At 63.3% G+C, this 114,384-nt stretch carries 103 protein-coding genes and 1 riboswitch (2 of these 104 running past the window's edge); of the genes, 65 read left to right on the top strand and 38 right to left on the bottom strand.

All coding sequences use genetic code 11. The features are described 5' to 3' along the window. Positions 1 to 315: the beginning of a TAXI family TRAP transporter solute-binding subunit gene (locus tag LY622_RS07015; protein WP_234290231.1), read on the bottom strand. It extends 645 nt beyond the left edge of the window; 315 of the gene's 960 nt are visible here — the first part of the coding sequence; the start codon lies at positions 313 to 315; the stop codon falls past the left edge of the window. Between the two features lie 325 nt (positions 316 to 640). Here LY622_RS07015 and LY622_RS22445 point away from each other — a divergent pair, with 325 nt between their 5' ends. Beyond that, on the top strand, positions 641 to 919 hold the full coding sequence (locus LY622_RS22445) for an XRE family transcriptional regulator (RefSeq protein ID WP_114479897.1): 279 nt from the start codon (positions 641 to 643) through the stop codon (positions 917 to 919). A gap of 151 nt (positions 920 to 1,070) precedes the next feature. Here the strand turns inward: LY622_RS22445 and egtD are convergent, their stop codons facing one another. Continuing rightward, a complete protein-coding gene (egtD, locus tag LY622_RS07025; protein ID WP_234290232.1) occupies positions 1,071 to 2,033 on the bottom strand; it encodes an L-histidine N(alpha)-methyltransferase in 963 nt (320 codons plus the stop codon). A 135-nt stretch (positions 2,034 to 2,168) separates the two neighbouring features. Here egtD and selD point away from each other — a divergent pair, with 135 nt between their 5' ends. After that, positions 2,169 to 4,478 carry a selenide, water dikinase SelD gene (gene selD / locus LY622_RS07030; protein ID WP_234290233.1) on the top strand — a complete coding sequence of 770 codons (2,310 nt, stop codon included), beginning with the start codon at positions 2,169 to 2,171 and terminating at the stop codon, positions 4,476 to 4,478. A gap of 8 nt (positions 4,479 to 4,486) precedes the next feature. Here the strand turns inward: selD and senB are convergent, their stop codons facing one another. Next, the gene (gene senB, locus LY622_RS07035) at positions 4,487 to 5,479 is read right to left on the bottom strand and encodes a selenoneine biosynthesis selenosugar synthase SenB (RefSeq protein ID WP_234290234.1); all 993 of its coding nucleotides are present in this window, start codon (positions 5,477 to 5,479) and stop codon (positions 4,487 to 4,489) included. Between the two features lie 66 nt (positions 5,480 to 5,545). Between senB and senA the strand changes: the two genes are divergently transcribed. From senA to LY622_RS07060, 5 genes are all read left to right on the top strand, one after another. Next, positions 5,546 to 6,883: a selenoneine synthase SenA gene (gene senA / locus LY622_RS07040; RefSeq protein ID WP_234290235.1), complete on the top strand. Its 1,338-nt coding sequence runs from the start codon at positions 5,546 to 5,548 to the stop codon at positions 6,881 to 6,883. A 163-nt stretch (positions 6,884 to 7,046) separates the two neighbouring features. Beyond that, positions 7,047 to 7,913, top strand: coding sequence for a putative selenate ABC transporter substrate-binding protein (locus tag LY622_RS07045; protein ID WP_234290236.1), 867 nt, complete (start codon positions 7,047 to 7,049; stop codon positions 7,911 to 7,913). Beyond that, positions 7,913 to 8,566 carry an ATP-binding cassette domain-containing protein gene (locus LY622_RS07050; protein WP_234290237.1) on the top strand — a complete coding sequence of 218 codons (654 nt, stop codon included), beginning with the start codon at positions 7,913 to 7,915 and terminating at the stop codon, positions 8,564 to 8,566. The genes LY622_RS07045 and LY622_RS07050 overlap by 1 nt, the downstream gene beginning before the upstream one ends. Next, positions 8,566 to 10,062 carry a PhnE/PtxC family ABC transporter permease gene (locus tag LY622_RS07055; protein WP_234290238.1) on the top strand — a complete coding sequence of 499 codons (1,497 nt, stop codon included), beginning with the start codon at positions 8,566 to 8,568 and terminating at the stop codon, positions 10,060 to 10,062. The genes LY622_RS07050 and LY622_RS07055 overlap by 1 nt, the downstream gene beginning before the upstream one ends. Positions 10,063 to 10,160: 98 nt before the next feature. Then, positions 10,161 to 10,538: a DUF5362 family protein gene (locus LY622_RS07060; protein WP_234290239.1), complete on the top strand. Its 378-nt coding sequence runs from the start codon at positions 10,161 to 10,163 to the stop codon at positions 10,536 to 10,538. Between the two features lie 82 nt (positions 10,539 to 10,620). On the opposite strand, the gene ilvD is transcribed toward LY622_RS07060, so the two are convergent. Further along, positions 10,621 to 12,309: a dihydroxy-acid dehydratase gene (gene ilvD, locus LY622_RS07065; protein ID WP_234290240.1), complete on the bottom strand. Its 1,689-nt coding sequence runs from the start codon at positions 12,307 to 12,309 to the stop codon at positions 10,621 to 10,623. Positions 12,310 to 12,455: 146 nt separating this feature from the next. Between ilvD and LY622_RS07070 the strand changes: the two genes are divergently transcribed. Both LY622_RS07070 and LY622_RS07075 read left to right on the top strand, forming a co-directional pair. Continuing rightward, a complete protein-coding gene (locus tag LY622_RS07070) occupies positions 12,456 to 12,743 on the top strand; it encodes a type II toxin-antitoxin system HigB family toxin (protein WP_234290241.1) in 288 nt (95 codons plus the stop codon). Positions 12,744 to 12,745: 2 nt separating this feature from the next. Next, on the top strand, positions 12,746 to 13,150 hold the full coding sequence (locus LY622_RS07075; RefSeq protein ID WP_234290242.1) for a helix-turn-helix domain-containing protein: 405 nt from the start codon (positions 12,746 to 12,748) through the stop codon (positions 13,148 to 13,150). Between the two features lie 61 nt (positions 13,151 to 13,211). Here LY622_RS07075 and LY622_RS07080 read toward each other — a convergent pair whose 3' ends face one another. Both LY622_RS07080 and LY622_RS07085 read right to left on the bottom strand, forming a co-directional pair. Continuing rightward, entirely contained in the window at positions 13,212 to 13,907 is a 696-nt protein-coding gene (locus tag LY622_RS07080; RefSeq protein WP_234290243.1) for a TenA family protein, read from the bottom strand. Continuing rightward, positions 13,907 to 15,310, bottom strand: a complete 1,404-nt coding sequence (locus LY622_RS07085; RefSeq protein ID WP_234290244.1) for a sodium:solute symporter family transporter — start codon at positions 15,308 to 15,310, stop codon at positions 13,907 to 13,909. The genes LY622_RS07080 and LY622_RS07085 overlap by 1 nt, the downstream gene beginning before the upstream one ends. Then, a riboswitch (TPP riboswitch) is annotated at positions 15,300 to 15,427 on the bottom strand. (Overlaps the previous gene by 11 nt.) 274 nt (positions 15,428 to 15,701) lie before the next feature. On the opposite strand from LY622_RS07085, the gene LY622_RS07090 reads away from it, so the two are divergent. Then, positions 15,702 to 16,382: a hypothetical protein gene (locus tag LY622_RS07090; RefSeq protein ID WP_234290245.1), complete on the top strand. Its 681-nt coding sequence runs from the start codon at positions 15,702 to 15,704 to the stop codon at positions 16,380 to 16,382. A 4-nt stretch (positions 16,383 to 16,386) separates the two neighbouring features. On the opposite strand, the gene LY622_RS07095 is transcribed toward LY622_RS07090, so the two are convergent. The 4 genes from LY622_RS07095 to LY622_RS07110 all read right to left on the bottom strand — a co-directional run bounded on the left by LY622_RS07095 (position 16,387) and on the right by LY622_RS07110 (position 19,728). Beyond that, positions 16,387 to 16,782: an HNH endonuclease gene (locus LY622_RS07095; RefSeq protein WP_234290246.1), complete on the bottom strand. Its 396-nt coding sequence runs from the start codon at positions 16,780 to 16,782 to the stop codon at positions 16,387 to 16,389. After that, entirely contained in the window at positions 16,779 to 17,144 is a 366-nt protein-coding gene (locus LY622_RS07100; RefSeq protein WP_234290247.1) for a hypothetical protein, read from the bottom strand. Before LY622_RS07100 ends, LY622_RS07095 begins: the two co-directional genes overlap by 4 nt. Positions 17,145 to 17,206: 62 nt before the next feature. Continuing rightward, positions 17,207 to 17,794 carry a peroxidase-related enzyme gene (locus tag LY622_RS07105; RefSeq protein WP_234290248.1) on the bottom strand — a complete coding sequence of 196 codons (588 nt, stop codon included), beginning with the start codon at positions 17,792 to 17,794 and terminating at the stop codon, positions 17,207 to 17,209. Positions 17,795 to 17,871: 77 nt separating this feature from the next. Then, positions 17,872 to 19,728 carry a diguanylate cyclase gene (locus LY622_RS07110; RefSeq protein WP_234290249.1) on the bottom strand — a complete coding sequence of 619 codons (1,857 nt, stop codon included), beginning with the start codon at positions 19,726 to 19,728 and terminating at the stop codon, positions 17,872 to 17,874. Positions 19,729 to 19,903: 175 nt separating this feature from the next. Between LY622_RS07110 and LY622_RS07115 the strand changes: the two genes are divergently transcribed. Further along, the gene (locus LY622_RS07115) at positions 19,904 to 21,616 is read left to right on the top strand and encodes a zeta toxin family protein (protein WP_234290250.1); all 1,713 of its coding nucleotides are present in this window, start codon (positions 19,904 to 19,906) and stop codon (positions 21,614 to 21,616) included. Between the two features lie 80 nt (positions 21,617 to 21,696). On the opposite strand, the gene LY622_RS07120 is transcribed toward LY622_RS07115, so the two are convergent. Next, on the bottom strand, positions 21,697 to 23,196 hold the full coding sequence (locus LY622_RS07120) for a CoA-acylating methylmalonate-semialdehyde dehydrogenase (protein ID WP_234290251.1): 1,500 nt from the start codon (positions 23,194 to 23,196) through the stop codon (positions 21,697 to 21,699). Positions 23,197 to 23,421: 225 nt separating this feature from the next. Here LY622_RS07120 and LY622_RS07125 point away from each other — a divergent pair, with 225 nt between their 5' ends. Beyond that, entirely contained in the window at positions 23,422 to 24,357 is a 936-nt protein-coding gene (locus LY622_RS07125) for a LysR family transcriptional regulator (protein WP_234290252.1), read from the top strand. Between the two features lie 21 nt (positions 24,358 to 24,378). On the opposite strand, the gene LY622_RS07130 is transcribed toward LY622_RS07125, so the two are convergent. Together LY622_RS07130 and LY622_RS07135 are read right to left on the bottom strand one after the other, a co-directional pair. Further along, positions 24,379 to 25,242, bottom strand: coding sequence for an isocitrate lyase/PEP mutase family protein (locus tag LY622_RS07130; protein ID WP_234290253.1), 864 nt, complete (start codon positions 25,240 to 25,242; stop codon positions 24,379 to 24,381). 22 nt (positions 25,243 to 25,264) lie between these two features. Next, positions 25,265 to 26,050, bottom strand: a complete 786-nt coding sequence (locus tag LY622_RS07135) for a GntR family transcriptional regulator (protein ID WP_234290254.1) — start codon at positions 26,048 to 26,050, stop codon at positions 25,265 to 25,267. Between the two features lie 204 nt (positions 26,051 to 26,254). On the opposite strand from LY622_RS07135, the gene LY622_RS07140 reads away from it, so the two are divergent. The 18 genes from LY622_RS07140 (at position 26,255) to LY622_RS07225 (ending at position 45,623) form a co-directional block, all read left to right on the top strand. Next, on the top strand, positions 26,255 to 27,274 hold the full coding sequence (locus LY622_RS07140; RefSeq protein ID WP_234290255.1) for a Bug family tripartite tricarboxylate transporter substrate binding protein: 1,020 nt from the start codon (positions 26,255 to 26,257) through the stop codon (positions 27,272 to 27,274). 52 nt (positions 27,275 to 27,326) lie between these two features. Further along, entirely contained in the window at positions 27,327 to 27,791 is a 465-nt protein-coding gene (locus tag LY622_RS07145; protein ID WP_234290256.1) for a tripartite tricarboxylate transporter TctB family protein, read from the top strand. Between the two features lie 68 nt (positions 27,792 to 27,859). Further along, entirely contained in the window at positions 27,860 to 29,362 is a 1,503-nt protein-coding gene (locus tag LY622_RS07150) for a tripartite tricarboxylate transporter permease (protein WP_234290257.1), read from the top strand. A gap of 20 nt (positions 29,363 to 29,382) precedes the next feature. Further along, positions 29,383 to 30,771, top strand: a complete 1,389-nt coding sequence (gene leuC, locus LY622_RS07155) for a 3-isopropylmalate dehydratase large subunit (RefSeq protein WP_234290258.1) — start codon at positions 29,383 to 29,385, stop codon at positions 30,769 to 30,771. Continuing rightward, positions 30,768 to 31,400 (top strand): 3-isopropylmalate dehydratase small subunit, encoded by a 633-nt coding sequence (leuD, locus tag LY622_RS07160; protein WP_234290259.1) that lies wholly within the window; start codon positions 30,768 to 30,770, stop codon positions 31,398 to 31,400. Before leuC ends, leuD begins: the two co-directional genes overlap by 4 nt. A 170-nt stretch (positions 31,401 to 31,570) precedes the next feature. After that, positions 31,571 to 32,554, top strand: coding sequence for a Bug family tripartite tricarboxylate transporter substrate binding protein (locus LY622_RS07165; RefSeq protein ID WP_234290260.1), 984 nt, complete (start codon positions 31,571 to 31,573; stop codon positions 32,552 to 32,554). A 24-nt stretch (positions 32,555 to 32,578) separates the two neighbouring features. Then, a complete protein-coding gene (locus LY622_RS07170) occupies positions 32,579 to 33,028 on the top strand; it encodes a tripartite tricarboxylate transporter TctB family protein (RefSeq protein WP_234290261.1) in 450 nt (149 codons plus the stop codon). A gap of 19 nt (positions 33,029 to 33,047) precedes the next feature. Continuing rightward, entirely contained in the window at positions 33,048 to 34,565 is a 1,518-nt protein-coding gene (locus LY622_RS07175; RefSeq protein WP_234290262.1) for a tripartite tricarboxylate transporter permease, read from the top strand. After that, complete coding sequence (locus LY622_RS07180; RefSeq protein ID WP_234290263.1) at positions 34,555 to 35,166, top strand: cysteine hydrolase family protein; 612 nt, start codon at positions 34,555 to 34,557, stop codon at positions 35,164 to 35,166. The genes LY622_RS07175 and LY622_RS07180 overlap by 11 nt, the downstream gene beginning before the upstream one ends. A gap of 49 nt (positions 35,167 to 35,215) precedes the next feature. After that, positions 35,216 to 36,100 carry a LysR family transcriptional regulator gene (locus LY622_RS07185; protein WP_234290264.1) on the top strand — a complete coding sequence of 295 codons (885 nt, stop codon included), beginning with the start codon at positions 35,216 to 35,218 and terminating at the stop codon, positions 36,098 to 36,100. Between the two features lie 157 nt (positions 36,101 to 36,257). Further along, complete coding sequence (locus tag LY622_RS07190) at positions 36,258 to 37,175, top strand: isocitrate lyase/PEP mutase family protein (RefSeq protein ID WP_255762460.1); 918 nt, start codon at positions 36,258 to 36,260, stop codon at positions 37,173 to 37,175. Then, on the top strand, positions 37,172 to 38,095 hold the full coding sequence (locus LY622_RS07195; RefSeq protein WP_234290266.1) for an isocitrate lyase/PEP mutase family protein: 924 nt from the start codon (positions 37,172 to 37,174) through the stop codon (positions 38,093 to 38,095). Before LY622_RS07190 ends, LY622_RS07195 begins: the two co-directional genes overlap by 4 nt. Positions 38,096 to 38,175: 80 nt before the next feature. Further along, positions 38,176 to 39,183, top strand: a complete 1,008-nt coding sequence (locus tag LY622_RS07200) for a TAXI family TRAP transporter solute-binding subunit (RefSeq protein ID WP_234290267.1) — start codon at positions 38,176 to 38,178, stop codon at positions 39,181 to 39,183. Between the two features lie 2 nt (positions 39,184 to 39,185). Beyond that, a complete protein-coding gene (locus LY622_RS07205) occupies positions 39,186 to 41,126 on the top strand; it encodes a TRAP transporter permease (protein ID WP_234290268.1) in 1,941 nt (646 codons plus the stop codon). Continuing rightward, complete coding sequence (locus tag LY622_RS07210) at positions 41,123 to 41,779, top strand: cysteine hydrolase family protein (RefSeq protein WP_234290269.1); 657 nt, start codon at positions 41,123 to 41,125, stop codon at positions 41,777 to 41,779. The genes LY622_RS07205 and LY622_RS07210 overlap by 4 nt, the downstream gene beginning before the upstream one ends. Before the next feature lie 170 nt (positions 41,780 to 41,949). Further along, a complete protein-coding gene (locus LY622_RS07215; protein ID WP_234290270.1) occupies positions 41,950 to 43,038 on the top strand; it encodes a TauD/TfdA family dioxygenase in 1,089 nt (362 codons plus the stop codon). Between the two features lie 704 nt (positions 43,039 to 43,742). Further along, positions 43,743 to 45,428 (top strand): sodium:solute symporter family protein, encoded by a 1,686-nt coding sequence (locus LY622_RS07220; protein ID WP_234290271.1) that lies wholly within the window; start codon positions 43,743 to 43,745, stop codon positions 45,426 to 45,428. Positions 45,429 to 45,494: 66 nt separating this feature from the next. Then, on the top strand, positions 45,495 to 45,623 hold the full coding sequence (locus LY622_RS07225) for a putative transporter small subunit (protein ID WP_220250810.1): 129 nt from the start codon (positions 45,495 to 45,497) through the stop codon (positions 45,621 to 45,623). A 76-nt stretch (positions 45,624 to 45,699) separates the two neighbouring features. On the opposite strand, the gene LY622_RS07230 is transcribed toward LY622_RS07225, so the two are convergent. Further along, complete coding sequence (locus tag LY622_RS07230; RefSeq protein ID WP_234290272.1) at positions 45,700 to 47,178, bottom strand: protein adenylyltransferase SelO; 1,479 nt, start codon at positions 47,176 to 47,178, stop codon at positions 45,700 to 45,702. Positions 47,179 to 47,264: 86 nt separating this feature from the next. Next, the gene (locus LY622_RS07235) at positions 47,265 to 47,951 is read right to left on the bottom strand and encodes a GntR family transcriptional regulator (protein ID WP_234290273.1); all 687 of its coding nucleotides are present in this window, start codon (positions 47,949 to 47,951) and stop codon (positions 47,265 to 47,267) included. Positions 47,952 to 48,147: 196 nt separating this feature from the next. On the opposite strand from LY622_RS07235, the gene LY622_RS07240 reads away from it, so the two are divergent. Further along, positions 48,148 to 48,909 (top strand): haloacid dehalogenase type II, encoded by a 762-nt coding sequence (locus tag LY622_RS07240; RefSeq protein ID WP_234290274.1) that lies wholly within the window; start codon positions 48,148 to 48,150, stop codon positions 48,907 to 48,909. 26 nt (positions 48,910 to 48,935) lie between these two features. Here the strand turns inward: LY622_RS07240 and LY622_RS07245 are convergent, their stop codons facing one another. The 3 genes from LY622_RS07245 to LY622_RS07255 all read right to left on the bottom strand — a co-directional run bounded on the left by LY622_RS07245 (position 48,936) and on the right by LY622_RS07255 (position 51,632). Continuing rightward, positions 48,936 to 50,042: a hypothetical protein gene (locus LY622_RS07245; protein ID WP_234290275.1), complete on the bottom strand. Its 1,107-nt coding sequence runs from the start codon at positions 50,040 to 50,042 to the stop codon at positions 48,936 to 48,938. A 45-nt stretch (positions 50,043 to 50,087) separates the two neighbouring features. Then, positions 50,088 to 51,110 (bottom strand): Nif3-like dinuclear metal center hexameric protein, encoded by a 1,023-nt coding sequence (locus LY622_RS07250; RefSeq protein ID WP_234290276.1) that lies wholly within the window; start codon positions 51,108 to 51,110, stop codon positions 50,088 to 50,090. 168 nt (positions 51,111 to 51,278) lie between these two features. Continuing rightward, on the bottom strand, positions 51,279 to 51,632 hold the full coding sequence (locus LY622_RS07255; RefSeq protein ID WP_114479864.1) for a Na-translocating system protein MpsC family protein: 354 nt from the start codon (positions 51,630 to 51,632) through the stop codon (positions 51,279 to 51,281). Positions 51,633 to 51,868: 236 nt separating this feature from the next. Here LY622_RS07255 and LY622_RS07260 point away from each other — a divergent pair, with 236 nt between their 5' ends. Then, positions 51,869 to 52,816, top strand: coding sequence for a D-2-hydroxyacid dehydrogenase family protein (locus tag LY622_RS07260; RefSeq protein ID WP_234290277.1), 948 nt, complete (start codon positions 51,869 to 51,871; stop codon positions 52,814 to 52,816). Between the two features lie 79 nt (positions 52,817 to 52,895). Here LY622_RS07260 and LY622_RS07265 read toward each other — a convergent pair whose 3' ends face one another. Further along, positions 52,896 to 53,546 (bottom strand): flavin reductase family protein, encoded by a 651-nt coding sequence (locus LY622_RS07265; protein WP_114574104.1) that lies wholly within the window; start codon positions 53,544 to 53,546, stop codon positions 52,896 to 52,898. Position 53,547: 1 nt separating this feature from the next. Beyond that, positions 53,548 to 54,255, bottom strand: a complete 708-nt coding sequence (locus LY622_RS07270; protein ID WP_114574105.1) for a GntR family transcriptional regulator — start codon at positions 54,253 to 54,255, stop codon at positions 53,548 to 53,550. Positions 54,256 to 54,455: 200 nt separating this feature from the next. Here LY622_RS07270 and dctP point away from each other — a divergent pair, with 200 nt between their 5' ends. From dctP to LY622_RS07305, 7 genes are all read left to right on the top strand, one after another. Then, a complete protein-coding gene (gene dctP / locus LY622_RS07275; protein WP_234290278.1) occupies positions 54,456 to 55,457 on the top strand; it encodes a TRAP transporter substrate-binding protein DctP in 1,002 nt (333 codons plus the stop codon). A gap of 78 nt (positions 55,458 to 55,535) precedes the next feature. Further along, positions 55,536 to 56,051, top strand: a complete 516-nt coding sequence (locus LY622_RS07280; protein WP_114574107.1) for a TRAP transporter small permease subunit — start codon at positions 55,536 to 55,538, stop codon at positions 56,049 to 56,051. 2 nt (positions 56,052 to 56,053) lie between these two features. Beyond that, a complete protein-coding gene (locus LY622_RS07285) occupies positions 56,054 to 57,388 on the top strand; it encodes a TRAP transporter large permease (RefSeq protein ID WP_234290279.1) in 1,335 nt (444 codons plus the stop codon). Between the two features lie 13 nt (positions 57,389 to 57,401). Next, complete coding sequence (locus LY622_RS07290) at positions 57,402 to 58,778, top strand: malonyl-CoA decarboxylase (RefSeq protein ID WP_234290280.1); 1,377 nt, start codon at positions 57,402 to 57,404, stop codon at positions 58,776 to 58,778. Next, entirely contained in the window at positions 58,775 to 60,292 is a 1,518-nt protein-coding gene (locus LY622_RS07295; protein ID WP_234290281.1) for a malonate--CoA ligase, read from the top strand. The genes LY622_RS07290 and LY622_RS07295 overlap by 4 nt, the downstream gene beginning before the upstream one ends. A 35-nt stretch (positions 60,293 to 60,327) precedes the next feature. After that, positions 60,328 to 60,930 carry a 2-hydroxychromene-2-carboxylate isomerase gene (locus tag LY622_RS07300; protein WP_234290282.1) on the top strand — a complete coding sequence of 201 codons (603 nt, stop codon included), beginning with the start codon at positions 60,328 to 60,330 and terminating at the stop codon, positions 60,928 to 60,930. Between the two features lie 11 nt (positions 60,931 to 60,941). After that, positions 60,942 to 61,535: an SHOCT domain-containing protein gene (locus tag LY622_RS07305; RefSeq protein WP_234290283.1), complete on the top strand. Its 594-nt coding sequence runs from the start codon at positions 60,942 to 60,944 to the stop codon at positions 61,533 to 61,535. A gap of 16 nt (positions 61,536 to 61,551) precedes the next feature. Here the strand turns inward: LY622_RS07305 and LY622_RS07310 are convergent, their stop codons facing one another. Then, entirely contained in the window at positions 61,552 to 62,979 is a 1,428-nt protein-coding gene (locus tag LY622_RS07310; protein ID WP_234290284.1) for an amidase, read from the bottom strand. A 446-nt stretch (positions 62,980 to 63,425) separates the two neighbouring features. Between LY622_RS07310 and LY622_RS07315 the strand changes: the two genes are divergently transcribed. Both LY622_RS07315 and LY622_RS07320 read left to right on the top strand, forming a co-directional pair. Next, a complete protein-coding gene (locus tag LY622_RS07315) occupies positions 63,426 to 63,728 on the top strand; it encodes an EF-hand domain-containing protein (RefSeq protein WP_234290285.1) in 303 nt (100 codons plus the stop codon). Between the two features lie 143 nt (positions 63,729 to 63,871). Then, positions 63,872 to 64,513 (top strand): helix-turn-helix transcriptional regulator, encoded by a 642-nt coding sequence (locus LY622_RS07320; protein ID WP_234290286.1) that lies wholly within the window; start codon positions 63,872 to 63,874, stop codon positions 64,511 to 64,513. 70 nt (positions 64,514 to 64,583) lie between these two features. On the opposite strand, the gene LY622_RS07325 is transcribed toward LY622_RS07320, so the two are convergent. From LY622_RS07325 to LY622_RS07335, 3 genes are read right to left on the bottom strand one after another with little or no spacing between them, the layout of a single operon-like run. After that, positions 64,584 to 65,576 (bottom strand): 5'-nucleotidase, encoded by a 993-nt coding sequence (locus tag LY622_RS07325; protein WP_234290287.1) that lies wholly within the window; start codon positions 65,574 to 65,576, stop codon positions 64,584 to 64,586. Beyond that, positions 65,566 to 66,258 (bottom strand): RES family NAD+ phosphorylase, encoded by a 693-nt coding sequence (locus LY622_RS07330; protein WP_234290288.1) that lies wholly within the window; start codon positions 66,256 to 66,258, stop codon positions 65,566 to 65,568. Before LY622_RS07330 ends, LY622_RS07325 begins: the two co-directional genes overlap by 11 nt. A gap of 5 nt (positions 66,259 to 66,263) precedes the next feature. Continuing rightward, a complete protein-coding gene (locus LY622_RS07335) occupies positions 66,264 to 66,665 on the bottom strand; it encodes an MbcA/ParS/Xre antitoxin family protein (protein WP_234290289.1) in 402 nt (133 codons plus the stop codon). Positions 66,666 to 66,814: 149 nt separating this feature from the next. Between LY622_RS07335 and recC the strand changes: the two genes are divergently transcribed. The 4 genes from recC (at position 66,815) to LY622_RS07355 (ending at position 77,191) form a co-directional block, all read left to right on the top strand. After that, positions 66,815 to 70,444, top strand: a complete 3,630-nt coding sequence (recC, locus tag LY622_RS07340; RefSeq protein WP_234290290.1) for an exodeoxyribonuclease V subunit gamma — start codon at positions 66,815 to 66,817, stop codon at positions 70,442 to 70,444. Continuing rightward, the gene (gene recB / locus LY622_RS07345) at positions 70,441 to 74,340 is read left to right on the top strand and encodes an exodeoxyribonuclease V subunit beta (protein ID WP_234290291.1); all 3,900 of its coding nucleotides are present in this window, start codon (positions 70,441 to 70,443) and stop codon (positions 74,338 to 74,340) included. Before recC ends, recB begins: the two co-directional genes overlap by 4 nt. Further along, on the top strand, positions 74,337 to 76,727 hold the full coding sequence (gene recD, locus LY622_RS07350; protein WP_234290292.1) for an exodeoxyribonuclease V subunit alpha: 2,391 nt from the start codon (positions 74,337 to 74,339) through the stop codon (positions 76,725 to 76,727). The genes recB and recD overlap by 4 nt, the downstream gene beginning before the upstream one ends. 131 nt (positions 76,728 to 76,858) lie before the next feature. Beyond that, complete coding sequence (locus LY622_RS07355) at positions 76,859 to 77,191, top strand: type II toxin-antitoxin system HicB family antitoxin (protein ID WP_234290293.1); 333 nt, start codon at positions 76,859 to 76,861, stop codon at positions 77,189 to 77,191. A gap of 841 nt (positions 77,192 to 78,032) precedes the next feature. On the opposite strand, the gene drt3b is transcribed toward LY622_RS07355, so the two are convergent. Continuing rightward, on the bottom strand, positions 78,033 to 80,111 hold the full coding sequence (gene drt3b / locus LY622_RS07360) for an antiviral reverse transcriptase Drt3b (protein ID WP_234290294.1): 2,079 nt from the start codon (positions 80,109 to 80,111) through the stop codon (positions 78,033 to 78,035). A gap of 1 nt (position 80,112) precedes the next feature. Then, complete coding sequence (gene drt3a, locus LY622_RS07365) at positions 80,113 to 81,459, bottom strand: antiviral reverse transcriptase Drt3a (RefSeq protein ID WP_234290295.1); 1,347 nt, start codon at positions 81,457 to 81,459, stop codon at positions 80,113 to 80,115. Between the two features lie 306 nt (positions 81,460 to 81,765). On the opposite strand from drt3a, the gene LY622_RS07370 reads away from it, so the two are divergent. The 3 genes from LY622_RS07370 to LY622_RS07380 all read left to right on the top strand — a co-directional run bounded on the left by LY622_RS07370 (position 81,766) and on the right by LY622_RS07380 (position 84,103). Continuing rightward, positions 81,766 to 82,575 carry an ion transporter gene (locus tag LY622_RS07370; RefSeq protein ID WP_234290296.1) on the top strand — a complete coding sequence of 270 codons (810 nt, stop codon included), beginning with the start codon at positions 81,766 to 81,768 and terminating at the stop codon, positions 82,573 to 82,575. An 18-nt stretch (positions 82,576 to 82,593) separates the two neighbouring features. After that, positions 82,594 to 83,850 carry a DUF4236 domain-containing protein gene (locus tag LY622_RS07375; RefSeq protein WP_234290297.1) on the top strand — a complete coding sequence of 419 codons (1,257 nt, stop codon included), beginning with the start codon at positions 82,594 to 82,596 and terminating at the stop codon, positions 83,848 to 83,850. Between the two features lie 61 nt (positions 83,851 to 83,911). Beyond that, entirely contained in the window at positions 83,912 to 84,103 is a 192-nt protein-coding gene (locus tag LY622_RS07380) for an antitoxin Xre/MbcA/ParS toxin-binding domain-containing protein (RefSeq protein ID WP_234290298.1), read from the top strand. Positions 84,104 to 84,198: 95 nt separating this feature from the next. On the opposite strand, the gene LY622_RS07385 is transcribed toward LY622_RS07380, so the two are convergent. Further along, positions 84,199 to 85,062 carry a DUF6544 family protein gene (locus LY622_RS07385; protein ID WP_234290299.1) on the bottom strand — a complete coding sequence of 288 codons (864 nt, stop codon included), beginning with the start codon at positions 85,060 to 85,062 and terminating at the stop codon, positions 84,199 to 84,201. Between the two features lie 88 nt (positions 85,063 to 85,150). Continuing rightward, on the bottom strand, positions 85,151 to 85,981 hold the full coding sequence (locus tag LY622_RS07390) for an SDR family oxidoreductase (protein WP_234290300.1): 831 nt from the start codon (positions 85,979 to 85,981) through the stop codon (positions 85,151 to 85,153). Positions 85,982 to 86,307: 326 nt separating this feature from the next. Between LY622_RS07390 and hmuQ the strand changes: the two genes are divergently transcribed. Next, entirely contained in the window at positions 86,308 to 86,640 is a 333-nt protein-coding gene (hmuQ, locus tag LY622_RS07395) for a heme-degrading protein HmuQ (protein ID WP_066444243.1), read from the top strand. Positions 86,641 to 86,661: 21 nt separating this feature from the next. Then, a complete protein-coding gene (locus LY622_RS07400) occupies positions 86,662 to 87,315 on the top strand; it encodes a 5'-methylthioadenosine/S-adenosylhomocysteine nucleosidase (RefSeq protein ID WP_234290301.1) in 654 nt (217 codons plus the stop codon). Positions 87,316 to 87,598: 283 nt separating this feature from the next. Here LY622_RS07400 and LY622_RS07405 read toward each other — a convergent pair whose 3' ends face one another. Further along, positions 87,599 to 88,006, bottom strand: a complete 408-nt coding sequence (locus tag LY622_RS07405; protein ID WP_234290302.1) for a hypothetical protein — start codon at positions 88,004 to 88,006, stop codon at positions 87,599 to 87,601. A 129-nt stretch (positions 88,007 to 88,135) separates the two neighbouring features. On the opposite strand from LY622_RS07405, the gene LY622_RS07410 reads away from it, so the two are divergent. After that, positions 88,136 to 89,095: a LysR family transcriptional regulator gene (locus tag LY622_RS07410; protein ID WP_234290303.1), complete on the top strand. Its 960-nt coding sequence runs from the start codon at positions 88,136 to 88,138 to the stop codon at positions 89,093 to 89,095. A gap of 52 nt (positions 89,096 to 89,147) precedes the next feature. Next, complete coding sequence (locus LY622_RS07415; protein ID WP_234290304.1) at positions 89,148 to 89,858, top strand: DsbA family oxidoreductase; 711 nt, start codon at positions 89,148 to 89,150, stop codon at positions 89,856 to 89,858. Positions 89,859 to 89,919: 61 nt separating this feature from the next. Here the strand turns inward: LY622_RS07415 and LY622_RS07420 are convergent, their stop codons facing one another. Further along, positions 89,920 to 90,693 carry an ADP-ribosylglycohydrolase family protein gene (locus LY622_RS07420; RefSeq protein WP_234290305.1) on the bottom strand — a complete coding sequence of 258 codons (774 nt, stop codon included), beginning with the start codon at positions 90,691 to 90,693 and terminating at the stop codon, positions 89,920 to 89,922. Between the two features lie 187 nt (positions 90,694 to 90,880). Further along, positions 90,881 to 92,074 carry a hypothetical protein gene (locus LY622_RS07425; protein ID WP_234290306.1) on the bottom strand — a complete coding sequence of 398 codons (1,194 nt, stop codon included), beginning with the start codon at positions 92,072 to 92,074 and terminating at the stop codon, positions 90,881 to 90,883. Positions 92,075 to 92,422: 348 nt separating this feature from the next. On the opposite strand from LY622_RS07425, the gene LY622_RS07430 reads away from it, so the two are divergent. After that, positions 92,423 to 93,844: a coniferyl aldehyde dehydrogenase gene (locus LY622_RS07430; RefSeq protein ID WP_234290307.1), complete on the top strand. Its 1,422-nt coding sequence runs from the start codon at positions 92,423 to 92,425 to the stop codon at positions 93,842 to 93,844. Between the two features lie 109 nt (positions 93,845 to 93,953). Then, a complete protein-coding gene (locus tag LY622_RS07435) occupies positions 93,954 to 94,448 on the top strand; it encodes an Mpo1 family 2-hydroxy fatty acid dioxygenase (RefSeq protein ID WP_234290308.1) in 495 nt (164 codons plus the stop codon). A gap of 130 nt (positions 94,449 to 94,578) precedes the next feature. On the opposite strand, the gene LY622_RS07440 is transcribed toward LY622_RS07435, so the two are convergent. Then, positions 94,579 to 95,808: a sensor domain-containing phosphodiesterase gene (locus LY622_RS07440; RefSeq protein ID WP_234290309.1), complete on the bottom strand. Its 1,230-nt coding sequence runs from the start codon at positions 95,806 to 95,808 to the stop codon at positions 94,579 to 94,581. 467 nt (positions 95,809 to 96,275) lie between these two features. Between LY622_RS07440 and LY622_RS07445 the strand changes: the two genes are divergently transcribed. Then, positions 96,276 to 97,646, top strand: a complete 1,371-nt coding sequence (locus tag LY622_RS07445) for a pyridoxal-phosphate dependent enzyme (RefSeq protein WP_234290310.1) — start codon at positions 96,276 to 96,278, stop codon at positions 97,644 to 97,646. Between the two features lie 207 nt (positions 97,647 to 97,853). Then, positions 97,854 to 99,047 carry a cystathionine gamma-synthase gene (locus LY622_RS07450; RefSeq protein ID WP_234290311.1) on the top strand — a complete coding sequence of 398 codons (1,194 nt, stop codon included), beginning with the start codon at positions 97,854 to 97,856 and terminating at the stop codon, positions 99,045 to 99,047. 99 nt (positions 99,048 to 99,146) lie between these two features. Here the strand turns inward: LY622_RS07450 and LY622_RS07455 are convergent, their stop codons facing one another. After that, positions 99,147 to 100,523, bottom strand: coding sequence for a dihydrolipoyl dehydrogenase family protein (locus LY622_RS07455; protein WP_234290312.1), 1,377 nt, complete (start codon positions 100,521 to 100,523; stop codon positions 99,147 to 99,149). A gap of 369 nt (positions 100,524 to 100,892) precedes the next feature. Here LY622_RS07455 and LY622_RS07460 point away from each other — a divergent pair, with 369 nt between their 5' ends. From LY622_RS07460 to LY622_RS07485, 6 genes are all read left to right on the top strand, one after another. Further along, the gene (locus tag LY622_RS07460) at positions 100,893 to 101,228 is read left to right on the top strand and encodes a hypothetical protein (protein ID WP_234290313.1); all 336 of its coding nucleotides are present in this window, start codon (positions 100,893 to 100,895) and stop codon (positions 101,226 to 101,228) included. Between the two features lie 366 nt (positions 101,229 to 101,594). Beyond that, positions 101,595 to 102,119: a phasin family protein gene (locus tag LY622_RS07465; RefSeq protein ID WP_234290314.1), complete on the top strand. Its 525-nt coding sequence runs from the start codon at positions 101,595 to 101,597 to the stop codon at positions 102,117 to 102,119. Between the two features lie 260 nt (positions 102,120 to 102,379). Beyond that, a complete protein-coding gene (locus tag LY622_RS07470) occupies positions 102,380 to 102,946 on the top strand; it encodes a TetR/AcrR family transcriptional regulator (protein ID WP_234290315.1) in 567 nt (188 codons plus the stop codon). After that, positions 102,943 to 104,133 carry an MFS transporter gene (locus LY622_RS07475; RefSeq protein WP_234290316.1) on the top strand — a complete coding sequence of 397 codons (1,191 nt, stop codon included), beginning with the start codon at positions 102,943 to 102,945 and terminating at the stop codon, positions 104,131 to 104,133. The genes LY622_RS07470 and LY622_RS07475 overlap by 4 nt, the downstream gene beginning before the upstream one ends. A 202-nt stretch (positions 104,134 to 104,335) precedes the next feature. Next, positions 104,336 to 105,781, top strand: a complete 1,446-nt coding sequence (locus LY622_RS07480) for a uracil-xanthine permease family protein (protein ID WP_234290317.1) — start codon at positions 104,336 to 104,338, stop codon at positions 105,779 to 105,781. A gap of 91 nt (positions 105,782 to 105,872) precedes the next feature. Further along, positions 105,873 to 107,537: a methyl-accepting chemotaxis protein gene (locus tag LY622_RS07485; protein ID WP_234290318.1), complete on the top strand. Its 1,665-nt coding sequence runs from the start codon at positions 105,873 to 105,875 to the stop codon at positions 107,535 to 107,537. A 144-nt stretch (positions 107,538 to 107,681) separates the two neighbouring features. Here LY622_RS07485 and LY622_RS22545 read toward each other — a convergent pair whose 3' ends face one another. Next, on the bottom strand, positions 107,682 to 109,892 hold the full coding sequence (locus LY622_RS22545; RefSeq protein ID WP_305038565.1) for an OmpA family protein: 2,211 nt from the start codon (positions 109,890 to 109,892) through the stop codon (positions 107,682 to 107,684). Between the two features lie 423 nt (positions 109,893 to 110,315). Here LY622_RS22545 and LY622_RS07495 point away from each other — a divergent pair, with 423 nt between their 5' ends. Continuing rightward, positions 110,316 to 110,708, top strand: a complete 393-nt coding sequence (locus tag LY622_RS07495) for a GFA family protein (RefSeq protein WP_234290319.1) — start codon at positions 110,316 to 110,318, stop codon at positions 110,706 to 110,708. Positions 110,709 to 110,722: 14 nt separating this feature from the next. On the opposite strand, the gene LY622_RS07500 is transcribed toward LY622_RS07495, so the two are convergent. The 4 genes from LY622_RS07500 to nfsA all read right to left on the bottom strand — a co-directional run bounded on the left by LY622_RS07500 (position 110,723) and on the right by nfsA (position 113,579). Next, a complete protein-coding gene (locus LY622_RS07500) occupies positions 110,723 to 111,334 on the bottom strand; it encodes a LysE family translocator (RefSeq protein ID WP_234290320.1) in 612 nt (203 codons plus the stop codon). Between the two features lie 58 nt (positions 111,335 to 111,392). Beyond that, positions 111,393 to 112,223, bottom strand: a complete 831-nt coding sequence (locus LY622_RS07505; RefSeq protein WP_234290321.1) for an AraC family transcriptional regulator — start codon at positions 112,221 to 112,223, stop codon at positions 111,393 to 111,395. 99 nt (positions 112,224 to 112,322) lie between these two features. Next, complete coding sequence (locus tag LY622_RS07510; protein ID WP_234290322.1) at positions 112,323 to 112,820, bottom strand: metallophosphoesterase family protein; 498 nt, start codon at positions 112,818 to 112,820, stop codon at positions 112,323 to 112,325. 27 nt (positions 112,821 to 112,847) lie between these two features. Further along, on the bottom strand, positions 112,848 to 113,579 hold the full coding sequence (nfsA, locus tag LY622_RS07515; protein ID WP_234290323.1) for an oxygen-insensitive NADPH nitroreductase: 732 nt from the start codon (positions 113,577 to 113,579) through the stop codon (positions 112,848 to 112,850). A 147-nt stretch (positions 113,580 to 113,726) separates the two neighbouring features. Between nfsA and LY622_RS07520 the strand changes: the two genes are divergently transcribed. Together LY622_RS07520 and LY622_RS07525 are read left to right on the top strand one after the other, a co-directional pair. Beyond that, entirely contained in the window at positions 113,727 to 114,140 is a 414-nt protein-coding gene (locus LY622_RS07520; protein WP_234290324.1) for a VOC family protein, read from the top strand. A gap of 174 nt (positions 114,141 to 114,314) precedes the next feature. Next, on the top strand, positions 114,315 to 114,384 hold the 5' portion of the coding sequence (locus LY622_RS07525) for a sirohydrochlorin chelatase (protein WP_234290325.1). Its footprint extends 794 nt past the window's final position; the window shows 70 of its 864 coding nt (coding positions 1-70); the start codon lies at positions 114,315 to 114,317; its stop codon lies off the right edge, out of view.

Raw genomic sequence — 114,384 nt, forward strand, 5'->3', positions numbered from 1 at the left:
GGCGCGGATGTTCTCGATCTGGCGGCCTTCGAAGTCACCGGTACCGGACCAGGCCTGGTAGACGGTGTCCGCCAGGGCCAGGGCCAGGTCGGCATCGCCGCGCATGATCAGGCCCATGTTCTCCACCGAGGCACCGGTCACTTCGGCGGTCGCACTGGCTCCCTCGATGTTGTCGTTGATCATTTCCGCAAAGCCACCACCGATCGGGTAGTAGACGCCCCCGGTACCGCCGGTGGCGATAGAGAGCTGCTGGGCTGCTGCCATTGGCGCAGTGACCAGCAGCGAAGCGGCCACTGCATACTTGAGAGCTCGCATGGAATTCCTCCGTCCTGAAACCGAACTGCTTGTGATTGTTGAAGCTGTGATTGTTTAGCCTGCGCATGAGCGCTGCCTGAGGATATCAGGCACATCAGAAAACTAGCACGCCACCCATGGGGTGGCCACTCCGCACTTTCTACGTTCCGGCAAAGTTTCTGCAATCCCACCAAGGTAGTCCTCCCGACCCCGCCCCCTTCCGGCTCTCCATGAATGGTGCTTCACACCACCTCGAATGACATGAGAAATACCCATCCAAACGAGACTGGCAAAAACCGGAAAAAGTCCCCATGATGTACCTGTCGCAATCGCCCTTTGGAGCATCATGAGTACGGCATATCGCACGACAGGCGCGGACCTTCTCGACCCTCCGCGAAGTTGCCCTGACCTCGATGTCAGGGATTTGGAAAAACGTACACGCCTCATGCGCATCGTGACTCGGCTGATCGCCGTATCCGACCTGGGTTGCCGCGAGATCGCTCGCCGAGCCGGGTTGCCGACACAGAAGATCAGCGATCTGCTGGCCGGACGCCTGGAGCATCTTTCGCTGGATGAGCTGCGGCTTCTCTATCGCACCATCGACCCGGAAGGCGCCCCGCACTAGCCTTGCCCTACCCGAACGCCTCCCCAACGCCCGGTCACCACGACCGGGCGTTGCCGTTTATAGCGTTGTTGTATATGGAATTGTCGTATATCGCCAGGCTCACTGGCGGCAGAGCGAGATGCGCTCAGGTCGTTCCATCACACGACAGTGTTCAGTCATTCGACAGATAGTGCACGCTGAACAGGCTCTCGGCGTCGCTCCAGACCGCGCTCGGACGATATCCGGCTCGCCGGGCCAACGCCTGAAAGCCGTCGCGGCTGTACTTGCAGGAATTCTCGGTGTGCAGCGTCTCTCCAGGCTCAAACTCGAAGCGGTGGTCGTCGAGGACGAGCGTCTGCCGGCACTCGCTGACCAGGTGCATCTCGATGCGCGAGGCCGCCTCGTTGAAGAAGGCCCGATGGCGGAAGCTGCCAGGCGCAACCGAGGCCCCCAGTTCCCGGCGCATGCGCGCCAGCAGGTTGAGGTTGAAGGCCGCCGTCACACCGGCGGCATCGTTGTAGGCCGCCTCGAGGATGTCGATATCCTTGACCAGGTCGACGCCGATCAGCACCCCGCTGCCGGGGGGCAGGGCCCGGCGCAGCCCGGCGAGAAAGGCCTCGGCCTCGGCCGGCGCGAAGTTGCCGATGCTCGACCCGGGAAAGAAGGCCACCACCCGTCGCCCCTCGACACCCGAGGGCAAGCGCAGGCGCTCGGAAAAGTCCGCCCAGGCGGCATGCACCTCGAGCCAGGGGTAGTCGGCCGCCAGGCGGCGGGTGCTCTGCAGCAGGAAATCCCGGGAGATATCCACCCCCAGGTAGCGAGTCGGGCGCATCGCCTCGAGCAGGAGACGCACCTTGCGGCTGGCGCCGCTGCCCAGTTCGACCAGCAGCGACTCCGGCCCGACCAGCGCCGCGATCTCCTCGGCGGCCTCGGCGAGGATGCCCTCCTCGGTGCGGGTCAGGTAGTACTCGGGCTGGCGGCAGATCGACTCGAACAGCAGGGAACCCCGCTCATCGTAGAAATACTTGGGCGACAAGGCCTTGGGAGAGCGACCCAGCCCGGCGATCACGTCGTCGCGAAACGACGGCCCCGTCTCGTCGACATGCTGGTCGTGAAAACGCACTGCAGTGGACATCGCTTAGCCTCGCTGGCGAACGGTTCTGGCAGGGTTCGACAATACGCCGATCTGCGGGATGGCGTCGTACCATCGATTTGCCTTTAGACTGTGGCGGCAACGTCGATGTCTCATCAATCTAGAGCGAGCCTGACCATGCAGCAACCGCAGCAGCCCCCGGGGTTACAAGCGTTACGGGATATCGTCCTCGTTGGCGGCGGACACACCCACGTGGGGGTGTTGAAGCGCTTCGCCATGAAACCCGAACCCGGCGTCAGGCTCACCGTGATCTGCCGCGACACCCATACCCCCTACTCGGGCATGCTGCCGGGCTATGTGGCCGGGCACTACACCTACGACGACGTGCATATCGACCTGCGCCGCCTGGCGGAGTACGCCGGGGCACGCTTCTTCCGCGACGAGGCCATCGGCATCGACCACGATGCCCAGACCGTCCTCTGCCGCTCGCGCCCGCCGGTTCCCTATGACTGGATGTCGATCAATATCGGCTCGACCCCCAGCGTGAATTCGGTCAACGGTGCCGGCGAGCATGCGGTGCCGGTCAAGCCGATCCATCAGTTCAACGACCGCTGGCAGAGGCTGCTCGAACGCCTCTCGCACCCACACACCGGGCAGCACCCGGGCCAGACCCGCGTCGCGGTGGTCGGGGGCGGCGCCGGCGGCGTCGAGCTGCTGCTGGCCATGCAGTACCGGCTGAGCAACGAACTCAGCGCCCAGGCCCGCGACCCGAATGAGCTGCGCTTCTCCCTCTTCACCCGTGGCGCGCAGATCCTGCCGACCCACAACCCGCGGGTGCGCGCCCACTTCCAGGCCACCCTCAAGCAGCGCGGTGTCGAGGTGCACACCGCCACCGACGTGGTCGGTGTCGAGGCGGGCCGGCTGCAGGCCGCCGACGGCAGCTGGCACGCCGCCGACGAGATCGTCTGGGTCACCAATGCCGGCGGCGCCGCCTGGCTGCGCGATACCCGCCTGGCACTCGACGACGACGGCTTCATCCAGGTCGGCGACACCCTGCAGTCGCTCTCCGACCCGCGCGTCTTCGCCGCCGGCGATATCGCCAGCCAAGTCAATCAGCCCCGCGAGAAGGCCGGGGTCTTCGCCGTGCGGCAAGGACCCCCGCTGGCCGACAACCTGCGCGCCGCCGTGACCGGCCGCGCCCTGTCGCCCTACCGCCCCCAGGCGAAATGGCTGGCGCTGATCAGCACCGGCGACCGTCACGCCGTGGCCTCCCGCGGCGGCCTCTTTCTCGCCGGCGACTGGGTGTGGCGCTGGAAGGACGGCATCGATCGGCGTTTCATGGCCAAGTTCAACGACTTGCCGCCGATGGAAGAAGGCGCCATGCGGGCGCCCCGGGCCAGCCGCGTGGCGCTGAACGAAGAGGAGAACGCCCAGGCGATCTCGGCCATCGCCATGCGCTGCGGCGGCTGTGGTGCCAAGGTCGGCGCCTCGGTGCTCTCCCGAGCCCTCTCGACCCTGCAGCCGGTGGAGCGGGACGAGGTGCTGGTGGGCCTTCACGCCCCGGACGATGCCGCCGTGGTACGGGTACCGCCGGGCAAGGACGTGGTGCATACCGTCGACTTCTTCCGCGCCTTCATTGACGACCCCTATGTCTTCGGCAAGGTCGCCGCCAATCACGCCCTGGGCGATATCTTCGCCATGGGCGCCGAGGCCCAGACCGCCACCGCCGTGGCCACGGTGCCCCAGGGCCTCGAGGCCAAGGTCGAGGACACCGTCTACCAGATGATGCGGGGTGCCGTTGAGGTGCTCAACGAGGCCGGCTGCACCCTGGTCGGCGGGCACACCGGCGAGGGCAGCGAGCTGGCCCTGGGGTTTGCCGTCAACGGCCTGATCGACGCCGGTGGAGATAGCGCTCTGACGAAAGGCGGCCTGCGCCCGGGCCAGGTGCTGATCCTGACCAAGCCCATCGGCACCGGCACCCTGTTCGCCGCCCATGCCCGGCTCGCCGCCCGGGGGCGCTGGATCGACGCCGCCCTGGAGAGCATGTGCCAGTCCAACCGCCAGGGAGCCAGCTGCCTGCGCGAACACGGCGCCACCGCCTGTACCGACCTCACCGGTTTCGGCCTGCTCGGGCACCTGGTGGAGATGACACGCCCTTCCGGGGTGGATGCCGAACTCGACCTGACGGCGCTGCCGCTGCTCGAGGGCGCCGAGGAGACCGTCGCCGCCGGCATCCTGAGCTCGCTGCAGCCCGCCAACGTGCGGCTGCGCCGGGCCATCCACGACCAGGCCGCCTGGGTCGACCACCCCCGCTATCCGCTGCTGTTCGACCCCCAGACCGCCGGCGGTCTGCTGGCCAGCGTGCCCGCCGAGCGCGCCGAGGCCTGCCTCGCGGCCCTGCACGCCCTGGGCTACGCCAGGGCCGCCATCATCGGCCGCGTCCTCGAGCCCGGCGACGCCCTGGAACCCATCCACCTGAAGGGGTGAGGGCGAGATTAAACAGTCAGCCCGCAGGCGGCCAGGACCCGCGCCAACCCCGCCCGTTCAGCCTCGGGGCGGAACAGCGGCGCGCGCGCCTTGACCTGTTCACGGAGCCGGTCGACGAAGGCCGCCTCCGTCTCGGCGCGGCGCAGCAGGGCCCTCAGGGCCGCGGTGTCGGCGACCGGGAAGTAGCCGGCGTAGTCGTCGCCCAGCAGCCCGCGGTTTCCGGGGATATCGGAGGCCACCACCGGCAGGCCGGCCACGCAGGCCTCGCTGACCACATTGGCGCCCCCTTCCATGCGCGAGCTGATCACCATCAGCCGCGCCCGGGCCATCCACTGGCGCACCCGCCAGCGGGGCAGGTCGCCGAGCCAGCGGTAACGCCCGTTGCTGGCCATCTCCTCGCGGGCGGCGTCGGCCCACTCCGGGCTATGGGCGCCACCGAGCTGCACCACGCACAACCGCGACGTCGATGGCAGCTCGCGCACGGCCAGGGCCGCGCGTAATGAGTCCTTCTCCTCGCGCAGGTGGCCGGCGGCCAGCACCTCGAAACGGCGACGGATGGGCCCCGGGGCGCGGGGCGGCAGGGGCAGGGCCGACTGGTGGACGACATGCAGGCGCGACAGGAAGCGCGGCGGCAGATCCTCGGCCAGGCAGTCATGCAGGCCGATCAAGGCATCGCTGGCGGCGAGACTGTCGAGAAACGTCTCGGGGTCGCTGTGCTGGAAGCGGTAGACATCGGTTCCCGTCAGCACCACCACCAGCGGGCATGCCGGAAAGGCGGCGCGACAGGCGCGAATGGCGGCGTGGCTGCGCACCGCATGCAGCGCCAGCACCAGGTCGGGAGGCTGGCCGTCCAGGCGGCAGCCATCGGCGTCCACGTCGGATTGTGCAATGCGCACGCGACAGCCCAGTTCGTGCAGCAGCCCCGCCCAGCGGGTGGCCGTGGTCCGGTTGCCCGCATGAGAACCTCGACGCGCCGGCGTGATCAGCGCTACCTTCAACACTATCTCGACTCCTTATCTCGACTACCTATCCTTGCTCCCTGAGCGCTCCACTGCGACGAGGTCGGCATGATCCAGACGCCTTCGACACCCCCGCAACCCGCCGATGCGCTGGCAGAAATGCTCACCGACGCGCGGACGCGCAGCCTGGCGCTGATGCAGGACACCCTGGAGGCCCGCGAACTCGGCCCACGGCTGGCGATCGTCAATCCACCGCTGTGGGAGCTGGGCCACCTGGGCTACTTCCACGACCATTTCGCCCTGCGCGGCCTCTTTGGCCTGCCCGACTACCAGATCGCCGACGCCGAGCGGCTGTTCGATTCCAGCAGCATCGCCCATGACGACCGTTGGTCGCTACCGCTTCCATCACGGGAGCAGACCTTGGCGTACCTGTCGCGGGTCCAGCAGGCCATGCTCGAGCGCCTGCCCGACGGCGAGGCCAGCTCCCCCCAGAGCTATGTCTACCAGCTCACCACCCTGCACGAGGACATGCACGGCGAGGCCTTCCTCTATACCCGCCAGACCCTTGGCGACCCGGCCCCCGACCTGGGCACGCCACCACCGGGGTTCGCCCCTGGCGAGCCCGCTGCCGGTGCGCTGCCCGGCGACGTCGCCATCCCCGGCGGCCGCCATCTGCTGGGCTCCGATGAAAGCGTTCCCTTCCGGTTCGACAATGAGAAGGCGCCCATGGAAGTCCATGTGGCGCCCTTCTCGATCGCCAAGGCGCCGGTGACCAACGCCGAGTTCGCCGCCTTCGTCGACGACGGCGGCTATACACGACGCGAACTGTGGAGCGAGGCCGGCTGGCTCTGGTGCGAGAAACAGGGCCTGCGGGCACCCGTCTACTGGCGCAAGGGCGCCAACGGCTGCTGGGAGGAGCGCCGCTTCGACCGCTGGTTGCCGCTGCCCCCCCATCAGCCGGTGGTGCATGTGAGCTGGTTCGAGGCCGAGGCCTGGTGTCGCTGGGCCGGTCGTCGCCTGCCCAGCGAAGCCGAATGGGAGGTCGCCGCCAGCCGCGAGCCAACACCCGACGGGGCGTCGCTCGCCCCCGGCAAGCGTCGCTTCCCCTGGGGCGACACGCCGCCGGTTGCCCGCCTGGCCAACCTGGACGGCTGGCGCCTGGCACCGCTGGACGTGGCGGCACTGCCCGACGGCGACAGCGCCTTCGGCTGCCGACAGATGCTCGGCAACATCTGGGAGTGGACGGCCTCGCCCTTCGGCCCCTTCCCGGGCTTCGAGCCTGAGCTGTACCGCGACTACTCGGCCCCCTGGTTCAAGGAGGGCCGCTACGTGCTGCGCGGCGGGGCCTGGGCCACCCGGGGGCGGCTGATCCACAACGGCTACCGTAATTTCTTCACCCCGGAGCGCCAGGACATCCTGGCGGGATTTCGTACCTGCGCGCTCTGAGGGGGATAGACCTGGGATGAGAGGGGATAGAACCCGAAATTTCGGTATCATGGACCGTTCCGGTTACCCAGTTTCAGGCTCTATGGGCCACCATATTCGCCACCGGTCACTAACATTATATTCGCCATTTTCCCTTGCCACTCCCTTACAAGGACGCCCTGACATGTTCCAACGCCTGTTGCCTGCTCTTGCTCTTGTCACGCTCTTCACGCCCTCCCTGGCCGCCGCCCAGACCCTGGTGTTCACCGCCATCCCCGACGAGGATGAGACACGCTTGCAGCAGCGTTTCCAGGCCGTGGCCGACTACCTCGCCGAGACGCTGGAGGTCGAGGTCCGCTTCATTCCGGTCACCTCCTACGCCGCCTCGGTCACCGCCTTTCGCAACAACCAGGTGCAGCTGGCCTGGTTCGGCGGCTTCACCGGCGTGCAGGCACGCCAGTTGGTGCCGGGCTCCCGCGCCATCGCCCAGGGCGTGGAGGACCCCGAGTACAAGAGCTACGTCATTGCCAATCAGTCCACCGGCCTTTCACCCGATGACGGCGACACCGCCCCCGAGGGGCTGCGCGACCTGACCTTCAGCTTCGGCTCCCAGAGCTCGACCTCCGGGCGGCTGATGCCGGAGTACTTCCTCCGCGAGCACCTCGGCGCCTCGCCCGACGAGCTGTTTACCCGGGTCGGCTTCAGCGGCAACCACAGCCGCACCATCTCGGTGGTGCAGTCCGGCGCCTACCAGGCCGGCGTGGTGAGCTACAAGGCATGGGAGAACGAGCTCGAAGCGGGCAACATCGACCTCGACCGGGTTCAGGTGATCTGGGAGACGCCGCCCTACCCCGACTACCAGTGGACGGTGCGTGGCGACGTCGATGAGCGCTTCGGCGAGGGCTTCACCGAGCGCCTCCAGCAGGCGCTGCTCGACATGGATGACCCCGACCTGCTGGCCAGCTTTCCCCGCGCAGGCTTCATCCCTGCCGTGAACGACGACTACCGGGAAATCCTCGAGGTCGCGCAGTCCCTGGGGCTGCTCGACTGATGACCGTGCTGGCGCTGCAGGATGCCGTCGCCACCTATGGCGAGGTGCGCGTGCTCGGCCCGCTGAGCCTGACGCTGGCACCCGGCGAACGCGTGGCGCTGGTGGGTCGTAGCGGTGCCGGCAAGTCGACGTTGCTGTCGGTGATGTATGACCGTTGGCGCGACCAGGGGGCGGCCCTGATGCCCCAGGACCTGGGGCTCGTGACGACACTCTCGGTGTTCCACAACGTCTACATGGGCCGGCTCGACCGCCACCCCTGGTGGCGCAACCTGCTGACCCTGGTGCGCCCGCGCCCAGCCGACGTGACGGAGATCGACACCCTGCTCAGCCGGCTCGGCCTGGACGACAAGCGCTGGACACCCTGTGGCGAACTCTCCGGCGGGCAACGCCAGCGCGTTGCCGCGGCGCGGGTCATCCATCAGGGCGGCGGCATGCTGCTCGCCGATGAGCCCGTCTCGGCACTCGACGGCCCCCTCTCCGAGGTGACCCTGACCGCCCTCACCGACGCCTACCCCACCGCGGTGCTGGCCATGCACGACGTGGACCTGGCGCTGCGCTACTGCACCCGGGTGATCGGCATCCAGGATGGCGCCATCGCCATCGACCAGCCCAGCCAGCGCCTCTCCGCCACCGACCTGCTGCCGCTCTACTGATGCCGTTGACCGCCACACGTCGCGTCACCCTGGGACTGGTCCTGCTGGCGGCGGTGTGCCTGCTGTTCGGCGATTTCGAGATCAGCACCCACGACCCCTGGCATGCGCTGGGCCGCCTGTTCATGGGGCTGATCCAGCCCGACTTCTCCCGCGTCGACTTCCTCGGCGAGGCCCTGCTGCGAACCGTGGCATTCGCCTTCGTCGGCGTGGGGCTCGGCTCGGCGGCGGGCATGCTGCTGGCCCTGCTCTTCCGGCATGTCTGGGTGCGCACCTTCTGCGCCTTCATCCGCGCCATCCACGAGCTGTTCTGGGCGCTGATCTTCCTGCAGAGCTTCGGCCTGCACCCGATCACCGGGGTGCTGGCCATCGCCATCCCCTACGCCGGCACCTTCGCCAAGGTCTATGCCGAGATCCTCGACGAGTGCGATCCGCAGCCGGAACGCAGCCTGCCACAGCGCGCCGGGCGACTATCGGCGCTGGTCTATACCCGCATCAGCCAGGCCTGGCCGCACCTGGTCAGCTATACCGCCTACCGCCTCGAGTGCGGCCTGCGCTCCAGTGCGGTGATCGGCTTCGTCGGCATGCCGACCCTGGGGTTTCACCTGGCAGGCGCCTTCGCCCAAGGCCACTACGGCACGGTGGGCGCATTGCTGCTGCTCTTCTACGCCCTGATTGCCAGCCTGCGGCTATGGGCGCGGCCACGGCTGCTGCCCTTCTACCTGGTGGCCTCCCCCTTCCTGCTGGGCACCGGGCTGCCGATCATGTGGAGCAATGTCTCGCGCTTCTTCACCGAGGACATCGTGCCCGCCCCGCTGCGCAACGGTGAAGGGCTGGAGGGCCTCTGGCCCTGGTTCGGCGACCTCCTGCTGGGCCAGGCCCTGCCCGGCATCTGGCACACCCTGCTGCTGACCCAGATCGCCCTGGTGCTCACCGGGGTGCTGGCGATGACGCTGTTCCCGCTGATCTCCCATCATTTCACGGGCCGCCACCTCACCGGCCGGGTACGCGGCGCCCTGGGGCATGGCGTACTGGTGGTCATGCGCTCCACCCCCGAGTACCTGCTGGCCTTCATCCTGCTGCAGCTCTGGGGACCCTCCATGCTGCCGGCGGTGGTCGCCCTGGCGCTGCACAACGGCGGCATCATCGGCCACCTGGTCGGACGCCGCAGCAACGAGATCCACCTGCGCCAGGACGCACCGGGCGGCATGAGCCGCTACGCCTACGAGGTGGCCCCACGGGTCTACGGCCCCTTCCTGGCGCTGCTCTTCTACCGCTGGGAGATCATCATGCGCGAGACGGCGATACTGGGGATTCTCGGCATCGCCACCCTGGGCTTCTACGTCGACAGCGCCATCCAGGAGCTGCGCTTCGACCGCGCCATGGTACTGATCGTGATCACCGCGCTGCTCAACATCGCGGTGGATATCCTCGCCCGTCGGCTGCGCGCCCACCTGCACCTGAGCCACACCGCCCGGAGCGAGCCCGCCGCCGCATGACAGGGGCGACCCACCTGTTCGAACGGAGGGTGACAGCAAGGCGACGTGGCCTGATAGTGGCAAGGCATCGCAACCACCAATGTAATAGGGAGAACCTCATGGAACAGGGCAATCCGCAGGCGAGCCTGCGCGACCTTATCGAGCCGCTTCATCGGGGCAAGTTCTGGATGCAGCTCACCGGCGTGATGCTGATCCTGTCGGGGGTCATGACGGCCATTTCCATCATCGGCCTGGTCGTGGCGTGGATTCCCATCTGGGCCGGGGTGGTGCTGATGCAGGCCGCAGGCTCGGCCAGCCGTGTCTACAACAGCGGTGACCCTGGCGAGATGAAGGTCGCCATGGGCAAGCTGAAGACCTACTTCACCATCTTCGGCGTACTGATCCTGATCTACCTGATTCTCGCCGTGGGCGGTATGGTCATCGGAATGGCCGGCATGAGCGGCATGATGGGGGGCATGGGCGGCATGGGCATGTAGCCGTCGAAAGCGTCCGTCCGGGCGCAACGGGTTGGCCGGCACACAGCCTCGCAAGCTGGGTGCCGGCCTGTTACCGGGGAATTTACTCCGCCAGGTCGGTCACCGCGCCGGTGGAGGCGGAGCTGACCGTCCTGGCGTACTTGGCCAATACGCCGCGGGTGTAGCGCGGTGCCGGCTGCCGCCAGGCGGCCCGACGCCGCTGCATCTCGCCGTCATCGATCGCCACCTCGATGGTATTGGCCTCGGCGTCGATGGTGATGGTGTCGCCGTTCTCGACCAGCGCCAGCGGCCCGCCATCGAAGGCCTCGGGCGACACGTGGCCGACCACGAAGCCGTGGCTGCCACCGGAGAAGCGCCCGTCGGTGATCAGCGCCACGTCGTTGCCGAGCCCTCGGCCCATGATCGCCGAGGTCGGGGTGAGCATCTCGCGCATGCCGGGTCCGCCCTTCGGCCCCTCGTAGCGGATCACCACCACGTCACCGGCCACCACGGTGCCGTCGTTGATGCGTGCCTGGGCCTCCTCCTCCGAGCCGAACACCCGCGCACTGCCGGTAAAGCGCGTGCCCTCCTTGCCGGTGATCTTGGCCACGGCACCTTCCGGCGCCAGGTTGCCGTAGAGGATTCGCAGGTGGCTCTCGGCCTTCAATGGCGCCGACAGCGGCGCGATGATCGACTGCCCCTCGGCATAGGGCGCCACGTCGGCCAGGTTCTCGGCCAGCGTCCGGCCGGTGACCGTCAGGCAGTCGCCATGCAACAGCCCGGCATCGAGCAGCATCTTCATCAACGGCTGGATGCCGCCGATCGCCACCAGCTCGCTCATCATGTAGTGGCCGCTGGGGCGCAGGTCGGCCAGCACCGGCACCCGCTTGCCGATTTCGGTGAAGTCCTCGAGCGAGAGCGGCACCCCCACGGTGTTGGCCATGGCGATCAGGTGCAGCACCGCATTGGTGGAGCCTCCTAAAGCGATGACCACGGTGATGGCGTTCTCGAAGGCGTCACCGGTCATGATGTCCGAGGGCTTGATGTCCCGTGCGAGCAGCTCCAGTACCGCGGCACCCGCGGCCTCGCAGTCGTCGCGCTTCTCCTGGGACACCGCATTCTGCGCCGAGCTACCCGGCAGGCTCATGCCCAGCGCCTCGATGGCCGACGCCATGGTGTTGGCCGTGTACATGCCGCCGCAGGAACCGGGGCCGGGAATCGCCTTCTCCTCGATCTGCTTCACCTCGATCAGGTCCAGGTCACCGCGGGTGTAGGCACCCACGGCCTCGAACACCGAGACGATGTCGGTATGCCCCTCGCCGGGCAGGATGGTGCCGCCGTAGACGAACACGCTGGGCCGGTCGAGCCGCGCCAGCCCCATCAGGCAGCCGGGCATGTTCTTGTCGCAGCCGCCGATGGCCACCAGGCCGTCGAAGCCCTCGCAGCCGGCCACAGTCTCGATGGAGTCGGCGATCACCTCCCGCGATACCAGCGAATACTTCATGCCCTCGGTGCCGTTGGCGATACCGTCGGAGATGGTGATGGTATTGAAGATCACCCCCTTGCCGCCGGCCGCGTCGGCGCCGTCACTGGCCCGCTCGGCGAGGGTATGGATATGGCTGTTGCAGGGCGTGAGATTGCTCCAGGTGGAGGCAATGCCCACCTGGGGCTTCTTGAAATCCTCATCGGTGAAGCCCACCGCACGCAGCATGGCACGGCTGGCGGACTTGCCGACCCCATCCACTACCGGGGCGGAATAACGGCGGCGCGGATCCTCGGGCGTATCGCTCATGATGCTTCCTCTATCGTTGTTCAGGGGGGGGTAATAGAGAGAGGGTGGACCGCAGACAGGACGACTGTCCATGCCAAACCGCCATGTCTTGCCACAAGACGAGGCGGCGGCTATGCTGTATCGCAAGTTGCGATACAAGGTTGCCCATGCATATCATTACCCAGAAACGCATCTGGGAAGCCAAGCAAAGATGGCCACAGGCCGCATCGGCACTGGATGCCTGGTATCGACTGATGAAGTCGAGTGAACCCGGTAGCTTCGCCGAGATGAAGTCGCTGTTCCCGGCCACTGACAAGATCGGTAGGCAACATGTGTTCGATATCGGCGGCAACAAGATTCGCCTGATCGCCGTGGTGCACTACCGATTCAAGAAGATCTACATCCAGCACGTCCTAGATCACGCCGAATATGACAAGGGCCACTGGAAGGAGTGAGCATGACCAGCATTGTCCAACAGGCAGCAGCCCATTGGCGCTTCGTGGCCCCCCTGCTAAACGCCCCGGAGTCGGAAGACGATTACGACGCCCTGGTCGCGGCACTCGATGAGCTGCTGGAACTGATCGGAGACGACGAGGAGCACCCCCTGGCGAGCCTCGCCTCACACATGGGCGACCTCATCGAGGAGTACGACGACGCTCACCGTCCGATGCCGGAGGTCAGGGGAGCCGACATGCTCCGCCACCTGATGCAGTGGCATGGCCTCGACCAGTCGAGCCTGCCGGAGGTCGGCACCCAGTCGGTGATCTCCGAGATCCTTGCCGGCAAGCGGCACCTGAACGTCCGCCAGATCAAGGCCCTGACACAGCACTTCGGACTGCCTGCCGACCTTTTCCTCGACTGAGCTTCGACTTGCCCTCGCCGGTCTCCCCGCGGAGGCAGGTGCACCCGGCTATCGCTCTGCCTCAGCTCGGCAACACGGCGTCGTGGAAGGCACGCTCCTTCGCCACGGTGTCGCGGAAGCGCTCGGCCATCCGAGCGAAGGCGGTGTCATCAAGCGCCGCCGCCTCCTCGTCCAGGCGCCGTCGCAGCCAGGCCACGAACTCCTGAAAGGCGGGGTTGTCGTGCAGGTCGATCCACTCCCCCATCAACGGGTGCAGCCCGTCTACGCGGGTCACCCGCAGCGCCCACTCGAGATAGACCCACTCGGTGACCACCAGCACCGCCAGGATCTCGGCGTAGTCGCCGCCCTGGCCGGTGTCGTGCAGCAGCTCGCGAAACGCCCGGGTCTGCGGCAGATAATCCGGCGCCTCGCGCAGGGACGCAGGCACATCGAAGGCGTCGAAGGTGCGCTGGAAGGTGTTGTTCTCGTCGCTGGTCAGCATGCCCATGAACTGGCCCAGCACCACCCGGTCCGCCATGCTCGGCGCGCGGCCGATAGCGTGGCCGATCAGGGCCGTGAAGGGGTCAACGAAGCCGTAGTCCTGCACCATGTAGGCGGCAAAGTCGTCACCCGACAGCCGCCCCTCGGCCAGGGCATCGAACAGCGGGTGGTTCACCGTGGCCGACCAGTCCGGCTCGCTGATCTCGCGCAGCCAGTCGGTGATGCGCGCCGATTCACGGCCGGCGGCCGAGGCGTTCCAGTCTGAACGAGTGGTCATCAGGCGTCTCCCTTGCTTATCAGGTGAAATTTCGCCCCGGGGCGCAGCCAGGCGATCAGCAGGCTGGCCAGGGTGGAAGCGAGCAGCGCACCGAGGAAGGGTGCCAGGGTCGGAATGCTGTCGGGGAAGCTCGCCGCCAGCACGCCGGCGGCCAGGCTGCCCTGTGCGATCCAGCCCGGCACCACCGCGCCGAGCAGGCCCGCCACGCCGCCGGCCACCGCCGCCAGGGGACTCATGCGCCGCCACAGGCCCAGCAGCACCGGCACCACGATGGCCGCGCAGAGCAGGTCGGCGATCAGGAACAGCCGCAGCACCGAGAAGCCCTGAAGGGCCACCCATGCCACCGGTGCCATCAGCGCCACCGTGACGAGCCGCGCCGCGCGCACCGAGAGCCCGCGCTTCCCGGAGCTGGCCACTGCCATGGAGGCGATGGCGTTCTGCAGGGTATCTACGCTGGAGGCCACCAGCGTTACCGCCAGCACCAGAGCCGGCAGGCCCAGCCAGGCCGGCGCGGCGGAGAGCAGCGCGAAGAAGGGAATCGGCGGCTCGCCCAGCGGCAGCGCCTGCATGGCCGCAAGCATGCCCAGGCCACCGATGGCCATCACCACCAGCAGGCTGCTGACCCCGCCCAGCAGCGCCCCACGGCCCAGCGCACGATCATCCTCGGCCGCCCAGATCCGCTGCCAGTAGCCCTGGTGGAAGAGGTTCGCCGCGGTGACCGCGATCACCAGGGTCAGTGCCACGGAGAGTGCGCTGCCGGTGGGAATCGAGGGCATCACCGCCCCGGCCGGCATGGGCGGCAGCCACCACCAGGCCACGCCGCCGACCAGCACCAGCAGGGCCAGCAGCAACCAGGCCTGCCAGCGATCGGTGGCCAGGCTCGCCCTCAGGCCGCCCAGGGTGGTGTAGACCAGGGTGACCACCGCCACGCCGAGGATCACCAGCGAAGGCGGCACATCAGAGAGGAGCGCGGCAATGGCGCCGATGGCGGTCAGCTCGGCGGCCAGGAAGATGGCCATGTAGGCCACGGAAACGAAGGAGACCCAGCGCCGCACCCCGGCGCCATAGCAGGCCTCGGCGAACTCGCCGATGCTGCGCCCCTGGGGCAGGTGGCGGCGGATGGCCGGGCCGTAGAGCCCCAGTATCAGGAACGGCAGCGACGAGCCGATGGCGTAGCCGGCCAGCGCCACCGGCCCCACGAAGGCACCGATCTCCGGCGGCGCGAAGAGGATCCAGGCGCCCATGCTGGAGGCCAGGAACGACAGACCGATGGCCTGAGCGCCCTGTGAGTTGCGGGCGGTCACGTAGTCATCGAGCGGGCCGTCGGCCCGGCGGGCACGCAGGCCCAGAAAGGCAAAGCACAATAGCGCCGCGCCGAGCACGGCAGACGTCAGGTAGGGCATGTCGCACTTCCTCCGCCGGTATTAACCGGATCAGGTTCCAGGGTCAGCGCTAGGCCCTCTCAGCCCCCTGGCCGGCTCCGTTTCGAGCCGGCAAGCGGGACTCCCCTGGCGACAGTGAATGAATTGTCGATACTAGGCTATGTACGAAAAGTCGGCGAGCGAAGGTCAGGCAAGGCAAAAATCGGCGAAAAAGCGGAGTTTACGGGGTGTAAATGAGCATTTTGAGCCGATTTTTAACGCCGCATGGCCGAGCGCAGGCAGTTTTCGTACAAAGCCGAACTCAAGTTATGGACAGGATGGCCGACATAACCATCTAGCGCCCATGATTGATGGGACGAGTGATGATACAACAGTCGCTGCATGCGAACGACCACTCTCGCCGAGACTACCGATGCCGTTTACCGAAGCCAAGGAACACGCCCCCGGCCAGTTGCACGCCATCTTCGCCGACCCCTACAGCGCCTTCGACAATCAGGTGATCGAGCGGCAGCTCCATCTGCGCGTCGCCCTGGAGGCCCTGGCACTGGCGCCAATGTCCCGCGGCAAGCTCGTGCTGAGGGTGATCCACGGCTGGGAAAACGGCGGCTTCGAGCCTGCCGACCTGGCGCATAGCGACCATCGCATCGGCACCTTCGGCCACCTCCACCAGGCGGCCGAACGCTACCACCAAGCCTTCGAGGCCTCGCAACCTTTTCCGCAGGATGACACCTCGCTGCTGGCCCGCCCGCTCGAGCATGCCATCATCCGGGCCGAAGCCAACGGCCAGGCCCTCGACGAGGAGACCCGCACCATCCCCGCCCGCTGGCCCGCCTTCGACCAGGGGCTCTATCTCTACACCTTCTTCAAGGTCTACCACCGCCTCACCTACGGCGAGGATGAAACCTACCGTTCCATCTACTGCATGACCCCCGCAGGACACCGCGAGGTGCACGAATTCCACCTCGAAGAGGGCGAATTCGCCGTGGTCTCCCCTGCCAAGGAGGAAGCCACGGTCGATACGCTGCTGGTCCTGCATGAAAGCCAGCTGGTGCCCGTACTGCAGCTGTTGGAGGGGTGCCGGGACAGCGCCTGAGACCTTACCGCCGGAAACATTCTTGATAATGCCAGGCCAGGTAGTCACGATTGGGAAAAGCGGTTTGGGGGATGGTTAGAGGATGGCCGTGCAGCGCGATTAATTGAGCCGTGAGCTGGCCATTCGCCTCTACACCGTGCAGCTCCTGCGATACCTGTATACGGTCATTGCCGTCTATCGCTAGCAACCCTTTATCGAAAGCCCTGTCATGTAGTGCATTGAGACAAAGGCCGTTTGCCGGATCGAGGCGCGATTCAGGGCGTGCCTGCCAGGGCACAATGTGGCTGGCGATCAGCAAGTCCTCATGACGCAATCCGGTAATCACGCAGCGGGTGTCATAACGAATCATCACTGCCTTGCGGAATAGCAACTGCCCCACCCGCCGTTTCTGGAGACTCATTGCCTCCTGTCCGGTGTAGTCAATCTCGACGTCGGATGCTTCCACTTCTTCGCCAAGAATCGACCAGCCTCTTCGCATTCGCTTGCCACGGCTTCTGGTTCGGCTATGAATCGTTGCCATAGCAAGCGGTCTTGCTGAGAAGCGCCAGATAGCCCCTTCTTGCCCAGTGCCAATACTTCGGGATCAAGACTCGCATAGTTGGAAAGCTTCATCGCGACGGAGTTGGCCGAGCGCCCCATCTGTTCGGCCAACTGGATAACCTCGGGTCGTCCCCGGTGAAGCTGCCCAAAAGTGAGTCGACAATAGAGGGACAACACCAGCAATCTATCTTGATCCGTCCATGTCTTTCTTTCCGCAGCCATGAGGCCTCCTAATTCTGCCTAGCTCGACCCTACGCTGGAGCAGCAATAGAAGCCAATACTGCTTACTTCTCCCGCGGCACCCGCCCCATCAGGTAGAACTCGTCGTTGGGCGGCGTGCCGGTCAGCGTGACCAGGCGGTTGGAGAGCCCGAAGAAGGCGGTGATGGCGCCGATGTCCCAGATGTCGTCCTGAGTGAAACCGGCCTCCAGCAAACGCGTCTGCCATTCGTCGGTGAGTTCGCCCACATCCAGGCCGCAGTGAAAGGCGAAGTCCAGCATGATGCGATGGCGCTCGCTCAGCGGTGCCGTGCGGTGGTTGATGGCGACCTGGTCGGCCAGCAGCGGGTCCTTGCTGTAGATGCGCACCAGGGCACCGTGGGCCACCACGCAGTAGAGACAGTGGTTGCGGGCGCTGGTGGCCACCACGATCATCTCCTTCTCGGCCTTGGTCAGCGTGTCCGACTCCCGCTCCATCAGCGCGTCGTGATAGGCGAAGAAGGCGCGGAACTCGGCCGGGCGATGGGCCAGCATCAGGAAGACGTTGGGCACGAAGCCGGCCTTCTCCTGCACCGCCAGCATGGCGTCGCGGATATCCCCGGGCATGTCCTCGATCGACTCGGGAATCGGAAAGCGGCTGATGGGCGTAGACATGGCGGACTCCTGCTGGGGCTCTATGGACTGGATACAGTTAACGTCAACGTCAATTCATTGTCCATGCCCGCACGCATTCAGGCTTTTCCAACCATCGAGCACGTCACCACCCGGTTGCGATCGCTCGCCTTGGCTTCGTACATGGCCTTATCGGCGAGGCGGTAGAGCGTCTCCACGTCACGCACCGCCGCGCACCCCTGGCAAGCCACCAGGCCGAAGGAGGCCGTGATCACCCCATGCGTGGAAGCCTCATGGGGAATACGCAGCTGCTGGAGGGCCTCTCGATAGTTTTCCAGCGCCCGTTGGCCGGCCTCCAGCGAATCCACGGCCAGCAGCAGGCCGAACTCCTCCCCGCCCAGGCGGAAGAGCCGATCGCCGGCGCGGCGGAAGTGGTCCAGCAGCAGCGTGGATACCCGCATCAGCACTTCGTCGCCCGCGTGATGGCCATAGGTGTCGTTGTAGAGCTTGAAGTCGTCGATATCCATCACCGCAAACAACAGCGGCTGGCCGCTGCGCCGCCGTCGATTCAGCTCGTCCTCGACCAGTTCCTGGAACTGTCGACGGTTCAACAACCCGGTCAGCGGGTCGGTACGCGCCATGGTCGTGAGCTGTCGGTTGACGTTTTCCAGCTCCCGGGTACGCTGCGCCACCTCACCTTCCAGGCGCTCATTGTGCGAGCGCTGCAGATCGAGCGTGGCGCGCTCGGCGGCGAGCTTCTCGTTCTTGAACTGGTTGATCTTCCAGGCCAGCCCCAGGGAGAGCAGCAGGAACTCGATCCCCGAACCCACCTGGACGGCGTACTCGGTGACGATATTGTAGGGCAGCACCCCCGCCACCCGCAGGAAGTAGAGTGTGATACCGACCAGCAGCACGCACCACGCCACCAGGTAGATCCGGGCCAGGGTGTCACCGCAAAGGCTCCGCCAGGCCGCCACGCCGAGCAACAGGCAGGAGAGCAGGATGGCGCCGGGAATCATCAGGTGGAATACCGGCGCATAGTGGCCGAACAGCGCCGGTAGCGCGCTCACCATGCACAGGCCGGCTATCCCGTAGAGCACCCGGGTCAAGCGGGGAGCGTGCAGGCGGAGGTTCAGGTAGCTGTCACTGAATACCGCCAGCGTGACGGCGAACAGGCCGATGTTGAGCGGTATCATCTGGTTGTTGAACGTCGGCATGTCCGGCCACCAGTACTGGAAGGCAAAGCCGCGCGCCGAAAACATCAGGATGAAGAAGGTCCCGAGGTAGGCAACATAGTGCAGCAGGGGCCGCTCACGGGTGGCGAGGTAAAGCAGCAGGTTATAGATCAACAGCGCCAGCAGGGCACCGAAGTAGAGGCTGAAGGCCATCAGCTCACGCTGGGCCTTGGCCAGGAAACCGGCATCGTCCATGAGGTAGAGGGGCGTGGCATCGTACAGCCCGTCGTGGGTATCCAGTCGCAGGAAGACCTGCCGAGACTCGCCGGCCGGGACATGAATGGGCAGCACGAAGGTACGATGGGCGATCGGACGGGAGTCGAAATTCCGCCGGTTGCCGGTTTGCCACTGGCGAACGATCTCGCCCTGCGGGTCCACCACATAGCCATCGAGATAGTCGTGCAGCGGCATGGCCAGCTCGAGAAGCCGGCGCACATCGGCAGCGGTGTCGTTCTCCACGCGCAACTGCACCCACCAGGCAGCGTCGGAAAAACTGAAGTTGAGGGTTTCCTGACGGGAAGACTCCCACTCCAGCGTATCGCCATGACTCAGCAACTGCTCGATATCGAACTCACGCGCCCTGTCTTCCAGCAACAGAACGTGCGGGCTGAGGTCAAGCTCCCCTCTCAGGGTACCGACGTCGACAGCGGCCAGCGCATGCCCTGGCAGAAAGAACAGCAGCAGTGCCAGCCAGCGAAACGCCACGAAGGGAGGCAAGGGATACGAGAGGCGCCTGGTCACGTGCACTCCACGCTGGCATACGATGATGCACCTACTTTATCAGCTAATGCCGCTTTGGCGCCCGTTGAAAGAATGAACGGGGCCGCAGGGATTGCCCCACGCAGCCGGGTGGGCCACTATCGCTGCATGCCCCCTCGTCAACTCCGACACGCCCCAGCAGGCATGGATTCCCGGTATGGCTGATCGAAATGGTTCCGAGTTTTCGGCATGGAATCCCGGCCTGGAGGCCGAGCTGCCCAGGTGCTACCAGTCTCTGGAGACGATTCACCGACCGGCCAACGTCTATTCACACCTGTCCGACATCCCCGAGCTGAGGGCCCTTACCGGGCTCACGGAGGAGGAACTGGTCGCGTTCCGCCCGGAGCGCCTGGTACTGCACGAGTTGATCGTGCAGGTGACGGCCGATGTGGTGGTCCTCGAGGGCGAGGAAGAGGAGCTCCTGGGGCAGCATTTCCGCAGCATCGCCCTCAGGATCCTTTCCGACTACCTGACCCCCCATATGCCGGCATTCCAGCAGGCGTATGACCGGCTGTATGACCAGATCCACGGCCGGGTGGGAGATATCCTCGCCGCGGCCCTCGCCCCCGAACCGACACCGACCGATCCCGAGCCCGAGTCCTGGCTGTCCCGATGGTTCGGCAAGCGCCCGGCGCCACGCCAGCAGGCGGACCCGCGGTCCCTCGAGGAGCGCCACCATGACGTGATCCAGGACATCAAGAACAAGGGATTGGGGGCGCGGGACGCGCTGGAGAGAGCCATCTACAAGAGCACTTACCGTGTCCTGAACTCAATCGGAGCCACCCGGGGCCATATCGGGGTAGAGCGGGAACTGCTGGCCAGGTTGATCACCCGGCATGTGTGCAACGACTTCGGCAGCCGCCACCTCGGGCGGCAGGTCGCCCCCCATGTGGAGCGGGCCATGCACGCCGAAGGTTACGGACGGCTCCCCTGCGCCAGGGAACCGATATTGATCAGCCTCAAGGGAGCCTCGGCCGCCGGCAAGAGCTCCCTGCGCCCCTTCCTGAAGGACACTCTGCGGGACCTGGGCATCCAGCCCGACCAGTACGGCACCGTCTCCCCCGACATCTGGCGCCGCCTGCTGCTCGACTACGAGGCCCTGGGCGAGGCCTACAAGTATGCCGGGCGCCTCGCCGGCAAGGAGGTCAAGCTCATCGATGCCAAGCTGGACCGCTACATCCGCGACAAGGCCGAGCGGGAAGGCTCCATCCCGCACCTGCTGATCGACCGGTTTCGCTTCGACAGCTTCGCCATGGACAAGGTCCCGCGGCTCCTGGATGCCACCTACGCGAAGCATGTCACCACCATGTACTTCTATTTCGTCGTCACCCCACCGGAGGCGACGGTGGAGCGCGGCTGGGAGCGCGGACTGACGCGGGGACGCTACAAGGCGGTGGAAGACTTCCTGGGGCACTGCGTCGAGGCCTATGACGGCATGCCCAAGCTGCTCTACAAGTGGCTGGACAGCCGGCATCCCCGGCTCGAGTACACCTTCCTGGACAACAGCGTTCCCAAGCACACCCCGCCGACGACCATCGCCCATGGCACCCGCGAGGTCCTCAACATCCTTGACCCCCTGGGCCTGGTCAACGTGGATCGCTACAAGAAGATCAACACCCTGGCGACCTGCCCGGCGGAGGTCTATCCCGACGATGACCGCCTGGCGATCGCCAGGAACTGTACCTTCCTCAAGCAGTGCATCGCCAGGGTGCCGGAGGTCCGTTTCATCGACGAGGCGACCGGCCAGCCGTACCTGCTGGCTTCGGCAGGCCGTTTCTCGGTGGTGGATGCCACCATCCTGCGCGGCAAGCGGGAGGCCCCGGAGCTGGCGAAACTGTTCGCCACCCTCGGGGTGCCGCTTTCACCATAAACAGACCCGGCCCCGCCCCATAAACAGAAACGGCCCCGCTTCTCGATGAAGCGGGGCCGTGGTCAGGCTGTCGGCCGGGTTCAGCTCAGCGAGATGGTGCTGTTGATGCCGCTGGAGACGTTCTCGGGCTCGAACCAGCGCGCGGTGACGGTCTTGGTCTGGGTCCAGAAGGCGATGGCCTGCTTGCCGTTGGGGCCCAGGTCGCCCAGCTTGGAACCGCGGGAACCGGTGAAGCTGAAGTAGGCCACGGGCACCGGAATCGGCACGTTGATGCCGACCTGGCCCACGTCGATGTCGCTCTCGAAGCGCCGCGCCACCCAGCCGGAGTTGGTGAAGATCGAGGTGCCGTTACCGTTGGGGTTGGCGTTGACGAATTCGATCGCCTTATCCAGGGTATCGACGCTGACCACGCAGAGCACCGGCCCGAAGATCTCCTCCCGGTAGATGGTCATCTCAGGCGTCACGTCTGCGAACACGGTGGGCCCGACGAAGTTGCCATGCTCGTAGCCCGACACCTCATAGCCGCGGCCGTCGACCAGCAGCTTGGCGCCCTCCTGCTCACCGGCGTCGATCAGTCGAATCACGCGCTCGCGAGCGGCCGGAGAGACCAGCGGGCCGAGGTCGGCGTCGCGCTGGGTGCCGGGGCCGACCTTCATGTTGCGGGCGCCGTCGACGATATCGTCGATCCACGCCTTGGCCTCGCCCACCAGCACCACCACGGAGTTGGCCATGCAGCGCTGGCCGGCGGCGCCGAAGGCGGAACCCAGCAGGTTGTTGATGGCCTGGCTACGGTTGGCGTCGGGCATGACGACACAGTGGTTCTTGGCGCCCATCATCGCCTGCATGCGCTTGCCGGCGGCGGCGGCGCGGTTGTAGAGCAGCGAGCCCACGTGGCTCGAGCCGATGAAGGAGAGCGCCTTGATGTCGGTGTGGTCGGCGATCTGGTTGGCCACGTCCGGCCCACCGTGAACCACGTTGAGCACGCCGGCCGGTACGCCCGCTTCGTGGGCCAGCTCGACCAGGCGCATGGTGGAACTCGGGTCCTGCTCGGAGGGCTTGAGCACGAAGGTGTTGCCGGTGGCGATGGCCAGCGGGAACATGAAGCAGGGCAGCATGATCGGGAAGTTGAAGGCGGTGATGCCGGCACCCACGCCCAGCGGCTGGTTGAGGGTGTAGACGTCAATCTCGGTGCCGGCGTTCTCGGCCAGCTCGCCAAGCTGCAGCGATGTGATCGAACAGGCGTGCTCGATCACTTCCAGGCCACGACCCACCTCGCCCTCGGCGTCGGGTAGCGTCTTGCCGTGCTCTTCCGTGATCAGGGCGGCGAGCTCCGGGGTGTGCTCGCGCACCAGCGCCTGCAGCTTGAGCATGATGCGCATGCGCTTGCCCAGCGGCACCTTGCGCCAGGTCTTGAAGGCTTCCTTGGCGCTGGCGACAGCGCGGTCAACTTCCTCTGCGGAGCAGAACGGTACCCTGGCGACCACTTCCTGGGTCGCCGGGTTGACCACGTCGCGCCACTCCTGGCTGTTGGACGGGACGGGCTTGCCGTCGATGTACATCGGAATCTCGCGGACTGACATGGTGCGTGCTCCTCTCTTGTGTCTGCTGGCTCTAGTCTGCTTGCACTGGCTGCTTATCGTTGTGATGGGGTTGTCGCGGCAAGGCAGATATTAGACTTTATGTGTATAAATACACGAAATGGAATGCCCATGAGTCTAGCCAGAGGTGGGATTGCCTGACAACGGGCACTCGGGCACATTGCTTGTGCGCTGACGCACAAACGAACCGCACCCTGGGAGGCCTTCATGCTCGACTGGCAGGACATACAGATCTTTCTGGAAGTGGCCCGCAGCCAACGGCTGACCGACGCCGCCCGGCGCCTGGGGCTTGACCACTCCACCCTGTCGCGGCGCACCCGCCGCTTCGAGCAGAAACTCAATACCCAGCTCTTTGAGCGTAGCACTCATGGCTACCATCTGACCGAAGCGGGTCAGCAACTGCTGGCCCACGCCGAGGAGATGGCCCGGCACGCCTTCGAGGCCGGCGAAAGCCTCACCGACAAGAACCACCAGCTCAGCGGCCAGATTCGCCTGGGGGTCACCGAGGGCTTCGGCACCTGGGTGATCGCCCCGCTGCTCTCCCGCTTCTGCGAACGCCACCCCGGCATCACCCTGGACCTGCTGGCACTGCCACGGGTGGTCAACCTGAGCCGCCATGAAGCGGATCTGGCCATCACCGTCGAGCGCCCGGTCAGCCCCGGCATGGTGATCTCACGGCTGTGCGACTACCGGTTGCGCCTGTACGGCAGCCGTGACTACCTCACGCGCCACGGCACGCCGGCAGGGCTCGCTGAACTCGGCCGCCACCGGCTGATCGGCTATGTGGACGACCTGATCTTCAGCGAGCAGCTCAGCTACCTGGAGCCGCTGCTCGACCCCGCCGTGGTGGGCCAGCCGGGGCCGCACTTCTCGATACGCAGCACCAGCGTGACCACCCAGCATGCCGCCACGCTGAGCGGGGCCGGGCTTGCCGTGCTGCCCTGCTTCATGGCCGAGACCAGCGACACCCTCGACAGCGTGCTGGACGACGAGGTAGAGATCGTGCGCCATTTCTGGATCACCGCGCGCCAGGAGCAGCGCCGCCTGGCCCGGGTGCGGCTGCTGTGGGACTTCCTGCGCGAGGCGCTGGAGGTCAACCGCGCCTTTCTGATGGGCGAGGCGCGGGAGCTGGTGATGCACTAGGCCTCCCCTCCGGATAGACCACTACGCCGAATAGTGTTCAGAGATAGCCAACATCTCTGGCAGACCGATAGCGTCGTTGAGTTCGTCGAACGAGGCCATGCGGTCACGGAAGGGTTCGGTGGTGCCGTTTGCCTTGAGGCTCTCGAAATAGGCCGTAACTTGGCGAATTACCGCTCGGGCCAACCCACCAGGGAAAATCACCAGCTTGAAACCAAGTTCAGCGAGCTGGTCGGCGCTGCCCGCCGGCGTGCGCCCCCCCTCGACCATATTGGCCAGCAAGGGTACCCGCCGCTGAAAGCGCTCGGTGATCATCAATTGTTGCTGGCGGCTCTGGGGTGCCTCGATGAACAGCACATCGGCGCCCGCCTCGAGGTAGCGCTCGGCGCGCTCCATGGCTGCGTCAAGCCCTTCGACGGCGATAGCATCGGTGCGAGCGATGATCTTCGTTGCCCCGCTGTGGCGCGCATCGCAAGCGGCTTGAATCTTGCCTACCATCTCATCGACGCTGATCAGCGTCTTGCCGCTCAGGTGGCCACAGCGCTTGGGAAAGGTCTGGTCCTCGAGCTGGATCGCCGAAGCGCCGTTGCGCTCGAATACCCGAACGGTTCGCTGTACGTTGAGCGCATTGCCGTAACCGGTATCGGCGTCGACGACCAAGGCGATATCGACACGATCCCGGATCGCCGCGATGCTGTCGGCCACCTCAGTCATGGTGACCAGGCCAAGGTCAGGGCGGCCCAACTGGGTATAGGCCAAACTGGCCCCGGACAGATACACGCACTCGAAGCCGGCCTGCGCCGCCAGGTTGGCCGTGAACGGGTCATAGACGCCCGGAGCGATCACGGCACCCTGAGTTTGCTGGATCAAGTCGGCTAGCGGAGTCATGGCGTTTCCTCAATGATGAAAGTCACGCGTCCCAGACGCGCTTATTAAAATGAGTCTTGCGCCCCAACGACATCTGATGTTCATAGGTGTCGGGGCAGTAGAACCCTTCGATATACTCAACGGGGTAGTCGTTTTCAGCGAACACCGTGCGACGTATGCACAGCAACGCATCGCCCGGCTCCATGTTGAGCAAGGCGGCCTGGCTGGGTGTCGCCAACTTGGCGGTGATCGCCTGTTCGGCACGGACCACCTTGGCACCGGCACGCTCCAGCAACAGCAGCAGCGGCTTAGACGCCATGTCCTCTTCGCAGAAGGTGCGGCCAATGGGTTCCGGCACATAGGTGGTCAACAGCGAAAAAGGCGCCCCGCGATGGCTGCGAACGCGGGTGGCCTTCTGCACCACCGCCCCCGGCGCCACTGAGAGTGCCTGAGCAACCTCGGCCGATGCCGCCACATAGCCGAAGTCGAGCACCTTGACCTCGGTCTGGAGGCCCATGGCGATCAAGTTCTCGATTACCCCGGAGATACTTGCCTGTACCGGCGACGATTCGTTGGAGGCCACCGGAAAGGTGCCCTTGCCGCGATAGCGCACCACCAGGCCTTCGCGATCCAGACGCTCCATCGCCTTGCGGATGGTGATCCGCGAGACCTGAAACTGCTCGGTCAACAGTATCTCGTTGGGCAACGGCTGCTCGGGGGTATAGCGCCCTTCCAGAATTTCCTGGCGCAAGACCAGATAGACGCGATGATGCTTCGGCCACGGGTCACTGGTATCCCCGACTGGCTGGCGTTTCGAGAGGTCTGTCACTTCGCCTCCTTAGCCTCAGTGGAACGAGCGGCTAGCTGTTGCTGCTCGAACTTCATGTCCTATTGACATGACAAAATTACCATGCATGAATAACCCTTGCCAATGCATGATCCATCACAAAAGCATCAGGCATACCTAACGTATACCAATAGCTACAACTTTCGAGACCAGACGCCAAAGAATAACGACTCCGGAGACGCACTCATGAACTATCAGCCCACAGCCCTTGCCGCCGCCATCAAGCGTGGCCTGCCCACCTTCACTGCCGGCATGTCATGCCTGGTGCTCAGCGTCGGCCTGGCCAGCGCCGCCCAGGCCGACTGGCCAGAAGATCCCATCGAGATCGTCGTACCCTTCGACGCCGGCGGCAGCGCCGACCGCATGGCGCGGGGTCTGGCCGAACACATGTCGCCGCGCCTCGAGGTGCCTATCAGCATCGTCAACCGCCCCGGGGGTGCCGGTGCACTGGGCGCCACCTACTTCCAGCAACAGCCCGCCGATGGCCAGACCCTTCTGGTGATGCAAGCCACGCCCTACCTGGCCAGCGCCATCGAGGTCGGCGGCGCACCGGTCGAGTGGGAAGACTTCCAACTGCTCAGTGCCCAATGGAACGACTATGGCATCGTCGCAGTGCATAACGACAGCCCCTACCAGTCCCTTGAGGAGCTGGTCGAGGCGTTGCGCGAACCCGGCGCAGTCAGCTCCGGCATCATCGTCGGTAATGGCGGTCACCTGCAGACCCTGGTGATGATGGATGCTCTCGATATCGAGCACGACAACGTGCGCTTCGTCACCTACAGCGGCGGCGCCCCGCTGCGTGCGGCGTTGGCCGGCAATCAGGTCGACTTCGAGATCCTTGCCGCCGAAGCCGCTCTCTCGATCAGCGAAGAAGTGCGTGCACTGGCAGTGGTCAACGATGCCCCCAGCGACAATTGGGACGCGCCGCTGTTCAACGATGAAATGGAGAGCCTCGGCATTGACCCGCTGCCGCTGATAGGCGGCAACGTCACGGGCCTGATCGCCCATGCCTCGCTGCAGGCGGAGTACCCCGAGCGCTACGAGCGCCTGATCCAGGCCTACCAGGAAACCCTGGAGAGCGACGAATTCCAGGCCTGGGCAACTGAAGCCGGCATCGGCGCCGACTGGGTCTCGCCCGAGGAGAGCCAAGCACTGGTCGACGAGGCCTATCGTGCGGTCCAGCAATACGCACCGCTGCTGCAGTAAGCGCCGGCCATTCAGTCAGCAAACGGCAATTTGATAAAGCGGGAGGTACGGCATGGCAACCTCGATACGACGGCAGCGCTTTCCCTTAGGCAGCGTGCTCTTCTCGCTGAGCCTGGCGGCCGTATTTGGCTACTATGCCCACGGGGTACATGCCGCCGCCCGCGGTGTCACCGACTGGCTGCTGATTCTACCCGCAGCCGGTATCGGAATCACCGCGCTGTTGGTGATCGTCGGCACCAATGTGATCGACTGGTACCGTCAGCGCGACGCAGCTGCCCAGGAGGATCCCTCGACGCTCCCAGCGGTGCTCTTCATGGGTCTCCTGGCACTCTACGTGGCGTTGATTCCGGTTATCGGCTTCGATCTCGGGAGCCTGCTGTTTCTTTGCCTGGCGCTCTACCTGCAGGGTGAAAAGCGCTGGTGGGTAATTGTCGGCTTCGGCGTAGTGGTCTCGGCCACCATCGTGCTGCTGTTCATTGAGCTGCTGGGGATTCGCCTGCCCACCCTGCTGCTCTGACACCTTGCTGTTCTGACACCCAGTTGCTCTGAGCGTCCTTCGCATACTGACAAGAGGCACCCCACGTCATGATCAACGCCGAGGCCTTCCAAGCCGCCCTCAGCTTACTGGGCAACACCCCGGCCGCCTGGCTAGTAGTACCGCCGGGGTTGATCATTGGGCTGTTCTTTGGCTCGATCCCAGGCCTCTCGATCTCGATTGCCATGGCGGTGTTCCTCCCCGCTACGCTATACATGGATTTCCTGCCTGCGATCCTTTTTCTCACCGCTATTTTCACCGGTGGCGGCTTCGGGGGGGCGATTCCCGCGATCATGCTCAACATCCCCGGTACGTCTTCGTCGGTTGCCACCGCCTTCGACGGCTACCCCATGGCGCGCCGCGGTGAGCATGCCCAGGCGCTGGGCATCGGCCTGGTCGCCTCGGTGCTCGGCACCCTGATCGGCTACCTGCTGCTGCTGTTCACTGTGCAGTCGATCTCGCAGTGGGTGCTGAGACTCGGCCCCACCGAAATGCTGGTGGTGGCGATCTGGGGCGTCACGCTGATTGCCGTGCTCAACGATGCCAGCATCTCCAAGGGCATCGCCGCCGGCATCCTCGGCATCCTGATCAGCACCATCGGCTACAGCGACGCGGGCCAGATGCGCGGCACCTTCGGCAGCATGTACCTGCTCGACGGCATACCGGTGATTCCCGCGCTGATCGGCTTCTTCGCCGCCTCGGAGTTGTTCAACCTGGTTGGCAAGCGCTACATCGTCGACGACAGCAGCCTGCGGGTGGTGCGTTTCCGAAACATTCTCGGCGGCATGGGCCAAGCCGCCAGCAAGCCCTTTCAGCTGTTGCGCGGTGGCAGCATGGGCGCGGTGATCGGCGCCATCCCCGGGGTTGGCGCCAGCATCGCCAATCTCGCCGCCTATGCCACCGCCAAGCAGCGCTCCAAGGATCCCGAGTCGTTCGGCAAGGGCAACCCCTCCGGGCTAATAGCCGCCGAGTCGGCCAACAGTAGTTCCGAAGGCGGCTCGATGATCACCCTGCTGGCTCTGGGGCTGCCCGGCGGCGCCGGCACCGCGGTGCTGCTCGGCGCCTTCGCCATGCATAACGTTACCGGCGGGCCGCGCTTCATCCGTGAAAATCCCGATATTGTGTACGCCCTGATCATCGGCAACATGGCCCAGGCGGTACTGCTGCTAGTCATCGGGGTAGCCTTCATCTTCCTTGCCGGCTACATCGTCAAGCTATCGCTCAAGCTGATGATCCCCATCGTCATGGTGCTGTCGGTAGTCGGATCCTACGCCATCACCGGCAACATGGTCGGCCCCATCACTGTGGTGGCTACCGGCATCATGGGCTGGCTGATGCGCCGCTACGGCTTCCCAGTGGCGGCCACTGTGGTCGGCCTGTTGGTCGGAGGCATGGCCGAGGGCGAACTGGTGCGCAGCATGCAGATCAGCGGCGGCAATCTCGGCTTCATTGCTGATCGCCCGATCACCCTGGTGCTACTGGCCCTACTGCTGATCTCGGTGCTGCCCCGGCTCATCGGTAGCCTGCTCAAGGGCCGCCGCGCCACTTCCTGACATCTATCGAGGACATCGTCATGACGCAGCCCCCTCTTACCCTGTTCGAGAAGATCTGGCGACAGCACGTCGTCGCCAGTTCAGGCGAGTTCGACTTGCTGTGGGTCGACCGCCACTTCGTTCATGAAGGCTCCTTCCACGCCTTCGACAAACTCGATAGCAGCGGCCGGCCACTGGCTTTCCCCGGGCTCACTTTCGGCATCGCGGACCACTACGTGCCCTCCGACCTGTCACGCCTCGACGACGACCCCGAAGTGGCCGGCATGATCCGCCTGCTAGAAGACAACACCACCAAGCACCAGCTGACCTACCTGGGGCTTGGCCACGGCGATCGCGGTATCGTCCACGTCGCCGCCCCGGAGCTGGGTCTGACCCTGCCTGGGCTGATCATTGTCTGCGGCGACTCGCACACCACAACCCACGGCGCCTTCGGTGCGCTGGCGATGGGCATCGGTGCCACCGAAGTCGCCCATGTGCTCGCCACCCAGACCCTGTGGCAGCGCCGGCCCAAGACCATGCGCATCCACGTCGAGGGCAAGCTGGCAGCCGGCGTGACCGCCAAGGATCTCGCCCTGCACATCATTCACCAAATCGGCACCGGCGGTGCCACCGGTCACGCTGTGGAGTACACCGGGCCGGCTGTCGCGGCGCTGTCGATGGACGCCCGCATGACCCTGTGCAACATGACCATCGAGGCCGGCGCCCGGGTCGGCATGGTGGCCCCGGACGAAACCACCTTCGCCTGGCTACGCGACGCACCCCAGGCGCCCCAAGGCGAGACCTTCGAACAGGCCGAGCGCCATTGGCGCACGCTCTATAGCGACACGGATGCCCACTACGACAAATCCGTGTCCATTGACGCCGGCGAGGTGGCACCGCGCATCACCTGGGGCACCAGCCCCGAGCAATCCGTGGCCGTGGACGAGCCGTTCGCCCCGACCGACAGCGAGGCCACCCGCAGCTCGCTCGACTACATGGGCCTGACCGCGGGCCGCCCCATCCTCGGGCTGGAAGTCGATCAAGTCTTCATTGGCTCGTGCACCAACTCGCGGCTCAGTGACCTGCGTGACGCAGCCGACGTGCTCAAAGGTGGTACGGTCAAGGTGCCAACGCTGATCGTCGCCGGCTCCAATCGCGTCAAGGCTCAGGCCGAGGCCGAGGGCTTGGCCGAGATCTTCCGCAACGCCGGCGCCAGCTGGGGCGAGAGCGGCTGCTCGATGTGCGTGGCCATGAACGGCGACAGCGTCGCCCCGGGCAAGCGCTGTGCCTCCACCAGCAACCGCAACTTCCCCGGCCGCCAGGGCCCCGGCGCGCGAACCCATCTGATGAGTCCAGCCATGGCCGCCGCTGCCGCGCTCAATGGCAAGATCGTCGACGTCCGTCAGCCCGCCACAGGAGCCCCCTCATGAAGCCCGTCACCCAGGTTGAAAGCCCAGCCCTGCTGCTGCTTGATGCCAACATCGACACCGACCAGATCATCCCGGCGCGCTTCCTGCGCAAGCCGCGCAGCAGCGGCTACCATCACTACCTGCTTTACGATGCCCGCTACGACATGCAGGGCCAGCCGCGTCCCGAATCCCCCATACCCGAATCGACCGCACCCGGCTCGTCGAGCGCCGCGAAGATCGTCCTGGCTGGCCATAACATCGGCTGCGGCTCATCCCGGGAAGGCGCCGTCTATGCCTTCGTTGACTACGGTATCCAGGTCATCATCTCGACCAAGATCGCCGACATCTTCCGCAACAACGCCATCCGCAACGGCCTGCTGCCTATCATGCTCCAGCAGGCTCCGTTCGATGCCCTCGTCGCCTACTGTCAGGCTCACCCGCAGGCGACGCTGACGGTAGATCTGGAAGCCTATGAGATACGTCGGGAAGACGGCAGCTGCCTGCCCTTCGAACTCGACGACGGCAGCCGTGAGCGCCTCCTCAAGGGTATCGACGACATCCAGGCCACCCTGGCCTGGCAGCGAGAGATCGACGCCTTTGCCAAGCACTATCTGGCAGAGCAGCCGTGGGTAGTGCCAGTCAACAGCTAGCGACTCACAGCATGGGGCCGAGTACATAAGCAAAGCCGCGCGCCAACTCATGTCCTATTGACATTACAATAGCACCATACATAAAGTGAGCTGAATGACGGCACTGGGCATTCCAATCACTAGGCCCGCGCTCGTCACTGGTCCACTACACCAACAAGATGGAGTCTCAAATGCGATTGACTGCCCCCCGCCCCCTGCTCGTACTCGCCGCAGCCGCCCCCTTCAGTCTGCTGCTGGGTGCCCAGGCGGTTGCCGACGACTACCCCAGCAAACCGATCAACCTGATTGTCGGCGCCTCTGCCGGTGGCACCACCGATGCCCTGGCACGCGAAGTCGCCGAGGGTCTGGCACAGAAGTACGATGTGCCGACCGTGGTCGACAACCGCCCGGGAGCCGGCGCCAGCATCGCCACCGAGGCCGTCGCCAATGCTGATCCTGATGGCTACACCCTGCTGGTGGCCTATACCAGCCATACCCTCAACGAATCGCTGTTCCACGAGCTACCCTATGATCCGGTCGAGGACTTTTCGCCGATCTCGCTGCTGGGCGAGGTCTCCAGCATCCTGCTGTCGCGGCCCGACCTTGAGGTCGATAGCCTGCAAGCCCTGCTCGACTACGCAGCCGAGCAGCCCGACGGCATCACCTTCGGCGTCGGCGGCCTGGGCTCCTCGCTACATATGGAGACGCTCAAGTTTATGCAGGAATCCGAGGTGGTCGGCTACGAGATCCCCTATAACGGCACCGCTCCGGCCATTGCCGACCTGATCGGCAGCCATGTCGATGTGATGTTCGCGCCCTTCGCCGCCGCCATGCCACTAGTGGAATCAGGCGACGCCAATGCAATTGCCGTCACCTCACCGGAGCGCATGCCCAACCTCGACGACATCCCCTCGATCAACGAGACCTTGAGCGACTACCCGACCACTTACGGCTGGTTCGGCCTGCTCGGCCCCGCCGGCATGGACCCTGCGATCGTCGAGCGGCTCAACGCCGACGTCACCGAGATCATGCACGGAGAATCCGGTGCCGATCTGCTCGAGCGCGAAGGGGCCGTGCCCATCGACATCAGCGCCGAGGCCTTTGCCGAGTTCATTATTGAGGACGTCGAGCGCTGGAAAGCCATCGCCGAAGCCGGCGACATCGAAAAACAGTGATAACGGCACTCCATCATCATGGTCATGCGTAAATTGACACTGAAGGTCAACCACGAGCTGTTCGGCGGGCTGCTGCTCATCGGTATAGGCGCCTACGCCTACTACCACGGTCAGCAGTACGCCTTCGGCAGCCTCGCACGAATGGGGCCGGGGTTCTTGCCCCAAGTCCTGTCGATGATGCTGTGTACGATGGGCGGCATCCTTGCCATTACCTCTCAGCTCAAGCCAAGCAGCGCGATAGACCTGCAGCTTGGCCAGGTACTGGTCGTTGCCGCCAGCATGGTGCTATTCGCGATGCTGCTGCGGCCCGCTGGCCTTTTCACGGCGGCCTTCGTCAGCGTTGTAGTTTCCTCCTGGGCCGATCGTCAGATCACTTGGCCGGGGCGCATCGTGCTAGCGCTAGTCGTCGCCGGGCTCGCGTCACTGATCTTTATCGTCGGGCTCGGCATGAACATGCCGCTGTGGTGGGGCTAATCGCGTTGGAGACTCCCTCGTGGATGTAATCGCTAATCTGGGTATCGGCCTGCAAGCGGCGCTGACGCCGACGATGCTGTGGTACTGCTTCGTCGGGGTACTGCTGGGCACCTTCATCGGGGTGCTGCCGGGCATTGGCCCGCTGGCGGCAATCTCGCTGCTGCTGCCGATCACCTACTACATCGGCCCTCAAGAGGCCATCGTGATGCTCGCTGGCGTCTATTACGGCGCCCAGTATGGCGGTTCCACCGCGGCTATCCTGCTACGCCTGCCCGGCACCGCCTCCTCCGCGGTGGCCTGTATTGACGGCAACCCCATGGCACGCAATGGGCGCGCCGGCGTGGCACTGTTCATCACCACCATCGCCTCATTTGCCGGTGCGATCACCGGCCTGATCATCCTGATCTTCTTCTCACCCTATATCGCCAAGCTGGGCCTCAAGTTCGGCTCGGCGGAGTACTTCGCGCTGATGTTGCTGGGCCTGGTCGCCGCCTGCACCTTCTCGGACTCACCGCTCAAGGGCGGCGCCATGGTGGTACTGGGGCTCCTGCTGAGCATGATCGGTACCGACGTCAACACCGGCGTAATTCGCTATACCTTCGGCTTCTTCGAACTCTCCAGCGGATTGAGCCTGGTCGCCTTGGCGATGGGCATCTTCGGCGTCGCCGATATCATTCGTAATATCAATACTATCGATACCTCGGGACTGAGCCAGCGCTTCACCCTGCGCTCGATGCTGCCCAGCCGTGAGGACTGGCGGCTCTCGCTGCCCTCCATGGCGCGCGGCTCGGCTATTGGCAGCTTCTTCGGCACCCTCCCCGGCACCGGGGCCTCGATCTCCTCGTTCATGGCCTACGCCACCGAGAAAAAGATCGCCAAGGATCCGCAGCGTTTCGGCAAAGGCGCCATCGAAGGCGTCGCCGCCCCCGAGGCAGCCAACAACGCCTCGGCGCAGACGGCCTTCGTGCCGACGCTGACCCTCGGCATACCCGGCGATATCACCATGGCGCTGATTCTTGGCGCCCTGATCATCCACGGCATCACCCCCGGCCCGCAGCTGATCACCTCGCAACCCGAGCTGTTCTGGGGTCTCATCGTCAGCTTCATCATCGGCAATATCCTGCTGGTGCTATTCAACATCCCGATGATCGGCATATGGATCAGCCTGCTCAAGATCCCCTACCGGCTGCTCTATCCCACCATCCTAATCTTCATCAGCGTAGGGGTCTTCAGCGTCAGCAACAGCACCTTCGACATCTACACCGTGGTCGGCATCGGCGTGCTCGGCTACCTGCTGAACATGCTGCGCTTCGACCCCGCGCCGTTGCTGCTGGGTTTCATTCTCGGCCCCCTGATGGAGGAGCACTTCCGGCGCGCCATGCTGCTCTCGCGGGGCAACCTGGAAACCTTTATCGACCGGCCGATCAGCCTCAGCATTCTCGTCGTCACCGCGATCGCGGTGTGCTTCATCATCGCCAGCAGCGTGCGTCGTCGGCTGCGCGCCCTCAACACAGCCAAGGAATCCCATGTATCCTGAGCCCCTCGATCCGCGCCACACCGCCCTGATCATCGTCGACCTGCAGAACGACTTCCTGCACCCCGACGGCGCCTATGCACGTGGCGGTGATACCAACCCCGATGCTGTCGCCCTCCCCGAGCGGGTCGCCCCGCTGGCCAAGCGCCTCAAGCAGGCCGGCGGCCTGGTCGCAGCTACCCGTTTCACCCTCTGGCCGGATGCCCAGGGCGAACCGATGATCTCGTCGCACCTGAAAGCGCTGCGGCCGTTTCTCGCCCGTGGCGACTTCGCCCCAGGCAGCCACGGCCAGGCCAACGTCGAGGCGATCGCCCCCCACGTCGACGTTTCCGTGGACAAGGTCGCCTACTCCGGCTTCTTCAACACCCAGCTCGACTGGGTCTTGAAGAAGGCTGGCATCACCAGCGTGATCGTCTGCGGCATCGTCACCAACGGTGGCGTTGCCAGCACCGTGCGAGACGCTCACATGCGTGACTATCACATCCTGGTGCTGGAAGACGGCTGCGCGGCATTCAAGCGCGCCACACACGACACCGCCATCGCCGACATGGCAAGCATCGCAACTGTCACCGACTGCGCTTCGATCATCACACTGCTCGGGTAAGCCTACTTTCGGTCATCGGTCTCACCACTACCATCGCCAGAGGCATCCCATGCGGCTCGAGTTCCTGATCACCGTCATGACCATCCTCGACAAGGGCAGCTTTGCCCTAGCAGCCAAGGCGGTGAACATCACCCCCAGCGCGGTCAGCATGCAGGTAAAGACGGTTGAGCAGTATTTCGAAAAATCTCTGTTCAACCGTACCGGTCAATCGGTCACACCGACGCCATTCGCACGCGACCTCTGCCAACGGGTCGGACCATTACTCGCGGAACTCGATCAGCTGCGCGGTGGTCATCAGGCATCGGTGACGGGCCGACTCAAGCTGGGTGCCATCAGCATCATGCAGCCGGTGATCTTGCCGCCCCTGTTCAACCGATTGAAGCAGGCCGCTCCCCAGCTTGAAATCAGTTGCATACCTGGGCGTTCACACGAGTTGATCGATGCGGTCAAGGTGGGTGATCTGGATGCCGCCATCGTCGCCGAACCAGCCACCGCCAGCCGGCGACAGCTCGAATGGCAGCTGCTTCAAGAAACCCCCTTATGCGTAATCACACCGCGTGGCATATCACCTGCCAGCAACAAGAAAGTGCTAGCAGCTCAACCGTGGATTGCCTATGACCGAACGACATCACTAGGAAAATTATCGCGCCACTTCTCAATGTCCCTCTTCGGAGGGAAACCACCAATTCTCGAGCTTCAATCACTTGAGGGTGTTATTTCCATGGTCTCGTCTGGATATGGATCGGCCGTTGTTATTCTTCCTGACCCTCGCCTGACGAAGCAATACGACATAGAAATCATGCCACTCGATGATGACGAACCAAGCCTGCGTTTTTCATTGGTTAGCAGAAAAATAGAGAGCCGCGACAAGCCATTGTCTATATTGAAGAAAATAATAGAAAAGTGGCAAGAGCCAGCCATCACACGCCACTAATCATCAAAAAACCTCAACACCGAATAAAGAAAAAATCGCTAGCATAACGCCACCCATTTGTTAGCTTTGATAGTATAAAAATACGGTTTAAATATCGAAAAATATAAAGCAATAACCAAATAAAATTACAAATACTTCCTGGCAAATCAGAGACGAAATGAAATCAACAACGATACTCAAGTCGCTTATTGAGCGCCCAGAAATACTCGTCATGCCTGGGGCATATGACCCCCTTTCCGCCAAACTGGTGGAACAGGCCGGATTTGACGCCATTCAAGTCAGCGGGCTGGGTATTGCAGCCAGCCACCTCGGCATGCCGGATGTCAGCATCCTCTCCCTTTCCGATGTGTGCGACCGCACACGCGCCATCGTCAACGCGACCTCACTGCCTGTGATGGCCGACGGCGATACCGGTTTCGGTAATGCCGTCAACGTCTGGTATACCGTCCAGGGAGTAGAAGCGACCGGCGCAGCCGGCATCAATCTCGAAGATCAGGTTATGCCCAAGCGCTGCGGCCACCTGGATGGAAAAGAGGTCATCAGCTGCGAGGAGATGGTGGGCAAGATCCGCGCCGCCGCCGATGCCCGCAAGGACCCCGATTTCATCATCAACGCGCGTACCGATGCACTCGCTGTCGAAGGGCTAAGGGCCACCATCACTCGGGCCAACGCCTATTTCGAGGCAGGTGCCAGCATGGTGTTTGTCGATGGTGCCGATCACCTCGACACCATCTCGGCGCTGGCCGATGCCTTCCACGGCCCGCTGGCCATCAACATGGTCGAAGGCGGCAAGACACCGGACAACATGACCTTCGACGAGCTGCAACAGCGTGGCGTCGCTCGCGTTAGCCTGCCCGTCAGCACCCTGCTGAGCGCCATTCACGGCATGCAACAGGCGCTAGCACACATCCAGAAAACCCGCACCACGGCAGCGGATCCCGCGCTGTTTGCCGACTTTACCGAAACCCACGCCCTGATGGGCATGGATCACGTCTACGGACTCGAACGTCGCTTCATGTCACCCCATCAGTGGGCCGACAAGTACTCAAGTCGCACTGCCAGGAGAACCTCATGACCACCCCTATTACCCGGCGGCCGGGCTACCCCCTGGGCCTCGCGCAGGCGCAAGGGCGCAATGCCAGGCTCAGGGAATTGATCGCCCGCGATGCCTTGACCATGGCGCCCGGCTGTTTTGACTGCCTCACCGCCCGGCTGGTCGCCGACGCCGGTTTTCCCGCGGCCTACATAACCGGCTCTGGGGTCTCGATGAGTGCCTTGGGCGCCCCCGACATCGGCGTCATCTCTTTTGCCGAAGTCGCCGAGCGTGCAAGGCGCATCGCCGACGTCGTCGATATCCCCATTATCTGCGACGTCGACACCGGCTACGGCGGCCCGCTCAACGTAGTGCGCACCGTTCGCGAACTGGAGCGCGCCGGGGTCAGCGCCATGCAGATCGAAGACCAGACCTGGCCGAAGAAGTGTGGCCATGAACTCGGTCGCAAGCTGGTCGATATCACCGAAATGGAAGGACGCATCAAGGCCGCGGTGGATGCACGCGATGACGACGACGTGATGATCATTGCCAGAACAGATGCTCGCACCGGCCACGGTCTGGCCGAAGCGCTCGACCGTGCCATGGCCTATCGCGAGGCCGGAGCCGACATCATCTTCGTCGAGTCCCCGGAAAGCCAAGACGAGATGCAGCAGATCAACGAGCGCCTGCAATGCCCGACCCTGGCCAACATGGTGGAAGGCGGCCGCACGCCCTTTCTAGATGCAGAAACGCTCGCCGCGCTCGGCTACCGGCTGGCCATCTATCCCAACTCGCTGACGCGACTGTTCGGATTTCAGGGCGCCAAGCTGCTGGCCACCTTGGCCGAAAAAGGCAACACCGCCTCATTGCGCGACCAGATGCTCGATCACCATGGACTCTGGTCGCTGTTCGACTACCCCGAGTGGACCTCGCTGGAGGCGCGCTTCACCGAGCCCAGCTAAGCCTTCACGTTCGAGGCTCTCACAATAACAACGCCATTATTCCTATCGCTGACCAGCGATAACAACAAGAGGTAGACCCAATGCGACACGCCCTGACTCACTCGCTACGCAAGACACCCTTGGCTGCCGGTATCGGCGCCGCACTCCTGCTCTCCCTGCCGCTCGGCGCACAGGCACAGACGCAGCTCTCCATTGGCACCACCAGCCAGGCTTCGTCGCTCTATGCCTACTTCGTGGCCGTCTCCCAGTTGCTCAACGCCGAACTAGATGACGTCAACCACTCGGTGCTTGAAACCGGCGGCGGCCTCGACAATATGCGCCGCCTGCGCGAAGGCCAGGTCGACTGGGCCATGATGGCCGAGCCCGACCTGTTCGAATATTACGAAGGTTTAGGCCCATTCGAAGGGGATCCCAACCCCAACTTCCGAACCTTCTGGGTCACCACCCCCTTGGCCTACCTCACGGTGGTAGATGCCAATTCAGACGTCACCTCCTACTCCGACCTCGACGGTCAGCAATTCAACGGCGGTGGGCGCGGCTCCGGCACCGAGCGCGCCACCTTCGAAGCCATGGAAGCCCTAGGCGTTGAGCCCAACTGGTTCCGTACCGGCATGAGCGATGCGGTGACCGCCTTTCAGGATCGCCGCATCGTCGGCTTCACCAAGGCCGGCCCGCCCAATGCCCCCGACAGCGCCATCATGGATGCCGAAACCACCCGCGATATCCGCATCCTGGGCTGGACGGACGACGAAATCGAGCAGGTACAGGCCGAATACCCGCACTTCGATTTCATGGCTGTTGAGGACACCCCCTACGACACCGGCCCAATGAACCTTCGCGTGGTGTTCATCACCATCGGCACCACCACCGACCTACCCGAAGACACCGCCTACGACATCTTCAAGACCGTGGTCGAGAACGTCGACACCGTCGCCGAGTCCTATTCGGCAATTGCGGGAATGGACATCATCGAGCAGACCCTCGAGCGCGGCCAGACGCCGCTCCACGCCGGAGTGGCCCGCTACATCCTGGAACAGGGCTACGAGATTCCCGAGCACCTCATGCCAGTTGAGCACGAGGAGGGTTGAGCGTGACCACACAGTCCCCCGATTCGGCGCCCGTAGAGGGCGCCGTTCAATCGCCAATGGTGCGCTTTCGCGGTCACTTGATCGCCCTGCTCAGCACCACCATGGTGTTGTTTCACCTCTATACCGGGGCCTTTGGCTCCTTTCCCGATCTGATTCAGCGCTCGCTGCACGTTGGGGGCACTCTGATACTGGCGTTCTGCCTTTACGACATGCGCCGCGGCAACGCCCGCAATACCCCACTGGGATTACTCGATGTTGGTTTTATCCTCGCCACCGTTACCGTGATCAGTCACCTGATCCTGAGCTATGACCGTCTCATGGGCTTCACATTCAGGATGACCCAGCTCGACTTCATTTTTGCCATCATTACCACCCTGCTGGTACTCGAAGGCTGCCGGCGGGTGATCGGCTGGACCATCCCTGCACTCGGGATCGCCGGCCTCACCTATGCCCTGGCGGGACCCAACCTGCCTGGCCCCTTGGCCCACGGTGGCCTCGACCCTCGCTTCGCCGCGGAAGTCCTGTACATCTCGACCCGCGGCCTGTTCGGCATGGTCACCGGCATCTCGGCCACAGTAATCGCCATGTTCGTCATCTTCGGTGCCGTACTGCTGCGCACCGGGGGTGGCCAAACCTTCATGGACCTGGCCATGATCATCGGAGGCCGCACCACCGGTGGCGGCGCCAAGGTCGCCACCATTTCCAGCGCCATGTTCGGCAGCGTCTCGGGCTCTGCTGCTGCCAACGTAGCCACCACCGGCGCCTTTACCATCCCCTTGATGAAGAAACTGGGCTATCGGCCCACCTTTGCCGCGGCGGTCGAGTCCGTCGCCTCCACCGGCGGGCAGATCATGCCACCCATCATGGGGGCCGGCGCCTTCATCATGGCCGAACTGCTCGGCATCTCCTACATCACCATCATGGTCGCCGCCATCATCCCCGCGGTGCTCTACTTCGCTGGCTGCCTGGCCGGGATCCACTTCGAGTCCAAGCGGCTCGGCTACAAGCCGATGAGGCGCGACGAGCTACCCCGCACCAGGGATGTGCTGACCCTGCGCCGCGCCGGACCGGTATTCCTTTCGCTAGGCACCCTCATCACGCTACTGGTACGTGGCTTTTCACCGGCCATGGCCGCCTTCACCGCCACGGCTATTCTGGTGGTGCTGTTCCTGCTCGGGACGCGTAACTGGCCCGACCTCAAGGCACGGCTCAACAACCTCCGCGAAGGCTGTATCGATGCAGGCATTGGCCTGGTCGCCATCGCCGTACTCATCGCCGGTGCGCAGATACTGCTGGCGATGATCTCGACCACCGGCATGGGGGTCACCTTCACGTCGGCCATCATCAGCCTGGGCGAAAACCACCTGTTGATATCACTGATGCTGGCCATGGTGGTGGCCATGTTGCTCGGCACCGGGCTGCCTACCGCCGCCGCCTACATGCTGGCCGCTGCGGTCGTGGCACCGGCACTGGTACGGCTCGGCGTGGAGCCCATTGCCGCGCACATGTTCATCTTCTACTTCAGCATCATAGCCGGCCTCACGCCGCCTCTGTGCGCCACCGTGTTCATCAGCGCCAGCATGGCGAAAGCCAACTGGCTACCCACCAGTATCACCGCCATCCGGCTCTCGCTGGTCGCCTTCATTATCCCGTTCGTGTTCGTCTTCCACCCCGAGATTCTGATGATCGGTGATGGGCTAACCATCGCCGCCTATGCCATCACCGGCCTAATCGGCGTCACGCTGATCGGGGCTGCGATGTCTGGGTACTTGATCTATCCACTGGCGTACTGGGAGCGGCTGCTGTTTTCGATGGCCGCCTTCGGCCTGATAGCTCCCGGCATGCTGTTACCGATCGCTGGAGGGGCCCTGCTGCTGCTAATGCTGGCCATCCACATGCTGCGCGGTAAAACGAACTATCACCTAAGTAAGGAGACGACATGATCACCCTGCACGGAAAGAGAGTCAGGCAAACCCTGGAAGAGATTCTGATCCCTGAAAAGACGGCGCTGGTGGTCATCGACGTACAGAACGATTTCTTCGACGCTGACGGTGTATTCTCCCAGGCCGGTAGAGACATGACCCTGGCCCAAGCCCACCTGCCAAACATGCGTAAGCTAATTGCCGAGTGGCAGGCCATGGACTTATTCACGGTCTTCGTGCGCCAAGTCACGCTACCCGATGGCCGCGGCGACAGCCCAGCCTGGCTGCGACTCAAGGTGCGCGATGGCAAGAGCCCCAACTACACCTTGAAAGGCTCGTGGGGCGCCACATTCTGCGAAGGTATCGAGCCGCGCGAGCAAGATCCCATCATCGAAAAGCTGCGCCCGGATGCCTTTCTCGGCACCTGCCTGGACATGGTACTGAAAGCCAACGGCATCGACACCACCGTACTGATTGGAGCCAACACTGAAGGCTGCGTCGAATCCACCGTGCGCAGCAGTGCCCATCACGACTACTACACCATCGTGGCAGAAGACGCCGTGGCCAGCAGCAATGCACAATTCCATGATGCTTCACTGGCCTTGATGAAAAACCGCTTTTTGGTAGAGCCTTCGTCACGCATTATCGACACCGTCAACGCAAACCGACGCTAACATTTCCCCGTATGCATTGTTTGCCAGTGTTCCCCCACTGGCTTTTCACCAGCTTTTCTTGAGTCCATCTTTCATAAATATCGTTTTCACCAACCAATCAGCATTGCTAGATTATGTACTTATAGCGCACCCATGCATTACATAAACAACGATATATTGAGGCATTTTTTATGAGTCACCTTACGCAATGCAGCCCTTGGCTAAGTCGTGATGTCGAGAATGACACCAGCTGGATTCGTTTTCTCTCCGACGCCGCCATTGCCGATATCGACAGCGCATTGCAGCACGCCAAATCGACATCGAAATCTCTACTCTCACTGACACCGGATGATTTTCCCCTCAACGGCGCCGGGCGCGAAGAAGTCCTGGCCGCCTATGCCAGTACCCAGCAAGGCTGGGGCTTTTGCCTGCTCAAGGGCTTACCCGTTGAGCGTTACAGCGTAGAAGACATCAAGATGCTCTACTGGGGGCTCGGGCTACATGCCGGTGTTGCTCGCACTCAGAACAAGCAAAGCCACATCATGACCTCGGTAAAAGACACCGGAGGCCAGTACAAGATCAATGGTGGCCGTGGCTACAACACCAATGCCGGCCTCGATTTTCACGTCGACTTCTGCGATGTCGTCTCGCTGCTGTGCATTCATCCAGCCAAATCCGGCGGCACCAGTCTGATTACCAGCTCGTTGGCGATTCACGACGAGTTGAAGCGAACCCGCCCTGATCTCGAAGCTGCACTCCACAAGCCATTCTACTTCAGTCTGCAAGGTGCCGGCTCCGATGATGAGCCGAATATCTACCCCTGCCCGCTATACGGAGAAGCTCAGGGGTATCCTGCTTTCCGCACAAACCGGAAGAACATCACCGCCGCTCAGGAATATTTCGACGAGGTTCCGCGCCTGGAGCCCGATCAGATCGAAGTCCTTGACTGGCTCGACAATAAGCTCAAAGATCCCAAGTTCTGCTTCTCGATGAACATTGAAAAAGGCGACATGCAGTTGCTCAACAACTACACCGTCGTACATTCACGCACCGACTTCGAAGACTACGAAGACGAACAGCGTAAAAGACACCTGCTGCGCTTATGGATGACCATTCCCGGCTCCCAACCGCTACCCGACACTTGGCGAGAAGCCTTCAAGGATACACGTGCCGGCGCTGTGCGTGGCGGCAACCGCGGCAAATGCATTACCGACGATTTCCTCGCCTACGAACAACGCCAAGCCAATTACCACAAGATGTACAACATTTTTATCAACTAAGTAAATTCGCATTGATCCTCTGCTCGATGCTGCTGGTCGCCCTGCTGATCGCCTTCCCGGCCATCGCCACCTGGCTGCCTGGAATGATCAACTGAGCCCGATCCAGATACCGCCACACGGGTGCCATAGCGAAAGGTGAACGGGGGAACAGGACAGCCCTGCGGCCGTCGCCCCGGGATCGCAGCCGACATTTCGGCGCCACTAGACGCAATTTTCCGCCGATTCGGCACCGATTGGACTTTTTCATGATAAATCAGTAGGGTATACGACCCTTGGTTCAGACAATAATACTGACAACGAACCCTGGGCAGGTCCCGCCATGGGACACCCTGGTCTTGCCTCCATGCAGACTGGATCACCGGTACTCTCGACTGTACGTCGTCGACGCCATCGATAGAGAAGGAATCCATGTCGCGCCACTACGCCGATGAGGGACGGTGCATGCCGCGCCGCCCGCCGCCCGACCTCCCCGCTGCGGGGTAATGCCTGACTGACGGCATCGTCTTGCCGTGCCTGATCGATAGCACCCGAGGCTGCGCCACGCCTGGCGTCAGCCTGCTTGTCTCTGCGCTCATGCCTGAGCGCTGATCAGCCTCAAGCCGCCTTTGGGCCTGCCCCCCCCCCACAGCACCATCACTGCGCCCGGCATGTCGACCTGATCGACCGGCCCGGGCGTGTTCGTTCCATCCACCGAGGGATTGCCCTTGAACAGCGAATCGCTCTATCAATTTTCGACCCTGACCGTCATCTTGCTGCTGCTCGCCTTCTACGGCGGCACCTACCTGATGACGCTAGGCATCCGCAAGAAGAACGAAGACGCCGACGCCTTCATGGTTTCCAACCACCGCGTGGGCTTCGGCATGGGCGCGGCCAGCATGACCGCCACCTGGATCTGGGCCGCCTCCTTCTACGCCGCCGCCACCTCCGGCTATACCTACGGCGTCTCGGGCCCCATTCACTACGGCCTGTGGGGGGCACTGATGATCCTGTTCATCTACCCCTTCGGCCGGCGCTTTCGCAAGCTCGCCCCCAATGCCCACACCCTGGGCGAGCTGATCCACGCCCGCCACGGCTCCTCCAGTCAGCTGATCCTGGCGCTCTCCAACGTGCTGGGCAGCGTGATCAGCCTGATGGTCAACTTCACCGCCGCTGGCGCACTGGTCTCGGTGCTCTCGCCGCTGTCATTCCAGGCCGGGGTGATCATTGCCGGCTTCGGCGTGCTGCTCTATACGCTGTGGTCGGGGTTCCGCGCCTCGGTGATGACCGACTTCGCACAGCTGGTGGCGCTGATGGCGATTGCCATCGTGATCATTCCCGCGGTGTTCTTCGCCATGGGCGGCCCCAGCGAGCTGGTGGCAGGCCTGGATAACCTCACCAGCGAGCAAGCAAACCTCTTCTCCATGGATGCTATCCTCTACCAGGGCGCGCCCTTCTTCGTCGCCGTGCTGGCCTATGCGATCGGTAACCAGACCATTTCCCAGCGCCTGTTCGCGGTGAACGAGAGCCATATCAAACCCACCTTTATCACCGCGACCATCGGCTACGGTGCCATCGTCATCGGGCTGGGCATGATCGGTCTGATGGCGCTGACCCTGGGCGTCGAGCCAATGGGCGGTGACATGAACAACCTGATCCCGCAGATGGTGTCCGGCTATCTGCCGCCGCTGTTCATTGCGCTGTTCTTCATCCTGGTGATCGGCTCGCTCTCCTCTACCGCCGACTCCGATCTCTCCGCGCTGTCGGCGATCATGATGGCCGATGTCTACGGCAAGAACATCGCCCGCGGCAAGGCCGACCCCAAGCGCATGCTGCTGGTGGGCCGCCTGACCATGATCGTCGCCACCGCGGTGGGCATCGTCTTCGCCAGCTTCTCGCTGGATATCCTGGTGATGCTGGTGTTCGTCGGCGCGCTGTGGGGCGCCATCGTCTTCCCGGTCATCGCCAGCTGTTTCTGGAATCGGGTCACCAACCAGGCCTTCACCACCTCGGTACTGGTGGCCATGGTGCTGTTCTGCCTGGCGCGCTTCGAGCTGCTGCCCATGAGCGGCGCCAGCGGCCTGTTCTTCGAGGTGCTGGCCAGCATCGGTGGCGGCGTGATCATCGGCCTGATGGTGTTCGGCTTCCTGGGCCGCATCGCCGGGTTCATCGCCGCTGCCCTGGCGCTGGTCGCGATGCTGGTGTTCGCCACCGACTTCCTGCGCGACTACACCGTACTGCTGGCCTCGCTGACCGCCTACGGCGCCAGCACCCTGGTCTGCGTGGTGATGAGCCTGATGAGCCGCCAGGAAGACTTCGACTTCGCCACCATCGGCGAGCGAGTCGGCGACTACGACACCCACGAACCCAGCGTGCAGGAAGGCGACGTGGCCACGGCCAGGCCGGCCGTCTAGCCCTGATCATTGACTTGAGCCTACCGCGGTGCCGCTGGCCGGCACCGCCACAGTGGAGAATCTGACATGAATGCACTCTATGGTTTCTACGTGCTGATCTGGCCCGCCATCACCCTGGGGGTGCTGGTGGTGATCTGCCGCGCGGTGATGCGCGACCGCCGCAAGGCGAAAGAGGAGCAGCGCGAGCTGGTATGAACCGCGCCGTATGACCGCAACGGGCCCTGATATCAGGGCCCGTTTCGTATCGGTTCTGCGTGCCTTGGGATGACGTTCAGGTGCCGCAGAAGGTGCGAAAGACCCGTTCGCGTGGCGATGCCGGCAGGCTGTAATCCTCGCGGCCGGGCTGCGCCTCGAATGGCCGGGTGACCACCGCGAGCAGCGCCTCGAAGGGAGCGAAATCGTCCTCGTCGATGGCTGAGCTCAACGCCTGCTGGACCCGGTGGTTGCGGGGAATGTAGGCGGGATTGACGAGCCGCATCTGCCGGGCCCGCTCGGTGGGCGCCGCCGGCTCCTGGGCCAGGCGTTCGCGCCAGCGCTCGAGCCAGGCCTCGATGACCTCCGGGCGCTCGAACAGGTTGCCGAGGGCGCTGTCCGCTTCGCCGGATTCGGCCGCCTCGCAGAGCTGACGGAAGGTCAGAGTAAAGTCGGCATGTCCCTGGTGCATGGCATCCAGCAGCGCCTCGGCCAGCGCCCGGTCGCCCGCCTCCTCACGGGCCAGGCCCAGCTTGGCACGCATCACGGCCAGCCATTCGGCCTCGTACTGTGCCTCGAAGGCCTTGATCACCTCGGTTGCCCGCTCCACCGCCCGCTCCTGGTCGCTGTCGATCAGCGGTAGCAGGGTCTCGGCCAGCCGCGCCAGGTTCCACTGGGCGATCCAGGGCTGGTTGGAGTAGGCGTAACGCCCCCCCTCGTCGATGGCGCTGAACACGGTCCTGGGGTCGTAGCTCTCCATGAAGGCGCAGGGGCCGTAGTCGATGGTCTCCCCCGACACGGTGGTGTTATCGGTGTTCATGACGCCATGGATGAAGCCGATGCCCATCCACTTCGCGACCAGTGCCGCCTGACGCGCCTGGATCGCCTCGATCAACGCCATGTAGCGCTCATTGCCGGACAGCCTGGCCAACTCGGGGTAGTGACGCTCGATCACATGATCGGCCAGCTCGCGAATGCCATCGGCATCGCCACGAGCGGCAAAGTACTGGAAGGTGCCAACGCGGATATGGCTGCTGGCCACGCGGGTCAGGATCGCCCCCGGCTCGGGAATGCCACGGACCACCCGCTCGCCGGTGGTCACCGCCGCCAGGGCCCGGGTGGTGGGAATACCCATGGCGTGCATGGCCTCGCTGACCAGGTACTCCCTCAGCACCGGCCCCAGTGGCGCGCGACCGTCGCCGCCGCGGGAGAAGGGGGTGCACCCCGCCCCCTTGAGCTGGATATCGCGCAGCCGGCCTTGCCGGTCGGTGACCTCGCCCAGCAGCACGGCTCGGCCATCGCCGAGCCGGGGCACGAAGCCGCCGAACTGGTGGCCGGCGTAGGCCTGGGACAATGGTTCGGCCCCGGGCGGTACCACGTTGCCGGCAAACCATACCGCCGCCTCGTCACTGTCGAAGGTCGCCAGGTCAAAGCCCAGCTCGTCGGCCAGGGAGCGGTTGAAGGCCACCAGCCGTGGCGACGCCACGGGGACGGGGTCGAAGCGCGCGAAGAAACGTTCGGGAAAGCGAGCATAGCGAAGGGTGAACGGGGGAAACATGGCGGCTCCGAATAGCGACGGGACACGGGAAGTGGGGCTTATTTGCTGTGACAAGGCAGCAGGATCAACATTCCATCAGCGGCAAGTTAGCCACGACGCGACATCGAAGCGACCCCTGCCCCGGCCTCCTCGACGCAGGCCGCAAAACGCAGCTGTGCCGCCCGGGCCGCCAGCAGATGGGATCGCATCACCGAAGCGGCCCAGTCCCCGTCACCGGCGCCCAGGGCGCGAAGCAGCTCACGGTGGTGGTGCATGCTGCCGGCCAGCTCATCCCGGGTGTAGTGGTGGAAGCTGCGACGCGAGACCGGCACCTGGACGATGGTTTCCAGCAGGCGCTGAAGACGCGGACTGCCTGCTGCCGCCATCAGCCGGGCATGGTAGTCGTCGTTCAGCACGGCGATCTCTTCGAGGGCATTCTCCCGCCCTTCCCGACACAGGGCTTCCATCCGCATGGCCAGCGACTCGAGCTTGTCCAATTGACTGCGCTCGATGCGGGTGGCCGCCCGACGCGCCACCTGGGGCTCAAGCAGGACCCGCAGCTCGAACACCTCTTCCACATCGCGCTGGGTCCAGGAGACCACCTGGGCACCGTGATGGGGAATGGCCTCTACCCAGCCATCCGACACCAGTCGCCGCAGCGCTTCGCGGATCGGCGTGCGGCTGAGTTCCAGCTCCTGGCCGATGGCTGCTTCGCGCACATAGCTACCAGCGGGGTATTGCCCATCGAGGATACGCTTCCTGATGATCTGATAAACGCGGTCGGCAGCAGTCATTGATTGGCTCCTTGCAGTGAGAACGCGGCCCGGGGCGCCTTGCCGATCCGGCTTCCTGCCGGGAGTCGAACAAGGTTGCAAAAAAATCGTGCACAACTATTTGCATGGGAAGCACTGTAGGCCTACATTTGGCGAAAATCGAGTCGAATTGCATACAATTATAATGCGAACCAGCATCTGACAAGGAAGTGATGGCATGAGCCTGACCCCACCACAACTCGCCGACATCCGCTGCCTGGCCTTCGATGTGTTCGGCACGGTGGTCGACTGGCGCAGCAGCGTGATACGCGAAGGTGAGTCCCTCGGGCGTGCCCGCGGGCTGGACGTCGACTGGGCCGCCTTTGCCGATGCCTGGCGAGAAGGCTATGCCCCTTCGATGAATCGGGTTCGCCAGGGGCGCCTCTCCTGGACCTCGCTGGACCAGCTGCATCGCATGACCCTCGATCGCCTGCTCGAGGAGTTCGGCATCGACGGGCTATCCGAAGCCGACAAGGCCAACTTCAATCGCGCCTGGCACCGGCTCAAGCCCTGGCCGGATGCCGTGAACGGCATGCACCGCCTGCGCGAGCGGTTCATCCTGACCCCACTCTCCAACGGTAACATGTCGCTACTGGTCAATATGGCGAAGCAGGCCGGCCTGCCGTGGGACTGCGTCCTCTCGGCCGAGCTGGCCCGACACTACAAGCGTGATCCCGAGGTCTACCGCATGGCAGCCCGGCTGCTGGACCTGAGCCCGCAACAGATCATGATGGTGGCCGCCCACCAGGACGACCTCAAGGCCGCACACAGCGAGGGGCTGCACACCGCCTTCGTGATGCGGCCGCTGGAGTTCGGGCCAGAAGCCAGGCCCGACCTGACCATCGACCCGAGCTTCGACTACGTGGCCAACGACTTTCACGACCTGGCCGACCAGTTGCTGAGCCGTTCGGGTGCGCGCCAGTCGCTGGCCATGAAATAGTCAGGCCACCGTCACACCAGCCACCGTCACACCACCAGTGGCGTGACAAAGAAGGCGATGACGAATGCCGTCGCCAGGCGCATCGTGATGCCCAGCACGGCGGCGCCCATGGCCTCACGCTCGCTCAGGTCGGAGCTTTCCGCCCACACCACCGGTACCTGGCCGAATACGGCGGACAGGGGCAGGCCCGATGAGGCCAGGACGAAGGAACCGACCACCAGGGAGGGATCGATCTCCCCCGCCATCGCCTGCAGCTGGCCCATGGCAAGGGTCGGGCTGACCAGGATCGACAGCACGCCCGTTTCCGGATGGATGTTCAGGAACAGCATGACGCTGCCCAGCGACGACTCGATCGTTTCCCAGATGCCGATGTAGTCGAGCACACCGATCACGGCGAACACCAGGGCCACGGCGGGAATCAGGATCAGCAGCAGCAGTTCCACGCCCTCCCGGGCGGCACTGAACATGGTCGGCAGGAAATCACGCTCCGGCGTAAAGGTCGGCAGGTTACCGATCTCGACCCGCTTGACGTCGCGGTAGAGCACCTTCGACAGCAGCAGCGGCGAGACGATCAGCGGCATGAAGACCGCCAGCAGCACCACGACGAAGACATTCACGCCGGCGAAGGTCAACGCCATCATTCCCAGCATGAATGTCGAGAAGGATTGCTGTGACTGCACCATGGTGGCGACGGCCAGCTTCTGCTCATCCTTGGTGGCACCCGCCCGCTTCAGGATGGGCCCCGATATCTTTCCTGCCGCATTGATATCGCCGAAGATATTGTAGACGCTGGGAATGATGACGGCGGGATTCACCCCGATCAGCTTCATGGCGGGAACAAAGATGCGCACCAGGGCGTCGGTGAAGCCCAGCCTTTCCAGCAGCCTGCCGATGATGACGCTGACGATGATGGCGGTACCCACCACCCCGGTCAGAAACACATCGACGACCACGGGCTGAACCGACACCATGATCGAATTGAACAGGCCCGAAAGGGTCGTCGGCGAGAACATCAGCAGCAGCATGCAGATACCCAAAAGCACGATGCCGACCACTTCGATCTTCTTCCATGCCCGCTTGCTTTCAGGTGACTTTTCTTTCTTGGAGTCTGGGGTAGTAACGGAAGTCTTCATGACAAGTCTCTTGTTATTGAATCGCTTGGGAAGAAACCGAAATCGTCACACATCGCTCATGGCATTCTTGCCAAGCAGGTGCCGTGCCGACATCTCTTTCGCATAGGTCTTCAGGGCACCATTTCCCACCATCTTCACGGGGGTGGAGGTGACCCGGTCCCGGAACAACACGACCTCCACGTCTTCCAGCAGCTCATCCAGGGCATAGGCCAGGGGCAGGCCATTCTCGAGGATTTCCATGACGTGGCAGTTTCCCACAATGAAATTCAGGCCCAGCTCCTCGGCCACATCCAGCAGCTCATGCCCGGCATAGACACGGCTGATGGAGGCAACCACGGTATCGGTATCGGGGTTCTCCGCCACCGCCTGGCGCAGATTGTCGGCCGAGAAGCCAGTGTGCGGAAAGATGTGCAGGATATTCTCGACCCGGCTTTCGCGCGAGCCGAGATGAATGAACCCGCTGGTCTCGACGCTGGTCTCCCGTATCGCCTCGATGCCGCGAACGAGCCGTTCTTCCGCCAGCAGCGCACGATCCTGGTCGAGGGCCATGTAGCGCCCCAGCCGGTCGAGAATATCGCCGAGGGTGTTGACCTCGGGAAGCGCCCTGCCGACGAACATGATATTGCCATGAACGCCACCATAGGCGATGTTGCCCTTGACCACCTTGTGGCCATGCAGGAAGGGGATGCCGGGGTGCAGGCCGTGGAAGGCCTCGTGGCACTCGAGCCCCGCCACGTCGTAGAGGTCGAGGTAGTTCTTCAGGGTCACCCCACCACAGCTGGCGGCGTCCGCAATGGGATGATGCGCCACCACGGCATCGACGCCGGTCGCCCCGGCCAGTTCGATGACCAGCTCCGTCATGGTCATGCAGACAGCCACCTTGCGGATCGCCTTGCCCGGATCGCCATAGATCAGGCCAGGAATTTCCAGTACGGATTTACCATGGATGCCCGACGACTTGAGGATGACGAAAGGATGATCGCCACGCTCCACCTCCTCCATGGATGACACCGTTCGCCCCCCGGTGATCACACTCAGTGCATTTACGATATCCGCTACCTTAGCCATTGTTTTCCTCCTCACATAACGAAAAAAACCGCCAGCACAACCCTGAGGCAATTGCCTCGGGCTGGGCTGACGGTCATTGAGCACTCGCCTGTTCAGCGCGAGTTCACATCACCAGTCAACGATCTCTCGTCGAAGATTTACGGGCTATTCTCTGCAGCACACGGGCTCTCAGAGGTAGTCGCGTACATCCTTTTGCATCACCACCACGGTAGCGGAAAGCTCGGCTTCGGCATCGTAATCCTTGAAGATCGTCATCACGTCGAAACCGTACTTCTCTACCAGCAGCTGCTTGAATTCGTTCTTGAACCCCTTGATCAGATAGTGATCGGCTAGTTCGCTGACATTGCTGTTAAGTGCACTCAGATACGCCAGGGAGGGCACGCGCTTGTGCAGGGCGACGATGATCAGCTTGTCGCCAACGACGTCGACCTTCTGGCGTACTACACCAATACCGAAGATACGATTGTTGACGTCGTTGTAGTCCTTGATCAGGCCTTGCTTGAACTCCCCCAAAGATGGCATATCCAGGGCACCCTCGATACGTATTCTCGCTATGTTCTCTGTAGCTCGGGACCTACGGCTGCCCGGTCGAAATCTTGGTATACCATATACGCACGATGTTCAGAGTAGGCAAGCGTAAAATATCTGTCAACATGAAAAATCGATTATCCTTGGGCATTTTCAACCGAAATACCCGGGGCAGCCGACACCATTCACGGCGATCCCCGGAGCCCAACCACCGATAAGGAGCCCGCCCAATGAAGATCGTGATACCCGATGACTACCAGGACTGCGTGCGCACGCTCGATGCCTTTCGCAAACTGGAAGACCAGGACGTCACCATCCACAACGACACCCTGACCGACCTGGATGCCCTGGCCGAACGCTTCCGCGACGCCGAGGCGCTGGTGCTGATCCGCGAACGCACGCCGATCAGCGCCGAGCTGCTGGCGCGCCTGCCCAACCTCAGGGTGATCAGCCAGACCGGCGGCGGCGCGGCCCATGTGGATATGGATGCCTGCCGCCGCCAGGGCGTCACGGTCATGGCCGGCACCGGCTCGCCCCATGCCGCCGCCGAGCTCACCTGGGGGCTGGTCATGGCCGCCATGCGCCATATTCCCCAGGAGTTCGAGAACCTCAAGGCCGGACGCTGGCAGCGCACCCTAGGCACCGGCCTCAAGGGTCGCACCCTGGGCATCTTCGGCTACGGCAAGATCGGCCAGCTGATGGCCCGCTACGGCCAGGCCTTCGACATGAACGTGCTGGTGTGGGGGCGAGAGGGCACCCGGGCGCGAGCCACCGAGGCAGGCTTCGACGTGGCCGGCAGCAAGGAGGCGCTGTTCGAACGCAGCGACGTGCTGAGCCTGCACCTGCGATTGAACGCCGAGACCCGCGGCATCGTCACGGCCGAGGACCTCGCACGCATGAAGCCCACCGCATTGCTGGTCAATACCAGCCGCGCCCCGCTCATCGAGGCCGGCGCTCTGGAGGCAGCACTGCGCTCGGGGCGGCCTGGCCAGGCCGCCGTTGACGTGTTCGACGAGGAGCCTGTGATCCACCACCCGCTGCTCGAGCTGTCTAATTTCCTCGCCACGCCCCACCTCGGCTATGTGGAGAAGGACAGCTACGAGCTCTACTTCGGCGACGCCTTCGACAATCTGCTCGCCTTCGCCGCAGGACGCCCGGTCACCAATCTGGCCGAGTGAATCGACGCCGGAGCATGAACAGCATGGAAAGAAGCCAATGAGTACACGTGAAGCGAGCCTCCACCCGAACGGCCTGGCGTCAGCCGCCCCGTGCCGGGCGGCTCATGGCGCTGCCCGACGCCGGCCGCTCGACCACGAACAAGTCGCTGGTTCGGGCGTAGTCGTTGCCGGCCATGCGCCCGATGGGTCGTAGCGCGTCGATGGATACGTGCCGGCCATTCCACACCGCATCGTCCACATGGATCGATACCACCTCCGCCAGTACCAGGTTGCCGGCCAGGGGCTGGTCACCGAAACGGATGATCTCGCGAAGCCGGCAGCCGAAGGCCACCGGCGCACCCGCCACCCGGGGCACAGAGACCCCGGGCATCGGCAGTTTCTCCAGTCCCGCCAGGGCAAATTCATCCTCGTGGTGAGGAAGTCCAGCGCTGGTGGCGTTCATCTCCTCCACCAGGCCCTCGCCGCTGATATGGATCACGCACTCCCTCACCTGTTCCAGGTTGCGAATGGTGTCCTTGGGTTGTCCCTCGCCATCGAGCAGCGGCGAGAATCCCAGCACCGGCGGCGCTACACTCACCACATTGAAGAAAGAGAACGGCGCCAGGTTGGCGTTGCCGTTGCGATCGAGCGTCGACACCCAGGCGATGGGGCGCGGGCAGACGCTGCCCGAGAAGAGACGGTAGATGGCCCCGATGCTCAGCGAGGCCTCCTCCAGCAGATAGTCGCTCATGTCAGGCCCTTGTTCGGTCATGGGGGGCGTCCAGGCGGGTCGCCGACGCATCCAGCTTCTTGACGCTGGCGATGAAATCGCTGAACCGCTCGCCCTGGATCAACACATGCTCGCGCAGCGTCTGCTCCGCAAGCTCTGCCTCGCCCTGCTCGATGGCGGCGACAATCTTGCGATGTTCGGCAAGCGAGCCGCCCATGCGCTGGCGTACCTGAAGCTGCAGCCGGCGGTAGGGCTTGAGTCGCTGCTTCAGTTGCCGCGCCTCCTGCGCCAGGAAGCCATTGTGGCTGGCTGTGTAGATGCAGTCGTGGAAGGTCTCGTTCTCGTAGTAGTACTCGTCGGTATCGCCCGCCTCGGCCGCCGCTTCACAGCGGGCCAGGGCCTCGCGCAGTGCGGCGAGTTCCTCCTCGCTGATACGCCGTGCCGCCAGGCGCCCGCACATGCCCTCCAGCTCCGCCATCACTTCGAACATCTCGATCAACTGGTCGATGCCGATCCGGGCGACGAAGGTGCCCTTCTTGGGCGACACCGTGACCAGGCCGCTGGCCACCAGTTGCTGAATCGCCTCGCGTACGGGGGTGCGCGAAACACTGAACTCCCGGCCCAGGGCCTCCGGATCGAGCCGCTCTCCCGGCGTCAGCCGACCGTTGATGATGTCATCCTCCAGAGCATCCCTGAGTCGTTGCGCGCTCGAACGTTTAACACTGCTCACCTGTCACCTCCATGACACACCTTCATGACATGACCACCCCGCCGCTCCCCTACCTTGCCTGCGGGTTTGCCTGCTGGCGATTCAGACCGGCCAATGTTGACAACAGTATATATGAGGTCTATTGATGTATACATCAGCTCGCCTGATAAACACTAGTCACAGTAACAACCATACACAAAAACAAATTCTGGAGCCTCAAGATGACACGCCAAATCAAGCCTGCCGCTACCGCAGCGCTCGGACTCGCCATCGCCTTCAGCGGCATCGCCTCGGCCGACACCGTCCTTCGTGCCTCTCACCAGTTCCCCGGCGGCCAGGGAGACGTTCGCGACGAGATGGTGCAGATGATGGCACGCCACGTCGCCGAGGCGGATGTGGGCCTCAGCATACAAGTCTACCCCGGCCAGTCGCTGTTCAAGGCCAACGAGCAGTGGGGCGCCCTGGTTCGCGGTCGCCTGGACCTCACCCTGCTGCCGCTGGACTATGCCAGCGGTCGTCACCCGGAGTTTTCCGCCACCCTGATGCCCGGCCTGGTGCGCAACCATGAGCACGCCAAGCGCCTGAACGACTCCGAATACATGGCGATGATCCACTCGGTGATCGAGGAAGGGGGCGCCCGGGTACTGGCCGACACCTGGCTGTCGGGGGGCTTCGCCTCCAGCGAGCAGTGCATCACCTCGCCGGATACCGTGCGCGGCCAGAACATCCGGGCTGCCGGGCCAGCCTTCGAACAGATGCTGCAGGCCGCCGGCGCCTCGATCGCTTCCATGCCCTCCTCCGAGGTCTATACCGCGATGCAGACGGGCGTGCTGGACGCCGCGAACACCTCGTCGATGTCGTTCATCTCCTTCCGGCTCTACGAACAGGTCGAATGCCTCACCGAGCCGGGTGATTTCGCCCTGTGGTTCATGTACGAGCCGGTGCTGATCTCCGACCAGGTCTGGCAGGGCCTCAACGAGGAGCAGCAGGCGGCACTTGCCGAGGCCGGCAAGGCCGCCGAGGAGTTCTTCGCCGCCGAGGCTGCGGCCATCGACCAGCAGATGGTCGAGGTGTACGAAGAGAATGGAATCGAGGTGGTACGCATGAGCGAGGAGGACTACAACGCCTGGCTCGAGATCGCCCAGGAGACCTCCTACAAGAACTTTGCCGAGAACGTGCCCAACGGCCAGGCGATCATCGACGCCGCCCTCGCCGTGGAGTGAGTCCCGACCACTTGAGACACGCGTCGGCCATCCGCCCCGGACGGCCGGCGCCCTTTCACTCGGGAGGACATCCTTGCCATGGCCCACTCTCAGTCCCTTGCTCAACGATCCGGCGTCGTCGGCGGCTTCATCCGCACGATGGACGTCCTGTCTCGAATCACCGCCTACCTTGCCGCCGCGCTGTTCATCGCCGGTGTGCTGGTGATCTGCCAGATGGTCTTCATCCGCTACATCCTCGGCATGAGCACCAGTTGGCAGACCGAATTCACGGTCTTCTCGGTCACCGCCGCCATGCTGCTTGGCAGCCCCTATGTGCTGATGACCGGCGGCCATGTCGCCATCACCATCCTGCCGGACGCCCTGGGCGGCCTGCCCCAGAAGCTCATGCGACTCGCGGCCTCGCTGATCGGGCTGGCCTTCTGTGCGGCGCTGGCCTACGGCGCCTGGGTCTATGTCTGGGAGGCCTGGGAAGGCGGCTGGACCACCGGCACCGTATGGAACCCCCCGCTATGGCCGGCCCTGCTGCCGATGGCCGTGGGAGCGACGCTGCTGTCGCTGCAATACATCGCTGAAATTCTGCGCGGGGAGAACTGAGCATGGACCCGATTACCATGGGAATCATCGTCGCCATCGCCCTGGTCTTGCTGATGGCGATCGGCACCCCCATCGCCTTCGCCCTGGGCGGTGTCTCGCTGGTGGCCCTGATCTATGATCGCGGGCTCCCCGAACTGACCTACTTCGGCGAGACCTTCTTCGACCGCATCGCCGAGTTCGGCTTCGTGGCCATCCCGATGTTCATCCTGATGGGTGCCGCCGTGGCGTCCTCACCCACCGGGCGCGACCTCTATCGCTCGCTGGACCTGTGGATGGGGCGCCTGCCCGGCGGCCTGGCGGTCTCCAACATCGGCGCCTGCACGATCTTCTCCGCGCTCTCCGGCTCCTCGCCGGCCACCTGCGCCGCCATCGGCAAGATGGGCATTCCAGAGATGCGCGTACGCGGCTATCCGGATGGCGTGGCGGCCGGCTGCATCGCCGCAGGTGGCACCCTGGGCATCCTCATCCCGCCCTCGGTGACCATGATCATCTACGGCATCTCCACCGAGACCTCGATCGGCCGCCTGTTCATGGCCGGCGTGGTCCCCGGCTTCATGCTGGCCGGCCTGTTCATGATCTGGACCATGATCGCCTGCCGCCTGGCCGGGGGGTACAACAACCCCATGGCCCAGTCCGCCGAGCGGGTGAAGCAGTCCATCAAGGAGAACGTCGACGCCAACCTCAAGGCGCTGATCCGCGTACTGCCGTTCCTGGCCGTGGTCGCGGGCATCCTGTTCGCCCTCTATGGCGGGGTCGCCACGCCCTCGGAAGCCGCCGGCGTCGGGGCTTTCCTGTGCGTGGCCCTGGCAGTGATCATCTACCGCATGTGGCAGGTGGGACCGATCAAGCTGATCATGCGCGACTCGCTGCGCGAAAGCGTGATGATCATGCTGATCATCGCCACCGCCGAGGTGTTCGCCTACGCGCTCTCCTCGATGTTCATCACCCAGACCATCGCGGCAGCCATCAGCGATCTCGACGTCAATCGCTGGGTGCTGATGGGCATCATCAACCTGTTCCTGCTGGTCGCCGGTTTCTTCCTGCCGCCGGTGGCGGTGATCGTGATGACCGCGCCGATCCTGCTACCGATCATCCTGGCCGCCAACTTCGATCCGTACTGGTTCGCGGTGATCCTGACCATCAACCTGGAGATCGGCCTGATCACGCCGCCGGTGGGCCTGAACCTGTTCATCATCAAGGGCATCGCCCCGGACATCTCGCTGCGCGATATCCTGCTGGGCAGCCTGCCCTACGCGCTGTGCATGGTGCTCGGCATCCTGCTGCTCTGCTTCTTCCCGGGTATCGCCCTGTGGCTACCCAACCTGATCATGGGCTAAGGAGGCTCTATCCATGAACATGACCTTCCTGCAGGAGCTGTTCAACAGCATCACCCAGCGCGACGCCCTGCTGCGGCGTCGCCAGGGGGAGATCGTTGCGCCGGACCATGCTCAGCTGATCAAGGCCTGCCACGCCCTGCTGGAAAGCGATGGAGAGGCGTCGAGCATCGCCCTGGCCAGCCGGGCCCTGGCCATGTATCGCCAGCTGGGCGAGGAGGAGCGGCGGCGCTTCTTCGAATGCCTGGAAACCGAGTTCGCCGCCGAGCCAACCGACATCGACAGGGCCTATGCGGCCTACCGGGAAGCGCGCAACAACGCCAACCTGCAGACGCTGTTCGATGCCTGCGAACCGCGCCGGCAGGAGCTGTTCCGGCGGCTCAACCTGGCCAGCAACGGCACTTACGAGCTGGTGCGCATGCGCGAGGACCTGCTGGGGCTGCTGCGCGAGCCCCGCTCTGACGGGAAAGAACTCAATGCCATCGACGCCGACTTCTCCCACCTGTTCGGTTCCTGGTTCAACCGCGGCTTCCTGATGCTCAAGCGTATCGACTGGAACACGCCGGCATCGATCCTGGAGAAGATCATTCGCTACGAGGCGGTGCACGAGATCCGCGACTGGGACGACCTGCGTCGTCGGCTCGACGCCCGCGACCGGCGCTGCTTCGCCTTCTTCCACCCGGCGATCGGCGACGAACCGCTGATCTTCGTCGAGGTGGCCCTGTGCAAGGGCCTCCCCGACAGGATCCAGCCGATACTCTCGGGGGAGAGTGCCGGCGAGCGAGACATCGACGACCCCGAGGCCGCCGATGCCGCCGCCTTCTTCGGCATCAGCAACTGCCAGACCGGCCTGCGCGGCATTTCCTTCGGCAACTTCCTGATCAAGCAGGTGGTCCAGGAACTCAAGCAGGAGCTGCCCCAGCTCAAGCACTTCGTGACCCTCTCGCCGGTCCCCGGCTTCAGCCAGTGGCTCGCGGGCTGCCGCACCGACGAGAGCCTGCCGGCCGAACTGCGCCGCACCCTGGAAGGGCTCGACAGCCCCGACTGGCATCGCGACCCGGAGCAGAGCGATCGCCTGAAGGCCATCATCAAGCCCCTGGCCGCACGCTACCTGGTGGAGGAGAAGAATGCCCGCGGCCTGCCGCTCAACCCGGTGGCCCGTTTCCACCTGGGTAACGGCGCCGAACTGAAGCGCATCAACTGGCTTGGCGATGTCTCGCCCAAGGGCCTGAAACAGGCCGAGGGACTCATGGTCAACTATCTCTACGTACTCGACGACATCGAGCGAAATCACGAAAATTACATCGCCAACGCCAAGGTGGCCCACTCGAACGAGGTCCGCGACCTCGTTCGCCGCGCCAGGAAAATGGCCAAGGGAGAGAACGTCAAATGAGCCAGAACCTTTTCGAAACCTTCGCCGCCCGCATGCAGGAACGCGGCGATGCCGATTTCATCACTACCCGTGACGGCCGCCGCTACAGCCACGCCGCTGCCCTGGCCGCCAGCGCCCGGCTGGCCGGTGCCCTGGCCGCGCTGGGTGTCGCCCCCGGCGACCGGGTCGCCGTGCAGGTCGACAAGAGCCCCGAGGCGATCCTGCTCTATCTCGCCTGCCTGCGGATCGGCGGCGTCTACCTGCCGCTCAACACCGGCTATACCGCCGACGAGATCCGCTACTTCCTTGCCGACGCCGAACCGGCCCTGTTCGTCTGCCGCCCGGCCGCCCTGGACCAGGCCCGGGCGGTGGCCAGCGAGACCGGCTGCCCGGCGGTGGAAACCCTGGGCACCGACGGCGACGGCAGCCTGATGCAGGCCGCCGAGCGGGCCACGCCCCACGACACCATCGAGCCGCGTGAGGAGAACGACCTGGCCGCGATCCTCTATACCTCGGGCACCACCGGGCGCTCCAAGGGCGCCATGCTGACCCACCGCAACCTGGGCTCCAATGCCGCCACCCTGGTCGAGGCCTGGCGCTTTACCGCCGAGGACCGCCTGATCCACGCCCTGCCGATCTTCCACACCCACGGGCTGTTCGTCGGCTGCAACGTCACCCTGATGGCCGGCTCGAGCATGCTGTTCCTGCCGAGCTTCGACGCCGACGTGATCTTCGAGGAGCTGCCTCGCGGCAGCGTGATGATGGGCGTGCCGACCTTCTACACGCGGCTGATCCAGGATCCGCGCCTGACCCCCGAAGCCACCGCCAACATGCGGCTGTTCGTCTCCGGCTCGGCCCCGCTCACCGCCGAGACCCACCGGGAGTTCGAACAGAAGAGCGGTCATGCCATCCTCGAGCGCTACGGCATGACCGAAACCAACATGAACCTCTCCAACCCCTACGACGGCGAGCGTCGCGCCGGCACCGTGGGCATGCCGCTGCCGGGCGTGGAGTATCGCATCACCAACCGCGAAACCCATGAGCCGCTCCCCAATGGCGAGATCGGCATGCTCGAGATTCGCGGCCCCAACGTCTTCATCGGCTACTGGCGGATGCCCGAGAAGACCCGCGAGGAGCTGCTGGAGGATGGCTTCTTCGTCACCGGCGACCTGGCCATGGTCGACGAACGCGGCTACGTCCATATCGTCGGCCGCGACAAGGACATGGTCATTTCCGGGGGCTACAACGTCTATCCCAAGGAGGTCGAGCAGGTGATCGACGAACTGGAGGGGGTGAAGGAATCCGCCGTGATCGGCCTGCCCCACCCGGACTTCGGCGAAGGCGTTACCGCCGTGGTGGTGCCGGAAGCCGACGCCCGGCTCGACGAGCGGGGTGTCATCGACTTCCTCAAGGACCGGCTGGCGAAGTACAAGCAGCCCAAGCGGGTGCTCTTCGTCGACGCACTGCCCTACAACACCATGGGCAAGGTGCAGAAGAATGAGCTGCGCAAGATTTACCAGGACATCTATCGTTAGGAAACACTGACGAGACAGAAGAGGCAACGACCAACATGCCCAAGCGCATCACCTACTACTTCAGCCAGGTATCGCCCTGGACCTACCTGGGCCATGCCCGGCTCGGCGAGATCGCCGCCCGCCACGGCGCCACCATCGACTATGTGCCGATCACGCTCAGCGCAGTATTCCCCAGGACCGGCGGGCTGCCGCTGCCCAAGCGGGCGCCCGAGCGCCAGGCCTACCGCATGGCGGAGCTGAAGCGCTGGCCGCAGGAGCTTGGCATCCCCCTCAACCGGCAACCCAAGCACTTCCCCACCGACGACCGCCCGGCGGCGCGCCTGGCACTGACCGCCAAGGCCCATGGCCACGACATCGCCGAACTGTCGCTGGCCATACTCAAGGCCTGCTGGGCCGAGGAGCGTGACGTCGCCGACCTCGACACGCTGCGCGAGATCGCCGACGCCTGCGGCCTGGACGGCCAGGCGCTGCTGGAGGAGTCGGAATCGGACGTGGGGCAGCAGCGCCTCGATGAGGCCTGCGAACAGGCCGTCGCGGCAGGCTGCTTCGGCTCCCCGTGGTACGACATCGACGGTGAGCCCTTCTGGGGGCAAGACAGGCTCGATCTGGTCGAGAAGAAACTGGCCGGCGAACCGTGAGTCAAACCGGCATGCACTCACTCAGCCCCCGGGGGCTCGCCATCGTCGACGAGCTCGCCGAGCGTCACGATTTCAGTCGCGACGCCATTGCGCACCTGGTATTGGCCGTGGCCGACGGTGATGGCCAGATGGCGATGTTTTCGCACCCGCAGTTCGGCGGCCCCGGCCAATGGATGCAAGGTGGCATGCTGATGCTGAGCGACCCTCTCAACCATGCCTTGAACGCCCGCGTGGATGCGCTGTGCCACGAGATTGGTGAGAGGGTTGGTGGGATGGCTGGTGAAGGGATAGCGGGTGAAATAGCTGCCCAACAGCCAGCTTGGCTCGTCGCGGAAGAGAACACCGCCTGGTGGCCGGAGGAACTCGGCGCACCCAACGCGACCGGCGAACAGAACGGTTTACGCTATGCCTACTTTGCCCAGGCTCGGCGCCTCGTCGTACAGACCGACGATACCCTCCGGGTCTATGACACCCTGGACCATCGCATCCATGGCTTTGCCCAGCAGCAGGGAAGCCAGAGCCGATTGACGGTGACCAGCCAGCACGGCGACGTCGACCTCGCCAGCCTGCCGGTCATATCCACCGGAAAACAGCCACTGAGCTAGGAAGCGTTCTGTTTCCTCAGGCTACAAAAGGATCTACCGGCGTACAGGGCCCAAACGCGGCCTCGATGACCTCGGCAGCCTCCAACACCAGGTCGTCGCGAAAGCGGTCGGCGTACAGCTGAACGGTCATCGGTGCGTTGTCGATCGGCCTAGTCGGTAGCACGACGGCGGGGAAGCCGAGCAGATTTCCGGGGGTCACGAACCACTGCATGCCCAGCATCAGCTCACTGCCGGCGGGCGATGCGACATCGGCATCGTGCACGAACGGTGCCGACGGCCAGACGGGCCCCAGGATTAACGGATACTCCGCAAAGAACGCCGCCCAGGCCCGGCCGAGACGCGAACGCTCCTGATGCAGCGCGGCATGGGTCACCGACGGGTCGATCCTGGCGATCAGGGCATCCATGAGCATGGCGGCCTCCACGCTGAGCGTGGGCCGTATCGATTCGGCCGTGAGGCTCAGGTCGGACATCTGGAATTGTGTCCAGAGATGGTTGATCAGCTCGATTTCCGGCGGTATCCCCTCCTCCACCTGATAACCGCCGGCGGCAAGCACCTCGCCTGCCGCCCGCACGCTGGCGACAATGGCCGGGTCGACAACAGTGCCGGGCAGCGATGTCACCATGGCAACACGACGCGGGACTCGCGGGCCTTCCAGCGCCACCGTGACCGAGCGAGGGTCACGCACGTGCTGCCCGTGAACCTGCTCAAGAACGAGCCTGAGATCGGCAATGCTGCGCGCGATGGGGCCATCGGTCAGCATCACCTGTGCGCTCAGGAAGCCATCGCCGGCACTACCGAAGGGAATGCGCCCCTGGGTGGGCTTCAGTGCCGCGACACCGCAGCAGAACGCCGGATTTCTCAGCGATCCGCCGATGTCATTGCCGATTCCGAGCGGCGACATGCCGGACGCCACGGCCGAGCCTTCGCCACCACTGCTGCCCCCCGCGGTCAGCTGTGCGTTCCACGGATTGCGCGTCAGCCCCCTGAACGGGTTGCTGGTGGAGACGCGCAGGCCCATTTCCGGCATGTTGGTGCGCCCGATGGGAATGGCGCCAGCGGCACGCATCCGTTCGACCACCGGCGCATCCTGTTCCGGCAATGCCTTGGCGTTCGCAGCCAGGCCCAAGGTGGTCGGGGTGCCGACGCAATCGACATTCTCCTTCACCGTAAACGGCACCCCGTGCAGGGGCGGCAGATCGCGCTTGCCCGCCTTCTTGCGCTGGGCATCCGCCGCGTCCGCCGCCTCACGGGCCGACGTGCGCAGCATCACAGTGACGGCATTGAGCTCAGGGTTCACCGCCTCGATCCGCGCCAGGTGGGCATCGATCACCTCGCGGCTCGACACTTCCCCGGATCTGATAAGGGCCGCCAGTGTCGTGGCGGACTGCCGCCAGAGGTCGTGCGAACCGCTCGGAGCCTGGGGCGAAGAACGCTTTTCCATGTTTTCACTTCCTTTGTGGCCGTGACACCCGGAACTGAGGCGGCACGGGATGCGATCCTGCATCGTCAAGACGTGTTGGCACCGGCGCTAGCAACTCGGCGCGCAGAACAGAGGATAGGTGGTGGGCTGCGAGCGGTGCCTATCTAGCAGGATAGTCGCTCATGTCGATAATTCTTCGGTAACGGTGGCCCATGCGAGCCAGGAACACCTATCGCACAAACTGCCGACGCTCAATCCCGCACCCGGGCCAATTCCGGCCCGCTGCGGTTGCAAGCAGTGGCCGCTGGCTCAAGAGGCGGGCGAGAGACCCTTCGATCCAGGGTGGCGCTTTGTTTGCGCAGGAACATACCAGTCTCGCAGAGACGCACAAGTTTTCGCCGCGGCTCGGTACCATGCTTGCCCCAGGATCTGATGTGTCATCGGATCCACACAGGAGGGTGATGAACATGAGGATTCATAGGCTCGCCACCGCAGCATTACTGGGGTCGCTGCTGATACCGGGGTTCGCCTGGGCCGAAGGGGAACCCTTCCCGCAGCATCGCATGGAACAGGCACGCATGGAGCAGACTCGCGTCGAATCCATGGCACCCCAGGGTCGCGATCATTTCCGACGGCTGGATACGAACGGCGATGGCAGGATCTCGGCCGACGAGGCCAAACAACAGGTCCTGCCGGAACCCTTCGATGTACTGGACAGAAACCACGACGGCCAACTGACGCCACAGGAGTTTCGGTATCGGGCGATCTGAGCCATCGGTAACACACAGAGGCGGGTGTTTCTATTGCCCGCCTCCGTCTCGATACGACCGCAACAGGAGATGGCGATACCGCATGCCAGCAGACTATAGTGAATCGAGTGTCGGGAAGCCGATAGGCCATGCGGAGAGGCAGCATGATCCTCGCAGATCAGCCGAATCTACCTGGAGTCGATGTAATAAACGGCGCTCGGCGTGCCGCTGGACGCGTCCGCGCCCGGCAGCCCGATGTTATCCTGCTGGACCGCCAGGCCTTCCAGCCCGACGAGCTCGGGAAATTGCTCGCCGATCTGACCGACACTCCCATTGTCGTGATCCTGTCCCCCGGTCGGGACAATCGGCGTGTGCAGCAAGCCCTGCACACCGCGGTAGTGGCGCTGTCAGGCCGTGCCGACGCGACGCCCCCCGCCCGAGAGGAAGCTCCCGCGTCCCATGGTGGACTCGTCGGCTGGCAGATCAGGCGCGTCGCCGCCTTCGTCGATACCCACCTGGACGCGACAATTCACGTCAAGGAGATGGCGGCCGAAACACGCCTCAGCCTCAGTCACTTCTCGCATGCCTTCAAACTGACCTTCGGCGAACCGCCCTTGGCCTACGTGACTCGCCAACGCCTGCTCAAGGCCTGTGACATGATGCTATTCAGCACTGAGCCACTGTCGAGCATTGCCCATGAGTGCGGGTTCTACGATCAATCACACTTCACCCGCCACTTCCATCGCCGGCTGGGCATGACCCCGCAGAACTGGCGCCGCTTGCACGCCAACGGCCCCCTGGACTGAGGCAACCAGTGCGCCCTTTAGCTCACATCCTTCGCCGTTGAGCAGTGGCCTCTGCGGGGCAGATAGTCGCTCATGGCGAATTCTCTTCAGGCGATGGTTGGACAGGCCCGGCTGGCTCTTCATCGCCGACAACGAGGCCCTGGTTGAGCTGCCCGAACGGCACATGCACCGACGGCAGGGTATCGCTGGTGGCCGAGAGGTGGGAGGCCTGGTCGTCGAAAAAGATATGCGGCTTGATGATGCCGAGAACATGCTCCTTGGCGATGCCGCCGAGGAAATAGGCCTCGTTGACGGTCACTCCCCAGCTACGCATGGTATGGATGACCCGCTCATGGGCCGGCGCGTTGCGGGCCGTCACGATGGACACCCTGACCCTGGGGCGATAGGCGCCCTGGGTTTCCTCTTCGCGCTGCTTCTCCAGCATCTGGATGTGGGCCAGCTTGCGCAGGAAAACCGCCAGCAGGCCCGCCTCGGACGGTACCTGGGCATTGGCCCGCTCGTATTCGCGGAATGCCTCGATCCCCTGCTGCTGGTAGATGGTTTCGGACTCATCCGTGACCAGCACGCCATCGAAGTCGAAGGCGATGCGCAGCTCCTCCTCATCGGTCAGATCGAGATCGCCCGATGACAGCACCTGCCCCGCCGGGTGCCCCGCCAGGATCGCCTGGTCGACATCCTGGCGATTGGCGGACAGGAAGAGGCTGATATTCAATGCCGGAATGAAGCGGTGGGGATAGCGCCCCTGCAGGAAGATCGCCCGCGTGATGCCCAGCTCATGATGCTCGATCGACTTCATGACACGCAGACCGGTTTCCGGATCGTTGCGCGAGAGCAGCACCACCTCGATGGGCGGATTGTCCGGGCTGAGTTCGTTCAATGAAAGCAGGCGCTTGATAAACGGGAAGGCAACGCCGGTACCGAGTGGCGTGTTCTCGTTATCACGCTGGTAGACGCGATAGGAGGCCTCCCCCTGCTCGCGAAAGACCCGATCGGACTCCGCCAGATCGAACAGGGCGCTGGATGCCAGCCCGATTACCAGGCGTTCACTGAGGTCATAGGCCATGGTCGTCCCTCCGGTACTCGGTGATTTCCAGGACATGGGTAACGGCCTGCGCCTTGCCATCCCACAAGTAGCGAAAATGCGAGCCCTGAACGGGAATGCTCAGCGCCGGTGGGCGCAGCACCGCCGCGCACTCATGCCCCGGCTGCCTGAGGCTGTTATAGAGAACGCCCCACGCCCCTTCCGCCCTAATGCGCGAAGCGAACGCCTGGCCGCGGGGATAGGTGGCCGGGTCCGGGTCATGCAACTCGGGATAGCCCACACGCACGTCATGCAGCGCCTGGGTAACGGTGTTGATATAGGTCCGCATGGTGATTTCGACGGTGGCCTCGCGGGTCGCCGCCAGGAACTCGGCCATGTGAAAGCGGGTCTCGGCAATCGCTGCATCCAGCGTGCTGGCGCAGTAGTAGACCCCGTAGCTGCCGTCGGTGAAGCGCGATGGCCGCCCAATGTGGGTGAAGGCCGCCATGATGGGAGAGCAGCCGGGGCCCGCGACACGATCATGCGGTGGCACTCGGCTCAGTTGTCCGGCCTCCTCGAGCAGCCTGTCGTTGGTCATCGCCTCGATCGCAAAGGCCAACTCCAGATCTTCCGAATCCAGGGTGTCCTCGAACACCGCGATCGGCGGATATGCGCTATTGATGATGCGATAAGCATTTCGCCACGCCGGGAGGCAGGTCGCCACCCCGCTCATCCCCGGACACTGTCCAGGTAGCGACGGGTATCCGCCAGGTCCACCACGCGCCCATGCAGCATGTACTCGAGGGCCGACTGCCCATTGAACGGTGCTGCGGCATTCGCCTTGTGCACCCATTCATAGGCCTTGTCGGGGCTGCTGCTGAAGAGGATGCGCAGCGCCTTGTGAATCCCCATGAGGTAGGAGATTCGCTCCAGGGTGTCATGGGGCAGACGGACTTGAGGCAGCTTCTTGTACTTGTGGTAGGTGGTATTGCCGATACTGCCCAGCAGGATGCGTTGCTGGGCCGGTGTACAACCCCATAGCCCCATGACATTGAAGAAGAACTTCAAGGCCACGCGCCCGGCTTCGGGGCTGGCCGTATCGGGGCGTTCGAGCCGTTGTTCAGCGTTCATGGGTTTGCTCCTGCGGGAATAACAGTCCGCATATGAACTATAGTAAAAATTAACTTCGCATGCGAATCTTCATGCATCAGCCGCGTTTATCCGCCTACGCTTTTGCGGCACCATGAGGCCTTGCCTCACCTTCCGAGCAAGGACCCGCCATGCCGTTCGCCGCCCCCCAGGAGAATGCCCTCACCCCCGGCTTCATGGTCGTTCACGGCAACCGCCTGGAGGACCTGCGCGGCGTGGCAGTGGAGTGGATGAAGCGCCACCCGCTGGCGCCGCTGGAGAACGAGACGATCCTGGTGCAGAGCAACGGCATCGGCCAGTGGATGAAGCTGGCGCTGGCCGCCGACGAGGCCGATGGCGGCAGCGGCATCGCCGCCGCGCTGGACGTCACCCTGCCGGCGCGCTTCCTGTGGCAGGCCTACCGCGCGGTGCTCAACCACGTGGAAGGCGACCCCAATGCGGTGCCCATCACCTCGCCCTTCGACAAGTCACACCTGATCTGGCGGCTGCTGCGCCTGCTGCCGGAGCTGATGCCGCGGGAGGAATTCGCCCCGCTGCGCCGCTTCCTAGAAGGCGACAACGACCTGCGCAAGCATCACCAGCTCGCCGAGCGCCTGGCCGACCTGTTCGACCAGTACCAGGTCTACCGCGCCGACTGGCTCGACGCCTGGGGCCGCGGCGAGGACGTGCTGATCTCCGCCCGCGGCCAGGCCAGCCCGCTTCCCGACACCCAGCGCTGGCAGCCCGCCCTCTGGCGCGCGCTCATCGAGGACGTGGGCGACGACGGCGTGGCCTCCAGCCGTGCCATGGTGCACCGCCGCTTCCTCGAGGCGGCGCGCCAGCTCGACGGCGACAACCGCCCCGCCGGCCTGCCGCGCCGGGTAATGGTGTTCGGCATCTCGTCGCTGCCGCAGCAGTCGCTGGAAGCACTGGCCGCCATCGCCCGCTGCAGCCAGGTGGTGCTGTGCGTGCACAACCCCTGCCAGCACTACTGGGCCGACATCATCGAGCACAAGGACCTGCTCCGCGCCCAGCGCTACCGGCAGCAGCGCAAGGCCGGCATGCCAGCACGGCTCGACGTGCTCGGCCTTGGCGACGCTGACGCTAATGGCGACGGAGCGGAAAGCCTTCATCTGCACGCCCAACCGCTGCTGGCCGCCTGGGGCAAGCAGGGCCGCGACTACCTGCGCCTGCTCGACGAGCACGACGACGCCCAGCAATACGAGCGCCTGTTCGCCGCCGATTCGCTACGCATCGACCTGTTCGAACCCTTCGTGCGCGAGGGGAACGGCCGGCTGCTGCAGCAATTGCAGGACGACATCCGCGAGCTGCGCCCGCTGCACGAGACCCGCGAGACCTGGCCGGCAGTGGACCCCAGCCGCGACGACTCCATCGTCTTCCACGCCGCCCATAGCCCCCAGCGCGAGGTGGAGATCCTCCACGACCAGCTGCTTGCCGCCTTCAGCGCCGACCCCGGCCTCAAGCCCCGCGACGTGATCGTGATGGTGCCGGACATCGACCACTACGCGCCCCACGTGCAGGCGGTCTTTGGCCAGCTGGACCGCGACGACCCGCGCTACATCCCCTTCACGCTCTCCGACCAGGGCAGCCGCCACCGCCTGCCACTGCTGATCGCGCTGGAGAAGCTGCTGCGCCTGCCGGAGCTGCGCCTCTCGGTGAGCGACCTGCTCGACATGCTCGACGTACCCGCCCTGCGCGCACGCTTCGGCATCAAGGAAGACGACGTACCCACCCTGCGCCGCTGGATCGAAGGCGCCGGCATCCGCTGGGGGCTCAATGCCGGCCAGCGCGGCAGCCTCGACCTGCCACAGGGCATGGAGCAGAACACCTGGGCCTTCGGCCTGCGCCGGCTATTGCTGGGCTACGCCGTGGGCGAGGCTGCCAGCGGCCCGTGGCAGGGCATCGAGCCCTTCGACGACATCGGCGGGCTGGAAGCGGCGCTGGCCGGGCCCCTCGCCGCGCTGCTGGAAACCCTGGAACAGCAGTGGCGCACCCTGCGTGAGCCCACCGACGTGGCCGGCTGGGTGCAGCGCCTGCGCGCCCTGCTGGAGGCGAGCTTCCTCGCCGACACGCCTGACGACAGCCTGATGCTGGCCCAACTCGAACAGAAACTGCAGGAGTGGCAGGAGAGCGCCGAGGAGGCCGGGCTGATCCGCGACCTTCCGCTCTCCGTGGTGCGCGAGCACTGGCTGGGCCAGATCGACGAGTCGAGCCTGTCCCAGCGCTTCATGGCCGGCGCGGTGAACTTCGCCACCCTGATGCCGATGCGCGCCATCCCCTTCAAGCGCGTCTGCCTGCTGGGCATGAACGACGGCGACTACCCGCGCAGCCAGCCGCCGATGGACTTCGACCTGATGAACGGCGACTACCGCCCCGGCGACCGCTCGCGCCGCGAGGATGACCGCTACCTGTTCCTGGAAGCGCTGCTCTCCGCCCGGGAGCAGCTCTACGTCAGTTGGGTGGGCCGCAGCATCGTCGACAACGCCGAGAAGCCGCCCTCGGTGCTGGTCGGCCAGCTGCGCGACCACCTTCAGGCCGGCTGGCGCACAAGCGACGACAGTGACTTGCTCGACGCCCTCACCACCGCACACCCGCTGCAGCCGTTCAGCCGCACCTACTTCCCCAGCGAGGCACAGCAGGCCGAGCGCGACATCTCGGCCCGGCGGCTGTTTACCTACGCCCACGAGTGGCGCGACGTGCACGGAGAAGCGACAGCGGAAGCAGCGCCCCTCGACCTGGAGGCATATAAACAGGACACGCCGCTAACGCTGGCCCAACTCGGCAACTTCCTGCGCGATCCTGCCAAGGCCTTCTTTACCACCCGCCTCAAAGTGTTCCTCGAGCGCGAGGACATCGTCAGCCTCGACCACGAGCCCTTCGCCCTGGACGGCCTCGCCAACTGGCAGCTGCAGGACCTGCTGATCCGCGAGCAGCGCCGCGCCGTGGACGAGAACCAACCCCGCGAGCCGGCCATGCTGGCCACCCTCGACCGCCTGCAGGGCCAGGGCGTGCTGGCCATGGGCGCCTTCGGCGAGCGCATGCGCGAGCAGCTCACCGAACCGATGCCGGAACTGTTCGAAGCCTATGAAGCCGCGCTGGACGAATGGCCCCACGCCATCGAAGAGCCCGAGCCGGTGCAGCTCAACGTGCCCGGCGCACCGCCCCTGGAAGACTGGCTCGACGAGCTGCGCCGCGACCCAGAGGGCAACCGCTGCCGCCTGGTGCTGGTCAGCAGCAGCCTGATCAAGAAGGGCAAGTACCACTGGCACCACATCCTGCGCCACTGGATAGCACACCTGGCCGGTCATCTGGAAGGCCACCCTTTGACCACACGACTGCTCTCCAAGGCGGGCCACGTGACGCTGCCGCCCCTCGACCCGGAACTCGCCCGCGGCCACCTGCGAGAGATCGTCAAAACCTGGCAGGCCGGCATGCGCGAGCCGCTGCCGCTGGCCTGCGACACCGCCTTCGTCTGGCTGAGCAAACTCGGAACGCCAGAGAGTGAGCGCGACAGCGACGCCTGGCACGCTGCCCGCAAGACCTACGAGGGTGACGACTACAACGCCGGCGAAGTGGGCCGCAACGCCTACCTCGCCCACCGCTGGCCAACCTTCTCCCGGCTCTACGAAGCTCGCCAGGACAGACTCGGTTTCGCCGAACTTACCGAGCGGCTGCTCGCCCCGGTGCACCTGGCCGTCAAGGGTGACAAGAAAGAGGGCGGGAAGAAGACAGAAGAGAAGAAAGCGGGGAGCAAGGCATGAGCGAGGTCACTCAGCTAGACCCATTGGCGTTCCCATTGCACGGCAGTCGCCTCATCGAAGCCAGCGCGGGAACGGGCAAGACCTTCACCATCGCCCTGCTCTACGTGCGCCTGGTGCTCGGCGCCCGCTCGGATGCGGACGATGCCGCCTTCGAACGCCCGCTGACGCCGCCCGATATCCTGGTGGTGACCTTCACCAACGCCGCCACCCAGGAGCTGCGCGAGCGGATTCGCGCGCGACTGGTCGAGGCAGCGAATGTCTTTCTAACCGAAGCGGCTCCCAAGGCTGACCAAGGGGCGCCGGGGGCAGGCCGAAGAGGAGGTCCGATTCCAGGGATGGAATCGGTAGCGCCCAAGGATGGGTTCACAGCGCCTCCTCGCAGGCCTGACGCCGGATCAGCCCCGGCTACGAAGAGCCAAGCAGATCCGCTGCTCATCGCCCTCCGCGACCAATACGATCCCGCCACCTGGCCCTCCTGCGCCCGGCGCCTGCAGCTCGCCGCCGAATGGATGGACGAGGCCGCCGTCTCCACCATCCACAGCTGGTGCTACCGCATGCTGCGCGAGCACGCCTTCGACAGCGGCAGCCTGTTCTCCCTCGACCTGGAAAACGACCAGACCGAGCTGGAACTCGAAGTGGTGCGCGACTACTGGCGCAGCTTCTACTACCCGCTCAACACCGACGAACTGGCCAGTGTGGTACGCCACTGGAGCACGCCCGAGCAACTGCACGCTGCCGTGCGCGGGCTGATGCCCGAAGCCGAGGCGCTGGATAAAGGCGCCCCGCCCCCGACCGAGACGGTCACCAACGCCCAGCGCGAGACCGCCGAGCGCCTGGCAGAGCTCAAGGCGCCGTGGGCCACGTGGGTCGAGCAATTGCGCGACGTGTTCGAAGAGGCCGCCCAGCAGAAGGCCTTCAAGGGCCAGAGCTTCAACGCCAAGAGCCGCGCCAACTGGCTCGGCGCGCTGCGCGACTGGTCCCAGGGGGATGCCACCTGGCCCAACCTCACCGACGCCGCCTGGAAGCGCCTCACACCCCAGGGCATGGCCGATATCTGGCTCAAGGGCGAGCCGCCGAACCACCCCGCCCTGGCCGCGCTGGAAACGCTGCAGGACGAGCTCAACGCCCTGCCCGATCCCTACGCCGACCTGCTCACCCACGCCGTACACTGGTGCCGGGCGCGGCTCGACCGCGAGCAGGAGCGCCGCGCCGAGATGGGCCCCAACGAGCTGCTCACGCACCTCGACCGGGCGTTGGCCGGCCCCAACCGCGAGGCGCTGGGCGCGCAGATCCGCCGCCAGTTCCCGGTCGCCCTGGTCGACGAATTCCAGGACACCGACCCGGTGCAGTACCGCATCTTCGACTGCGTCTACCGCATCCGCGAGAACTCGCCTGAGAACGGCGTGTTCCTGATCGGCGACCCCAAGCAGGCGATCTACGCCTTCCGCGGCGCCGACATCCATACCTACCTGCGCGCACGCCGCGACACCGATGGCCGCCACGTCACCCTGGGCACCAACTTCCGCTCCAGCAGCGAGATGGTCGAATCGGTGAACCGCTGCTTCGAATTCGCCGAGGCGCACCCGCCCGGCGCCTTCCTGTTCAATTCTCCCGAGGGAAATCCCGTTCCCTTCCTGCCCGTGGGAGCGAAAGGACGCAAGGACTCACTCACCCGCCAGGGTCAGCCGCTGCCAGCCATGACCCTGTGGCAGCTCGACAGCGACGAGCCGCTCTCCAAGACCGCCTACCACGGCGTGATGGCCGAGCGCTGCGCCTCCTATATGGTCGAGCTGCTCAACGAAGGCCAGGCGGAGCGTACCGGCTTCAAGGATGAGGACACCCTCAAGCCGCTCAAGCCCTCCGATATGGCGGTACTGGTCAACGGCCTGGGCGAGGCGCGGGCGATCCGCCAGGCGCTGGCCCGGCGTGGGGTGAAGAGCGTCTACCTCTCCGACAAGGACAAGGTGTTCGCCTCGCCGGTCGCCCCCCAGCTCGACGCCTGGCTGCGCGCCTGTGCGGCGCCTGAAGACGACCGGCTGCTGCGCACCGCCCTGGCCACCCCGGTGCTGGGGCTCGATATCGCCACGTTGGATAGTTTGAACGAAGACGAGCTGGCCTGGGAAAGCCGGGTGCTGCAGTTCCGCGACTACCACCGGCTGTGGCAGCGCCAGGGCGTGCTGCCGCTGGTGCGCAAGATCATCCACGACTTCGACGTGGCGACGCGGCTGCTTTCGAGCGGGCCTGCCAGCGACGGTGAGAGAGCACTTACCGACCTGCTCCATCTAGGGGAATTGCTGCAGCACGCCAGCCAGGAACTCGACGGCGAACACGCGCTGATCCGCTTTCTCGCCGAATCCATTGCCCACCCCGAAGGCCAGGGCGACACCCACAAGCTGCGCCTGGAGAGCGACGCCGACCTGGTGCAGGTCATCACCATTCACAAATCCAAGGGGCTGGAGTACCCGCTGGTATTCCTGCCCTTTATCTGCAGCCACCGTCCGACGAAGAAGGATGACTCGCCGCTGCGCTGGCACGACGCCGAGGGCCGCCTGCGCATCAGCCTGGAGGCCGATGACGAAACCCTGGCCACCGTCGACCGCGAGCGCCTGGGCGAAGACCTGCGCAAGCTCTACGTGGCGCTGACCCGCGCGCGCCACGCCACCTGGCTCGGCATGGCGCCGCTCAAGGGCGGCGAAGGCAGCGCCATCGGCCAGCTGCTGGCCAACGGAGAGCCGATCGGTCCCAGTGTTTTTGAAGAAGCGCTGACGCGGCTCAAGGGCGACTGCGCCGCCATCGAGATCGCCCCGGCACCGCCGGCCCACGCCCAGATCCTAACCCAGACAGAGCGCGACGACGCCCTCGGCGAAGCACGCACGCCCACGCGCCCCGCCCGGGAGCACTGGTGGATCGCCAGCTACTCGGCGCTGCGCCTCTCGGGCGAAATGGTAAGCGCCCCAGTAAGGGCTGACTTACCTTCTACCCCCCATGACAGCGAAGCGCAGCGAAACGGCAGCCTGCCCGAGCCGGCCACCGCTATGGAGGCCACCGCGCTGGAAGTGATCGAAGAACCCCATGACAGCGGCCAGAGCGAACCGCTGCCCTCCTTGCATCGCTTCCCCCGCGGCCCAGGGCCCGGCACCTTCCTGCACGGCATTCTCGAATGGGCCGGCGAGCACGGCTTCGCCCGCGTGGCCCGCGACCCCGCCCTGCGCGAGGAGACCCTGGCCCGCCGCTGCCAGGTGCGCGGCTGGCAGCCGTGGCTGAATACCCTGCACGCCTGGTTCGGCACCCTACTCGCCGCCCCGCTGCCGCTGCCCAATGGCGCGGGCAGCCTCACCCTCGAAACCCTCACCAGCTACCAGGTGGAAATGGAGTTCTGGTTCGCCGCCAGCAAGGTCGGCACCCGCCGGCTGGACGCCCTCGTAAGTGCTTACACACTCCCCAGCCCGGATGACAGCGAAGGTGCCAGCCTGCCGCGCCCCGCGTTGGATGCCGACACCCTTAACGGCATGCTCAAGGGCTTCATCGACCTGGTGTTCGAGCATGAAGGGCGCTACTACGTGGCCGACTGGAAATCGAACCACCTGGGGCCGGACGACAGCGCCTACAGCCCCGAAGCGATGCGCCAGGCGGTGGCCGAGAAACGCTACGACCTGCAGTACGCACTCTACCTGCTGGCCCTGCACCGGCTGCTCAAGGCGCGCCTGCCGGGCTACGACTACGACCGCCACATCGGCGGCTCGCTCACGGTGTTCCTACGCGGCGCCAATGCAGATAGCCGCGGCGTGCACGCCGAGCGCCCCCCGCGTGAGCTGATCGAAGCGATGGATGCGCTGTTCCAGGGCGACACCCAAGCGGCGAGCGCCGCCACTCAGGCAACGGAGGCGCCGGCATGAGCAAGCGCAGCAAGAACCACGACGACGCCACCCCGGACCTGTTCGCCGACCTGAACGAGTCCGACGATGCCGCAGCGCCCCAAGCCGCGCAGGGCAACGCACAGGCCGCGCTCAACGATACCCAAGCACTGTTCGCCCTGCTCGACCGCTGGGTGGAACGCGGCTGGCTGCGTGCGCTGGACCGGGCACTGGCGAGCTTCTTCCAGCGCGAGGTGAGCGACGCCCCTCCCCTGCTGCTGCTTGCCGCCGCACTGGCCAGCCATCAGCTCGGCCGCGGCCACGTCTGTCTCGACCTCGCCCAGACCCTGTCCGCCCCCGACCTGGCGCTCTCGCTGCCGCCGGAAGGCGATGACCTTAGCGATCCACCGCCGCTGCCCAGTGACCTGCTGGCAGGGCTGGAACTCGCCACCTGGCGCGACGCCCTGAACCACCCCGCCCTGGTGGCGGACGGTAGTGGCCCAGGAAACACCCCGCTGGTGCGCAGCGAGCGCGACGGCAACGTGCGGCTCTACCTGCGCCGCTACTGGCAGTACGAGCGGGATATTCGCCACCACATCTCAGCAAGACTGGGCACAAGCGACGACGCCTTACCCTCAAGCACAAGCGATGAAATCTGTAGGAGGAAGCTTCAGCTCACGACTGGCGCCGATAGGCGCCCGGATAACGCCACCGACACTAACCGCTTCGCCACTGCTCTTGATTCCCTCTTCCCCAGCAGCGCGGACATCGACTGGCAAAAAATCGCCTGCGCCCTCGCCGCCCAGGCTCACTTCGCCGTCATCACCGGCGGCCCCGGCACCGGCAAGACCACCACCGTGGTCAAATTGCTCGCCCTGCTGCAGGCGCTGGCCCTGGGCGAGCCGGTACAAGCGGGCTCCAGCGCTCCGCGCCCGCTGCGCATCCGCCTGGCCGCCCCCACCGGCAAGGCCGCCGCGCGCCTCAACGAATCCATCGCCAAGCAGGTGCAGGGGCTTTCGCTGGTGGAACTGTCCGGCGCCGTGGGCCAACAGGGTGTGGATATCTCAATACTGCGTGACAGCATCCCCACCGAAGTGACCACGCTGCACCGCCTTCTGGGCTCACGACCGGATACCCGCCACTTCCGCCACCACGCCGGCAACCCGCTGGCGCTGGACGCCCTGGTGATCGACGAAGCCTCGATGGTGGATATCGAGATGATGGCCGCCGTGCTCACCGCCCTGCCGCCCAAGGCGCGGCTGATCCTGCTCGGTGACAAGGACCAGCTCGCCTCGGTGGAAGCCGGTGCCGTGCTCGGCGACCTGTGCCAGCATGCCGAAGGCGGCCATTACACCCCGGCTACCTGCGACTGGCTGGAACAAGTAATCGGCACGCCGATACCCGAGCAATACCGCGACGAAGCAGGCCAGCCGCTGGACCAGGCCATTGCCATGCTGCGGGTAAGCCACCGCTTCGATGCGAAAAGCGGCATCGGCCAGCTCGCCGAAGCGGTCAACCGCCCGCTCGGCGCTGACCACGGCCAGAAGGAGAAGAAACGCGCCGTGCGCGAGATCTTCGGCACTGATGGAAAGTCACGCTACGCCGATATTGCCCGTCTCGCCCTGGCGGATGCCGACGACCCGGCGCTGGATCGCCTGGTAGTGAACGGCAACCCGGCCGGCTTCGCCAACAGCGGCGAAGGCCGCCACGACCGCCGTGGCGAAACCATCGCGCCGCCGGTCGGCTACGGCCACTACCTTGAAGTAATGAAATCAGCGCGCCCCGCTCAGCCCTTCTTCGGCGAAGGCGAAGCCCGCCAGCCCTATGACGACTGGGCCCGCCAGGTGCTCGCCGCCCACGGCCACTTCCAGCTGCTGTGTGCGCTGAGGAAAGGCACCTGGGGTATCGAAGGACTGAACCCGAGAATCGGCCGGGCACTCCGCCGCGCCGGCTGGCTCAAGGCCAGCGACCTGGAACTGGAACAGGGTTGGTTCGAAGGCCGCCCGGTACTCGTCACCCGCAACGACTACGGCCTGGGGCTGATGAACGGCGATATCGGCATCACCCTCGCCGTGCCCGAGGCTCTCACCGCCAGCGAATCCCCCGGCCGCACCCTGCTGCGCGTTGCCTTCCCGGCCAGCGACGGCAGCGGCGACATCAAGTGGGTGCTACCCAGCCGCCTGCAGGCGGTGGAAACCGTATTCGCCATGACGGTACACAAATCCCAGGGCTCGGAATTCACCCACACCGCCCTGCTGCTTCCCGACGCCCCCAACCCCATCCTCACCCGGGAACTGGTCTACACCGGCATCACCCGCGCGAGGGACTGGCTCACTCTAGTGGAGACGGGCCGGGGAATGCTGGATGAGGCGGTGACGAGAGAGGTGGTGAGGGTGAGTGGGTTGGGGATAACGTCAGGCCAAGATTAGCGCCAGGGAATGCAACGAAAACACGCCAAGACGCTGCCCGCCATCTTCAGCCGACCCACCCTTCACCGGATCCCGACAAGGGCGCGGTGGCCAGCATTCCGCAAGTGGTTGGAAGAGAACGGAGAGACCCCGTGAACAACATTATGATCATCAACGGCTATCGCGCTATGATCCAGTACGACCCGGATATCGAGATGTTCCGCGGTGAGTTTATCGGCCTGAACGGCAGTGCCGACTTCTACGCCGACAGCGTGGCCAAGCTGCGCGAAGAAGGCCGGGATTCACTGCGTGTCTTCCTCGAGGAGTGCCGGGAACGAGGCATCGAGCCCACCAAGTCCTACTCCGGTAAGTTCCAGGTGCGCCTGCCTGAGGAGCTGCACAAGAACGCCATCGATGCCGCCACAGCCAAGGGGCAAAGCCTCAATCAGTTCGTAGCTACCGCCATAGGGCACGAGCTTTCTTGATAACATTGCCTCTCAGAGCCGGTGTAACACATTCGGGACGCAGTGCGTACAGAAAACCTCTCCCGGCACCGCTGCCGCCCCCCACTACTTCCCCGACGCCCCAACCCCATCCTCACCCGAGAACTGGTCTACACCGGCATCACTCGCGCCAATCACTGGCACACGCAGGTTGAGGCGGGACAAGGGATGCTGGCTGAATGCGGTGGCGAGGGAGGTCATGAGTGGTTGCGGGAGGTTGTAGGCCCCTGCAGCCCGAACGTCATGATGGTATGGGCGAATTCGGATCGCGCCATGCACCACAAAGAAAGAGCCGATTATATGCACGCGAAAAAGATGCCTCAGCTCAAGGCCGAAGCCTAAGCCGAAGAACAGAAGTTTCGGGAAACCCACGACTCCTCGGCCACGTAGAGTGGAACTAGGTAGTGCCCGCTTCTTTCCAGAATTTACGCCCTTCACCAAACCCGCCTCACTTCGTCTTCCCTAAGCATTACTCGGTCGAATCAAGATAAAGACCAACAAGCGCGACATGCTCTATCAGCTCCTGCTTGAGGTTTGGCTTGCAGATGATGTCAACGATAGCCTGCGAAGTAAGTAATGTGCTAATGAGCATGGTCAATAGCCGAAGAGTGACAAAGAAACAACGAGGTAAAGCCCACGTCTGCGGTTCTTCCTTCTCTCGCGGGAACTGTTCTAACTCGTGCGGGATAACGGCGTAAAAAATAGGCGGGTGGCTCATCCGGGCCACCCTCGTCACCACTTCCATGCATAGGACAGAGGTAACGTCCATGCGAGTGTGTGAGCTGCCTACAGCCATTATCGGTTGGATGATGCATGAACATTATCAATATACTTCAAGGCTTCGTTTGGCGTCAAGCTCTTTTCCAAAGTCAAAGTCAGTCCATTTTGTAAACCAAGCCCCTCTAAGTTTTATTAGAGAGTCTTGATCAGAAAGTGCTTCTACTCCATACAGCGTTAAAAGATGCCTTTTTAAATCATCGCTTAGATAAGGACAAGACAAGCAGTCAAAAAACAAAACTGTCCGCTCAGTATCTTTTGACAAAATACTAGCTGTGCTTTCCATTCTTTCAATTATATGCTGTTCAATTGCATCTCTAAGATCATTGTATCTTTTCTTCCCCCTAATATAGAATAGGGCAACCGTAATTGAAAAAAGATTGAGATCATTTGTAAACTGATATGTATTGACAGACTCCTTTTTCTTTGCTCCTAGAAAAGAAGCGATAACCTCCTCCTCCACCCTATAATCCTTTCCTAGCTCAGACAGAACTGTCAACAAGTAGAGCGTTTCTACTTGAGTGTATTTCTTTGACCCGCTTTTGTTAGTTATAAAATAAATATTTTCAAAAATTTGCTTAAACACTCCATTCATGTCGTCTCTAGTAGACTCCTTTGTTCGCAAGAAAGAAATAAATACGTACAAAACACGAGCCAATTTTACCGTAGTATTAACTCTTGGTGAAACTGAGTATATAAAAAAAGAAAATTCAATTATTGAGCTTATGGCGTACACAAGAGATCTTGAAGTGCTACTGGTTTTTTCAATTTCCTTATAAGTGTCTATTATTTTTTTAGACTTAGACTCAACAATAGCCAGAGAGTAGTTTAATATATCTTTGTACTCAACCCCACTAGACTTTATTATTTCTTTGAACTCGGTAATTAGCGGTGATGGCCTAACAAATATATTCCCATGCTTAACCTTAACACTTTCCTCGTTGCGAATTTCTTCAGACTCCTCTATTTTGTATTTTAACTTATCATTAAGTAGGGCTGATATCTGCTTCTTCGCTATAGTTATTTCAGTTATAATCGGCTTCTGATAAATCTTCTCCTTCTCAGTATTTAGATTAAGCTTGTATTGCTTCAAACTACCCTGCAACTGGATTAATATTTTTTTGTATACAGCATGATCATTGTAGAATACAAAATAGTCATCAACATAGCGGAACAACTCATAATCCGACTCATGGAAAATATTCTGCAACTTGAGTTCTTCAAGCACTTCTTTATCTATATACTGAAGAATTATTTCGGCAAAAATCCTTGAGCTTTCAGGCCCAATCAGAATCCCATTGGTCTCTCCATAATTTTCAGACTGTAGTAATTCATCAAACTCATCAGGAAAGCATCCTTTTATATCACCTCCTTCAATTGCGCCAGACATCACATCTTTAACCGTTCTTTTACCAAATATGGACCAAGCAATGGAGTGCGTATAAATGCTGTCAAAGCACTTCGATATGTCAAGTCGAGCCATGTTATTATATTTTTTCTCGCACTGATGATACTCTTTAGACTCAAAGAACTTGAAGATATTACTATATTTTTTATATACAAAGAATGACTTAAGACTCCTATACTCTTTATCCACCTCCTCTATTATTCCTGAAGGTTGAGCTTCTTCATCGCCACTAGGTAGCCTTGCTTGGTTATCCATGAACACACATCTAGCCAAGCTTGACGGTGAGCGGAGACTAAACCTTCCCTTATGGCAATGATAAATCATTAAATTTTTATGATTATTATAGAAATCAACCAGCTTAAGCTGATTCCTAGGATGAGAAAAAGACAAGGTTCTTAGTTCATCTTCTTTGTGTGTAATTCCATAAGTAAAAGGAATGGTGGTCATTTCACTTTTACTCAGCTTTAAGCTGGATGTTTCTCCATCAGTATAACCTTCGATCGTTGGCTGATGAACTCCGAGAAGTATCTGTATTGCCAAGTGCGACCCTCTGCACTTGGCGCGCCATTCAAAGACTCCATTTTTATACTCAAAATCATTCCTGCTTACAAATTCGTAAAAGTGCCTATTTGAAAATGTCAATGGTATTTCATATGGCAGGACATCAGAAATTAGCGCCCGCTCTTTCGTGTAATTAAGCTTGATTTTTCTCTTCATTTCAACGTCTCCAAACCTGCGTTATTTTACCTAGGTCTCGAGTGGAGAAGCTCCTGAAAACTTTATTTTCAAAACCATCCCTGAAAGATAACTTTAAAACTCTTCTTTGCAACGTCTGGGAAGTCACGCCTGAAGCCCTAAGTCCCAAGTAATGATCTAGTTGATCTAAAAAAGAAAGGTCGTCAATCCACCTGTTAGAACTGTAGATCCCTACAAAAGTACCGGATTTATTGTTCGCCAATTTCGTATTTCCAGTCAAAAACCTAATACGATTCACCAACAACTTTTTATCATTTTCTGAGCCATAACTCTTACGGTAACTCTCGAAGGCGCAATCTATTCGTGCCTTATATTTCTTTATTTTATCCTTGCTTGCCCCAACTTTCACCTTTTTAGCGTGATGCTGGATCTTATAGCCCAAGTACTCAAAGCTATAATCGACTCCTTTCTTGAAAGCTATCAACTTTGTCTTTTGTTGATTTTCTTCGTTTAGCGAGAGTCCAATATCCGACATAATACTAGATACCATCTCCTTCCTATCCTCAACCCTATATGACTTTAAAGGGGAGAAAATAACGACAATATCATCGACGTATCTTGTATAATACACAACCCCTGGAAGCGCCTTTATCATTTCATCTGCGCCGCTCATGTATAGCTCTGACAAATAAGCACTGATGCCGACTCCTCTAGGGATTCCCTTTTGGCTTTGAGTGATCTTCTCATAGTCCCGCATGACCTGCTCAATCATTTTTCTTGAGGCTAAAGAGAGCTCAGGATTTTTACTTATTCTATCTTTAAGAAAATTTCTATCTATGCTCTCATAGAAACTAGAAATGTCGGTTCTAATAATTTGCTTTGGAAAGTTGTCGCTAAGAACGGATATTATCTGGGATATGATAACATCCCTGCTAGCCTGCTTCACATTATAAGTGGTTTTGATGTTTTTTTGAACTTGCTTCTCTGCAAAAAAAGACTCAATGCCGGGTTTCACACAATAGACTTGCTTACCATGATGGGAAGAAAAATGCTTTTCTATCTTCAGCTTGAAAGTTTTTTTGGAAATGTTTTGTGATGCTTCCTCAAGGCGTGAATTTATTATATAATCACGACCAGCCTCATGGGAATTTATAGCATCTCTAATTTTTTTAAGCCGCGCCTGGTAAATCTCTTCCGAGTACTTATCCTTCCTTTTATTTAAGCTCCTTTTTATTCTTCGCCACCTTTTGATGGCCAAGGAAACCTCCCTTATTTCCGAAGGAAAGCCTTTCTCAATATAGTCGCCCTTTCTATTCTCTGCATCGTATATTTTGCGAAGATTTTCTTGCGTGAATGACTGATTTAACATGATGGAATTTCCCCGCTACTATAATAATATCTCTCAGGCTGATGTATATTGACTTGGCTGTACCCGTAACTGGTGACAGCAAGCAAGGTTTCGTCGATGATGACTCGCACGCGTCGGGCGTGCGGGTGCAGTGTGATGCGGGGCTCGTTGGAAGCCGTTGGCATAGAGCCATCCCTTACGTATTGGCGTTATCGTTATACTGTTATGAGATTCAGCCTAGCACCCAAAGCTGGTTTGTCCCATTCTGGCCATCAACGGGCGCCTAGGTATCCGTTCTTCGGGCTGGCGACGGTATAGGGGAAATGCATGCGGCCACCTGATAGCTACAAAACCAGCGCCTATGAGGGTTGGCGCCGTCGCCTTTACCTGATGCTCGAGCCCACCGCTCGTGACTCCCCTGGACTATCGATCACCAATCGCTTCATCGCCGTCCTGATCATCCTCGCAACGGCACTGACCATTCTGGAGACGGAGCCGGTAGTCCGAGCGCTGGCTCCAGGCGTCTTCATCACCGCCGAGACAGTGCTGGCCTTGGCGTTTCTAGTCGAGTACGTCGCTCGTGTGGTCGCGGCCGGCGAAGATCCCCGCTATCGAGGGCTAGCTGGACGCTTACGCTTCATGGTTAGCCCATGGGCGATCATCGACCTGCTCGCTATCTTGCCTTTCTTCCTCACCATGGGGGCAGTCAACGCCTTCACGTTACGTCTGCTCAAGCTGATCCGGCTGCTCAGGCTCGCGCGCCTAGGGCGCTTCTCCAATGCGATCGGCGATCTCTACCTGGCGGTGCGCGGACGCCGCTACGAACTCACGGTAAGCCTGATGGTGGCTGTAGCGTTGCTGATCGTCACCAGCAGCGGGATCTATGTCCTGGAAGCTAGCCATCAGCCCGAGGCCTTCGGGAGCATTCCCAGGGCGCTCTGGTGGAGCGTGGCCACACTCACCACGGTGGGCTATGGGGACGTGACACCGGTGACTGCGGCCGGGCAGCTGTTTGCTGGCCTGACCGCCATCGTCGGCATCGGCATGATCGCCATGCCGACCGGCATCCTGGCTGCAGCCTTCAGCGATGCCATGCAGAAACGTCGGGAGCAGGCTGAAGACGACAATAACGAGTAACAAGACAGGGAGCGGAGAATGGCACTTCGATTTCGTCGGCGCATCCGTATTGCCCCAGGCATTAGCCTGAACCTCAGCAAAAGCGGGATCGGGGCCTCCATCGGCCCTCGAGGCGCCAAGGTAAGCGTGGGGCGTCGCGGCGTTTATGCCAACGTTGGACTGCCGGGTACCGGCCTCGCCTACCGTGAGAAGCTCAACAAGCGCGGAGGCCGGGGTGCAACCAGCGCCCGGGCGGGGGCGCCCTCTCCGGGCAAAGCACTTGAGCATCAGCTCAAGGCAGGGGGCTCGGCGGTTGCGCGTGTCCGTGTCGAGGACGGTGAGGTCGTGATCACCGACGATGATGGCCAGCCATATGATGAGACGGAACTCCGTGTACTTCGGAAGTACGCTGGAGAGGGCATGCGCGATCTGCTCCAACAAGCATGCGATCGGCTGAACGCCGATCTATTGGCACTGGCCACAGTGCACATTGATACGCTGCCGCCACGAGACAAGCCAGTGTTTCAGGCTCGAGCGTTTCCCGAACCTGAGCCTCAGCGCAGGCCTCGCCTCCAGCCGACGCTGTGGAGCCGTATCTGGCCACCGGCGGGGCGTCGGCTAGAAGAACAGAACGAGCAACGGGCTGAGCAATACGCACGCGCCTTCAGCGAATGGGAGGCGGCGGCGCGAGCTTTCAACGAGCAGGAACGGCAACGGCGCGAGCAAGAGACCGAGTTAGTGCTGACGAACCTCGATGCCATGGCCAATGTCCTTGAGGAACACTTGGGCGAGATCCCGTGGCCGAGGGAGACGAACGTAAGCTTCGACCTCGGCGATGATGCCAGCACCATCGCTATCGACATCGAGCTACCCGAAGAGGATGCCTTCCCGGACGTGGAGTACAACCTAGCCGCCAAGCAGGCAAAGGTTTCCGTCAAAAAAGTCGCCGCCACTCGGCGTCGAATGCTGTACCGCGACTACGCTCATGGTGTTGCGATGCGGGTGCTGGGTGAGATATTCCACCGCCTTCCAACTGTCCAGGTGGCGTTGGTATCAGCCTACATGCCAGCACTCGACGCCGGTACTGGGCAACCAAGCGAAAGCTACCTCTACAGCGTCCTGGTCACCAAACCCCAGTGGCGAGAAATCAATTTTAAGGCCTTGGCCGACATCGAGCCACCTGCCACCTTGGAGCACTTCGAGCTGCGAAGAAAAATGACCAAGACGGGAGTGTTCAAGCCTATTGAACCGTTCGATGTCGAAGCGCTGGCAAGCTGTCGAACTCCGGGTGTTTGATTAGCCGAGCCCAACAGAAAAGCCCGCAGCGGCGCGTCTCGACATCAATCAGCTCGAGCGAATGTCGCTAATCCTGGGGATCTACAAGGTTCTCCAGATTCTACTGCCGCGGGCCGACGCCGCGGACGCCTGGTTACGCCGGCCCAATCACAATCCCCTGTTTGCCGGCCAACCTCCTCTGGAACGGATGCGCAGCGGCCTGGTGCAAGGACCTCTATGTCGTCCGCCAGCACCTCGATACCGCCCGAAGTGAGGGCCATGCATGACGTTTACACTGCCAGCTATTCATCACGACATGGCTCTCGAGGCTGCATGCTTGCCTCTCCAGCTCCTCGGCGTCGAGTAGCACTACCGCACCGGAAACCGCACCTCCTCCACCCTCGCCCGGAAGAACGGAAAGTACGCCTCCGTGCCGAAGTGGTTGCCACCGTCGACCTTGGTGGGCAGGGTGAAGCCATCGAAGTCTTGGAAGCCATCCAGGTAGCCGCCGAAGGGCTGGAGCCGCCACTCCTTCTCGGGGTTGGCATCGCTCCAGCGTTGGAACTGCACCCAGAGCGGGCGGCCGTCTTCGGCTACGGCGATCTCTATCGTTTGCTCCAGGGTACCGTTCGTAATCACCGCTCGTGCCAGGTTGGGCTCGTCGGTCTGTTCCCAGCGCACGCCATGCTGTGGCAGCAAGGCGGCGGGTGCCCAGAAGGCGGCCTCCCCTGCCACACGGTCAAACGACGAGCGTAGGTGGTTTTCGTCGTCGCCTGCCCGGGCGACGGGCAGCGTGCCGTTGAGCCAGAGGCGCGTCCAGGAGCGGCCGTTGGCCATGCCGTCCGAGCCGCTGAGTTGCATGATTCCCGAACCGGCTCGAATCCGCCAGATGAAGCCGTGCGGCGGGGCGAGTATCTGGTGGGCGCGCATGGGGCGATAGCCCGGCGCCTGCTTGTCGCCCAGGCCGAGCTCGCCGGTCATGTGGATTTCGCTGACCACATGCAGCGGCGTGCCCGGGGCAATGGTGTAGAGGAAGTATCGCCGGGCCGCATCGGGCAGGTCTTCGACCAAGGCGGGATCGAAGGTCTCGACGGTGGCGGGCGCCTGGGATTGCAGCCAGGCCCAGGCATTGTCCATCGCGCGGTTATCGGCCAGGCGCCAGGCCTGCATGGCCAGTACGCCTGTGAGTACCAGCGCCAGCAGCAGGCCGGCGGCCATACCCACGTACGCCATTCGGTTTCTCCTGCGTTTCACCTGGCGCTCTTCCTCTCGTCGGTGCGGCGAGCAAATTCAGCGTACCGGGTGGTACGCGAGTGGCGGCTTATAGACCAAAGGTTTCCTTTACCTTCGCTTCGAACGCCTTGTCATCCATCTCCCTGCGCATTGGCACGAACAGTTCCGCCTCCTGGCCGACCTTGACGGCGATTTCGCTGTCCTCATTCTCGATGATGTCCTTCACCGCCTGCGCGATGGGTTGGGGGTCAGGGCCTTCATTGATGGCCTTGGCCACGATCGGCACGAAATGGGCCACCAGCTCCTTGTAGGGAGAGTCGTCACCGGTAGTTTGGCTGTTGGCGACAAGCCCTTTTTTGACGAAATTGGTGCCGAACAAGCCGGCAAGGACGGAGTGAACCCGTATTCCGAAAGGCGCCACCTCGAATCTCAAGGAGTCGGTGATCCCTTCCACCGCGTATTTGCTGGCATTGTAATGCGAGAGCAGAGGCAGCCCCATCCTGCCCAGGAAGGAAGAGATATTGACGATAACGCCGCTACCCGCCTTACGCATATGGGGAAGAACTTCTCTGGTCATCTTGATGAGACCAAAGACATTCACATCGAATTGCTTGAAGATTTCTTCATCGGTGCCTTCTTCAAGGGTGGCAAGAAGACCGAAGCCTGCATTATTGACCAACACATCGATCTTTCCTTCCTTCTCGATGACGTGCTGAACGGCGCTCTGAATCGACGCGGTATCCTGCACATCGAGAGACACGGTATTCAGCTCGAGGCCGCGCTTGCCCGCCTCCTCCTTCAGTTCCTGGCTGTTACTCCTGACGCCGGCATAAACGGTGTAACCCTGTTCGGCGAGCAGCAGCGCCGTTGCCTTGCCCATGCCAGATGCCGCGCCAGTGATCAAAACGGTCTTGTTCACAATGCAATCCTTTTTCTGAGTTGTCAGGCAGTACCCGAGACATTCCCTTGCAGTATGGAGAAGCAGGATTGAAAGAGAATTGCCGGCGCGCAGGGATCGGTGGTTACCGGAATAATTGTGCGTTTTCCTTGATCCCGGTCAGCGCCGCGCCCTTGGGCAGGGCGCTGGCGATTCAACGAGCGAATTCGCGGAACTTGGGCAGTACGATACCGGTTTCGGTATCGAGCGCTACTTTCGCGGTGAATGCCGATGCCCTTGCCCCCTGTCGACGTCAGTGTCATCGTCAAACGGTCACCATTGACTGCCTGACCGCAAGGAGCAATATCGTGTTCATCGCCATGAACCGTTTTCGGGTCAACCCCGAGAGAGTGGAGGAGTTCGAGCAGATCTGGCTGGAGCGGGAGAGCCACCTGCAAGGCCTGCCCGGTTTCGTCGAGTTCCATATGCTGCGCGGCCCCGAGAAGGAGGACCACGTGCTCTACGCCTCCCACACCATCTGGCGCTCGCGCGAGGACTTCGAGGCCTGGACGCACTCCGAGGCGTTCCGCGCAGCGCATGCCAACGCCGGTCAGAGCAAGCGCGAAGGGCTCTACCTGGGCCCGCCGAACTTCGAAGGGTTCGAGGTTATCCAGACGGTCGGTAACGCGAGCGATGCCTGAGGCACAGATGAGGATCGAAGCATGAGCGCGGCTCAGCGCACGCCGCCACTGACGCAACTGGGCGGCCGCGACATCCTCTTCGCGATGGCTGCCGACGCCGAATACGGCCCGCATCTCAAGCAGCGTTTTACCCCGTTCATGACCGGCGTTGGCCCCGTGGAGGCGGCAGTGGAACTCACCGCTGCCCTTGCCGCCCTGGCCCAACGCGGGCGCCTGCCGGATCTGGTGGTGTCGCTGGGGTCGGCGGGCAGCCGGGTGCTGGAGCAGACCGAGATCTACCAGGCAACCAGCGTCTCCTACCGCGACATGGACGCCACGCCCCTGGGCTTCGAGAAGGGCGCCACGCCCTTTCTCGACCTGCCGGCGACCCTTCCACTGCCGCTGCGCATTCCCGGCATTCGCGAGACCACGCTCTCGACCGGTGCCAATATCGTCTCGGGCTCGGCCTATGACGCCATCGCCGCCGAGATGGTGGACATGGAGAGCTACGCCTGCCTGCGCGCCTGCATGCGCTTCGACGTGCCGCTGGTCGTGCTGCGCGGCATTTCGGACGGCAAGGCGGAGCTGCATCACGTGGATGACTGGACGGAGTATCTGCACGTCATCGACGAGAAGCTCGCCGCCGCCGTCGACCGCCTGGGTGAGGCGCTTGCCACGGGCCTGTTGGCGCGCTGAGCGCTAGCGGAATCAGGACGGCTTGATAGCGAAAGCGGCACAGCTGGTGCAGGGTGAGCGGCAGTGATATTAAATTATCGATAACGCCACAAATCGACACTCTACTGTCGGGATGAAAACCAGGCACGTCACCCTCTGCCCCCAAGCTTCCCTCTCGTTGCGCCTGTTCGCCGGCTTGATCGAGGAGGGAAGGCTACGCAAGGGCTGGACCCGAGACGATTCGCCGTGCTGGCAGCATAGCCCAGCTAATAACGGTCCAGGAACGTGCCATGTTCCTGCCGCCTCAATGGGCGGCAAGCACTTCGGTATCCGCGAAATAGAAATGGATCTGATAGAGCGGCTCCTGGAACGGGCCGACTCCATCGGGCTTGTAATCCATGTCGATGTGGGTCAGGGGCGGGGTCTGCATTCCGGTGGGGATCTGCTTCCAGTTAACACCGGACGCAAGATCACTGGCCAGGAACATGTATTCGACACAGACAATACGGCCCTCGATCTCGCAATAGATCGGCCCGAGCGGCAGATTCGCAGGTTCGGCCCAGTGTGTGCCCATATGTGGCACATGGGGACTGATCGCAACGGCATCCGGGACGATGTCGGATAGCAGCGGCAGATGCGACAGGCCATCTGCCGCCACTGATGAGGTAACGGCAAAAGCAGCGGCGGCAAGCGTGACAGGCACAGGTTTCATCGGTGTCTCCTCCATTCCGATGAGTGACGTAAACCCACGGGCGGGTGGCGCGCGTTGGGGTGCTTACCAGACAGTCTGTGTACTGACTGCAAATTTGTGAAATCGATTGATTGTATATATGTTATTTACATGGCAAATATATCGAGTTTGGATCTGAACCTTCTTCGGGTTTTGGATGCCTTGCTGCGCGAAGGCTCGACGGTGGGTGCCGGACGCAGGCTGGCGCTTTCGCAACCCGCTGTTTCAGCGGCGCTCGGCCGGTTGCGCCATGCGCTGGGCGATCCGCTATTTGTCCGTCAGGGGCAAGGGCTGGTCCCGACCAGTTATGCAACAAGTCTGGAGGGGCCACTCCGGGCAGTTCTGGAAGAGCTTGAAAGCGTTCTTGCCGGCCCGGAAAAATTCGACCCCGCCGAGGCGCAGCTCGACTTCCACATTTCCGGCACGGATTTCTTTGCCACGATGCTGATGCCTGAGCTTGGCGCGCGCGTACAGCACGCAGCGCCTGGGTTGCGGTTGCAGCTGGTCGATCTGGTGCCCGATCACCATGTCGAGGCACTGGAGCGACAAGATGTGGATCTTGCGCTGTTGCCGGAGCGCGACTTTCCTGCCTGGACCGCCCATGCGCGGCTGTTTCACGCTGAATTTACTGTGATCGCACGCAATGGCCATCCGGCGCTGACCGCAGCGGGTCTTGCACCGGGCGAGATGATTCCGATGGAGCTGTTCTGCTCACTGGGTCATGTCCTGTGCTCACCCGATGGCCGATTCCATGGACTTGGCGATGATGCACTTGCGCGGGCGGGGCGCAGCCGCCGGGTGATGATGTCGGTTCCCGTCTTCGAGGGTGTGCTGCAGGTAGTGGCGGCAACCGACCTGATTGCACTGTTTCCCAGAGGGCTTGCCGAACACCGGGACCCCTCTGCCGGGATCACGCTGTATGCGCCTCCGATGGCCATTCCACCCGTGCAATTGAGCATGATCTGGCATCGATGCCGGAGCAGAGACCCGGCACATGCCTGGCTGCGAGGCATGGTGCAGGAGATACTCACACCACTGGGGCAACGTACCGACCTGTCTGTGCTCGGTTGAATCACTGCCTTCGCTGCCCGATGGTCGATCCTGCGTCAGGGTGCCCGGCTGCATGAGAAGCTCCGATCACGACCTTGAGATGGTAGGGTTCGATGGAACCCTACCCAATGGCTCAGCGACCATGCCCCACGTCGACATCACTGTGATCTCTGATGCCATCTGCCCATGGTGCTTCATCGGCAAACGCCACCTCGATCTCGCCCTGGCGGAACTGCCCGAGGAAATCAGCATATCGGTGGCCTGGCACCCCTTCGAGCTCAACCCCGACATGCCCGCCGGGGGCCTGCCGCGGCGTGACTATCGCACCGCCAAGTTCGGCTCCTGGGAGCGCTCTCGCGCTCTCGACGCTCAGGTGGAGGCTGCCGCCGAACAGGCCGGCATCCAGATTCACCATGAACGCATGACGCGAACGCCCAATACCTTCGACGCCCACCGGCTGATCTGGCTCGCCGGGGAACATGGCGTCCAGTCGGCGGTGGTCAGCGCGCTCTTCCGGTGCTACTTCGTCGACGGTGAGGATATCGGTGACAGCGCGGTACTGGCCAACGCCGCCCGAGACGGCGGGCTAGCGGATATCGACATTCCCGCCTTTCTCGCCAGCGACCAGGGCCGGGCCGAGGTCAGAGCCGGCCTCGACGAGGCTCGGCGCCTGGGAGTGAGCGGTGTGCCCACCTTCATCTTCAACGGCACCACCGGCCTGTCGGGCGCCCAACCGCCCGAGGCACTGCGCCAGGCGATTCTCGAGTCGACCGGCAGGCGTTGAAGGCCGGCGCCAGCGTCCCGATGGCCCACGCCACCCGGCTAGGTGAACTGGAGCAAGGACATCAGGATGCCAGAAATTTGGCCTCGAAGGCTTCCACCACCTCGCGCAATTCCGGCGTCAGCCGCGCCAGTGTCTCGCTTCGCAGCGACTCGGGCAGGCCACCATGGAAGGCTTCGGCCATGGCGCCCGCCATACATGCCTGGGTGTCGGCATCGCCGCCAAGCGATACCGCATTGCGGATGGCCGACTCGACGCTATCGGCCTCCAGAAAGGCGAGGATCGCCGGCGGCACCGAGCCCTGGCAGGAGACGTCGAAGCGATAGTTCGGCCGGATCTCGTCCAGGGTTTGGGAGAGGTCATAGCCGAAGCGCCCCTCCACCTCGGCACGCAGGCTCGCCTTGTCGGCGCCCTGTCGCGCCAGGAAGATCACCGCCGCCACCGCCTGGGCGCCGCGAATGCCTTCGGGATGGTCGTGGGTGACCTCGGCGCTGCGCTTGGCCAGGCTTAGCGCCGCCTCCAGCGACGTGGCGGCGAAGCCCACCAGGGGCACCCGCATGGCCGAGCCGTTACCCCAGCTGTAGTAGGGCTGCCTGTCCCGGTTTGCCGCCCAGCGCATGAAGCCGCCGCCGAAGCCGGCGTTCGGATAGCGATGGAAGTAGTCATGGAAGGCATCGACGAAGTCGCCGCCGTGCATCATCACCTCGGCGACCGCCACGCAGAGCACGCTGTCGTCGGTGAAGGTGCTGTGCGGCGTGAACAGCGGAAAGTCGCGGTGCTTGGTGCCACGCCCTTCGTGCACCGAACCGATGATATCGCCGGCGATGGCGCCGAGCATATTGGCCTCCTCGAGCGCGAGCTTACGATATAGCCCCTAACCGGTATCTATCCCCATGCATAGCGGGACAGTCACCACCTCGTCAACCGGGGCTGTCTCCGGTTAGATTCGTCTCTGGTGCCTTCGTCCCTGCCCACACCCATTTTCCATCGACACCCAGGAGCCATTCAGGTGGCCCATCCCGTGATCAGGACACCGGCTGCTGCTTAAGTCGATACAGCACCTTATCCGGGTGCCCGTCATCGTCGGTGTAGACCACAAAGGCCTTGTAGTGATCGAAGAAGGTGCCGGTGAAGAAGATCCACTCGTCGGGGCGGAAGTTGATGATGTTGTCCAGTTTGACGTCCTCCTCCTCGAAGAAGTCCTCGCCAGTCAGGGTCATCAACAGCTCGCGGAAATCGTCGGCGGAGGCCTCGTCGAGCACGAAGCCGGAGTCGAGCAAGCCGCCGAAGAAGGCACTCAGGTCCGTATCGCTTGAGGGACGCTGGAAGGGCAGCAGTCGATCACCATCCTGGTAGAAGAAATGCTCACGAGTGCTCCGCCAGCCACTGTCGTCGGAGAGCGAGGCAAAGGTGTCGTAGTCGTAGCGATAGACGGTGCGCTGCACAATATCACTGTTGTCCGGCGTCACGACCGGCTCCACCTCCAGGCGCATATCCTCCATGAACAGCGCCTTCACCTCGGCCAGCTCTTCCTCGCTGACGCTTGGCGCGGAGGCATCCACTAGATCGTCACGCCCCCAGTCGACAACCCGCATCGAGGAGTCCCGGCTCAGCTCGCCCTCTAGCCTCAGGGATATCTCGGCACCTTCCAGCGGCTGCTCATCGATTCCTGCCAGGCGGCCATCGAAGGTCAGGCTCCATTCCAGGGTATCCTCTGCCGCCTGCTCGAAGTGAACGCTTCCGGCATCGGCCAGCACCTCGCCGAGTCCTTCGCGACGTTCTCCCAGTATCCCCATCGCCATGAAGGTATCCCCATCGATGGTCTCGACGTCCGGACCTACCAGGGCTGCCTCACCTTCCACCATCGCGGTCTCAGTATGGGGTGACAGCACCATGCACAGGTATTGCAGTTCGTCGCCGTCGCTTCTCAGCATGAGCATGGTGCCAACAACCAGTCCGCTGCTGCTGTCGTTAAACCAGCCCTGGCCATAAACGCGCCAGCGCTGGTCCTGCCGCTCCCAGGCACCAGCGATGGGGGGCGCCATCTCCGGGTCGTCGCTATCGAGCATGGCGATGATCTCGGCATCGGACATATCCTCTGGCGGCGGCGAACAGAGCGTCGGGTCCACCATCTCGATCAGCATACCCGGAGGCATTCGCTCCTCAAGCGGGTCGGCGCTGGCTGGCGCCGTCACTGCCACCAGCAGACCAGCACCCATTAGACTGGCGGTCCAACGGGCGCCTGTAGATGAAAGGGCTAAAAACGCCATCGTGTACACTCCCATTGTTATTGGCCGGTTAGTACGCTCTTCTGCGGCAGCGCACTAGTCATCAAGCTACCAATGCTCCGCGGATCACTCCCCGTTCAAATGAACGGTATCTCTTGGGCCAGCTTCCTTCGGCGAGGACCATACGGATCTGACGTTGGCTCGGGAGGCAGATCTGCGGCCCGACACTGGGACTTTCGCCCCTCGACAGCCTCGATGGGGATACTGTGGTAGTACTGACGCATCGGGCGGCCTGCAAAGGTGCCGCCTCGCCTGGGTGGCGATTTAAGGAGCTATCGCATGACCACTGAGCCTACCGCCTCACCTGCCGTCGACCTGACTCCGTTGCTCGCCGCTCAGCGCGAGGCCTATCGCCGCGACGGTGCGCCATCACTCACCGAGCGCCGCGCCGATCTTTCACGGCTGCGCGCCGCGCTGATCGAGAACCGTACCCGGCTCGAGGAGGCCATCAACGCCGATTTCGGTCATCGTTCACGCCACGAGACCAGCATCATGGAGCTCGGGAGCACGATCAGCGGGATCGACTATCTGCACAAGCACCTGCGCCGCATGATGCGCCCGGAAAAGCGCCATGTTGCCGTTCACATGCAGTTCGGCTCGGCACGGGTGGAGTACCAGCCGCTGGGTGTCGTCGGGGTCATGGCGCCGTGGAATTACCCTCTCGTGCTCGCCTTGATGCCGCTGGCGACGGCGCTCGCGGCCGGCAACCGTGTGCTGCTGAAGCCGTCGGAATTCACCCCGACGATCAACGCGCTGCTCGAGGAGTTACTCGGCGCGCTGTTTTCGGCGGAACAGGTGGCGGTGGTCAACGGCGATGCAGCGGTTGGCGCTGCCTTCTCCGCCCTGCCGTTCGATCATCTGGTCTTCACCGGCAGCACGGCGGTCGGACGCAAGGTCATGCAGGCGGCCAGCGAGCACCTGGTGCCGGTAACGCTGGAACTGGGCGGCAAGTCGCCGGTCATCGTCGAGAAAGGTCATCCACTCGACCATGCCTGCGCCGGTATCGTGTTCGGCAAGCTGGTAAGCGGTGGCCAGACCTGCATCGCGCCCGACTATGCCCTCGTCCATGAGGATGACCTTGCCGGGTTCCTCACCCGTTACGAGGCGGCCGTGGTGGCCGCCTACCCCGATGGCCCGGCGAGCGAGGATTACACCTGGGTGATCAACGACCGGCACCTGGCCCGCCTGAACGGCCTGCTGGAGGATGCCCGCGCCAAGGGCGCGACGGTTCGCGAGATCGGCCGCGAGGCGCCGGGTGCGAATCCCCGCGCCATGCGCCCGACGGTGGTGCTCAATATCACCGACGACATGACCATCGCCCATGAGGAGATCTTCGGGCCGATCCTGCCGGTGTTCCCCTACCGCACGCTCGATGAGGCCATCGACGTCGTCGAGGCACGCCCCCGCCCGCTGGCGCTCTACTACTTCGGACACGACAAGGCGGCGCAGCGCCAGGTGCTCGACGGCACGACGTCGGGCAATGTGACCATCAACGGCACGCTCATGCACATCGCCCAGGACGACCTGCCATTTGGCGGCGTCGGCGCGAGTGGCATCGGCGCCTATCACGCCATAGAAGGTTTCCGCCGGCTGAGCCATGCCAAGGGTATCTACGTGCAAGGCCGCTGGAACATCACGACACTGCTGCGTCCGCCATTCGGCAGGATGGCAGAGCGGCTGCTGCGCTTCGTCCTGCGTTGAACGTGGGTGGTGCTGCGCCGACTCGGCTGCACCTGGCCCACGGCAAGGCCATGCAAGAGTCTAGAATGGACATGACTCAGAGGCTTCCGAGTATAACGAGGGCAAGACGATGCGTAGCCTGCAGCAATTTCTCGACGACTATGGCGAGAGCCATCGCCATCCGGTGAACCAGTGGGTGCACATCGTCTGTGTGCCGGCAATCCTGTTCTCCACCCTGGGCTTGCTATGGCTGGTGCCGATTGGCCGCTGGCTGGGCCTGGAAACCGGAGCGGCCGAGTGGGTCAATGGGGCCACCCTGCTGGGCGTGCTGGCCGGTGTGGTCTACCTACGCCTCTCCTTCGGCATATTGCTGATGATGGTCGCCTGGTTCGCCCTTTCCGTAGGGGGCATCCTCGCCATCCAGGGTGCGGGGTGGTCGCTGTTCTGGATCTCGCTGATCACCTGGGTGGCTGCGTGGGCTATGCAGGTGTGGGGCCACAAGGTGGAAGGCAAGAAGCCGTCCTTCATCGAAGACCTGGTCTTTCTGCTGATCGGCCCGATCTTCGTTACCTTCGAAGTGGCGCACAAGTTGGGGCTGCGCGTCCCTCGCCCGGCCGGCCACTGAGCCTTCTCCACGCCACATCGGCTTGGTCGCCCAACGAGAGGCAGGCGGCAGCGCCCTTGAAGGGGCAGTGGTCACGGTGATGCTGCTCAAGGACTTTCTGATCGGATGCGGAAAGCTCCCGGAGGCCTCGTCAGGCAGGCAAGGGGCCCGGCCGGCCCAGCAGGTAGCCCTGTGCCTTGCGGACGCCGATGTCTCGCAAGGCTTCCAACTCGGCCTGGGTCTCGACGCCCTCGGCGAGCAGCCGGCTGCCCGTTTCGGCCGTGAAGCCAACCAAGGCCGCGGCCAGCGCTCGGCTGTCGCGGCGCGTGTCTATGCCGTGGGTCAGGGATCGATCCAGCTTGATGACGTCCGGCGCCAGGCGGAGGATATGGCGAAAGCTGGCATAGCCCGCGCCCGCATCATCGATCGCCAGCCTGAGCCCTTGCCTGCGCATCTCGACCAGCGCCTCGAAGAGGCCGGCGTAGTCGTCAATGACATCGTGTTCGGTGACCTCGAGCATCAGGCGGTCAAGGGGATAGGGCCTGAACAGACCGGCAAGCCGGCCGGTCAGGATGGTGGCCGGAGAGGCATTGAGTGACAGGTAGACCAAGTCGGGAATCTCGGGCAGCGCCTCCAGCGCCATCTCGATGGCCGCCAGCTCCAGTTCCTCCCGCAGCCCCACCGTGGCGGCCTCCTCGAACCACTTGTCGGGACTTCTGATCGGCTCGGCGACGAAACGCGACAGCGCTTCATAACCGGCAATGTGCTGGTCGGCGAGATCGTACATGGGCTGGAAGACGATGTGGAAGCGACGATGGTCGAGCACATGGCGTATTCTTGCCTCGGTGGCCTTCTGCCGTTGCTTGCGCTTGCGCTGCCCCTCAAGCTGTCGCGCCACAAAGTCGGCAAAGACCCGCATCATGACCAGGTCACGCTCATTCAAGGTGGCGTTGGGTTGGCGAGCGAAGCAGCACATCGTGCCGTAAACGCTGCCATCCCGCAGGCGTATGGGCACGCTGACGTGGGCGCCTATCGGCACCTCCCAGGTGGCCGCCAGGTCCAGCGCCGCCGGCTCCTGTCGCGCATCGCGGATCACTTCCGGCAGCCTGCCATCCACGACCCGTTGGCAATAACTTTCGTCGAGAGGACCCGACCCCCCGACTTCCAGGAGTGGTACCGCCGGCTCTTCGTCCACGAAGCGGAAAATCCGTCTTTCGGCTTCAAACTCCGAGATAAAGGCGACTTCCATACCGAGATGGGTGCGGATGGCATGCAGGACCTCGTGCAGCGCGTGTTCGGTCGACGCCTCGGCGAGCTCATCCAGCCCCAGGGAAATATCTACCAGCGGATGCTCTGTCGCGTTGGATGCTCCAGCTTCCATGAGCCACCTGAATGTCAAGTTATGGACAGCGACCACGCCAGCTCTAGCGTGGCACAACGCCTACCTGGATCAACGCTTCAGTCATCTTCCTTACACCTGCACCCGGCGATCCTGCGGGTACAGGTAGCCCCATTACATACGACCCGTATCGTTATGTTAGTCAGTGTTCCAGCCTAATACCAAAGGATTATTTGTCCCATGCATGTGATCAATGAATAGCCGCACCTCAGTCGTCGTGAATCAGCCGCTCGTTGACGTCAAAACAGGCAAGCCGGCTTTCGGACCGCTGGCGATGACGTAGACGGCACCCTCCACCTCCACCGCCCCCGGCATGACCCGCTCCGCCGAACTGCTAGACTGAAATCGAGACCGCGACTTCGCCGTGCCGGCGCTGATGGTCAAGGGTCGCCGGATACGCCGGTCACCTCCACTGCCCCTTGGGGAGACACCGATTCCCGGAGGCCCCGATGCAACCCCTTGCGAATGCCATGGCTCTGATCGGCAACACGCCGATGGTGCGGGTCGCCGCCCTGGACACCGGCCCCTGCGAGCTCTACCTGAAGCTGGAACACCTGAACCCGACCGGCTCGATCAAGGACCGTATCGGGCTGTCGATGATCGAGGCCGCCGAGGCCTCGGGCGAGCTCCAGCCGGGCGGCACCCTGGTCGAGGGCACCGCCGGCAATACCGGCCTGGCCCTGGCGCTGGTGGCCCAGCAGAAGGGCTACCGCGTGATCCTGGTGATCCCCGACAAGATGAGCCGCGAGAAGATCTTCAATCTCAAGGCCATGGGCGCCGAGGTGGTGCTGACGCGCTCGGACGTGGCCAAGGGCCACCCGGAGTACTACCAGGACAAGGCGGCGGCCATCGCCCGGGAGACGCCCGGCGCGGTGTTCGTCAACCAGTTCGGCAACCCCGCCAACCCCCTCGCCCACGAACGGGGCACCGGCCCGGAGATCCTCAGCCAGATGGACAACCGCCTCGACGCCGTGGTGTGTGGCGTCGGCTCGAGCGGCACCATCACCGGCCTGTCGCGCTGCTTCGCCAAGGCCGCCCCCGAGGTGGAGCTGATCCTCGCCGACCCCGAGGGCTCGGTGCTGGCGGAGTTCGTGCGCACCGGCCGGCTCAGCACCGAGAGCGGCAGCTGGCTGATCGAGGGCATCGGCGAGGACTTCGTGCCCCCCATCGCCGATCTCTCCCGGGTGAGCCAGGCGATCACCATCTCCGACAAGGAGAGCCTGCTCTGCGGCCGCGAACTGCTGCGAAGCGAGGGCATCCTGGGTGGCACCTCCACCGGCACCTGCCTGGCGGCGGCGCTGCGCTACTGCCGAGCCCAGACCCAGCCCAAGCGGGTGGTGACCTTCGTCTGCGATACCGGCAACAAGTACCTCTCCAAGATGTACAACGAGCACTGGATGGAGGACCAGGGCTTCATCGAGCGCCACCACTACGGCGACCTGCGCGACCTGATCCGCCACCCCTATGCCGAGCACGACACCATCGTGGTGGCACCCGACGAGCCGCTGACCACCGCCTACGCGCGCATGAAGCTCTACGACGTTTCCCAGTTGCCGGTGATGGAGGGCGACCGGGTGGTCGGCATCATCGACGAGTCGGACATACTGATGGCGGTGTACGGCCACGAGGACCATTTCAAGTCGCCGGTTCGCGAGGCGATGATCACCCAGTTGCAGGAGCTCACCCCCGGCGCCAGCCTGGACGACCTGGTGGCGGTGTTCGAGGAGGACCATGTGGCCATCGTCACCGAGGGCGACGACTTCCATGGCCTGATCACGCGGATCGACCTGCTCAATTATCTGCGCCGCCGGATCGACTGAAGGTTTGTCTGAAAACTGCCTGCGCTCGCCCATACGGCGTTAAAAATCAGCTCAAAGTACTCATTTACACCCCCGTAAACTCCGCCTTTTCGCTGATTTTTGCCTTGTGACCCACACGGATGTGGGAAATGCGTGGGCCCGTAGGGAACGGGCCTAGCCCTGGCCATCGCTCGGCGACTTTTCAGACGAAACCTTGAGGAGGGATGTATGAACGACGACAAGCGCAACGGCCAGCATCGGCTGGCGACCCGGGCCATCCATGCCGGCCAGGCGCCGGACCCGAGCACCGGTGCCATCATGACACCGATCTATGCCACCTCCACCTATGTGCAGGGAAGCCCCGGCCATCACCAGGGCTTCGAGTACTCCCGTAGCGGCAACCCCACCCGCCTGGCGCTGGAGCGCTGCATGGCGGACCTGGAAGGCGGCACGGCGGGCTTCGCCTTCGCCTCGGGCATGGCGGCCACGGCCTGCGTGCTGGAACTGCTCGACCACGGCAGCCATGTGATCGCCATGGACGACCTCTACGGCGGCTCCTACAGGCTGTTCGAGAACGTCCGCCGGCGCTCCGCCGGGCTCGACTTCGGCTTCGTCGACCTGAGCCTCGATGAGGCACTGGACATCGCCCTGCACGACAACAGCCGCATGCTATGGGTGGAATCGCCCAGCAACCCGCTGCTCAAGCTCGTCGACCTGGAGCGAGTCGCCGCCTTCGCCCGCGACCACGGCCTGATCAGTGTGATGGACAACACCTTTGCCAGCCCGGTGCTGCAGCGCCCCCTGGAGCTCGGCTTCGACATCGTGGTGCACTCCACCACCAAGTACCTGGGGGGCCACTCCGATATTGTCGGCGGGGTCGCCGTGGTGGCCGATGAGGAACTCGCCGAGCGCCTGGCTTTCCTGCATAACGCCGTGGGCGGCATCGCCGGACCCTTCGACAGTTTTCTCGCCCTGCGCGGCCTGAAGACGCTGGTGCTGCGCATGCGCCAGCACTGCCAGAACGCCCGGGCGCTGGCCGCCTGGCTGGAGGCCCACCCCGCCGTGGAACGGGTCATCTACCCGGGACTCGCCAGCCACCCCCAGCACGCCCTGGCCAAGCGCCAGATGAGCGACTTCGGTGGCATGCTCTCGATGGTGGTGCGCGGCGGCGAACCGGCGGCACGCCGCGTGCTGGAGCGCTGCCGGCTGTTCTCCCTGGCCGAGAGCCTGGGCGGGGTGGAGAGCCTGATCGAGCACCCCGGCATCATGACCCACGCCTCCGTGCCTGCCGAGACTCGCGAGCGGCTGGGCATCGAGGGCGGGCTGATTCGGCTCTCGGTGGGCATCGAGGCGATCGAGGACCTGATCGCCGACCTGGATCAGGCCCTGGGGGGCGACGGCCCAGCCGCTCCACCCACATGAGGCCCTCGCCTTGTCGGCTTGTGCCCCTCATCAGCGTGAAGCAGACAGCATAGCGTTCAATGAGCATCGAGGCGGGCGATGACCTGAATCCGGCGGCTCCTACGCCGTGGCATCGAACACCTGCCTGACCAACTCGGCAAGCGTCGGGTGCACGTGGATGCTGTCGCGCACCCGTTGCGCCTTGGCCCCCGGGGTGTTCATGGCGACCACCACCTCGTGAATCAGGTCGGCGGCCTGGGGGCCGATCATGTGAAAGCCCAGGATCCGGTCGCTGCCCTTCTCGACCAGGAGTTTCGCAAAGCCCGGGGGGGAACCGACGATCTTGCCCTTGGCGAAATCGGCATACTCCTTCCGGGCCACGGTGTAATCGAGGCCCTGGTCGCGACAGGCGCGCTCGGTCAGCCCGACCGAGCCGATCTGCGGATTGCTGAACACGGCGTGCGGGTTGGCGGTGTAGTCGACCGCCAGGGAGGCACCGTGCGCGTTGCGGTAGGCAAGCTCACCTTCGTAGCTCGAGGTGTGCTTGAACATCCCCTGCCCGATGACGTCGCCATAGGCATAGATGTCGGGGTGCGTGGTCCGAAGCCCGTCGTCGACCACCACGAAGCCGCGGTCGTCGAGCTCGACCCCCGTCCGTTCCAGCCCGAGCCCATCGGTGTTGGGACGCCGACCGGTGGCCAGCAGGAGCCGATCCCCGAGCACGGTCCGTTCGCCGTCGCCGGTGGCGACGACCAGGCCGCAATGCCCGTCGCGCACCAGCGCCTGGCGAGCCTCGGCTTGCAGCACCAGCTCCACCCGCTTGGCGAGCTCCTGGGTGAACAGCGCCCGCACGTCGTCGTCTTCGGCCAGCAGGCATTCGGAGTGGTCGATCACCGTGACGCGGGTGCCCAGGGCGGAGAAGAAGTGGGCAAACTCACAGCCGATGTAGCCGCCGCCGAGGATGATCAGGTGCTCGGGCTGCTCGGTGAGGTCGAAGATGACGGACTCGTTGGTGAGGAACCCGCTCTCCGCCAGCCCGGGGATCGGCGGGACCGCGGGTCGCGCGCCCGCCGCGATGAAGATCCGCTCGCCGGTCAGCCGGCGCCCGTCCTCCATCTCGATCAGCTTGTCGTCCACGAAATGCGCCTGGCCGTAGTAGGGGGTGAAGGCGCTCTCCACCCAGCGGCGCACGGCAGCGGCGTCGTTCTCGCGCCGCCGACGGACCGTGTCGAGCACGGCCTGGAAGTCGACGCGAACCGACGACTGATCCAGGTGAATACCGAAGTCCCCGGCGTGCCGGATCGTCTGCATCACCTCGGCAGCCTGAATCAGGCCCTTCGTCGGGATGCAGCCGCGGTTCACGCAGGTGCCGCCGAGCTGGTCGGGGCGGTCATCGACCAGCGCGACCGACTTGCCGTCCTGCTGAGCGTAATAGGCGGCCGTCAGACCAGAGCCGCCGCCGATGCAGACCACGTCGTAGCGCTCAATCGCCGCCATGGTTCCTCCCCGCTTTACCGCCCCGCGCTCGATATCCTTCGGCCGGCCCTGTCGAGGTCGGTGATCAGGTTCTTCTTCTGCGAGTGTAGCCCAATCGATGCCCGCCACAGGAAGTTCGAACCAGGCTTCAGGTAAAGTGGACCCCGAAAATCGGACCAGGGTATTCGCGCTCGTTCGTGAACTCGCCTCAACGCCCCTGAATACCTCGGCGCAGCCAGTCATGTACGAAGGCGGTCTGCGCCCAGTTGGGGATGGCACCGGGGATGCCATGCATTTTTCAATTGAGCTCGTCGCCTTGTCTCAGGCAGGATGGAGAAAGGGAAAGCAGGTCATTAGGGATGAGCAACGGCATACCGCTGGAGGAGCCACATGCAACCGCTGAGCTATTACTACTACAACGTACTGGAAGGCCTCGAAAAGCCGTGCGACGTGCCGACGACCCAGCTGCAGGAGGGCTACGATATCCTGTACCGACATGGCGGGCGCATCGAAATGGACCTGATGCGCAAGGCCGAGGATGGCAATGCCCAGGGCAGGCCCTACCACTGGTACGAGGCCCTCGATGACGAGCAGCGGGCGAAACTGCACAAGGCCCTGGATGACGAAAACCCCGCGAAGATCCTCAAGATCATTCAGCGCAACGGCTATGCCGGGGTGCTCTACCACCATGCCTGGCAATACTTCCGGGAGCCGGGAGCCGCCTAAGCCCCCTCTCCGCAAGTACCTACAGGGCTCGCGATCTCAAGCGGGCCCTTTTTCCAAGCTCCTTATTCTAAGCCCCTTGCCCAAGTCCCTTTTCTAAGCTCCTTGTCTAAGCTCGTTATCTAAGCCCCTTTCCTAAGCCCTCGTGCTGAATAACGCTGGTTTGGATGTCGTTGGGTGTGCTACCGCACAGAGCGACTCGCTTTGTCTGTTTATGGTTTGAGGGATGTAGCCGTAGTTGCCAGCCCAAGAAGGAATCTACACAAACAGGCGACATCAGCATCAGCTTGTTGAGGAACGACTTGCTGAATTGCAAACTTTACCTGGATTATTACTTCACTTGTTTGTTACAAGACATGGAGAAATTAAATGAGCGCTGAAAAGACCAAGTCAGATGGCAACCCGTCTAGCGAACGAAGCAGCGAAAGGGCCAAAGGGCAGTTCGACAACGCCGTTTTAGAGCCGGTGCGTGCTTACGGAGCACTGACCACTGATTACTTTGAGAAACTCTTCTCGGTTCAGTTCGATTCCGTTCGTGCCTTTGCGGACAAGAATCTGGCACAGTCCCGCTCCTGGCTTGAGGTGAAGGATTCCGACAGTTTTCGGCAGGTAGTGGAGAAGCAGCAGCAGGCCGTCCGGGAATTGAGTGAGCAGATGAAGGAAGACGCTGACAGGATCCAGGCCTTGAGTCAGGAATACCTGAAGGAGACCCAGCAGCTGACATCTGAGAGCGTGCAGTCAGGCAGCAAGCAGCTCGAAGAAAACATGCAGAAAGGGAAGGCTCAAGTAGAGGGCCACTTCCAGCAAGGCAAGGAAGAGGCAGGTAATTCTCAACAGAAAAGCCAGCGGCAGGCCGACAATAGCAAGAAGTCGACCAGCACGTCGGATAAGTAATGCTGATTGCTTGACAAGCAAGTGGTAATGTGCAGGGCCGCTTTCCCGGGAAAGCGGCCCTTTTACTGTCTGGCTGTAATCTCCTTCTCTTCGCTCCATGGCGCTTCATGATGCCACGCCACATCCCCGTCCTCGCTAAAGGAGCAGTGGCTGCCATCGCTCAGCAAGGGTCCAAGGCTGGGTCGCTTGACACCGCCGGGTGTCCTGTACTTAGATAGGCCTATATTTAGATAGATCGGTCTATACAGGAGTGACATTCGATGCCAGCCTCCAAGCGCGACCAGTTGCTCGCCACGGCGGAGCGACTCTTCTATGAGCAGGGGTTCCACGCCACTGGCATCGACCGCATCGTGGCCGCCGCCGGGGTGGTGCGCATGACGCTCTACAACCACTTCGCTTCCAAGGAAGCCCTGGTGGCGGCGGTTCTGTCGGCTCGCCATGAACGCTTCATGGCCAGCCTCGATGCGGCAGCGGCCTCCGCCTCGCCGGGCCAGGTGACACGTGCCCTGGTCGATGCGCATGGCCACTGGCTGGAGCGCTACAGCCAGCATGGCTGCATCATGGTCAAGGCGATGGGCGAGTTCGCCGAGCACAGCACCGAGATCCATGCCCTGGCGGTGGCCGCCAAGGCCGATCTGCTGGCACGTCTGGAAACCGCCGTGGTGCGCGATGGCCTGGACCACCACGCCGGCCTGGCGCGACGCCTGTTCATGGTGCTGGAAGGCAGCAACACGGCGGTGGCCCTGCTGGGCCCGCAGACGGCCCTGGCCGACACTCGAGCGGTGGTCGATGCCCTGCTCGCAGCGGCCCGGAGCGAGACCCCATGAGGCCCCTGTCCCCCCTCGGCATGGCAGCCCTCGGAAGCGGGGTCATCGCCATCACCTACGGCCTGGCCCGCTTCGTATTCGGGCTCTTCCTGCCTTCGATGCGCGACGAACTGACAATCTCCGCGACCATGGCAGGGGTAATCGGCGCCCTGCCTTTCCTGAGCTTCGTCTTCGCTATCCTCGCCGCTCCCTGGGTGACTCGCCGACTCGGGGTACGCCGCACGGGGGTGGCGGCCGCCGGCCTGGCCGGGGTAGGCCTGATGACCATCGCCCAGGCACCTTCATCGCTGCAGTTGGCCGCCGGCGTGCTGCTCTGCGGGATCAGCACCGGGCTGTCATCGCCGGTCATGGCCCAGGCGGTCTATCGGGTCGTACCGCCAGACCTGCGCGGACGCGTCAACGCCACCATCAATGCGGGCACCAGCCTGGGGATTGCGCTCGCCATGCCCGCGGTGCTGCTCTGGGCGGAGGCCTGGCGCAGTGCCTATACCGGATTCGCCGCCCTGGCGGCCCTGGCCGCACTGGCCGCCTTCTGCTATCTGCCTCGGGATGACCAGCGCACCTCACTCTCGCGGCCCCGCCTGCTAGCCGCGCCGGTAAGCCGGGCGCAATGGCTCGGTATCGCCCGGCTGAGCGGCCTTGCTACTGGCATGGGGTGTGTGAGTGCGGCCTACTGGGTGTTTGCCCCCGATGCGGTGATCAACGCCGGGGGGCTCGCGTCGAGCCAGACCGCCTGGATGTGGCTGGCGGTTGGCATCGGAGGGCTGACGGGTGCCGGCGCCGGGGATCTCATCTCGCGCTTCGGGCCGGCCTCGAGCCATGCCGCCGGCCTCACGGTGATGTCTGTCAGTCTCGTGATATTGGCCATCGATCCCGGCAACTTCGCTCTCGCCCTGTCATCCGCGGCCCTGTTCGGTGCCGGGTACATGATCCTTACCGGTTTCTACCTGGTCAGGAGCACCCAGATCATGACCGAGGCGCCCGCCTTCGCCCCGGTGCTGCCGCTGCTCGCCACTTCGGTCGGCCAGGTCGCCGGCTCTCCGCTGGCCGGTTGGCTTGTCGGAGCCGAAGGCCATGTCACCACCTTCATGCTCTTCGCCACCCTGGGGCTCGCTGTCGCCGGACTGGGGTCTTGGTTACTGAAGGAGAAATCCGAATCAGCCCCTGCCAGTCATCCCTTCCAATAGGCCCTGCCACCAATAGACCCTGCCATTAGCCCCTGCAACAAGCCCCGCCCAGCCTATCGCCAGCGACGCAAGTGCGCTGGCGTGCCGTATGCGATGCCGGCTCTGAACGTGAAAAATATTTCTAGTATACAATTTTATCAGCTACTGTAGACAGCACAGCTAGCAGATGTACTACAAATCCAAGAACAGATCGGAAGTCCTCATGCCCAAGCAGCAGGTCAATACGTCCATCTTTGACTTTCACGGCAGGCCGCCCCTGGGCAAGGCCTTGCCCCTCTCGCTTCAGCATGTGCTGGCCATGATCGCCGGCGTCATCACCCCGCCCATCATCGTTGCAGGGGTCGTGGGCGCCAGCGTGGAAGAGCGGCTACTGCTGATCCAGATCGCGGTGCTGGCCTCAGGCGTCAGCACGCTTTTCCAGCTCTACGGCGCCTGGAAGTTCGGCGCTCGCCTGCCCGCCATCTTCGGGGTGGGCTTCGCCTATGTGCCCACCCTGGTCGCCGTAGGCGGCCAGTACGGCCTGGCCGGTATCCTCGGTGCCCAGCTGATCGGTGGCATCTGCATGATGGTGGTGGGCTATTTCATCCAGTACATCCGCCACCTGTTCCCACCGGTGGTGGCCGGCACCGTGGTGCTGGTGATCGGCCTGTCGCTGTACGATATCGCGGTGCGCTACATGGCAGGCAGCGGTAACGTCGAAGCCCCGGGTTTCGGCGAACCGCTCAACTGGCTGGTGGCCCTGGTCACGCTGGCAACGGTGCTGGTCGCCTCGCAGTTCGGCAGGGGGGTGGTGAAGCTCTCGGCCATCATCGTCGGCATGGTGGTGGGCTACATGCTGTCGCTGCTGCTCGGCATGGTCAGCTTCGACGCGGTCGCCGATGCCGGCTGGGTGGCGGTGCCCCGGTTCATGCCCTTCGAGCTGGAGTTTCACACCTCGGCCATCATCGCCATGGTGATCATCTGCGTGATCAATTCCGTGCAGACCATCGGCGACCTGTCGGCCACTACGGTGGGGGGCATGAACCGCGAGCTGAAGACGCGCGAGCTCACCGGGGGGCTGCTGGGCAACGGCTTGACCACCACGCTGAGCGCCTTCTTCGGCGCCCTGCCCACCGCCACCTTCAGCCAGAACGTCGGCATCGTGGCGATGACCCGCGTGATCAGCCGCTTCGTCCTGGCGCTTGCCGGCGGCTTCATGCTGCTGGCCGGATTGAGCCCCAAGTTCGGCGCCCTGGTGACGACCATCCCCTACCCGGTGCTTGGCGGCGCGACCGTCATCGTTTTCGGCATGATCACCATGACCGGCATCAAGCTGCTGATAAAGGACGAGCTATCGGCGCGCAACATGACCATCGTCGGCCTGGCGCTGGCCCTGAGCCTGGGTATCTCACAGGTGCCCGAAGCGATAGCCCAGCTCCCCGAGTGGATACAGAGCGTGATCGGTGGCTCCCCCATCGTGGTCGCGGCCATTACCGCCTTTACCCTCAATCTCGTTCTGCCCCGGGTCAGCCTGGCCGACGAGGAGCGCGAGCGCGAGCAGATGGCCAGCGCCGACGAGGAGAGCAACTGCAGCACAACCCAGGACCGGGAAGCCGCCGCTTACTCCCATCGCCAGGAAGGCTCGGCTGGCAAGGCCAGCAACAGCTGAGGTCGGTTCAGCCCGGCCCACCGGCGGGCTGAACGCCTCTCATCATCGCGATGCAATTCGAGCCCTGCCCCGGGGCCACCAGGAGTCACAAGTGAAAAGCCTGAGCCATCTTTCCGTGAAAATGAGCTGGACGCTGGTCCTGCTCGCCTTTCTTGCCTTGCTGATCGCGCTGAGCGCCATGGGGCTCTATGCGGTCAACCACAGCCAGCGAAGCTTCGATACCTTCAGTGCGGTGAACGTCAGCCAGCAGGCCGCCCTCAACCGGGCCAATTCGATGCTGCTCAGCGTACGCATCGACATGGCCGGCGTTTACGAAGAGCTGCTGGAGAATTCCGTCGCGGGGACCACCGCCCAGGCCGCCGATGCCCATCGCCTCGGCGGGCGGCTCGAGGAGGTAGCCGACAACTTCGAGCGTTTCCTGGAGCTGCCCGTTCGCCCCGAACACGCGACGCTGATGGGTCCCATCGAAGCCAGCTTCAACGCGATGATGGAGAACAGCCTGCAGCCGCAGGCCGAGGCCCTTGCCACTGGCGATCTTGCCACCTATCAGGCGCTGCGCGAACGGGCCTCTACCGATAACGCCAGCTTCTACCAGGCCGCCGTCGGCTTCTTCCACCAGGTGGAAGCCGAAGGAGCCGAGCGCGCGGAGAACTTCGGCACGGTGGTCACCACCGCGCAGCGAGTGATCGTGCTTGTCTTCATCGTCGCCCTGATCGTGATCGGCGTCGTCTACCGTGGCGTCAGCACCAACCTGATCGGGCCGCTGAACCGTATCGTGCAACACTTCCAGCGCATGGCCAGCGGCGATCTTTCCGCGACAATCGAATCACGCGGCCAGAATGAAATCGGCAAGCTCTTCTCGTCGTTGGCGGCCATGCAGCGGGGCCTCTCGACCACCGTCGCCACGGTGCGCGACAGCAGCGCGGAAATACTCGCCAACTCCAGCGAGATCGCCAGCGGCAACCGGGACCTGGCGGCACGCACCGAGCGCCAGTCCGCCTCGCTGACGGAAACCGCCTCGAGCATGGAGGAGATGACCTCCACCATGGAGCGCAACAGCGAGAACGCCTCGCTTGCCAGCGAGATGGCCCGAGAAGCGGCCGAGCGAGCCGACCAAGGCGGTGATGTCGTCGCCAACGTGGTCACTCGAATGCAGGAGATTCGCGCGAGCTCGCAGCAGGTCACGGAGATCATCGGGCTGATGGACTCCATCGCCTTTCAGACCAATATCCTGGCCTTGAATGCCTCGGTGGAAGCAGCCCGCGCCGGCGAGCATGGCCGGGGCTTTGCGGTGGTGGCCAACGAGGTGCGCAAGCTCGCCACCCGGAGCGCAGACGCCGCCACGGAGATCCGCCAGCTCATCGAGACCTCCGTGCGCCAGGTCGAGGCCGGCACCCAGCAGGCGGACAGCGCCAGCAGCACCATGGGCTCGATCATGAGCTCGGTGCAGCGCGTCAATGAGCTGATGAACGAGATCGCCGTGGCCTCCAATGAGCAGCGCGCCGGCATCGGCGAAGTCAACACCGCGGTCGGCGACATGGACAACACCACCCAGCAGAACGCCGCGCTCGTCGAGCAGGCAAGCCTGGCCGCAAGCCAGCTTCAGGCCGAGGCGCAGCGCCTGGATGAAGCCGTCGCGAGATTCAAACTGGCAGATCGGTCTCAGGAGCCCGCCCCCCTGGCGGCCCTGTCGTCTCCCCATTCAGCGTCGTGCGCGCCAAGGCTGGCGGACCAGTCGGGCCTGGCGCCTGCCTGAGTCTCGCTGGTAAAAACCACGCTTCGGGAATGCACTCGCGCGCGCCGTGCCAAGTCACTGGGATATGAACTGGCGCCTGTGGCAACGCGCTTACGAGAAAGCCGACAGAGCGCATTGTCTGTCGGCTTTTCCGGTGCTGGCTTTCTAGAGGCTGACCAATCCTGCATCGATCAGCGGGGTGATGCGCCGGACGCTCGCGCGTCGGTTTACCTGGCTGGGTCCCTGCGTATCCACTTTCAGATAGCGCTCACCATAGCCCTGCACGATCAGGTTTTCCGGGGGAATGGCGAAGTATTCGGTCAGCGCCAGGGCAACGGCTTCTGCTCGCCGATCGGACAGCCCGAGATTCATCAGGTCCGATCCCACGGCATCGGTATGGCCTTCGACCAGGAAAATCTCATTCGGGTGCTGCTCGATGATGTCGGCCATGGTGTTCCCGATCAGCCTCAACGCTTCGGCCTCGGAGGGCTGAATGGCCGACGAGCCGGTCGCAAACTGGATAACGTCGAGATCGATACGCGGCATCATGTCTCGGACTCGTGAGTTTTCGCGCACCTGACGGAGCGTGAAGGCCCGATCGAACTCCTGTACCGGCGGTGCCAGCAGTGCTTCGCGCAGGATGTCCTCATCTGCACGCCGGTATTCGACCACGTAGCGTTCTTCCGGCATGTCGTAGCGCAGAGGTGGCAGGGATTCCTCGAGGTCGACGGAAGACACCCAGCTATCGGCCTTGACCGTTTCGTCGATCAGCACGATAGCGGTGTCATCGGGTAGATAGCGAGTGCGCTTGAGGACGAAGCCACCGGAATCACGAACGGTCACGATCCGGCTGCCATCCTCGCGAGTCACGGTGGAGCGGGTGATGCCATCGGCAAAGGATTCGGTGGTCTCGGTGACCCCAGGGCGACGCAACAGCAGATTCTCGTCCTTGCGCACATGCAGCTCGCCGTCGCGCTCGACGATCATGCGGTCGCCTTGATTCTCGACGACCCGACCACCGAGCTGGGGGATCAAGGCGCCTGCAACGGCACCTACTGCAGCGGCCCCCAGGTATTTCCATATCTGGTTATCGTCATCATCGGCTTCTGACGCCGCCGTGGCCTGGGCCTCTTCGTCGCTGGTACGCGTAGTATCCGCAGTCACGACCGTTTCGGATGTCTCACTGGCTTCCTGGGTCTCAAGGGCGGCGGCAGAGGCCAGGGCGGCGGCTTCGGCCTCGGCCAGGGCTTCCGCATCCGCCTTGTCACTGGCCTCCTGCTCGGCCAGTGCATCGGCTTCAGCCTGTTCGATGGCCTCCTGCTCGGCGACGGTGCGTGCCTCGGCCTGTTCGGCGGCCTCCTGCTCCGCCAGGGCGTCGGCTTCAGCCTGTTCGGTGGCTTCCTGCTCGGCCAGGGCGTCGGCTTCGGCTTGCTCGATGGCTTCCTGCTCGGCCAGGGCGGCGTCTTCCTCGGCCCGCACGACGGCTTCCTGCTCGGCCAGGGCGTCGGCTTCGGCCTGCTCGGTGGTTTCCTGCTCGGCCAGGGCATCCGCTTCGGCCTGCTCGGTGGCTTCCTGCTCCGCCAGGGCGTCGGAGTCGGCCTGATCGGCGGCTTCCTGCTCCGCCAGGGCGTCGGCTTCGGCCTGCTCGGCGGCTTCCTGCTCCGCCAGGGCGTCGGCGTCGGCCTGCTCGGCGGCTTCCTGCTCGGCCAGGGCATCGGCGTCGGCCTGATCGGCGGCTTCCTGCTCCGCCAGGGCGTCGGCTTCGGCCTGATCGGCGGCTTCCTGCTCGGCCAGGGCGTCGGCGTCGGCCTGATCGGCGGCTTCCTGCTCCGCCAGGGCGTCGGCTTCGGCCTGCTCGGCGGCTTCCTGCTCGGCCAGGGCATCGGCTTCGGCCTGGTCGGCGGCTTCCTGCTCGGCCAGGGCATCGGCTTCGGCCTGCTCAGCGGCTTCCTGCTCCGCCAGGGCGTCGGCTTCGGCTTGCTCAGCGGCTTCCTGCTCGGCCAGGGCGTCGGCTTCGGCCTGCTCGGTGGCTTCCTGCTCGGCCAGGGCGTCGGCTTCGGCTTGCTCGGTGGCTTCCTGCTCCGCCAGGGCGTCGGCTTCAGCCTGATCGGCTTCTTGCTCAGCGAGTGCGTCCGCGTCGCCCTGCTCGGTGGCTTCCGGCTCGGCCAGGGCGTCTGTTTCGGCCTGTTCGTCGTCTTCCTGCTCGATCAGGAATTCTTCCTCCGTTTGATCAGCAGGTTCTGTAACTTGACTGAGTATGATGGTCTCTTCATTGGTAGCCGACGACTGGGTCGCCTGGACAAAGGCCGGGCTCATCAATGACAGCGAGGCCAGAATGACCGCGGGCTTCCTGAAAAGGCGCATGCGACGTTTCATATCGGTTCTCCTGACTCAGGCACTGCCCGGGCATGATGACGGTTATCTGGAATCAACGGTGCCAACGAGGCTCTCTACACGCTGTAGGTGGTCGAGGAATTCCCAGGCAGGCTAGCTAGTGCGCTAGCTATGATTGGGGATGGTTCTGACCAGGAAGTGGGAGTGATACTTACTGAACAGCGCTTTCTCGTAGAAAGGGTGGATAAGGCGAGCCAATATGGGGCGTTTCCGCCTTCCTGTCAGATGCATTCATTATAGTTCACCGCATCCCGGCCCTCTGTACGACGGCACACATAGGCATCCGTTTGTTACCGGTTGCTTTAACCGGGAGCCCGGTTGGCACCATATGCAGGAGCATGAAAGGAGCCGATCCCTTTCAGTGGGTTATCTGCGTTGGCGAGGCCATGTTCGAGGAGACACTGTATGGACCGATTCACGGGCGGTTGCCTTTGCGGCAACGTACGTATCGTGGCGACGGGTCGCCCCTGCCGGGTCGGCGTTTGTCACTGTCTCGACTGCCGCAAGCACCATGGAGCGCTCTTCTACGCTTCCGCGGTGTTCCCCGAGAATGCGGTGACGATAGAGGGCGAAACGCGCGACTACGCCGGGCGATTCTTCTGCCCCCGCTGCGGCTCATCCGTTTTCGCACGCACCGGAGACGAGATCGAAGTGCACCTGGGCACCCTGGATGAGCCTGATCAACTGATGCCCACCTACGAGAGCTGGACCGTCCGCCGCGAGTCCTGGCTGCCGCCGTTTCCCCACATGAAGCGCTACGACTGTGACCGTGAGGAGCCTGGACGTTCTGATGAGTAGGTGTGGCTGAGATCTCAAAGCCCGCCCGATGCCAGCGGGAGCCACACGTGCTCGTAGCCGATGGTGATCGCGACCCACACCAGCAGCCCGGCCATGGCGAGGCTGAAGCCCTTCAGTAGCCTCGGATTCTCGAGGCGCTGGCCGACCACGGCGCCCATCAGCGCGTAGCTGCCGGGGGCGCCGAAGGCCAGCACTGCCAGCCCGAGCGACCAGAACAGCAGGGGCACACCGTGAATGCCGGCGGCGGGAAACTGGATGGTGGCGATGGGCAGGGTCGCCATCATGGCCTTGGGGTTGCAGAGCTGCATGATCAGGCCATCGCGGAAGCTCAGCACGCGAGGTGGCTCGCGCACCTTGCCCAAGTCGATGCTCGAACGGCCAATCTTGACCGCCAGGTAGAGAATGTACCCGCAGCCCACTACCCCCACCACGGCGAGCATATCGCCGCGCACCCAGGCCGCCCCGGCCCAGCCGAACAGCAGGAAGAGCGTGAGCATGGCCAGTCCCACGCCGATGAAGAAGCCAAGCGATGTCTTTGCCTGGCCATTGAGCCCGGCGTTCAGGCCGAGCAGGTTCACAGGCCCAGGCGTGTACATGACGCCCAGGGCATAGGCGACGATCTCCATGGAGACTCTCCGGTAGGTAGTACGGGATGAGCGGCCGAGCGTCCGGGATTCAGTACTGCTAGGTGACGCTGCGCTGGTACTGATACGGCGTCTTGCCGTAGATGCGCTTGAAGCGACGATTGAAGTGGCTGAGGTCGGTAAAGCCGTAGCGGAAGGCCACCTCGGTAGGCGCCACGCCGGCCTCCAGGGCACTGCGCGCGGCATTGACCCGGCAACTCAATACGTACTGGTGCGGCGTGATGTCGAACTGCTGCCGGAACAGGCGCAGGAAGTGATATTTCGAGAGGTGGGCGGCCTGGCTGATCTCATCCAGCGAGAGATCCGACTCCAGGTGGGCGAGCACATACTCCTTGGCGCGCAGCAGCAGCGCATCGGGCCGGCTCACCCTGCCGCCGGGCTGGAACTTGCCGGCACGCTGTACCAGGCGCGTCGCCATGCGGTGCAGGGCGTGCTCCTGATCGATGCGCGTGCCCTGCTGGTGGATCATGAGACCAGCAAGATCGAGAATGGCGTGGCGCAGCTCAGGATCAGCCAGCAGAGTCTCGCTGCCTTGGAACTCGGCGGCACGCTCGCACCCTGCCGCATCGGCAAAGGAGGCTTCGAGCTGGGCGGAGGGCACATAGATCATCACGTAGCCCAGCGTGGTGTCGTCGCCTGGGTGGCCGTCGTGCACCTGATCCGGGTTGAACTGAATGACGTTGCCGGGCGGGCTGCGGTGGAACTGCCCGCTGCTGAAGAAGTCCTGCCGTCCGGAGAGGGTCACGCCGAAGGCATACTCCTCGTGGGCATGGCGGTCGTAGCTGAAGTCGCTCAGCGACGCCTGGAGCACTGTCAGTCCGGGCACCTGCCGGCTCTTGTAATAGTCGAACTGGCTGGATTGATTCGCCATGTCGCGCCTCCCTGAACGGCATACAGGGATAGCTTAGGCCCAGCCCCAGGCGAAGGCTTGGACATTATTGCGGAAAGCGATTTGCCCAGGTGCCAGGGCTTAGCAGAGCGGCAGATGCAGAATGGCACCGCGCAGGCCACGCTCGTCAGCCCAGAGCTTGCCCAGGGTGATGGGCAGACGAAAGCGGCGCTTGCCAGCCGCACCGGGATTGAACAGCAGGTGGCCGCCCTGCCATTCGTGACGCGGCTTGTGGGAGTGGCCATGAAGCACGGCATCGCAGGGGGTGGCCGGGTCAAATTCCTGCAGGATATGCACCAGGTGCAGGCGCCAGCCGTTGAGGGTGACATCCAGCGTCAGCGGCAACGCCTCGGCCCAAGGGGCGGTGTCGATATTGCCACGCACCGCCGCCACCGGTGCCAACTCCGCCAGCCGCTCGAGGATGGCGGCGTCCTCGTCCCGGCTGCCCACGTCGCCCAGGTGCAGGATAAGCTCGCAGCCTTCCAGCATCGTCAGTGCCTCGGGGCGCAGCAGCCCGTGGGTATCGCTGATGACGCCGATCGGCAACTCGGTGGTGATGTCCCGCGTCAGCACTTCCATGCCGCCTCCGATTGAGCTTTGGATGCCTCACTTCATCTCGAAGCCACGCTTGGTCAGAAACTCACGCATATGGGCGCGCAGCTTGCTGTCGAACAGCGGGGTCAGGTTCCTGGACCAGTTGGTATCCTTGTTGCCGCCTTTGCGCTGGCCGTAGTAGGTCTGCATGGCCTCGTCGAAGGCCGCCACCAGCTCGCTGTCGTCGGTGTAGTAATCCTCCTTGAGGATCGCTTCCACCGGCAGGCGCGGTTTGACGTCGGGCTCATGGGCCGGGTAGCCGAGGCACATGCCGAACACCGGGTAGACCTGCTCCGGCAGGCGCAGCAGGTCGCTGATGGCCTGGGGGTTGTTGCGAACGCCACCGATGTAGCAGATGCCAAGCCCCTCGGATTCGGCGGCGATGGCGACGTTCTGGGCCATCAGCGCGGTGTCCACGCTGGCCACCAGCAGCTGCTCGGTCATGCCGCGCACGACATTGGCGCCGGTGCGCTCGGAAGCCTCTGTGGGGCGCTTCATGTCGGCGCAGAACACCAGGAAATCGGAGGCGGTGGCGACATAGGACTGGCCGCCTGCCAGCTCGGCGATCAACTCGCGGTTAGCCGGGTTCTTCACGTGAATGACGCTGTAGGCCTGGACGTGGCTCGACGTCGCGGCAGCCTGGCCGGCGCGAATCAGTTCGAGCAGCAGTTCGTGCGGGATCTTCCGGTCGGTGAATTTGCGAATCGAGCGGTGCGATTTCAACAGTTCGATGGTGGGGTTCATGTCGCCTCGCGGAATGCGTGTCGATAGTTAACCTGCTTAGTATCTTTCATTCTGCGGTCCATTGTCATTGCTGCCTGTCGAAACCGCCCCAGCCTATCCGATACAGGAGAGAGAACACACCAGCCCCTGGCCCGATGGAGCCCCACCATGTCGCGCAAGATCTTCGTGAACCTGCCCGTTGCCGATCTCGAGAAGTCGATGGCGTTCTACACGGCGCTCGGCTTTACCAACAACCCGCACTTCACCGACCAGACGGCGGCCTGCATGGTGTTGAGCGAGGCGATCCACGTGATGCTGCTCACCCATGCCAAGTGGCGCGTCTTCACCGACCGCCCGATCCCTGCGCCCGATTCCAGTGAGGTAATGCTGGCCATCTCCTGCGAAAACCGCGCAGCGGTGGATGCCATGAACGAGGCGGCCACCGCCAACGGCGGCATAGGGGACATCAACGCCCCGCAGGATCATGGCTTCATGTACAGCCGTGCATTGGCGGACCCCGACGGTCATGTATGGGAGCCATTCTGGATGGACCTCGCGGCCATACCACAAGACGCTCAATGATTTGACGATGGCACTGCTGCCGTACTGCCACTTCGGCTCACATGATGAGCCGAATAATGGTGCGAGCCGAGCCTGGTAAAGATGGACCACTTGACCCACGGTCCCGCCGGGTAGTGTGATAAGCCCACCGCCATGCGCAGCGGCAGCCCGCCTTGCGCCAGCCAAGAGACCTTCATGCGAAAGATTCTGCTCGTCGACAACGGTTCCCTGCGCCCCCAGGCCACGCTCAACCTGCGTCGCCTGG

This window comes from Halomonas alkalisoli (assembly GCF_021412585.1).
Taxonomy (GTDB): domain Bacteria; phylum Pseudomonadota; class Gammaproteobacteria; order Pseudomonadales; family Halomonadaceae; genus Halomonas; species Halomonas alkalisoli.

What these genes read in the sequence shown, in the direction of transcription:
- LY622_RS22445 (WP_114479897.1), top strand. Translation starts at nt 641, where the DNA reads ATGAGTACGGCATATCGCACGACAGGCGCGGACCTTCTCGACCCTCCG.
- egtD (WP_234290232.1), bottom strand. Translation starts at nt 2,033, where the DNA reads ATGTCCACTGCAGTGCGTTTTCACGACCAGCATGTCGACGAGACGGGG.
- selD (WP_234290233.1), top strand. Translation starts at nt 2,169, where the DNA reads ATGCAGCAACCGCAGCAGCCCCCGGGGTTACAAGCGTTACGGGATATC.
- senA (WP_234290235.1), top strand. Translation starts at nt 5,546, where the DNA reads ATGATCCAGACGCCTTCGACACCCCCGCAACCCGCCGATGCGCTGGCA.
- LY622_RS07045 (WP_234290236.1), top strand. Translation starts at nt 7,047, where the DNA reads ATGTTCCAACGCCTGTTGCCTGCTCTTGCTCTTGTCACGCTCTTCACG.
- LY622_RS07050 (WP_234290237.1), top strand. Translation starts at nt 7,913, where the DNA reads ATGACCGTGCTGGCGCTGCAGGATGCCGTCGCCACCTATGGCGAGGTG.
- LY622_RS07055 (WP_234290238.1), top strand. Translation starts at nt 8,566, where the DNA reads ATGCCGTTGACCGCCACACGTCGCGTCACCCTGGGACTGGTCCTGCTG.
- LY622_RS07060 (WP_234290239.1), top strand. Translation starts at nt 10,161, where the DNA reads ATGGAACAGGGCAATCCGCAGGCGAGCCTGCGCGACCTTATCGAGCCG.
- ilvD (WP_234290240.1), bottom strand. Translation starts at nt 12,309, where the DNA reads ATGAGCGATACGCCCGAGGATCCGCGCCGCCGTTATTCCGCCCCGGTA.
- LY622_RS07070 (WP_234290241.1), top strand. Translation starts at nt 12,456, where the DNA reads ATGCATATCATTACCCAGAAACGCATCTGGGAAGCCAAGCAAAGATGG.
- LY622_RS07075 (WP_234290242.1), top strand. Translation starts at nt 12,746, where the DNA reads ATGACCAGCATTGTCCAACAGGCAGCAGCCCATTGGCGCTTCGTGGCC.
- LY622_RS07080 (WP_234290243.1), bottom strand. Translation starts at nt 13,907, where the DNA reads ATGACCACTCGTTCAGACTGGAACGCCTCGGCCGCCGGCCGTGAATCG.
- LY622_RS07085 (WP_234290244.1), bottom strand. Translation starts at nt 15,310, where the DNA reads ATGCCCTACCTGACGTCTGCCGTGCTCGGCGCGGCGCTATTGTGCTTT.
- LY622_RS07090 (WP_234290245.1), top strand. Translation starts at nt 15,702, where the DNA reads ATGCCGTTTACCGAAGCCAAGGAACACGCCCCCGGCCAGTTGCACGCC.
- LY622_RS07095 (WP_234290246.1), bottom strand. Translation starts at nt 16,782, where the DNA reads ATGAGTCTCCAGAAACGGCGGGTGGGGCAGTTGCTATTCCGCAAGGCA.
- LY622_RS07100 (WP_234290247.1), bottom strand. Translation starts at nt 17,144, where the DNA reads ATGGCTGCGGAAAGAAAGACATGGACGGATCAAGATAGATTGCTGGTG.
- LY622_RS07105 (WP_234290248.1), bottom strand. Translation starts at nt 17,794, where the DNA reads ATGTCTACGCCCATCAGCCGCTTTCCGATTCCCGAGTCGATCGAGGAC.
- LY622_RS07115 (WP_234290250.1), top strand. Translation starts at nt 19,904, where the DNA reads ATGGCTGATCGAAATGGTTCCGAGTTTTCGGCATGGAATCCCGGCCTG.
- LY622_RS07120 (WP_234290251.1), bottom strand. Translation starts at nt 23,196, where the DNA reads ATGTCAGTCCGCGAGATTCCGATGTACATCGACGGCAAGCCCGTCCCG.
- LY622_RS07125 (WP_234290252.1), top strand. Translation starts at nt 23,422, where the DNA reads ATGCTCGACTGGCAGGACATACAGATCTTTCTGGAAGTGGCCCGCAGC.
- LY622_RS07130 (WP_234290253.1), bottom strand. Translation starts at nt 25,242, where the DNA reads ATGACTCCGCTAGCCGACTTGATCCAGCAAACTCAGGGTGCCGTGATC.
- LY622_RS07140 (WP_234290255.1), top strand. Translation starts at nt 26,255, where the DNA reads ATGAACTATCAGCCCACAGCCCTTGCCGCCGCCATCAAGCGTGGCCTG.
- LY622_RS07145 (WP_234290256.1), top strand. Translation starts at nt 27,327, where the DNA reads ATGGCAACCTCGATACGACGGCAGCGCTTTCCCTTAGGCAGCGTGCTC.
- LY622_RS07150 (WP_234290257.1), top strand. Translation starts at nt 27,860, where the DNA reads ATGATCAACGCCGAGGCCTTCCAAGCCGCCCTCAGCTTACTGGGCAAC.
- leuC (WP_234290258.1), top strand. Translation starts at nt 29,383, where the DNA reads ATGACGCAGCCCCCTCTTACCCTGTTCGAGAAGATCTGGCGACAGCAC.
- leuD (WP_234290259.1), top strand. Translation starts at nt 30,768, where the DNA reads ATGAAGCCCGTCACCCAGGTTGAAAGCCCAGCCCTGCTGCTGCTTGAT.
- LY622_RS07165 (WP_234290260.1), top strand. Translation starts at nt 31,571, where the DNA reads ATGCGATTGACTGCCCCCCGCCCCCTGCTCGTACTCGCCGCAGCCGCC.
- LY622_RS07170 (WP_234290261.1), top strand. Translation starts at nt 32,579, where the DNA reads ATGCGTAAATTGACACTGAAGGTCAACCACGAGCTGTTCGGCGGGCTG.
- LY622_RS07180 (WP_234290263.1), top strand. Translation starts at nt 34,555, where the DNA reads ATGTATCCTGAGCCCCTCGATCCGCGCCACACCGCCCTGATCATCGTC.
- LY622_RS07185 (WP_234290264.1), top strand. Translation starts at nt 35,216, where the DNA reads ATGCGGCTCGAGTTCCTGATCACCGTCATGACCATCCTCGACAAGGGC.
- LY622_RS07190 (WP_255762460.1), top strand. Translation starts at nt 36,258, where the DNA reads ATGAAATCAACAACGATACTCAAGTCGCTTATTGAGCGCCCAGAAATA.
- LY622_RS07195 (WP_234290266.1), top strand. Translation starts at nt 37,172, where the DNA reads ATGACCACCCCTATTACCCGGCGGCCGGGCTACCCCCTGGGCCTCGCG.
- LY622_RS07200 (WP_234290267.1), top strand. Translation starts at nt 38,176, where the DNA reads ATGCGACACGCCCTGACTCACTCGCTACGCAAGACACCCTTGGCTGCC.
- LY622_RS07210 (WP_234290269.1), top strand. Translation starts at nt 41,123, where the DNA reads ATGATCACCCTGCACGGAAAGAGAGTCAGGCAAACCCTGGAAGAGATT.
- LY622_RS07215 (WP_234290270.1), top strand. Translation starts at nt 41,950, where the DNA reads ATGAGTCACCTTACGCAATGCAGCCCTTGGCTAAGTCGTGATGTCGAG.
- LY622_RS07225 (WP_220250810.1), top strand. Translation starts at nt 45,495, where the DNA reads ATGAATGCACTCTATGGTTTCTACGTGCTGATCTGGCCCGCCATCACC.
- LY622_RS07230 (WP_234290272.1), bottom strand. Translation starts at nt 47,178, where the DNA reads ATGTTTCCCCCGTTCACCCTTCGCTATGCTCGCTTTCCCGAACGTTTC.
- LY622_RS07235 (WP_234290273.1), bottom strand. Translation starts at nt 47,951, where the DNA reads ATGACTGCTGCCGACCGCGTTTATCAGATCATCAGGAAGCGTATCCTC.
- LY622_RS07240 (WP_234290274.1), top strand. Translation starts at nt 48,148, where the DNA reads ATGAGCCTGACCCCACCACAACTCGCCGACATCCGCTGCCTGGCCTTC.
- LY622_RS07245 (WP_234290275.1), bottom strand. Translation starts at nt 50,042, where the DNA reads ATGAAGACTTCCGTTACTACCCCAGACTCCAAGAAAGAAAAGTCACCT.
- LY622_RS07250 (WP_234290276.1), bottom strand. Translation starts at nt 51,110, where the DNA reads ATGGCTAAGGTAGCGGATATCGTAAATGCACTGAGTGTGATCACCGGG.
- LY622_RS07255 (WP_114479864.1), bottom strand. Translation starts at nt 51,632, where the DNA reads ATGCCATCTTTGGGGGAGTTCAAGCAAGGCCTGATCAAGGACTACAAC.
- LY622_RS07260 (WP_234290277.1), top strand. Translation starts at nt 51,869, where the DNA reads ATGAAGATCGTGATACCCGATGACTACCAGGACTGCGTGCGCACGCTC.
- LY622_RS07265 (WP_114574104.1), bottom strand. Translation starts at nt 53,546, where the DNA reads ATGAGCGACTATCTGCTGGAGGAGGCCTCGCTGAGCATCGGGGCCATC.
- dctP (WP_234290278.1), top strand. Translation starts at nt 54,456, where the DNA reads ATGACACGCCAAATCAAGCCTGCCGCTACCGCAGCGCTCGGACTCGCC.
- LY622_RS07280 (WP_114574107.1), top strand. Translation starts at nt 55,536, where the DNA reads ATGGCCCACTCTCAGTCCCTTGCTCAACGATCCGGCGTCGTCGGCGGC.
- LY622_RS07285 (WP_234290279.1), top strand. Translation starts at nt 56,054, where the DNA reads ATGGACCCGATTACCATGGGAATCATCGTCGCCATCGCCCTGGTCTTG.
- LY622_RS07290 (WP_234290280.1), top strand. Translation starts at nt 57,402, where the DNA reads ATGAACATGACCTTCCTGCAGGAGCTGTTCAACAGCATCACCCAGCGC.
- LY622_RS07295 (WP_234290281.1), top strand. Translation starts at nt 58,775, where the DNA reads ATGAGCCAGAACCTTTTCGAAACCTTCGCCGCCCGCATGCAGGAACGC.
- LY622_RS07300 (WP_234290282.1), top strand. Translation starts at nt 60,328, where the DNA reads ATGCCCAAGCGCATCACCTACTACTTCAGCCAGGTATCGCCCTGGACC.
- LY622_RS07305 (WP_234290283.1), top strand. Translation starts at nt 60,942, where the DNA reads ATGCACTCACTCAGCCCCCGGGGGCTCGCCATCGTCGACGAGCTCGCC.
- LY622_RS07310 (WP_234290284.1), bottom strand. Translation starts at nt 62,979, where the DNA reads ATGGAAAAGCGTTCTTCGCCCCAGGCTCCGAGCGGTTCGCACGACCTC.
- LY622_RS07315 (WP_234290285.1), top strand. Translation starts at nt 63,426, where the DNA reads ATGAGGATTCATAGGCTCGCCACCGCAGCATTACTGGGGTCGCTGCTG.
- LY622_RS07320 (WP_234290286.1), top strand. Translation starts at nt 63,872, where the DNA reads ATGATCCTCGCAGATCAGCCGAATCTACCTGGAGTCGATGTAATAAAC.
- LY622_RS07325 (WP_234290287.1), bottom strand. Translation starts at nt 65,576, where the DNA reads ATGGCCTATGACCTCAGTGAACGCCTGGTAATCGGGCTGGCATCCAGC.
- LY622_RS07335 (WP_234290289.1), bottom strand. Translation starts at nt 66,665, where the DNA reads ATGAACGCTGAACAACGGCTCGAACGCCCCGATACGGCCAGCCCCGAA.
- recC (WP_234290290.1), top strand. Translation starts at nt 66,815, where the DNA reads ATGCCGTTCGCCGCCCCCCAGGAGAATGCCCTCACCCCCGGCTTCATG.
- recB (WP_234290291.1), top strand. Translation starts at nt 70,441, where the DNA reads ATGAGCGAGGTCACTCAGCTAGACCCATTGGCGTTCCCATTGCACGGC.
- recD (WP_234290292.1), top strand. Translation starts at nt 74,337, where the DNA reads ATGAGCAAGCGCAGCAAGAACCACGACGACGCCACCCCGGACCTGTTC.
- drt3b (WP_234290294.1), bottom strand. Translation starts at nt 80,111, where the DNA reads ATGAAGAGAAAAATCAAGCTTAATTACACGAAAGAGCGGGCGCTAATT.
- drt3a (WP_234290295.1), bottom strand. Translation starts at nt 81,459, where the DNA reads ATGTTAAATCAGTCATTCACGCAAGAAAATCTTCGCAAAATATACGAT.
- LY622_RS07370 (WP_234290296.1), top strand. Translation starts at nt 81,766, where the DNA reads ATGCGGCCACCTGATAGCTACAAAACCAGCGCCTATGAGGGTTGGCGC.
- LY622_RS07375 (WP_234290297.1), top strand. Translation starts at nt 82,594, where the DNA reads ATGGCACTTCGATTTCGTCGGCGCATCCGTATTGCCCCAGGCATTAGC.
- LY622_RS07380 (WP_234290298.1), top strand. Translation starts at nt 83,912, where the DNA reads ATGTCGCTAATCCTGGGGATCTACAAGGTTCTCCAGATTCTACTGCCG.
- LY622_RS07385 (WP_234290299.1), bottom strand. Translation starts at nt 85,062, where the DNA reads ATGGCGTACGTGGGTATGGCCGCCGGCCTGCTGCTGGCGCTGGTACTC.
- LY622_RS07400 (WP_234290301.1), top strand. Translation starts at nt 86,662, where the DNA reads ATGAGCGCGGCTCAGCGCACGCCGCCACTGACGCAACTGGGCGGCCGC.
- LY622_RS07405 (WP_234290302.1), bottom strand. Translation starts at nt 88,006, where the DNA reads ATGAAACCTGTGCCTGTCACGCTTGCCGCCGCTGCTTTTGCCGTTACC.
- LY622_RS07410 (WP_234290303.1), top strand. Translation starts at nt 88,136, where the DNA reads ATGGCAAATATATCGAGTTTGGATCTGAACCTTCTTCGGGTTTTGGAT.
- LY622_RS07415 (WP_234290304.1), top strand. Translation starts at nt 89,148, where the DNA reads ATGAGAAGCTCCGATCACGACCTTGAGATGGTAGGGTTCGATGGAACC.
- LY622_RS07420 (WP_234290305.1), bottom strand. Translation starts at nt 90,693, where the DNA reads ATGCTCGGCGCCATCGCCGGCGATATCATCGGTTCGGTGCACGAAGGG.
- LY622_RS07425 (WP_234290306.1), bottom strand. Translation starts at nt 92,074, where the DNA reads ATGGGTGCTGGTCTGCTGGTGGCAGTGACGGCGCCAGCCAGCGCCGAC.
- LY622_RS07430 (WP_234290307.1), top strand. Translation starts at nt 92,423, where the DNA reads ATGACCACTGAGCCTACCGCCTCACCTGCCGTCGACCTGACTCCGTTG.
- LY622_RS07435 (WP_234290308.1), top strand. Translation starts at nt 93,954, where the DNA reads ATGCGTAGCCTGCAGCAATTTCTCGACGACTATGGCGAGAGCCATCGC.
- LY622_RS07440 (WP_234290309.1), bottom strand. Translation starts at nt 95,808, where the DNA reads ATGGAAGCTGGAGCATCCAACGCGACAGAGCATCCGCTGGTAGATATT.
- LY622_RS07445 (WP_234290310.1), top strand. Translation starts at nt 96,276, where the DNA reads ATGCAACCCCTTGCGAATGCCATGGCTCTGATCGGCAACACGCCGATG.
- LY622_RS07450 (WP_234290311.1), top strand. Translation starts at nt 97,854, where the DNA reads ATGAACGACGACAAGCGCAACGGCCAGCATCGGCTGGCGACCCGGGCC.
- LY622_RS07455 (WP_234290312.1), bottom strand. Translation starts at nt 100,523, where the DNA reads ATGGCGGCGATTGAGCGCTACGACGTGGTCTGCATCGGCGGCGGCTCT.
- LY622_RS07460 (WP_234290313.1), top strand. Translation starts at nt 100,893, where the DNA reads ATGCAACCGCTGAGCTATTACTACTACAACGTACTGGAAGGCCTCGAA.
- LY622_RS07465 (WP_234290314.1), top strand. Translation starts at nt 101,595, where the DNA reads ATGAGCGCTGAAAAGACCAAGTCAGATGGCAACCCGTCTAGCGAACGA.
- LY622_RS07470 (WP_234290315.1), top strand. Translation starts at nt 102,380, where the DNA reads ATGCCAGCCTCCAAGCGCGACCAGTTGCTCGCCACGGCGGAGCGACTC.
- LY622_RS07475 (WP_234290316.1), top strand. Translation starts at nt 102,943, where the DNA reads ATGAGGCCCCTGTCCCCCCTCGGCATGGCAGCCCTCGGAAGCGGGGTC.
- LY622_RS07480 (WP_234290317.1), top strand. Translation starts at nt 104,336, where the DNA reads ATGCCCAAGCAGCAGGTCAATACGTCCATCTTTGACTTTCACGGCAGG.
- LY622_RS22545 (WP_305038565.1), bottom strand. Translation starts at nt 109,892, where the DNA reads ATGAAACGTCGCATGCGCCTTTTCAGGAAGCCCGCGGTCATTCTGGCC.
- LY622_RS07495 (WP_234290319.1), top strand. Translation starts at nt 110,316, where the DNA reads ATGGACCGATTCACGGGCGGTTGCCTTTGCGGCAACGTACGTATCGTG.
- LY622_RS07500 (WP_234290320.1), bottom strand. Translation starts at nt 111,334, where the DNA reads ATGGAGATCGTCGCCTATGCCCTGGGCGTCATGTACACGCCTGGGCCT.
- LY622_RS07505 (WP_234290321.1), bottom strand. Translation starts at nt 112,223, where the DNA reads ATGGCGAATCAATCCAGCCAGTTCGACTATTACAAGAGCCGGCAGGTG.
- LY622_RS07510 (WP_234290322.1), bottom strand. Translation starts at nt 112,820, where the DNA reads ATGGAAGTGCTGACGCGGGACATCACCACCGAGTTGCCGATCGGCGTC.
- nfsA (WP_234290323.1), bottom strand. Translation starts at nt 113,579, where the DNA reads ATGAACCCCACCATCGAACTGTTGAAATCGCACCGCTCGATTCGCAAA.
- LY622_RS07520 (WP_234290324.1), top strand. Translation starts at nt 113,727, where the DNA reads ATGTCGCGCAAGATCTTCGTGAACCTGCCCGTTGCCGATCTCGAGAAG.